Annotated in this window: 111 protein-coding genes, 5 pseudogenes and 1 riboswitch (2 of these 117 only partly in view); of the genes and pseudogenes, 19 read left to right on the top strand and 97 right to left on the bottom strand. The window is 41.0% G+C overall.

Annotated elements, in window-relative coordinates; all coding sequences use genetic code 11:
• The 4 genes and pseudogenes from G7Y42_RS03210 to G7Y42_RS03195 form a co-directional block, all read right to left on the bottom strand.
• On the bottom strand, nt 1-488 hold the beginning of the coding sequence (locus G7Y42_RS03210; RefSeq protein WP_165003378.1) for a peptidoglycan DD-metalloendopeptidase family protein. The gene continues 1,087 nt to the left of window position 1, outside the view; 488 of the gene's 1,575 nt are visible here — the first part of the coding sequence; it begins with the start codon at nt 486-488; the stop codon falls past the left edge of the window.
• A 35-nt stretch (nt 489-523) separates the two neighbouring features.
• Nucleotides 524-901: a hypothetical protein gene (locus G7Y42_RS03205; protein WP_165003381.1), complete on the bottom strand. Its 378-nt coding sequence runs from the start codon at nt 899-901 to the stop codon at nt 524-526.
• Between the two features lie 428 nt (nt 902-1,329).
• Nucleotides 1,330-1,446: pseudogene (locus G7Y42_RS15195) on the bottom strand (single-stranded DNA-binding protein); the annotation flags it as partial.
• 265 nt (nt 1,447-1,711) lie between these two features.
• On the bottom strand, nt 1,712-2,674 hold the full coding sequence (locus G7Y42_RS03195; protein ID WP_165003383.1) for a response regulator transcription factor: 963 nt from the start codon (nt 2,672-2,674) through the stop codon (nt 1,712-1,714).
• 140 nt (nt 2,675-2,814) lie between these two features.
• On the opposite strand from G7Y42_RS03195, the gene G7Y42_RS03190 reads away from it, so the two are divergent.
• Complete coding sequence (locus G7Y42_RS03190) at nt 2,815-3,837, top strand: DMT family transporter (protein ID WP_165003385.1); 1,023 nt, start codon at nt 2,815-2,817, stop codon at nt 3,835-3,837.
• Nucleotides 3,838-3,862: 25 nt separating this feature from the next.
• Nucleotides 3,863-4,675 carry a pyrroline-5-carboxylate reductase gene (gene proC, locus G7Y42_RS03185; RefSeq protein WP_206215426.1) on the top strand — a complete coding sequence of 271 codons (813 nt, stop codon included), beginning with the start codon at nt 3,863-3,865 and terminating at the stop codon, nt 4,673-4,675.
• Between the two features lie 151 nt (nt 4,676-4,826).
• Here proC and G7Y42_RS03180 read toward each other — a convergent pair.
• From G7Y42_RS03180 to rpsP, 6 genes and pseudogenes are all read right to left on the bottom strand, one after another.
• Nucleotides 4,827-5,078: pseudogene (locus G7Y42_RS03180) on the bottom strand (transposase); the annotation flags it as partial.
• A gap of 189 nt (nt 5,079-5,267) precedes the next feature.
• Nucleotides 5,268-5,615, bottom strand: a complete 348-nt coding sequence (gene rplS, locus G7Y42_RS03175; protein WP_002286913.1) for a 50S ribosomal protein L19 — start codon at nt 5,613-5,615, stop codon at nt 5,268-5,270.
• A 149-nt stretch (nt 5,616-5,764) separates the two neighbouring features.
• On the bottom strand, nt 5,765-6,514 hold the full coding sequence (gene trmD / locus G7Y42_RS03170) for a tRNA (guanosine(37)-N1)-methyltransferase TrmD (protein WP_165003910.1): 750 nt from the start codon (nt 6,512-6,514) through the stop codon (nt 5,765-5,767).
• Nucleotides 6,504-7,028 (bottom strand): ribosome maturation factor RimM, encoded by a 525-nt coding sequence (gene rimM, locus G7Y42_RS03165; RefSeq protein WP_165003389.1) that lies wholly within the window; start codon nt 7,026-7,028, stop codon nt 6,504-6,506. The genes trmD and rimM overlap by 11 nt, the downstream gene beginning before the upstream one ends.
• A 246-nt stretch (nt 7,029-7,274) precedes the next feature.
• Nucleotides 7,275-7,526 (bottom strand): KH domain-containing protein, encoded by a 252-nt coding sequence (locus tag G7Y42_RS03160; protein ID WP_165003391.1) that lies wholly within the window; start codon nt 7,524-7,526, stop codon nt 7,275-7,277.
• 11 nt (nt 7,527-7,537) lie between these two features.
• On the bottom strand, nt 7,538-7,813 hold the full coding sequence (gene rpsP / locus G7Y42_RS03155) for a 30S ribosomal protein S16 (RefSeq protein ID WP_002290274.1): 276 nt from the start codon (nt 7,811-7,813) through the stop codon (nt 7,538-7,540).
• A 346-nt stretch (nt 7,814-8,159) separates the two neighbouring features.
• Here rpsP and G7Y42_RS03150 point away from each other — a divergent pair, with 346 nt between their 5' ends.
• A complete protein-coding gene (locus G7Y42_RS03150) occupies nt 8,160-8,714 on the top strand; it encodes an NAD(P)H-dependent oxidoreductase (protein WP_165003393.1) in 555 nt (184 codons plus the stop codon).
• Nucleotides 8,715-8,883: 169 nt separating this feature from the next.
• Here the strand turns inward: G7Y42_RS03150 and G7Y42_RS03145 are convergent, their stop codons facing one another.
• The 5 genes from G7Y42_RS03145 to G7Y42_RS03125 all read right to left on the bottom strand — a co-directional run bounded on the left by G7Y42_RS03145 (nt 8,884) and on the right by G7Y42_RS03125 (nt 12,472).
• Nucleotides 8,884-9,414 (bottom strand): dihydrofolate reductase family protein, encoded by a 531-nt coding sequence (locus G7Y42_RS03145; RefSeq protein WP_165003395.1) that lies wholly within the window; start codon nt 9,412-9,414, stop codon nt 8,884-8,886.
• Nucleotides 9,407-10,006, bottom strand: a complete 600-nt coding sequence (locus tag G7Y42_RS03140) for a DNA-3-methyladenine glycosylase I (protein WP_165003397.1) — start codon at nt 10,004-10,006, stop codon at nt 9,407-9,409. Before G7Y42_RS03140 ends, G7Y42_RS03145 begins: the two co-directional genes overlap by 8 nt.
• A 225-nt stretch (nt 10,007-10,231) precedes the next feature.
• Nucleotides 10,232-11,650 carry a signal recognition particle protein gene (gene ffh / locus G7Y42_RS03135; RefSeq protein ID WP_165003399.1) on the bottom strand — a complete coding sequence of 473 codons (1,419 nt, stop codon included), beginning with the start codon at nt 11,648-11,650 and terminating at the stop codon, nt 10,232-10,234.
• A 20-nt stretch (nt 11,651-11,670) separates the two neighbouring features.
• Nucleotides 11,671-12,009 carry a putative DNA-binding protein gene (locus G7Y42_RS03130; RefSeq protein ID WP_165003401.1) on the bottom strand — a complete coding sequence of 113 codons (339 nt, stop codon included), beginning with the start codon at nt 12,007-12,009 and terminating at the stop codon, nt 11,671-11,673.
• Entirely contained in the window at nt 11,969-12,472 is a 504-nt protein-coding gene (locus G7Y42_RS03125; RefSeq protein WP_165003403.1) for a DUF523 domain-containing protein, read from the bottom strand. Before G7Y42_RS03125 ends, G7Y42_RS03130 begins: the two co-directional genes overlap by 41 nt.
• Nucleotides 12,473-12,598: 126 nt before the next feature.
• On the opposite strand from G7Y42_RS03125, the gene G7Y42_RS03120 reads away from it, so the two are divergent.
• Both G7Y42_RS03120 and G7Y42_RS03115 read left to right on the top strand, forming a co-directional pair.
• Entirely contained in the window at nt 12,599-13,303 is a 705-nt protein-coding gene (locus G7Y42_RS03120; protein ID WP_165003405.1) for a response regulator transcription factor, read from the top strand.
• A gap of 5 nt (nt 13,304-13,308) precedes the next feature.
• Nucleotides 13,309-15,045 (top strand): ATP-binding protein, encoded by a 1,737-nt coding sequence (locus tag G7Y42_RS03115; protein WP_165003407.1) that lies wholly within the window; start codon nt 13,309-13,311, stop codon nt 15,043-15,045.
• A gap of 122 nt (nt 15,046-15,167) precedes the next feature.
• Here G7Y42_RS03115 and G7Y42_RS03110 read toward each other — a convergent pair whose 3' ends face one another.
• From G7Y42_RS03110 to G7Y42_RS03095, 4 genes are all read right to left on the bottom strand, one after another.
• Nucleotides 15,168-16,427: a C39 family peptidase gene (locus tag G7Y42_RS03110; RefSeq protein WP_165003409.1), complete on the bottom strand. Its 1,260-nt coding sequence runs from the start codon at nt 16,425-16,427 to the stop codon at nt 15,168-15,170.
• A gap of 166 nt (nt 16,428-16,593) precedes the next feature.
• The gene (locus G7Y42_RS03105) at nt 16,594-19,056 is read right to left on the bottom strand and encodes a cation-translocating P-type ATPase (RefSeq protein ID WP_165003411.1); all 2,463 of its coding nucleotides are present in this window, start codon (nt 19,054-19,056) and stop codon (nt 16,594-16,596) included.
• Between the two features lie 248 nt (nt 19,057-19,304).
• Entirely contained in the window at nt 19,305-20,195 is an 891-nt protein-coding gene (locus G7Y42_RS03100; RefSeq protein WP_165003413.1) for a phosphate ABC transporter substrate-binding protein PstS family protein, read from the bottom strand.
• A 215-nt stretch (nt 20,196-20,410) separates the two neighbouring features.
• Nucleotides 20,411-20,872 (bottom strand): hypothetical protein, encoded by a 462-nt coding sequence (locus G7Y42_RS03095; protein ID WP_165003415.1) that lies wholly within the window; start codon nt 20,870-20,872, stop codon nt 20,411-20,413.
• Between the two features lie 215 nt (nt 20,873-21,087).
• Between G7Y42_RS03095 and G7Y42_RS03090 the strand changes: the two genes are divergently transcribed.
• Nucleotides 21,088-21,459 (top strand): hypothetical protein, encoded by a 372-nt coding sequence (locus G7Y42_RS03090; RefSeq protein ID WP_165003912.1) that lies wholly within the window; start codon nt 21,088-21,090, stop codon nt 21,457-21,459.
• 185 nt (nt 21,460-21,644) lie between these two features.
• Here G7Y42_RS03090 and G7Y42_RS03085 read toward each other — a convergent pair whose 3' ends face one another.
• Together G7Y42_RS03085 and G7Y42_RS03080 are read right to left on the bottom strand one after the other, a co-directional pair.
• Nucleotides 21,645-22,226: a type II toxin-antitoxin system Phd/YefM family antitoxin gene (locus G7Y42_RS03085; RefSeq protein ID WP_165003417.1), complete on the bottom strand. Its 582-nt coding sequence runs from the start codon at nt 22,224-22,226 to the stop codon at nt 21,645-21,647.
• A gap of 73 nt (nt 22,227-22,299) precedes the next feature.
• Nucleotides 22,300-23,592 carry a hypothetical protein gene (locus tag G7Y42_RS03080; protein ID WP_165003419.1) on the bottom strand — a complete coding sequence of 431 codons (1,293 nt, stop codon included), beginning with the start codon at nt 23,590-23,592 and terminating at the stop codon, nt 22,300-22,302.
• Nucleotides 23,593-23,861: 269 nt separating this feature from the next.
• Between G7Y42_RS03080 and G7Y42_RS03075 the strand changes: the two genes are divergently transcribed.
• The 3 genes from G7Y42_RS03075 to G7Y42_RS03065 are packed head-to-tail and all read left to right on the top strand — an operon-like array spanning nt 23,862 to nt 28,026.
• Nucleotides 23,862-24,806, top strand: a complete 945-nt coding sequence (locus tag G7Y42_RS03075; RefSeq protein ID WP_165003421.1) for a MoxR family ATPase — start codon at nt 23,862-23,864, stop codon at nt 24,804-24,806.
• Between the two features lie 3 nt (nt 24,807-24,809).
• Nucleotides 24,810-25,883 (top strand): DUF58 domain-containing protein, encoded by a 1,074-nt coding sequence (locus G7Y42_RS03070; RefSeq protein ID WP_165003423.1) that lies wholly within the window; start codon nt 24,810-24,812, stop codon nt 25,881-25,883.
• Nucleotides 25,864-28,026 (top strand): transglutaminase-like domain-containing protein, encoded by a 2,163-nt coding sequence (locus G7Y42_RS03065; protein ID WP_241161897.1) that lies wholly within the window; start codon nt 25,864-25,866, stop codon nt 28,024-28,026. Before G7Y42_RS03070 ends, G7Y42_RS03065 begins: the two co-directional genes overlap by 20 nt.
• 84 nt (nt 28,027-28,110) lie before the next feature.
• Here G7Y42_RS03065 and copB read toward each other — a convergent pair whose 3' ends face one another.
• The 20 genes from copB to G7Y42_RS02965 all read right to left on the bottom strand — a co-directional run bounded on the left by copB (nt 28,111) and on the right by G7Y42_RS02965 (nt 49,760).
• On the bottom strand, nt 28,111-30,177 hold the full coding sequence (gene copB / locus G7Y42_RS03060) for a copper/silver-translocating P-type ATPase CopB (protein WP_241161900.1): 2,067 nt from the start codon (nt 30,175-30,177) through the stop codon (nt 28,111-28,113).
• Nucleotides 30,178-30,342: 165 nt separating this feature from the next.
• Nucleotides 30,343-32,529 carry a heavy metal translocating P-type ATPase gene (locus tag G7Y42_RS03055; protein WP_277424415.1) on the bottom strand — a complete coding sequence of 729 codons (2,187 nt, stop codon included), beginning with the start codon at nt 32,527-32,529 and terminating at the stop codon, nt 30,343-30,345.
• Entirely contained in the window at nt 32,526-32,735 is a 210-nt protein-coding gene (gene copZ, locus G7Y42_RS03050) for a copper chaperone CopZ (RefSeq protein ID WP_165003428.1), read from the bottom strand. The genes G7Y42_RS03055 and copZ overlap by 4 nt, the downstream gene beginning before the upstream one ends.
• 24 nt (nt 32,736-32,759) lie before the next feature.
• Nucleotides 32,760-33,200: a CopY/TcrY family copper transport repressor gene (locus tag G7Y42_RS03045; RefSeq protein WP_165003430.1), complete on the bottom strand. Its 441-nt coding sequence runs from the start codon at nt 33,198-33,200 to the stop codon at nt 32,760-32,762.
• 76 nt (nt 33,201-33,276) lie between these two features.
• Nucleotides 33,277-33,813, bottom strand: a complete 537-nt coding sequence (locus G7Y42_RS03040) for a topology modulation protein (RefSeq protein ID WP_165003432.1) — start codon at nt 33,811-33,813, stop codon at nt 33,277-33,279.
• Nucleotides 33,814-33,914: 101 nt separating this feature from the next.
• Nucleotides 33,915-35,381, bottom strand: coding sequence for an amino acid permease (locus G7Y42_RS03035; protein WP_165003434.1), 1,467 nt, complete (start codon nt 35,379-35,381; stop codon nt 33,915-33,917).
• Between the two features lie 312 nt (nt 35,382-35,693).
• A complete protein-coding gene (locus G7Y42_RS03030; RefSeq protein ID WP_165003435.1) occupies nt 35,694-37,772 on the bottom strand; it encodes a heavy metal translocating P-type ATPase in 2,079 nt (692 codons plus the stop codon).
• Nucleotides 37,773-37,921: 149 nt separating this feature from the next.
• A complete protein-coding gene (locus G7Y42_RS03025) occupies nt 37,922-38,701 on the bottom strand; it encodes a cyclase family protein (protein WP_206215427.1) in 780 nt (259 codons plus the stop codon).
• 416 nt (nt 38,702-39,117) lie between these two features.
• On the bottom strand, nt 39,118-39,477 hold the full coding sequence (locus G7Y42_RS03020; protein ID WP_165003440.1) for a YccF domain-containing protein: 360 nt from the start codon (nt 39,475-39,477) through the stop codon (nt 39,118-39,120).
• Nucleotides 39,478-39,520: 43 nt separating this feature from the next.
• Entirely contained in the window at nt 39,521-39,874 is a 354-nt protein-coding gene (locus tag G7Y42_RS03015) for a hypothetical protein (protein WP_165003442.1), read from the bottom strand.
• Between the two features lie 21 nt (nt 39,875-39,895).
• The gene (locus G7Y42_RS03010) at nt 39,896-40,537 is read right to left on the bottom strand and encodes an SGNH/GDSL hydrolase family protein (protein ID WP_165003444.1); all 642 of its coding nucleotides are present in this window, start codon (nt 40,535-40,537) and stop codon (nt 39,896-39,898) included.
• Between the two features lie 205 nt (nt 40,538-40,742).
• On the bottom strand, nt 40,743-41,117 hold the full coding sequence (locus tag G7Y42_RS03005; RefSeq protein ID WP_165003446.1) for an iron-sulfur cluster biosynthesis family protein: 375 nt from the start codon (nt 41,115-41,117) through the stop codon (nt 40,743-40,745).
• A 182-nt stretch (nt 41,118-41,299) separates the two neighbouring features.
• Nucleotides 41,300-42,598, bottom strand: a complete 1,299-nt coding sequence (asnS, locus tag G7Y42_RS03000) for an asparagine--tRNA ligase (protein WP_165003448.1) — start codon at nt 42,596-42,598, stop codon at nt 41,300-41,302.
• A 33-nt stretch (nt 42,599-42,631) separates the two neighbouring features.
• Nucleotides 42,632-43,828 (bottom strand): pyridoxal phosphate-dependent aminotransferase, encoded by a 1,197-nt coding sequence (locus tag G7Y42_RS02995; protein ID WP_165003450.1) that lies wholly within the window; start codon nt 43,826-43,828, stop codon nt 42,632-42,634.
• Between the two features lie 20 nt (nt 43,829-43,848).
• On the bottom strand, nt 43,849-44,376 hold the full coding sequence (locus tag G7Y42_RS02990; protein WP_165003452.1) for a DUF5590 domain-containing protein: 528 nt from the start codon (nt 44,374-44,376) through the stop codon (nt 43,849-43,851).
• Between the two features lie 52 nt (nt 44,377-44,428).
• Nucleotides 44,429-47,212, bottom strand: coding sequence for a helicase C-terminal domain-containing protein (locus G7Y42_RS02985; protein ID WP_165003454.1), 2,784 nt, complete (start codon nt 47,210-47,212; stop codon nt 44,429-44,431).
• 236 nt (nt 47,213-47,448) lie between these two features.
• Nucleotides 47,449-47,649 carry a cold-shock protein gene (locus G7Y42_RS02980; RefSeq protein ID WP_165003457.1) on the bottom strand — a complete coding sequence of 67 codons (201 nt, stop codon included), beginning with the start codon at nt 47,647-47,649 and terminating at the stop codon, nt 47,449-47,451.
• A 192-nt stretch (nt 47,650-47,841) separates the two neighbouring features.
• The gene (locus G7Y42_RS02975; protein WP_165003458.1) at nt 47,842-48,003 is read right to left on the bottom strand and encodes a hypothetical protein; all 162 of its coding nucleotides are present in this window, start codon (nt 48,001-48,003) and stop codon (nt 47,842-47,844) included.
• A gap of 6 nt (nt 48,004-48,009) precedes the next feature.
• A complete protein-coding gene (locus G7Y42_RS02970) occupies nt 48,010-48,321 on the bottom strand; it encodes a hypothetical protein (protein WP_165003460.1) in 312 nt (103 codons plus the stop codon).
• Nucleotides 48,322-48,641: 320 nt separating this feature from the next.
• Nucleotides 48,642-49,760: a hypothetical protein gene (locus G7Y42_RS02965; RefSeq protein WP_165003462.1), complete on the bottom strand. Its 1,119-nt coding sequence runs from the start codon at nt 49,758-49,760 to the stop codon at nt 48,642-48,644.
• A 481-nt stretch (nt 49,761-50,241) separates the two neighbouring features.
• Between G7Y42_RS02965 and G7Y42_RS02960 the strand changes: the two genes are divergently transcribed.
• Both G7Y42_RS02960 and G7Y42_RS02955 read left to right on the top strand, forming a co-directional pair.
• The gene (locus G7Y42_RS02960; protein ID WP_165003464.1) at nt 50,242-51,549 is read left to right on the top strand and encodes a serine hydrolase; all 1,308 of its coding nucleotides are present in this window, start codon (nt 50,242-50,244) and stop codon (nt 51,547-51,549) included.
• A 107-nt stretch (nt 51,550-51,656) separates the two neighbouring features.
• Nucleotides 51,657-52,856, top strand: coding sequence for a YdcF family protein (locus tag G7Y42_RS02955; RefSeq protein ID WP_165003466.1), 1,200 nt, complete (start codon nt 51,657-51,659; stop codon nt 52,854-52,856).
• 87 nt (nt 52,857-52,943) lie between these two features.
• Here G7Y42_RS02955 and G7Y42_RS02950 read toward each other — a convergent pair whose 3' ends face one another.
• The 4 genes from G7Y42_RS02950 to G7Y42_RS02935 form a co-directional block, all read right to left on the bottom strand.
• The gene (locus G7Y42_RS02950) at nt 52,944-54,197 is read right to left on the bottom strand and encodes a voltage-gated chloride channel family protein (RefSeq protein ID WP_165003468.1); all 1,254 of its coding nucleotides are present in this window, start codon (nt 54,195-54,197) and stop codon (nt 52,944-52,946) included.
• Nucleotides 54,198-54,250: 53 nt separating this feature from the next.
• Nucleotides 54,251-54,317, bottom strand: a riboswitch (Fluoride riboswitch).
• 41 nt (nt 54,318-54,358) lie between these two features.
• Nucleotides 54,359-55,006, bottom strand: a complete 648-nt coding sequence (locus G7Y42_RS02945) for a FusB/FusC family EF-G-binding protein (protein WP_165003470.1) — start codon at nt 55,004-55,006, stop codon at nt 54,359-54,361.
• A gap of 277 nt (nt 55,007-55,283) precedes the next feature.
• A complete protein-coding gene (locus G7Y42_RS02940; protein WP_165003472.1) occupies nt 55,284-55,817 on the bottom strand; it encodes an HD domain-containing protein in 534 nt (177 codons plus the stop codon).
• 123 nt (nt 55,818-55,940) lie between these two features.
• Entirely contained in the window at nt 55,941-56,705 is a 765-nt protein-coding gene (locus G7Y42_RS02935; RefSeq protein ID WP_165003474.1) for an RNA methyltransferase, read from the bottom strand.
• Nucleotides 56,706-56,812: 107 nt separating this feature from the next.
• On the opposite strand from G7Y42_RS02935, the gene G7Y42_RS02930 reads away from it, so the two are divergent.
• Nucleotides 56,813-57,088 carry an acylphosphatase gene (locus G7Y42_RS02930; RefSeq protein ID WP_165003916.1) on the top strand — a complete coding sequence of 92 codons (276 nt, stop codon included), beginning with the start codon at nt 56,813-56,815 and terminating at the stop codon, nt 57,086-57,088.
• A 322-nt stretch (nt 57,089-57,410) separates the two neighbouring features.
• Nucleotides 57,411-58,358: a membrane protein insertase YidC gene (gene yidC / locus G7Y42_RS02925; protein ID WP_165003476.1), complete on the top strand. Its 948-nt coding sequence runs from the start codon at nt 57,411-57,413 to the stop codon at nt 58,356-58,358.
• Nucleotides 58,359-58,437: 79 nt separating this feature from the next.
• Here yidC and G7Y42_RS02920 read toward each other — a convergent pair whose 3' ends face one another.
• From G7Y42_RS02920 to pfkB, 22 genes and pseudogenes are all read right to left on the bottom strand, one after another.
• Entirely contained in the window at nt 58,438-58,704 is a 267-nt protein-coding gene (locus G7Y42_RS02920; protein ID WP_165003478.1) for a hypothetical protein, read from the bottom strand.
• On the bottom strand, nt 58,697-59,020 hold the full coding sequence (locus G7Y42_RS02915) for a hypothetical protein (RefSeq protein WP_165003480.1): 324 nt from the start codon (nt 59,018-59,020) through the stop codon (nt 58,697-58,699). The genes G7Y42_RS02920 and G7Y42_RS02915 overlap by 8 nt, the downstream gene beginning before the upstream one ends.
• 12 nt (nt 59,021-59,032) lie before the next feature.
• The gene (locus tag G7Y42_RS02910; RefSeq protein WP_165003482.1) at nt 59,033-60,295 is read right to left on the bottom strand and encodes a lipase; all 1,263 of its coding nucleotides are present in this window, start codon (nt 60,293-60,295) and stop codon (nt 59,033-59,035) included.
• On the bottom strand, nt 60,292-60,687 hold the full coding sequence (locus tag G7Y42_RS02905) for a hypothetical protein (protein WP_165003484.1): 396 nt from the start codon (nt 60,685-60,687) through the stop codon (nt 60,292-60,294). The genes G7Y42_RS02910 and G7Y42_RS02905 overlap by 4 nt, the downstream gene beginning before the upstream one ends.
• 42 nt (nt 60,688-60,729) lie before the next feature.
• Nucleotides 60,730-60,990: pseudogene (locus G7Y42_RS14955) on the bottom strand (hypothetical protein).
• Nucleotides 60,990-61,385: a hypothetical protein gene (locus G7Y42_RS02900; protein WP_165003486.1), complete on the bottom strand. Its 396-nt coding sequence runs from the start codon at nt 61,383-61,385 to the stop codon at nt 60,990-60,992. Before G7Y42_RS02900 ends, G7Y42_RS14955 begins: the two are co-directional and overlap by 1 nt.
• Nucleotides 61,370-61,690 carry a hypothetical protein gene (locus G7Y42_RS02895; protein ID WP_165003488.1) on the bottom strand — a complete coding sequence of 107 codons (321 nt, stop codon included), beginning with the start codon at nt 61,688-61,690 and terminating at the stop codon, nt 61,370-61,372. The genes G7Y42_RS02900 and G7Y42_RS02895 overlap by 16 nt, the downstream gene beginning before the upstream one ends.
• A pseudogene (locus tag G7Y42_RS02890) lies at nt 61,687-62,084 on the bottom strand (hypothetical protein). Before G7Y42_RS02890 ends, G7Y42_RS02895 begins: the two are co-directional and overlap by 4 nt.
• Nucleotides 62,069-62,389: a hypothetical protein gene (locus tag G7Y42_RS02885; RefSeq protein WP_165003490.1), complete on the bottom strand. Its 321-nt coding sequence runs from the start codon at nt 62,387-62,389 to the stop codon at nt 62,069-62,071. Before G7Y42_RS02885 ends, G7Y42_RS02890 begins: the two are co-directional and overlap by 16 nt.
• Complete coding sequence (locus tag G7Y42_RS02880) at nt 62,386-62,781, bottom strand: hypothetical protein (protein ID WP_165003492.1); 396 nt, start codon at nt 62,779-62,781, stop codon at nt 62,386-62,388. The genes G7Y42_RS02885 and G7Y42_RS02880 overlap by 4 nt, the downstream gene beginning before the upstream one ends.
• Nucleotides 62,782-63,127: 346 nt before the next feature.
• A pseudogene (locus tag G7Y42_RS02875) lies at nt 63,128-63,531 on the bottom strand (PTS fructose transporter subunit IIA).
• A 15-nt stretch (nt 63,532-63,546) separates the two neighbouring features.
• On the bottom strand, nt 63,547-64,356 hold the full coding sequence (locus G7Y42_RS02870) for a PTS system mannose/fructose/sorbose family transporter subunit IID (protein WP_165003495.1): 810 nt from the start codon (nt 64,354-64,356) through the stop codon (nt 63,547-63,549).
• Nucleotides 64,343-65,233 (bottom strand): PTS sugar transporter subunit IIC, encoded by an 891-nt coding sequence (locus G7Y42_RS02865; RefSeq protein WP_165003497.1) that lies wholly within the window; start codon nt 65,231-65,233, stop codon nt 64,343-64,345. The genes G7Y42_RS02870 and G7Y42_RS02865 overlap by 14 nt, the downstream gene beginning before the upstream one ends.
• 12 nt (nt 65,234-65,245) lie before the next feature.
• On the bottom strand, nt 65,246-65,725 hold the full coding sequence (locus G7Y42_RS02860; RefSeq protein ID WP_165003499.1) for a PTS sugar transporter subunit IIB: 480 nt from the start codon (nt 65,723-65,725) through the stop codon (nt 65,246-65,248).
• A complete protein-coding gene (locus G7Y42_RS02855) occupies nt 65,707-67,497 on the bottom strand; it encodes a beta-galactosidase family protein (RefSeq protein ID WP_165003501.1) in 1,791 nt (596 codons plus the stop codon). The genes G7Y42_RS02860 and G7Y42_RS02855 overlap by 19 nt, the downstream gene beginning before the upstream one ends.
• A gap of 210 nt (nt 67,498-67,707) precedes the next feature.
• Nucleotides 67,708-68,685: a tagatose-bisphosphate aldolase gene (gene lacD, locus G7Y42_RS02850; RefSeq protein WP_165003503.1), complete on the bottom strand. Its 978-nt coding sequence runs from the start codon at nt 68,683-68,685 to the stop codon at nt 67,708-67,710.
• Nucleotides 68,678-69,874 (bottom strand): SIS domain-containing protein, encoded by a 1,197-nt coding sequence (locus G7Y42_RS02845; RefSeq protein WP_165003505.1) that lies wholly within the window; start codon nt 69,872-69,874, stop codon nt 68,678-68,680. Before G7Y42_RS02845 ends, lacD (G7Y42_RS02850) begins: the two co-directional genes overlap by 8 nt.
• Before the next feature lie 17 nt (nt 69,875-69,891).
• Nucleotides 69,892-70,620 (bottom strand): GntR family transcriptional regulator, encoded by a 729-nt coding sequence (locus G7Y42_RS02840; protein ID WP_165003507.1) that lies wholly within the window; start codon nt 70,618-70,620, stop codon nt 69,892-69,894.
• A gap of 442 nt (nt 70,621-71,062) precedes the next feature.
• Nucleotides 71,063-72,037: a tagatose-bisphosphate aldolase gene (gene lacD, locus G7Y42_RS02835; RefSeq protein WP_165003509.1), complete on the bottom strand. Its 975-nt coding sequence runs from the start codon at nt 72,035-72,037 to the stop codon at nt 71,063-71,065.
• Nucleotides 72,034-72,492, bottom strand: coding sequence for a fructose PTS transporter subunit IIA (locus G7Y42_RS02830; protein WP_165003511.1), 459 nt, complete (start codon nt 72,490-72,492; stop codon nt 72,034-72,036). Before G7Y42_RS02830 ends, lacD (G7Y42_RS02835) begins: the two co-directional genes overlap by 4 nt.
• On the bottom strand, nt 72,489-73,952 hold the full coding sequence (locus G7Y42_RS02825) for a PTS fructose transporter subunit IIBC (RefSeq protein ID WP_165003513.1): 1,464 nt from the start codon (nt 73,950-73,952) through the stop codon (nt 72,489-72,491). The genes G7Y42_RS02830 and G7Y42_RS02825 overlap by 4 nt, the downstream gene beginning before the upstream one ends.
• The gene (gene pfkB / locus G7Y42_RS02820) at nt 73,934-74,884 is read right to left on the bottom strand and encodes a 1-phosphofructokinase (protein WP_165003515.1); all 951 of its coding nucleotides are present in this window, start codon (nt 74,882-74,884) and stop codon (nt 73,934-73,936) included. The genes G7Y42_RS02825 and pfkB overlap by 19 nt, the downstream gene beginning before the upstream one ends.
• A gap of 142 nt (nt 74,885-75,026) precedes the next feature.
• Here pfkB and G7Y42_RS02815 point away from each other — a divergent pair, with 142 nt between their 5' ends.
• Nucleotides 75,027-75,776: a MurR/RpiR family transcriptional regulator gene (locus tag G7Y42_RS02815; protein WP_165003516.1), complete on the top strand. Its 750-nt coding sequence runs from the start codon at nt 75,027-75,029 to the stop codon at nt 75,774-75,776.
• Between the two features lie 289 nt (nt 75,777-76,065).
• Here G7Y42_RS02815 and glyS read toward each other — a convergent pair whose 3' ends face one another.
• The 12 genes from glyS to G7Y42_RS02755 form a co-directional block, all read right to left on the bottom strand.
• Nucleotides 76,066-78,141, bottom strand: a complete 2,076-nt coding sequence (gene glyS, locus G7Y42_RS02810) for a glycine--tRNA ligase subunit beta (RefSeq protein ID WP_165003518.1) — start codon at nt 78,139-78,141, stop codon at nt 76,066-76,068.
• A 1-nt stretch (nt 78,142) separates the two neighbouring features.
• Nucleotides 78,143-79,060, bottom strand: coding sequence for a glycine--tRNA ligase subunit alpha (gene glyQ, locus G7Y42_RS02805; protein WP_165003520.1), 918 nt, complete (start codon nt 79,058-79,060; stop codon nt 78,143-78,145).
• Between the two features lie 27 nt (nt 79,061-79,087).
• Nucleotides 79,088-79,228 (bottom strand): hypothetical protein, encoded by a 141-nt coding sequence (locus tag G7Y42_RS02800; RefSeq protein ID WP_165003522.1) that lies wholly within the window; start codon nt 79,226-79,228, stop codon nt 79,088-79,090.
• 215 nt (nt 79,229-79,443) lie between these two features.
• Nucleotides 79,444-80,256, bottom strand: a complete 813-nt coding sequence (recO, locus tag G7Y42_RS02795; RefSeq protein WP_165003524.1) for a DNA repair protein RecO — start codon at nt 80,254-80,256, stop codon at nt 79,444-79,446.
• A 117-nt stretch (nt 80,257-80,373) separates the two neighbouring features.
• Nucleotides 80,374-81,273, bottom strand: a complete 900-nt coding sequence (era, locus tag G7Y42_RS02790) for a GTPase Era (RefSeq protein WP_165003526.1) — start codon at nt 81,271-81,273, stop codon at nt 80,374-80,376.
• Between the two features lie 18 nt (nt 81,274-81,291).
• Nucleotides 81,292-81,684 (bottom strand): diacylglycerol kinase family protein, encoded by a 393-nt coding sequence (locus G7Y42_RS02785; RefSeq protein WP_206215431.1) that lies wholly within the window; start codon nt 81,682-81,684, stop codon nt 81,292-81,294.
• Nucleotides 81,668-82,144, bottom strand: coding sequence for an rRNA maturation RNase YbeY (gene ybeY / locus G7Y42_RS02780; RefSeq protein ID WP_165003530.1), 477 nt, complete (start codon nt 82,142-82,144; stop codon nt 81,668-81,670). Before ybeY ends, G7Y42_RS02785 begins: the two co-directional genes overlap by 17 nt.
• 25 nt (nt 82,145-82,169) lie before the next feature.
• Nucleotides 82,170-84,362 carry an HDIG domain-containing metalloprotein gene (locus G7Y42_RS02775; protein ID WP_165003532.1) on the bottom strand — a complete coding sequence of 731 codons (2,193 nt, stop codon included), beginning with the start codon at nt 84,360-84,362 and terminating at the stop codon, nt 82,170-82,172.
• Nucleotides 84,363-84,385: 23 nt separating this feature from the next.
• The gene (locus G7Y42_RS02770; protein WP_165003534.1) at nt 84,386-85,357 is read right to left on the bottom strand and encodes a PhoH family protein; all 972 of its coding nucleotides are present in this window, start codon (nt 85,355-85,357) and stop codon (nt 84,386-84,388) included.
• Nucleotides 85,358-85,590: 233 nt separating this feature from the next.
• On the bottom strand, nt 85,591-86,037 hold the full coding sequence (locus G7Y42_RS02765; RefSeq protein ID WP_165003536.1) for a GatB/YqeY domain-containing protein: 447 nt from the start codon (nt 86,035-86,037) through the stop codon (nt 85,591-85,593).
• Between the two features lie 26 nt (nt 86,038-86,063).
• Nucleotides 86,064-86,240, bottom strand: coding sequence for a 30S ribosomal protein S21 (rpsU, locus tag G7Y42_RS02760; protein WP_002287321.1), 177 nt, complete (start codon nt 86,238-86,240; stop codon nt 86,064-86,066).
• A 164-nt stretch (nt 86,241-86,404) separates the two neighbouring features.
• The gene (locus G7Y42_RS02755; protein ID WP_165003538.1) at nt 86,405-86,833 is read right to left on the bottom strand and encodes a Fur family transcriptional regulator; all 429 of its coding nucleotides are present in this window, start codon (nt 86,831-86,833) and stop codon (nt 86,405-86,407) included.
• 90 nt (nt 86,834-86,923) lie between these two features.
• Here G7Y42_RS02755 and G7Y42_RS02750 point away from each other — a divergent pair, with 90 nt between their 5' ends.
• Nucleotides 86,924-87,781, top strand: coding sequence for a pyruvate, water dikinase regulatory protein (locus G7Y42_RS02750; RefSeq protein WP_165003540.1), 858 nt, complete (start codon nt 86,924-86,926; stop codon nt 87,779-87,781).
• Nucleotides 87,782-88,402: 621 nt separating this feature from the next.
• On the opposite strand, the gene G7Y42_RS02745 is transcribed toward G7Y42_RS02750, so the two are convergent.
• The 5 genes from G7Y42_RS02745 to G7Y42_RS02725 all read right to left on the bottom strand — a co-directional run bounded on the left by G7Y42_RS02745 (nt 88,403) and on the right by G7Y42_RS02725 (nt 94,620).
• Nucleotides 88,403-88,696, bottom strand: a complete 294-nt coding sequence (locus G7Y42_RS02745) for a metalloregulator ArsR/SmtB family transcription factor (protein ID WP_165003542.1) — start codon at nt 88,694-88,696, stop codon at nt 88,403-88,405.
• Between the two features lie 69 nt (nt 88,697-88,765).
• A complete protein-coding gene (locus G7Y42_RS02740; protein WP_165003544.1) occupies nt 88,766-90,493 on the bottom strand; it encodes a phospho-sugar mutase in 1,728 nt (575 codons plus the stop codon).
• A gap of 217 nt (nt 90,494-90,710) precedes the next feature.
• Nucleotides 90,711-91,640 carry a thioredoxin-disulfide reductase gene (gene trxB / locus G7Y42_RS02735; protein WP_165003546.1) on the bottom strand — a complete coding sequence of 310 codons (930 nt, stop codon included), beginning with the start codon at nt 91,638-91,640 and terminating at the stop codon, nt 90,711-90,713.
• Nucleotides 91,641-91,783: 143 nt separating this feature from the next.
• Nucleotides 91,784-93,217 carry a 6-phospho-beta-glucosidase gene (locus G7Y42_RS02730; RefSeq protein WP_165003548.1) on the bottom strand — a complete coding sequence of 478 codons (1,434 nt, stop codon included), beginning with the start codon at nt 93,215-93,217 and terminating at the stop codon, nt 91,784-91,786.
• Entirely contained in the window at nt 93,217-94,620 is a 1,404-nt protein-coding gene (locus tag G7Y42_RS02725) for a 6-phospho-beta-glucosidase (RefSeq protein ID WP_165003551.1), read from the bottom strand. Before G7Y42_RS02725 ends, G7Y42_RS02730 begins: the two co-directional genes overlap by 1 nt.
• 231 nt (nt 94,621-94,851) lie before the next feature.
• Here G7Y42_RS02725 and G7Y42_RS02720 point away from each other — a divergent pair, with 231 nt between their 5' ends.
• The gene (locus tag G7Y42_RS02720) at nt 94,852-95,754 is read left to right on the top strand and encodes a MurR/RpiR family transcriptional regulator (RefSeq protein ID WP_165003553.1); all 903 of its coding nucleotides are present in this window, start codon (nt 94,852-94,854) and stop codon (nt 95,752-95,754) included.
• A gap of 43 nt (nt 95,755-95,797) precedes the next feature.
• Here the strand turns inward: G7Y42_RS02720 and G7Y42_RS02715 are convergent, their stop codons facing one another.
• The 5 genes from G7Y42_RS02715 to G7Y42_RS02695 form a co-directional block, all read right to left on the bottom strand.
• A complete protein-coding gene (locus G7Y42_RS02715) occupies nt 95,798-97,678 on the bottom strand; it encodes a beta-glucoside-specific PTS transporter subunit IIABC (protein ID WP_165003555.1) in 1,881 nt (626 codons plus the stop codon).
• Between the two features lie 94 nt (nt 97,679-97,772).
• Entirely contained in the window at nt 97,773-98,621 is an 849-nt protein-coding gene (locus G7Y42_RS02710) for a PRD domain-containing protein (RefSeq protein WP_165003557.1), read from the bottom strand.
• Between the two features lie 268 nt (nt 98,622-98,889).
• Nucleotides 98,890-100,674 carry an ABC transporter ATP-binding protein gene (locus G7Y42_RS02705; protein WP_165003559.1) on the bottom strand — a complete coding sequence of 595 codons (1,785 nt, stop codon included), beginning with the start codon at nt 100,672-100,674 and terminating at the stop codon, nt 98,890-98,892.
• On the bottom strand, nt 100,674-102,425 hold the full coding sequence (locus G7Y42_RS02700; RefSeq protein ID WP_165003561.1) for an ABC transporter transmembrane domain-containing protein: 1,752 nt from the start codon (nt 102,423-102,425) through the stop codon (nt 100,674-100,676). The genes G7Y42_RS02705 and G7Y42_RS02700 overlap by 1 nt, the downstream gene beginning before the upstream one ends.
• Nucleotides 102,426-102,566: 141 nt before the next feature.
• Nucleotides 102,567-102,791, bottom strand: coding sequence for a YneF family protein (locus tag G7Y42_RS02695; protein WP_165003563.1), 225 nt, complete (start codon nt 102,789-102,791; stop codon nt 102,567-102,569).
• 248 nt (nt 102,792-103,039) lie between these two features.
• Between G7Y42_RS02695 and G7Y42_RS02690 the strand changes: the two genes are divergently transcribed.
• Nucleotides 103,040-104,605 (top strand): Nramp family divalent metal transporter, encoded by a 1,566-nt coding sequence (locus G7Y42_RS02690; protein ID WP_165003565.1) that lies wholly within the window; start codon nt 103,040-103,042, stop codon nt 104,603-104,605.
• Between the two features lie 46 nt (nt 104,606-104,651).
• On the opposite strand, the gene G7Y42_RS02685 is transcribed toward G7Y42_RS02690, so the two are convergent.
• Nucleotides 104,652-105,551, bottom strand: coding sequence for a deoxyribonuclease IV (locus tag G7Y42_RS02685; protein WP_165003567.1), 900 nt, complete (start codon nt 105,549-105,551; stop codon nt 104,652-104,654).
• Between the two features lie 338 nt (nt 105,552-105,889).
• Between G7Y42_RS02685 and G7Y42_RS02680 the strand changes: the two genes are divergently transcribed.
• Nucleotides 105,890-108,235 (top strand): transglycosylase domain-containing protein, encoded by a 2,346-nt coding sequence (locus G7Y42_RS02680; RefSeq protein ID WP_165003569.1) that lies wholly within the window; start codon nt 105,890-105,892, stop codon nt 108,233-108,235.
• Nucleotides 108,236-108,497: 262 nt separating this feature from the next.
• Here G7Y42_RS02680 and ccpA read toward each other — a convergent pair whose 3' ends face one another.
• The gene (ccpA, locus tag G7Y42_RS02675; RefSeq protein WP_165003571.1) at nt 108,498-109,499 is read right to left on the bottom strand and encodes a catabolite control protein A; all 1,002 of its coding nucleotides are present in this window, start codon (nt 109,497-109,499) and stop codon (nt 108,498-108,500) included.
• A gap of 209 nt (nt 109,500-109,708) precedes the next feature.
• On the opposite strand from ccpA, the gene G7Y42_RS02670 reads away from it, so the two are divergent.
• Complete coding sequence (locus G7Y42_RS02670; protein ID WP_165003573.1) at nt 109,709-110,812, top strand: Xaa-Pro peptidase family protein; 1,104 nt, start codon at nt 109,709-109,711, stop codon at nt 110,810-110,812.
• 104 nt (nt 110,813-110,916) lie between these two features.
• Here G7Y42_RS02670 and G7Y42_RS02665 read toward each other — a convergent pair whose 3' ends face one another.
• The 6 genes from G7Y42_RS02665 to hprK form a co-directional block, all read right to left on the bottom strand.
• Nucleotides 110,917-111,519 carry a YtxH domain-containing protein gene (locus G7Y42_RS02665; RefSeq protein ID WP_165003575.1) on the bottom strand — a complete coding sequence of 201 codons (603 nt, stop codon included), beginning with the start codon at nt 111,517-111,519 and terminating at the stop codon, nt 110,917-110,919.
• A 2-nt stretch (nt 111,520-111,521) separates the two neighbouring features.
• Entirely contained in the window at nt 111,522-111,962 is a 441-nt protein-coding gene (locus G7Y42_RS02660) for a DUF948 domain-containing protein (protein ID WP_165003577.1), read from the bottom strand.
• 134 nt (nt 111,963-112,096) lie between these two features.
• Nucleotides 112,097-113,032 carry a UTP--glucose-1-phosphate uridylyltransferase GalU gene (galU, locus tag G7Y42_RS02655; protein WP_165003579.1) on the bottom strand — a complete coding sequence of 312 codons (936 nt, stop codon included), beginning with the start codon at nt 113,030-113,032 and terminating at the stop codon, nt 112,097-112,099.
• A 12-nt stretch (nt 113,033-113,044) separates the two neighbouring features.
• Nucleotides 113,045-114,070, bottom strand: a complete 1,026-nt coding sequence (locus G7Y42_RS02650; protein WP_165003581.1) for an NAD(P)H-dependent glycerol-3-phosphate dehydrogenase — start codon at nt 114,068-114,070, stop codon at nt 113,045-113,047.
• Nucleotides 114,071-114,112: 42 nt separating this feature from the next.
• Entirely contained in the window at nt 114,113-114,943 is an 831-nt protein-coding gene (gene lgt / locus G7Y42_RS02645) for a prolipoprotein diacylglyceryl transferase (RefSeq protein WP_165003583.1), read from the bottom strand.
• 14 nt (nt 114,944-114,957) lie between these two features.
• On the bottom strand, nt 114,958-115,343 hold the 3' portion of the coding sequence (gene hprK, locus G7Y42_RS02640) for an HPr(Ser) kinase/phosphatase (protein ID WP_165003585.1). 553 nt of this gene lie beyond the right edge of the window; the window shows 386 of its 939 coding nt (coding positions 554-939); its start codon lies beyond the right edge, outside the window; its stop codon occupies nt 114,958-114,960.

The following is a 115,343-nucleotide window of genomic DNA, read 5'->3' as shown; positions in this document are numbered from 1 at the left end:
GATTCAGAAGTTTCTGTCGTTGTTTCTTCTTGCGTACTTGAAGAATCAGTAGAAATACTTGGTTCTTCACTTGATGGTGTTTCTGAAGGTTTTGATTCTTCTTGATTCGTATTATCTTGTTGACTGGAATCCGTTGGTTTACTTGATTCTGAGTCAGTTTGTGGCTGGTCTGTCGTTGAATCAGTTGTATCGTCTGTTGTTTCAGTAGTCGACTGACTGCTATTGTCAGCCGGAGAATTATCTGCCGAAGTTTCTGTTTGTGTCGTACTCGTTGCACTATCATTGCTTGTTGTATCTTCTGTTTCCGCTATTAAATTATCTGTTGGATTTGGTAGATAATCATTTTTATCTTTTTGTGTTTCTTGGATTCTTTTTTCATCATCCTGAAATAAAAGTTGTTCTTCTGCTAAAGCTTGTGTAGGTGCCGATAAACATATTTGTGATAACAACAATATTGAAGCAACTTTCGATATATTTGTTTTTTTCAATAGTATCTTCCTTTTCTGCTTATTTAATAAAAAATTTATTCAACACAAAAAATAAGGGATTTTTCTTTCTTTTCATTTAACTTTAACCCCATCTTTTCGTGATTAAACGTTTTATAATCACTCTCCACTAAATTTATTAGCTCAGTACCATAAATTTTTAGTTCGTTTTGTAACGAAAGTATTTCTTCAACAATTGATAATCTTGAATCAATTCCCAGAATATAGGGCAAAGAATGCCAGAAGTTTTCAGGACTGATATCCTGTATTATGTGTACAAAGTATTGATGTAACTCTTCTATATATGATAGAGCTTGAAAATCATTTAACCGAGTTAATTCATTTTTTATATACTGGCATCGATTATTAAATTGTTCCTGATAAATAAAAGCATCCTTATTCTTTAATTGTTCCATATAATATATAATGATCCTCTCTATTTTATCTTACTTATCGTAAAATTATTACGATCCTTAAAGTATACGATCTTTTGTAATTATAAATGTGTTTTTTCATAAATTAACCTCACTTTTTTATATTAATAAGTATCAATAATGATAATTTATAATTTTAACTTAATTCAGGAAGAAGTAGCTGCACACTACATGTTCAAATGGCTTGATTGTCAAGAAAGACATTCAGCCTACTCTAGGATTCTATAATATAGAAACCTAAAAAACCCCCATCAGCCTGCACGCTGACGGGGGTTACTGATATAATGAAATACTTCTTTGTCATCTGTAATTATAGCATAAACCTTAGCGAAGCTGTTAAACCCATTGTTAGTCGTCGTTTTTTCATATTGTTCAAGGATAGTAGTACTCTTGGACTGGCGAACGATTGATCAACATGAGCACGGCTTTCTGTGGCTTTTTTTACTTTCTAATAATTGGAACTTATCAACCACAACTTCTGTCATCACATCCACCCACTGTCCTTGTTGGTTTTCATAACTCCGTGTTTAAAACCGCTCATCACACCAATCAAGTTCCCATTTGATTCTTAAATTTGCGGTTAATAGCTAGTGTATTATTGGCTTCTGATGTATCACTCGCTTTATAACCTAAAATAGGATTTTTTATTAATCAATCCTAATAATGTTATACGACGTTATGTTTAAATTCTAAACGGATATCCACGGCGATTTTTTATTTCAATCGTGCTTATTCTAATAGTTTCTTAGTTTGTCACGTTAATTACCCTTAACTTAATAAGAAATTTAGTAACTATTTATATTTATAATTGAAATTTTTTCTATAGTTTCCTGGTGTCATTTTGCAATATGCTTTAAATCGTTTAAAGAAAAAGGTTTTGTCCGAATAGCCTACTTCTCTGATAATTGTTTGAATTGAAAGGTTTGTCTGTTCTAAATATCTTTTTGCTTGCTCTAAACGATAATAAGTTAACCAATCAGAATAACTTTTCCCAGTTTGTTTTTTGATCATTGCAGATAAATAATTCGGGTGGAAATGAAATTGATGTGCAACATTTGTCAAAGTTGCTATACGCACATTGTTTGAAATATATCCTAAAATCTCTTTAATCAGCACACCAGCTGATATATTTGAATCTTGTAACAATAAACATTTTTCAGACATTTGGCTAATTTCGACAATCAACAAAATAAAAGCAGATTTTGTCACTTTATTATTAAAATATCGCATTTTTACTACTTGTTTGAGTAAAAGTAATACATAAAAATGAACATCATCCCATTCATTAAATTGATAAACACAGTAATGACTAAAGATCTCCGTGTCTTCTGTGATACTTTCAACAAAAAATCGATAAAGCATCGGCTCTTCAATCATCTGGTTTAACAAGCTATCTGAAAAATACTCAGGTTTAAAATAAAAACTGACGACCATTGTATCTTTAGTATTTTCTTTATAATCAATTTCAGTCCATTTGTTAGCTAAAATCAAGCATCCTTTCTCATAGGTCATTTTTTTACCATCTAAATAAATATTAATGCTACCACTCAATACATAGAGTATACGTATATAGGGTGCGGGATATGTTAGAACTTCTGAAATATTTTGACATACGAGCGCCGCAATATGTCGATTGGGATTCTGTTGAAATGCTGCGATTTCTTCAATCATTCCTTCTTCGCTTTTAATATAGCAATCCAATGTTTCTAGATAATTAAAAAAATGTGAAAATTGATTTTCTGTAAACTGATACATTATTTTTCCACCTATATCTTAAAATAAACTACTTTTATCATTATATGTCTCCTATATCTTTTTTGCAAAGAGTCTTTATAATATCACTTAGGAACTGATTGTGAAAAAATGAACTAATTATAAAATGGAGGAAATGGTTTATGACAAACACAATAAAAAAAGCTATGCCAAGTACTAAAGCAATTACTCTTGCAGCCATTGTAGCAAATATCATATGGGGAACCCCGTTTAAACTGATTAAAGTTATGAATGATGAAATGGGTATATCAAAAGAAGCTTTTGGAAATGACTATTCAGGGCAAGTTCTTACCACTATAAGTATTCGATTTTTTATTGCCGGTATAATGACACTACTTTTCGCTACGTTTATTCGTCAAAATATATTTAAAGTGAATAAAGTACAGTGGCAAGAAGTAGTTGTAATGGGATTACTTTCAACTACAGCTGCTTATTTCTTTTTCAACATTGGTAACGTCAATATAAGTTCAACAATCAATTCGACGATTTTAGCGCAATCAACGATTTTTTTTGCCGCTATTTTTGCTCACTTTGCTTATAAAAATGATAAACTTTCTTTTGCTAAAGTGCTTGGATTGATTATTGGCTTTGCTGGATTAATTATCTCTCAACTAACAGGTGGAACTAATCTTAATGATATGTTTACTTTTTCTATGACAGGAGAAGGTTTCATGCTGATCTATGGATTACTTGCCGCACTTGCAACTATGTTAGCAAAAAAAATAGGATCAACTTTGAATTCATTTGTTATGACTGGCTGGAATTTGATTATTGGTTCGATTTTCCTTTATCTCATTGGTTTTTGCATGGGCGGACGTTTAATGACGATCAACTGGACTGCAACTGGTATTATCCTACTTATCATCTTAGCAGCTGCTTCTGCTATCCCTTTTAGTTTATGGTATTGGGCAGCTCAATATGGCAATCTTAGTGAAATTACTGTATATAAGTTTATTATGCCAATTTCTGGAAGTATTCTCGCTGTTTTTTTAGGTGAAAAATTTACGATTTCATTGGCTACTGGCTTAGTATTAGTCTGTCTTTCAATCGTTTTGATCAATCGTCCACCAAAATATTTACAAGCAAGATCAACTAAAGAATATAAAGCTGTAGATCAAGTGGAAACGGATCTTCAGCAACCTTAAATTCTAATTAATGGAGGAAATAACTATGAAAATTGGATTTATTGGAACAGGGAATATGGCATCAGCCATAATTAAAGGAATTATTAAAAAACAATTTATAAACGCAAGTGATATATACTTATTTGATGTCATGACTGAAAAAGTGACACAATTCGCAAAGGAAATTGGAGCAAATGTTTGTAGCTCTAACAAAGAATTAGTTACAACTGTGGATGCACTCGTTCTAGCCGTCAAACCGATCATTATAGAAAAAGTATTAACTGAAACAAAAGATGATATTTTAAGAAACAAACCATTGATTATTTCAATTGCTGCGGGTACTCCTATTGAAAAACTACAAGAGTTTTTAAAAACTGAAGAAAAAATTCCCATTGTCCGAGTAATGCCTAATGTAAATGCAATGATTGGTGAAGGTGCGGCTGCTGTTTGCGGTAATTCATGCACCTCAGAAGAGCAACTTGCTTACGTAGTAAGAATGTTTGAAGCTATCGGTCGAGCATGGCGATTAGAGGAAAAAGATTTTTCAAACTTTACTGCATTAGCCGGAAGTTCACCCGCGTATGCTTATCTTTTTGTTGATAGTATTGCTCGTGCTGGAGTAAAAAATGGATTACCAAAAGAGCTTTCAAATCAAATCGTAGCACAAGCTATTCTAGGTAGCGCAAAGATGATTCTTGAAAGCAATGAAAATCCGTGGACATTAATTGATCGTGTATGTTCCCCTGGAGGTACTACTGTAGCTGGTTTGATTGCCTTAGAAAATGAATCTTTTATATCTACTGTGATCAAAGGGATCGATGCAACAATTGAAAAAGATATCGAACTCAATAAAAAATAGTTATTTGAGTATTTAACTAAATAAAAACAATATAAAGTATGTAACCCAGTCAAATTAGTTTACATGCTTTTTCAATATTTTAGTACTTTTTTGATCAATGCCTAATTACAATGAATTTGTTGCAAAACAAAGATCATTTTAATTACCCTTGAGCAACTTCACAATAGGACATATCACTTGTTTGATATAACTCTATCGCATCTAGCTTAAATTGAACAGAATATTTTTGATTTTGACGCTTTCTTACTAGACCCTCTTCACCAAATACTTGATAGGCATTAATCCGCTTCAATTGTGACGGAGCCTTAATGGAATACTTCTTTGACAGATAATCACTTCCGCCTTTGCCATCCAAATAATCTTGAACGATCTTTAATTTAAGTTCAAAAGTATATTTAACCATAAAAAATACCGACCTCCAAAAGTTAGATTTTTTGGTCTAACTTTTGGGGGGCGGTACAAAAAACTGTAAATTGTTGCCCCTTTTTCTTAATCAAAAATACACCAAATAGAAATCATTAATATAAAAAAACAGACAATAAAAAAAGAACCCTTGATTTCCAAGGGTTCTTTCTCTGTCTGATAACGATGATTAACGACGGATTTCTTTGATACGAGCAGCTTTTCCGTGTAATGCACGTAGGTAGTACAATTTTGCACGACGTACTTTACCGTAACGAACTACTTCGATTTTTGCAACACGTGGTGTGTGCAATGGGAATGTACGTTCAACGCCCACTCCGTTAGAAACTTTACGTACTGTGTAAGTTTCGCTGATTCCAGCACCACGGCGTTTGATGACAACACCTTCAAATAACTGGATACGTTCGCGTGTACCTTCGACAACTTTTGCATGGACGCGTACTGTGTCACCAGGACGGAATGCAGGGATGTCAGAACGTAATTGTTCTTTTGTTAATTCTTCGATTAATGGATTCATTGTTTTCTTCTCCTTATTCCAAACATTCTTATGAGCTTCCCTCACAGCGGAACATCGTAATAGTTAAGTGCTTTGCACTCACCATAAAATACTAACATACTATCAATTTGCTGTAAAGCAGTTTTTTAAGAAAAAAGAGTTACCTTGTCTCACTTTTCTGGTGCTTCTTGTTCTTCCTTGATTTCTTCAAGAAAATGCAGCATTTGCGGTGTCATTTCGATCGTTTCTAAAAGGTCAGGACGACGCTGATAGGTTCGGCGCAATGATTCTTTCAATTGCCATTCTTCGATCAGTTTATGGTTCCCATTCGTCAAAACTTCAGGTACTTTCATCCCTTTGTATTCCGCTGGACGCGTGTATTGAGGATGTTCCAGTAATCCGGTAGAATAAGAATCAGTTTGTGCAGAAGTCTGATTCCCTAAAACATCTGGAAGTAGACGTACTGTCGCATCGATCATCACCATCGCTCCAAGCTCACCGCCAGTCAAGACGTAATCGCCTAAAGAAACTTCATCGGTGACCAATGTGCGAATCCGTTCATCGTAACCTTCGTAATGGCCGCAGATGAACACTAGATGTTCTTCTTTAGAGAATTCTTCTGCCATCTTCTGATCGAATCGTTTTCCGGCAGGATCGAGCAGGATCACTCTTTTTTTGCTTTGCGGATGCGCTTTTTCGATTGCTTGGATGTTATCATAGATAGGTTGTACCTTTAATAACATTCCTGCACCTCCGCCATATGGATAGTCATCCACGGTTTGATGTTTATTATCGGAATAATCACGGAAATTAGAGATATTGATGTCCAGCAATCCCTTAGCTACTGCTTTTCCAATGATCGATTCTCCCATGGGCCCTTCGAACATCCGCGGAAACAAAGTCAATACATCAATCTTCATCGTCAATCAGTCCTTCTGGGATCTCTACATGGACGATTCCAGCATCCAAGTCGACTTCTTTCACGACAGAAGCGATATATGGCAGCAAGACGTCTTCTTTCTTCGGACGCTGTACGACCCAGACATCATTGGCTCCTGGTGATAAGATCTCTTTTACTTTACCAAGTTCTGATCCGTCTTCTTCAATGACTTTCAATCCGATGATTTCATGATAATAGAATTCATTTTCTTCTAATTCGACTGATTCGTCTTTCGATACTTTCAGTATGCCATCGCGATATTTCTCTACATCATTGATCGAAGGATGGCCTTCAAAACTCAGCAGATCGAAGTTCTTATGTTTACGGTGGCTTCTCACTGTCAGTTCGACAGGTGCTTTTCCTTCTTGGAACAAGGTCAGCACAGTTCCTTTTTTATAGCGTTCTTCCGGAAAATCTGTGGTAGAAATCACTCGGACTTCTCCTTTGATCCCTTGTGTGTTTACGATTTTTCCTACATTTAAGTATTCAGTCACCTTTTATCCCCATTTCTTTTTTGTCTATTCTATTTTAGCATGTGTCATAGGTCAATTCTAGCTTTCTTTTCTACTTTCTCTACTACGGGATTTTTCTCTAATTTTTAAGAAAAAAGACACATGACACTCGATTTCCAATATAAAAAACTGCCGACTGAAGCTAAGAGGATCTTTTTATCTGATATTGGTTCCGATTTTTTTTGCGAATAAAAAGAGACCGGGAACTTGCCCCAGTCTCGGATTTATTTATTTTCCCCGATCATCGATGATATTCAAACGTACTTTTTTAGGTGCGTTGATGCGTACACCGTAAACGATGGTGCGGATTGCTTTTGCAACACGCCCCTGTTTTCCGATGATACGACCGATATCTTCGGGTGCCACAGTCAGATTGTATTCATAAAAGTCTTTCGACTCAACGATATCCAGCTGGACTTGATCAGGATGAGTGACGAGCGGACGAACGATTGTTAAGACTAATTCGCTTAAATCTTTCATTCCCGATCACCTTATTTCTTTGAGAATTTAGCTTCGTGGTGTTTTTGCATAACGCCTTCTTTTGAAAGGATGTTACGAACAGTATCAGAAGGTTGCGCACCTTTTGACAACCAGTCAAGAACTAAATCTTCTTTTAAAACTACTTCTGCAGGGTCTTTCAAAGGGTTGTAAGTACCTACAGTTTCGATGAAACGTCCGTCACGAGGAGAACGTGAATCAGCTACGACGATACGGTAAAAAGGACTCTTTTTAGAACCCATACGTTTTAAACGGATTTTAACTGCCATTATTTATTTCCACCTCCATTGTTTTTATTCACAAGATGTAGTGTAACAGTTTTTTTTTACCCTGTAAAGCTTTTTTTCTTTACAGCTTGAATAAATTCGATTTTTCTACTATAAATTCGATTTTAGTTAGTTTGATTATACAGTTAATCAGAGGTTCCTTACTTCCAGATTCTCTATTTTTCTTTTTAGAATGGATGAAGCACAGATGATTAGCTAAAGTATCTCTTGCAAATACGAGCTATTTCGTCAACCAACAAGAAACTAAACATAGATGAGTGTTTTTATTTGCGCTGTTTACTTATTTTTTGTAAGATAAATGTAGATAGTTTGAAGGAGGAAATGCTTTATGACAAAGAAAATCGTTTTTTTTATCGGTAGTTTAAGAAAAGATTCATATAATAAAAAAGTAGCGGAAGCTTTTTCTAGCTTATTACCTGATGGATACGAAAGTGTTTTTGTAAAAATGGATGACCTTCCATTTTATAACGAGGATCTTGAAACACCTGAAAATGTTCCAGCAGAATGGACAAGATTCCGTAATGAAGTGAATGAATTGGATGGCGTGGTTTTCGTTACACCTGAATACAATCGTTCAGTTCCCGCTGTATTGAAAAATGCTTTAGACGTGGGCTCTCGTCCTTATGGCCACAGCGTGTGGGACAACAAACCAGGACTAGTTGTCACTGCTTCACCTGGTGGAATCGGTGGATTTGGTGCAAACCATCATCTACGTCAATCACTTGTTTTCCTGAATATCCCAACTTTGCAACAACCTGAAGCTTATATCGGCAACATAGCTAATTTAGTGGATGAAGAAGGACATATCGTTGAAGGAACAATGAGCTTCTTGCAAACGATCTTGGATGCCTATCTTGATTTTTCAAAAAAATTAAATGACTAATAAAAAGAGGTTGTGACAGAAGTGGGCAGCTTCAAGAAATAAGAAGGAATTTACGAAAATTGCTTCTCAAATTTTTGTGAAATTTCGGCTTATTTTCGAAGAAGCTACTTCTGGAACACCGTTTATTCGGAAAAAGAAGCTGTGACAAAAATCTTGTCACAGCTTCTTTTTAGTTTGCTTGACGTTTCCTGTAATGAAGTTCAATGAATTGGCCGAATCGGACAGTGTTGACCAATTCATAGCGTTCCTCATAGTCTCCTTCTTGGAATAAACGGATGCCTTTACCTAATAGTACAGGTGCTATCTGGATATACCATTCATCGATCAACTGGTTTTCTACTAATGGCTTGATCAGTTGCCCACCGCCTACGATCCAGATCCCTTTGCCTGACGTCTGACGTAGCTGCTTCAAAAATGAAACAGGATCTTCGTGGATCACCTCAGCATCAGGAAGCTGCAGTTCTTTGTTAGTTGAAAAGACATAATTGGTTTTTTCCGGATATAAAGCTTCCGTTTCTAAATATTTCTTAGCTTCTTCATAGGTTTTTCTTCCCATCACTGTTACATCGATCGTTTCATAAAAGGCTTCATAAGTCGTTCGTTCTCCTGTCGGTGTATCAAAGAGCCATTGCAGGCTGTGATCCTGTGCTGCTAGATAGCCATCCAAGCTCACTGCACCATAAAAAATGATTTTACGCATCTTTTTCATCCTCTCTGTCTATTTTTGCGTACGCTGCTACTTCTTTTTTTCGAAAACAGATATCTAAATGATCATTGATAATCCCTACTGCTTCTAAAAAAGCATAGATAGTCGTACTTCCGATGAATTTACATCCTTTTTTCTTCAATTCTTTTGCCACTCGATCAGAAAGAGGGCTGACAGTTGGGATCTCTGCAGGTGAATGATAAGAGATATCCACGACCTTCCCATTTGTAAAGGACCACAAAAAATCAGAGAAACTGCCGTGTTCCTTTTGAATCTGCAAAACTGCTCGTGCATTCTGGATCGCTGCTTCGATTTTTCTGCGGTTTCGGATGATGCCTTTGTTCTGCATCAATTCCTCGATTTTTTTCTGGTCATAAGCAGCGATTTTTTCGATTTCGAATCCATCATATGCTTCATCGAATGCGTCGCTTTTGTTCAAAATCGTCTGCCAGCTCAATCCAGCCTGATTGATATCCAGCATCAGTTTTCGAAAGAGTTTTTGATCGTCATATTCAGGCACGCCCCAGACAGTATCATGATACTCTTGCATGATGGTCGTTTGCCTGCTCCATGGACATCTTTCCATGTGCCTCACCTCTCTTTGGTTCGATTTTATCAGAAAAAATACCGATAAAACGAGGTTGCGACAGAAATTATCAGCTTCAAGAAAATAAGAAAAAATTTACGAAAATTGCTTTTCAAATTTTTATGAAATTTCGGCTTATTTTTCGAAGAAGCTACTTCTGGAACATCGTTTATTCGGAAAAAGGTACTGTGACAAGATTTTTGTCACAGTACCTTTCATCAAGTCTTATTTGCGTTTTTTCTTTTTCTTCTTGTTTTTCTTCATCATTCGGTTCATCGCCATTTTGCCTAGTTTGCCTTTGACTCCTGTTCCAAACATCTGATCCATGCCGGGGATATTCATATCGCCTTTCGACATTTGCTGCATCATTTTACGTGATTCTTTGAATTGTTTGATCATTCGGTTGACTTCGACCACACTATTCCCAGAGCCGGCAGCGATTCGGCGGCGGCGGCTTGGGTTCAACAGATCCGGATTTTCTCGTTCAGCCGGCGTCATCGAATAGACCATCGCTTTTTTTCGTTCGACATCTTTTGGATCAACTTTGACATTTTCGATTCCTGGTACTTGGTTCATTCCAGGGATCATTTTGATCAGATCCTCTAATGGGCCCATACCCATCACTTGGTCGAGCTGTTCGATGAAATCGTTGAAATCAAAGGAGTTCTCGCGCATTTTCTGTGCGAGCTCTTCTGCTTTTTTCTCATCGTAATCCTGCTGGGCTTTTTCGATCAGTGTCAGCATATCTCCCATGCCAAGGATACGGCTTGCCATACGATCCGGATGGAAAACTTCTAGATCTGTCAGTTTTTCTCCTGAACCGATGAATTTGATTGGGGCTCCTGTGACGGAACGAATGGATAGTGCTGCCCCGCCTCGAGTATCTCCGTCTAATTTGGTGATAACAACACCCGTGATGCCTAGTTGTTGATTGAAGCTGTCTGCTACGTTCACTGCATCTTGCCCTGTCATCGCATCGACAACCAGCAAGATCTCATTTGGCTGAGTCAGCTCTTTGATTTGTTTCAATTCATCCATCAATGTTTCATCGATGTGCAAACGACCGGCTGTATCGATCAGGACATAATCGTTTTTCTTTTCTTTCGCGAGTTCCATCCCTTGGCGGACGATTTCTACCGGACTGACTTCTGTCCCCATATCAAAAACAGGGACATCTAACTGCTGACCTAGTACTTTCAATTGGTCGATCGCCGCTGGTCGATACACGTCTCCTGCGATCAGGAGCGGACGTGCATTGGCGTTTTTCTTCAAGTAATTCGCCAGTTTCCCTGTGAAGGTCGTTTTCCCTGCCCCTTGAAGCCCTGCCATCATAATGACTGTCGGGATCTTCGGTGATTTATTCAATTCTGCAGTTTCTGACCCTAAAGTGATCGTCAATTCTTCATTTACGATTTTCACGATCTGCTGTGCGGGAGAAAGGCTGTCTAATACCTCTGCACCTACTGCACGCTCACGTACGCGCTTCGTAAAGTCTTTGACGACTTGCAAGTTGACATCGGCTTCTAGTAAAGCAAGGCGGATTTCCCGCATCATTTCTTTTACGTCAGCTTCTGAAACCTTTCCTTTTTTTCTCAGTTTTCCCATCGCCTGTTGCAGGCGCTCTGTTAAGCTTTCAAATGCCATAGTTTCTTCATTCCTTTTATTTATTCTTCAATTTCTTGAATCTGCTGTACATATTCAAGCAGCTTTTCATCTGTTGGGTAGTTTTCTTTTATATACGCAGTCATTTTTTCCAGCAACTGCTCACGAACGATATAGTCCGAGAATAAATGGAGTTTTTTTTCATAATCTTCCAAAATCCTGCTCGTTCGTTTGATATTGTCATAGACAGCTTGACGACTCACTTCATATTCTTCGGCGATTTCGCCTAGTGAAAAATCGTCTGCATAATACAATTCCATATAATTCATTTGCTTTTCTGTCAATAGCGTGGAATAAAATTCAAAGAGCGCGTTCATTCGATTTGTTTTCTCGATCTCCATCCTGCTCACCTCGTGTCTTCAGCCAGTCTTCATCAGAGAGTACCGTCATTCCATGCTGAAGAAAATAAGCTGTTGCAACACCGGCACCTTCCTTCAGATTCCCTGTAAAGCTTCCGTCATAGATTTCATTTGCACCGCATGAGGGACTTTTCGACTTTAGAATGACTAGCTCGACATCCCTTTCCCGAAGCTTGCGATACGCTTTGATCGCTCCGCTTTTATAGGCTTTTGTCACATCGTCTCCACTTTTGGTGATTACTTTGGCTTGATGGTTCCATACGTCGAATCCGTCCCCACCTACGATCTCTGCTGGGTCTCTGGGAATAGGCAATCCACCGATCACTTCCGGGCAGATCATGATCGCATCTCCTTGGGCAACTAGTTCTTCCAATTCTGGAACTGACTTCTTCTGACCGTCATAACGACATAAAATGCCGCCTAAACAAGCGCTGATACCGATCACTGTCCATTCTCCCCCTTTTGCAGCAAAGTGCCTCTCTATTATACCATTTATTTATTTAGTAAAATAGCCCCTCGTATGGATTCTATGCTAAAATAAAAAGGAATGAAACCTATAAAAGGAGAAATTATGAAAAAAATCTTAGTTGTTGATGACGAACCTTCAATCGTGACGCTACTGACCTTTAATCTGGAAAAAGAAGGCTATCAAGTGACAAGTGCATCTGATGGTCATGAAGGCTTGGAACTTGCCATGGAGCAGTCGTTCGATTTCATTATCCTTGATGTCATGCTTCCTTCGATGGACGGCATGGCGATCACCCAAAAACTGCGACAAGAAAAAATCGATACACCAATCCTGATGCTGACTGCTAAAGACGACCAAGTTGACCGCATCATCGGCTTGGAAATCGGTGCAGACGATTATCTGACCAAACCGTTCAGTCCTCGGGAAGTCCTTGCCCGAATGAAAGCGATCTTCCGCCGAATCGAACCTCGCAAGCAATCAAAAGAGGAAGCAGTACCGGAATATCTGTCGATTGGACAAATCACTGCTGACCTGACAAACTATCAAGTCACTGTCGATGAACGACCAATCGAACTGACGCCAAAAGAATTTGAATTACTGGTTTATTTCATGAAACGAAAAGACCGGGTGATCGATCGTGATACGTTGTTAGACCGCATCTGGAATTTTGATTTTATCGGACAAAGCAGGATCGTCGACGTCCACGTCAGCCACCTCCGGGAAAAAATCGAGAGAGATCCTAAACATCCTAAATACTTAGTGACTGTCAGAGGATTCGGTTACAAGTTCCAGGAGCCAAAAGGGTGAGAAAAATGAAATGGAAAAAAGGCTATGAACGTACTTTCTTCCTGCTCGTACTGCTTGGACTGTTCTTGGGGAGCTGGCAGCTGATCTCTCACTATTTCCAGCAGCAGATCATCGAACAGCAAGAAAGCTATCTGACAAAAAAAGCGCAGCTGCTCATTCGTCAGTTAGATGTCACTCATCTGAAAGCATCCCAAAATGAACAGGCTCTGACTGAATTCGTCCATCAATCCAATGAACGGATCACTTTGATGGATGCGTCAGGAAAAATCATCTTTGATACGAATGATGAAACATTGAATGAACATCGGGATTCACGTCCCGAGATCAAAGCAGTATTAGATGGAGGAAACTTAGGCAGCTCTTTGCGTAAAAGTACGACATTGAAAGAAGAACTGCTCTATGTCGCTCTTCCGATCAAAAAAAATGGTCAATTAGAAGCAATCGTCCGAATCGCTGAACCTACGAGTGGTTTTTTACCTCGTACCGATACATTCCGACGCTGGGTCTTTTTCTTCTTTCTTATTTTCTTTCTCATTTTATCCAGTATGATCTATTATTTCATTTGTCAACGGAACCAGCCTTTGAAAACTGTTTTGCCTGTTTTGAAAAAAATGGTCCGAGATCCCCAGCGAACAGAGATCATTATGCAAACACCCGACCAATGGGAAGAATTATACCAGACCATCAATGCCCTCGGCGAACAGATGAGTAAGATGTATCGTGCTTACACTACGACAGAAGAGCAGCTTTACACTTTGTTGAACGAGCTGATGATCGGCGTGTTCCTGATCAATCTCTCTGATTCACGGCTGCTTCTGCTCAATCCAAAGATGCAGATGCACTTGGGCGTAGTCGATTATCAGCCTGGGCATCACTATACGGAAGTCATCCAAGAACCTAAGCTGATCCAGCTGATCCATCAAGTGTCTCCTGAACAGCCGCTGATCCATCAAGAAATAACGATCACTCAAGGGCGCCAGACCTTAGACTTGAGCTTGCGTTATTTCAATAGTCCAGAAGGAACCGGTCAAATCTTGGGCGTTGCTTATGATTTGACAAAAGTGAGACGCTTGGAAAAATTACAAAAAGATTTTGTCGGAAATGTCTCTCACGAATTGAAGACGCCGGTTACTTCATTGATTGGTTTTACAGAGACGTTATTAGATGGGGCAAAAGATGATCCAGCGACATTGACTTCTTTTCTTGAAATCATGCAAAAAGATGCGATCCGATTAGATAAACTGATTCGAGAGATCATCCAGCTGTCAAAAGATGGCGAGAACTCTTACGAAACACAGACCATCAAGATCGAATCCTATTTTCAGCAAATCATCCAAAGCTATCAGCCAACTATCTCAAAAAAGGATTTGAAGATCCAGTTGATTGGCGAAGATGCCCCATTTACTACTCAGACGGATATTCTTTATCCGATCATCAAGAATCTGATCGAAAATGCGATTCAGTATTCTAAAAACACAGGAACGATCCTCATTCGTTATGAAGTAACTGATTCATTGACATTTTCTGTCCAGGATTTCGGGATCGGGATCGAAAAAGAAGACCAAGAACGGATATTCGAAAGATTCTATCGTGTAGATAAAGCACGAAGCCGTCATTCTGGCGGAACCGGCCTTGGACTTGCGATCGTCAAAGACTACGTCAAACTGCTACACGGGACGATCCAAGTAGAAAGCCATCCAGGTACTGGTTCGACTTTTACCGTAAACCTCCCGAAAATCTGATATCAATAAAACAAACGAAAACACCAGCGACTGGAAATCTTGAAAAAGATCGTCAGTCACTGGTGTTTATTCAGCAATACTCTTTTTGTTCCTTACTAGCAGAAATGACGAGTCGTCTATAATTAACGAATGACTACTGCGTATTTACGTGCATTGTAGATACTTTCAAAGGTGGAACGGTTCAGCCAGTAAGAGCCGCTTATCGGATCAGATACATGGACTTGATTGCTTCCCTTGTTATAGCCGTCCAATGTCACTGCATGATTGTTGTTCACCGCTGCGCCAAAGCTCCAATTCCCCCAACGTACAGGCTGGAAGTTGATTGTGACCCACGCGACGACTGGATTGCCGTTTTTCACCTCATTCAGTAATGTATCCATGGAACTTCCAGAGATGTTTTGGACATTTCCGTATTTTTGGCCCCACGTTGTCAGCGGTGCAGGGTAGATGGCTGAATAAGTCCAAGAATTTTCAACAAAAGGACTACCAACGAAGCCGTTGTTTGGATTGCCATTCGATGATTTAGGGATCGTATTCAAAAATTGGGTTAAGCTCCAATTCGTGATTTTTCCTTTGTACTGCAACGCTTGTAGAAGTGAAGCTCCTTCACAGCCACTAGGCGCCCCTAAAGCATACTGATCATAATTCTTCACTCCTAATAATTTATAATCATCTGTGCTTTGCTGGCCATTCCCAACCGCATACCAGCCGACACCTTCGTAATTCCATCCTTGTTTAGAGATGATGTTCTTCTCATTTTGATCCAATGTATAATGATGCCAGTTGACCCGTTTATTATATAAACGGCTGACAGCGATCCCGTTTGATCCAGTGTAAGAATACCAGCCGATCCCTTCATATTTCCAGCCGTATTTCGTGATATTGTCACGCTCGGCGGCGTTCAGCGTATAGAAATGCTCTCCATTGTAACGATTATACAGTCGGTACACAGGGCTCCCGCTTGTTGGTGCCTGCCAGCCGATCCCCTCATAGTTCCAGCCGAGCCTTCTTAGATTATCGCGTTCGCCAGTATCTTGGGTGTAAAAATGTTCACCGCTATGCGGATTATACAGTCGGTACATGGCAATCGTTCGTACAGCACTCCGAGCATATCTGCTTACCTGTCCTTGCTGCAGTTCTTCTTTTGGTGCTTGTGTAGCATCTGCTTCACCTTTTCCTGCTTTGTTTGGTGCCTCAAGGGTGATTTCTTCTCCATTGATCACGGCTTTTTGCGCTTGACTAGATGATGTGGTGTCAGTTCCTTGTTCGGATGAAATCATCTCCTGACTGACAGTCGTGCTGACTTCTTCTGACGCAACAGGAACAGCCCCCATCAATCCTACTATTATGGAACCACATACCAACAAACTCCCTTTTTTCATCGTGCCCTCCTCACTGTTCCCAAATATCTCTTACTCATGAACTGAAATTTGGAAACAATCAATGATTTCTTTCTATCACTTCTATGATAGCAGAAACCGTTGTTTTTTTTCATCTTTTGTACCAGATTCTCAAAGAAATCCTTTTTTGTCTCTTTTTTAGTTTCTCTTATTTCCCGAAAGGCATTCGATCGAACCATTCATGGAGTTTCTTTTTCATCGTCCCTTTTTTCCATTCCTGCTCAAACAAATGCTCGATCAGCAAAGTCAAATGTCTGAAAATCGACTCCGCGGAGAAGAACAATATGAAAAGTAGCAGTAGCGAAACGGCTGAGATAGCAGAAATCGAAAACAATTTATGCAAAAAGAGCACAGAGAACAAAATCCCGCCAGCACATAACGCCAGTATCTGTGTTCGAAACTTGTTCAATGGTTTGCAGATTTTATATAAAACCAAGAATCCAACTGCCACCAGTAACATCGTAGAAGCCGTTGAGATATCTGTTTTATTCAGCTTCAAGATTGCCCCGCAGACCACAAGAGAACTGACGACGATCATATCCGTCATGCCGCCGGGTATCGCTTTTTCCATCACGTTGAGGATGAATCTTCCTTTGATTCGTTTCTTGTTTTCTTCTAAGGCAAGCAGAAAAGATGGCAAGCCGATCGTAAACAAACTGATCAATGTGATCTGCGAAGGCTCTAGAGGATAGGTCAAAGCAAAGATCACAGAAAACAATGAAAGTAAAAAGGAAAAAATATTTTTCACTAAGAACAAGCTAGCGGAACGTTCGATATTATTTACCACACGCCGGCCTTCTGCTACTACTTCTGGCATTCGCGAAAAATCAGAATCCAGTAAAACGACTTGAGCCGCCTGCATCGCAGCGTCATTTCCTGATGCCATGGCAATACTGCAGTCAGCTTCTTTCATTGCCAGTATGTCATTGATCCCGTCGCCGGTCATTGCTACTGTATGTTGCTGTTTCAGCAAATGGACGAATTCTTTTTTCTGCTCAGGTTTGACACGTCCAAAAACGGTATAGCGTGCTAGTGCTTCCGTGTATTCTTCTTCGGATAAAGACGACACATCGATATACTGATCGGCATTTGCAATACCTGCTTCTTCTGCTACCGTCGCTACGGTAAGCGGATTGTCTCCAGAAATCACTTTGATCGAAACGCCTTGTTTTTCAAAATAAGCGAATGTTTCTTTTGCCTCTTTCCTGATAGGGTTGGCGATCAGAATATAGCCTAAAGGGGTAACAGGTTCAGTTAAGACTGGTTCAGCCAACTCGCCATGGTAGATACCAAAAACAAGCACCCGATACCCTTCTTCAGCAAAATGAGCAAATTCTTCTGCGTAGACATCAAAGTCCTCTCGTAACACCATCTCGGGTGCGCCCATAAGGTAGACCTGTCCAGAAAATGTCACACTGCTGAATTTTTGTACAGAAGAAAAAGGGATCACATGACTGTATTCTTGATGAGTCGATTGGGTAAAGTACGCTTTGACTGCTTCCATCGTGGCGTTATCACTAGCCATCGCTTGTGCGTAATCAGCGATCAGTTCTTCCAGCTTTCCTGATTCTTCGTATTTTTCCTGGTTCTTGGAAGGAATCAGCTTTTGCACGGACATCTCGTTTTCAGTGATCGTACCGGTTTTGTCAACACACAAGACATTCACTCGTGCCAGTGTTTCGATGCTTTTCATGTTATGGAGCAGGACTTTTTGCTTGGCCAATCTAGTCGCACTCAACGCTAACGCGATAGTAGTCAATAAATACAACCCTTCAGGAATCATCCCGATCAATGCTGCTTCCATTGCAACGATACTTTCTTTGATCGTATTTCCGTTATAAAAATAACTTTGGCTAAATAGTAATACACCAATCGGAAGAATGATGATCCCGATCCACTTGATCAATCGATTCAATGAAGCGATCATTTCAGATTGTTCAGCATTTCCCATCGTTTTCGCTTTGACGGTTAATTGGGAAATATAAGAATTATAGCCCACTTTATCTAATCGGACGTACGCTTTTCCTGAAACGACAAAACTGCCAGACATCAATGGATCTCCTGGCTCTTTTTCGATCTCGTCTGCTTCACCCGTCAATAACGCTTCGTTGACATGAAGCTGTCCTTTGATCACTATAGCATCAGCCGGTATCTGGTTTCCTGTTTCTAGAATAACGATATCATCCAATACCAGTTCATCTATCGGTATCGCAATTTCTTTGCCCGCACGTTGAACAGTCACTTGTGCTGCGTTCAAGACATTCAGTTCATCCAAGATTTTTTTGGAACGGATCTCTTGAAAAATCGCGATCCCGGTATTTGCTAAGATAACAGGAAGGAAGGTCAAGTTTTTGTAAGATTCTACCACACAAAGCAAGATAGCTAAGATCAGAAAGATCAGATTAAAGTACGTGAACGTATTCTCTATAATGATCTCTCGATTCGTTTTAAACGAGGGATTGACGACTTCATTCACGGCGCCTGATTCGATCCTTTCTTGGACTTGTTCTAGGGAAAGTCCTTCCTCAGGTGCAGGTGTATACCGCATGAGTTTGCTTGTAGGATCACTCTTTTTTTCTCTGTACGTTTGATTCGTTTTTTTCATCCGCATTTGGTTACCTCGATCTGTTCAGACATATTTCTTACTCTCCTTAGTATAGAATAAAAGGTCGAAGTCTTCCTTTGAAACAGCTTGCGCTTTTCTTTCATTACTGTCATCTTAATTGGAACAAAAAAAACCACGAAAATTCAAAGAGCAATTTCCGTGGGTTTTTCTGCTTATTTATCGATAGTGGGCACTTCTATTTCGATTTTGTCTTTCGATTTTCACATATAGTATGATCAGCGAAAAGAATGTTTTTATTTTATGTTCCCTTGCGCATCACGTTCGACTTTCATCATCGTGATCGGCAGATAACCTAATTCCTTGACTGGACCTTCTTGTACGTCATCTGTCATCATATAATCTAAGAATTTTTGTACATCTTCATCTGGTTCCCCGTTTGTATACATATGCTCATAAGACCAGATTTTCCAGCTGTTGTCAGCTACATTCTCTTCTTTCGGTTCGACTCCATCGATACTCAAAGCTTGTGTCGAATCATCCAAGTAAGAAAAAGCAAGATAGCTGATCGATCCTGGTGTCTGGCTGACAAGCTGGCGAACAGTCCCGGAAGAATCCTGTTCTTGTGACTGAACAGGTGTTGCACCATCCAATCCCCATTTTTCAAAGGTTGCTCTGGTCCCGCTGCCGTTTGCCCGGTTCACCACATTTATTTTCTGGTCTTTTCCGCCTAATTCTTTCCAATTCGTGATCTTCCCTGTAAATATGTCGATCAGTTCCTGTTTTGTGATATCTTTCACACCGGTCTCTTTATTGACTACTGGTGCCATTCCTACAACTGCGACTTTATGATCGACTAGTTTGTCTGCATCGATCCCGTCTTTTTCTTCAGCAAATACATCAGAGTTTCCGATTGTGACTGCTCCGGCTTCTACTTGGCTAAGCCCCGTTCCGCTGCCACCGCCTTGAACAGAGATCTGATAGTTAGGGTTTTCTTGGACAAAGCTTTCTTGTGCAGCATCTACCAGAGGCTGCAGAGCAGTAGAACCGACTGCAACGATTTTTACTTGGTCACTTGATCCTGAGGAACTGTTTTGAGCCGCAGAACCATCTGTACTTCCTGCTCCTGATCCGCATCCTGCGAAAAGAACGCTCATGATACCTAAAGAAAACAATACTTTTTTCATTTGAATACTCCTTTCTTATTTACAAGTAAAGTGTATCAAGCTACTGTAAATCCCTCGTATGGTTGCTGTAAATATCTAGTTAACTTATGTAAAATTCATGTAAACGTTTCGATTTGTCATTACATGAAATACACAATCGTTTATCTTCTAAAAAAGAAATAAAAAAAAGCCGTGCTTCAGCAACAGCTTTTTTGTGAGACAAAGGATTGGATTGTTCAGACTGGTTCTTCTTTTACCCAGATCTGAAAGAAAAAATAAAACAGCACAGCAAGTATAAATGAAGCAATCACCAAATAAAAGCTTGGTTTGATCGTCAAGAAATACATTGAGGTATACGCCGTGTCCTTCAGTCCGCTTTCGCTTAACCCGTTCGGACCGATGATGAGACGGGGAAGCATGGCAAATAAAGAAGTGAACATCAGCATACAGGAAAAAGAGAGCAGACGCCAATTGTAATGATCGATCAATGATTTCGGCAGTAGCAATGCGACACTGATCAGCAAATAAGACATGGTGAGAATAGGAAAATTTCTGGAAACGACTATCCCGCTCCCTTGGATTAGTCCTAAAATCTCCGCTCCTTGCACTACGGCATTTACCCAAGTGAAAGGTAATAGAAGGATCGGAAAAAACCAAAAAAACAGATAGATACGTTCGATTATTCTTTTTTTTCTCATCAACGTTCCCCCAAACTGCACTTTCATTCACCTTACTATACAATTTTCTCTCTGAAAAAATTAGGGGGATAGTCTTTTTTTTTAGAGATAAGGAAATGAGAGTTTATTCATTTATTCTACAAATCATAAAATTTGAATTGATTATCGTTTTTTTATTTTTAATAATGAAGTTATAGAACTATCTGATAGCAATTCTTAGGAGGTAATCAATCGTGTTGAATAATTATTTAAGAAAAGCTGCTTTCCTTATTTTTATCATACCATTCGTATATTTTGCGTTACTGCTCGACTTTCGTTACCATTCTGTTTTTGGGTTTATCTTTTTGATATTCCTAGCTCTTTTAGCTGGATTCATTTTTCAGTATACAAAACAGTTGTTATTTTTATTCATTGGAAATATCGTTTCAACGGTCACTTCTTATCTATCGTGTCTCAAATTCTCTGACTGGCATTTCTTCTATCAGCCCTTCAAACCGACCCAACTGATTTTGATTCTAGCTGTCATCTACTTGATTCCTCAAGCACTGGGAATTTTTTGGGCGGCAGTCTTCCTGCATCGAAAGCCAGACTCTGAACATATCGTTTGAGAGAATCTAGTGCGACATCTGATGTGCGAAAAAATAAGGTGGATATTCATCCGATTATTTTCAGAAAATCCCGTATTCCCTTTCGAGAAGCGTCGTTTTTATTTCATGTTTATCGAGTTTAAAAAAGGCTGGGATTTTTGTCCCAGCCTGCTGCTTGATATTTCTCTTTCTCATGAATACGTGGCTCATAGTTCGTGCAAAAAGATTTTTTTGATGATGATTTTGTCGAACAGTTGCGATTGACTGTCTTGTTCACCGATGATTTCGGCGATGATCGTGCGGTTTTGCGGTTTTCTTCGTAATTGATAATTGATCTTACCTGTTTTAGTCAATTCACTTAGCATATCGACAACGCCGCCAAATCCTGTTTTCTTCGTGATGAAGCCAAGAGCGACCATCCGTTCATCTAAATTCTTGGCAGAAATCGTTATACCAGTAATCAGCGAATGCTGGAGCGTCTGTGCCAGTTCGTCCATACCTTCTGCTGTTGCTGTGGATACGATAGACGCTGTTTTTTCAGAAAAGGCTTCAACAGGCTTGGGGCCTTCTTCCTTTTCTTTTTTCTCGGCTGCCAGCTGACGAAGGGTTTCTAACTCATGCAGTAATGTTTCATACTGTTCCTGCGTCAGCATCACTCCAGCTACTTTTTCTCGATTGAATATATACACACCTGTCCCTGCTTCTCTTGCTTGGGCAAATACATCCATCGGCGATCTTTTTACTTCGGTGATCGAAGATGTGGGAACCTCTAATTTCTTTAATTCCAATGGACTTCCTCCTTTACTAGTCGGTTTTATTATAGCATAGACTCGCCATTTTTCAGTTCTTTTCCTGAGAGTTTTATGCTTTTGTCGCTACCCAATGATCGATATCCGCTAATAATCGATCGACCCCGAAAGAAGCATGATATAAATAAGTTTTCTGGTTCTTATCATGATCCAGCGGGAAGAAATGATCAGTGATAATCAGTTGGGCATATTGCGGTGGCTTGTTTCTAGTACAGACATGGATCGAGGTGCGTTTCCTGTGACGAAGTGTCTTATCTAAAACAGAGGCCAATCTCCTTGCTTCTTCGTGATCGTAACGAAAGAAAAAGACGATTTTGATTTCTGGCGGATGCACTTCCAAATATCCTCGTTCCTGTAACGTTTTCAGTAACAATACGCCCCATTCTGCCGAAGGATGTGCTAAAGCCTGCTGGATCGCCAGCCGAAATTGATAGAGTTTATCTTTGAAGTTTGGTGAAGATTCTAGTTTTTTTTGATAACAATATACCTCTTCTTCTATCAAACGTTCATGGAGACCGATCGAATAACGCAGCCATTCTTGATAAAGCGCTCTGGTGATCTTTTTTTTATTGCTACTTTCAAATTCACTGTTCAGCCAGAACAACGAATCCAGTTTCTCGGTTACGATGGTCAGTTTTCGGTAGTCTTTCGTTTGCTCGATACGCTCCCAGCGCTTCTCGGTGATCAGGTTGCAGCACAGACGGACAATGCACAGATAATTCTTTTCTTTCAAAGAAAGTGCCTGTTCATCGCTGAAAAGCAACTCAGGAAACATGTCAGAAAAAGATGTACGGTTCCCGCCCACCATCTCGATCGGCGAAACATGTGTCCGCTGTTTCAAGAGCTGGATGAACCATTCAGAAAAAGACTGTTCGCTTTCATCTGCAAAAAAATGAGGAAAATCTTTTAGAAAGCAAAATAACAAGTACCTGATCTTTCTTTCCGAACCAAAAATCCGAGCCTTTTTATACGAAAAAGACAAATGATAGTCTCCAAGCCATTTCCTCAATCGTTCTTGTGTCGACCGGTCATATTCCTGATGGTAAGATTCATTTAAAATGAGATCTTTCAGTAATCCAAATGCCGGTGACTGTATTAAAAAATCGAAAAGAAGATATGGTTCACTATATCCTTGATGGTAGACGAGACGTACGTCTTTCTTATGTTGGATCACCTGTATCGGAAACTCTCCTTGTACTAGTCGTTTCAAGTGACGATCCACTGTCTTCGTGTCTATCTTCAGTTTTTCGGCTAGCTCAGCTTTTTTCCATGTCAGATCTTTCATCTGATTGATGAGCATAAACAAATTCTGCATGTTTTTCGATAATAATTTCTGCCATTTCATTTTTCCATCTCGCTCACTTTCTTGTTCTTTTTATACCGGTATCCTTCATTCCCGTGTCCTTTTACTCACACTTTTTGTTACATAAGTCTTCCTATATAGTAAATACGCAAAAAATATCATTTTATTTTAGCTAATAATTTATTTCACCATATTTTCATTTTCCTATTTTAAAATAAAAATAAAATGAGAAAGTGACTTTGCTTGTGAGAAACAACCCCATCATTTAAAATAAAGGAAACAACTTTTTTTATGAGAAGGTGATGTGAAAAATGGAAAATAAAATAGATTCGGCCAAACAGAAAATCGATCGATTAGTCCTAGAAATCGAAAAAGCGATCGTCGGCAAACGTGATACGATCCGTTTCATGCTCGTCGCGCTATTAGCAGATGGCCATGTACTGTTCGAAGACATCCCAGGTGTAGGAAAAACACTACTTGTAAAAGCATTAGCCAAAGCCATCCAAGGGGATTTCAGCCGTATCCAATGCACGCCTGATCTGCTTCCCGGAGACATTCTCGGTTTTTCTGTCTATAATTCTCAAAAAAAAGAATTCGAATTCCAGCCCGGACCTATTTTCACGACGATTCTCCTAGCTGACGAGATCAATCGGACAACGCCCCGTACCCAATCCGCTTTATTGGAAGCAATGGCAGAAAACCATGCGACGATCGATAACCATACATATCCATTAGACAAACATTTCTTTGTTTTAGCCACGCAGAATCCGATCGAATACGAAGGGACGTATCCATTGCCTGAAGCACAGCTAGACCGATTTTTATTTCGTTTAAAGATCGGTTACCCTTCCTATGAAGATGAACTGTCATTATTGCTCGATGAATACGAAGAAGTCTTGAGTACTCTAGAAATGATTTTGGATAGTAAAGACCTCGATGACATCAAATCGACTGTTTCGATGATCTATTTGGAGCCTAGCGTCGCAGAGTATGCCCTGCATTTGGTTGCAGCTACGAGAGCGCATGATGCGATCAAATTAGGAATCAGCCCTCGTGGCAGCCGTGCGTTTGTCCAAGCAGCAAAAGCATACGCCTTGAGCCAAGGAAGAGGGTTTGTCTCACCAAGAGATTTCCAAGAGATCTTGCCATTTGTTTTTTTACATCGTCTGATTTTCCATGATCCTTCGTTGAGTGAAGACGAAAGAAACAAGATCCTTCAGGCGATTGTTGCACAAATCCCTATTCCAGTGAGGTAGCCAATGACTAAAATAAAAGATTATTTCATTAATGCGGTATTGATTTTTGTTTATTTTATCGTTGTTTTCTTTGCTCTTGTCTTTAATAATGCGTTAGGCTGGTTCCTACTGACATTTTTCACACTTTATATCATTTGGAGTTTTGCTTCATTGACTTCACTTTTGAAAAATATTATCTTTGCTAGTTCGATTGTGCCCTTGGTACACCGACAGAAGAAAACCAAAGCAACTTTGCAGATAGCTAAACACGGATCATTCACATTGCCACTTCCCAGGCTACAAGTGGATTTCCCTGAAAATTTTGTTGAACCAAAAAAGGATCTTCTGATTTTGACTCGAAAAAAACAGGAGCTAGCCTTATATTGGAAGCCATTACAAAGAGGCTGTGAAACAAAGCTGACTTTACATCTGACTGCTTATGACTGTTTAGGCCTTTTCCGTAAAAGCTTCAGGAAAGAGATCGATTTTACGACGACGACGTTGCCGGGACTTCGGATGCAGCAAGCAGAAAAACTGCAAAGGATCTTACAAAAGAAACAGCAACTTGCTCACTGTCAGCGAGGAATGGATTTTCGGGAACATCGCCCTTATCGGCAGGGAGATGCGTTCAGTCGGATCAATTGGAAGCTTTCTGCCCGCCACCAAGAATGGCTGTACCGAGAATATGAATTTCAAAAAGAAGAAGCAGCTCCGCTGATTTGCTTTTGGGGAGCAGAAGGCCCGAAGTTCGAGCAGACGTTCGATGTGTATTTTTCCTTCTGGCGATTAATAAGTAAAGAAAACCCGGATCTCCTGCTTTTAGGAGATAGACCTTTTTATGGCAAGGATCCTTCTTTTACTGAATTTGCTACTTTTTCTCCGGGAAATGAGCTATTTTTCCCTGAATATCTTGAGAAACATCAAGCAAAGCATTTAGTGATTTTTGCTCCATCTGCTTCAGCTATGTTGTTACAGAATATCTCAGTTTTACAAAAACGAGCTTCTGTCTGTCTTGTTTATTTCGAAAAAGATGAGCTAGTGATCCGAGAAAAAGAGAAGATTGTGCCGATCTCTGGGGGTGAGCGGTTTGACGCTTGAGAAAAATAACTGGTTTCGCGGTCTTTTTTGCTTCTTGCTGCTGAGTATCGGAGCACCGGCATTCTTGTCTGCCAATCACTTTGCAGACAGTCTGCCGCTTATTTTGGTCACTGCAGCGATCTGTATGATCACCTGTCTTTTTCGTTCGATCATCGTACGCATTCTGTTCTATCTGTTTTTCTCGATCATCTGCCTCTACCATTATTTTCCTGGAAACACACTTTCGATCTCGTGGCTTTTCCGGTTTTTTTCGGCTTTTACAGCAGAGATCAGTCAATTGATCCAAGGCGAGCTTCATTATTTCCCTGAAAGAGCCTCATTTCTGCTGGTTTTGCTTTTTGTCCATCTTCTAGTGATCTTGACAGTGGATTATGATCTATGGCCGATTCCTTTTCTTGTCCTGATGATTTATTTCATGATGCTGACTGTCTTCAGAGGATATAATCTGTTAGGCGAAATGGTCTGGGCGGTTGCTGTTATATGTACGTATCTCTTTATTCGTCAGCTTTTTACACTTTCAGCCGCGCCCAAAAGCCCGCAATTTCTGACGATCACGAATCTGATCTTGGCTTTGATCTTAGGAATCAGCGCGTCAGTCCCTTTGTTTCTTCCCAAAGTCAATCAATCATTAGAAAGGACAAGTGAACCTATTCGAAACTATTTGAATGAAGAAGGACTCTATGACACGATCAATGATTATCAATTGTCAGGAAGCGCAAGAACTGGTTTCAGTGAGAACGACGAACAGCTTGGCGGACCGTTATATGACAATAATGAAATAGCTTTCACTGCGATTCAACAGGGAAGTAGTTACTGGAAAATCGAGAATAAACTGGTCTACACCGGAAGCGGATGGATAGAGAAGCCAGATGCACCGATTCAGCCCGTCCAGGAACTGCCTTTCCAATTAAACGATTATGCGGGAAACATCTTGTCCGAAAAAGAAACGATCCAGCTGAAACTGCACGACCAGGCTTACATCCCTTATCCTTATGGCAAGCTTCAAGTATCAAAAGCACCTGTTTCTAAAGAAGACTCGCTTTTCTTTTTACCAGATGACCAGCGCTTCGTGTCAGCCTCGAACAAAGAAAACTTCTCTGCCACACTCGAAGTGGAGCGGCTTTCTTATACGAATGATGCCCTTATGAGCAGCCGTCTGTCTGAAGAGGATCAGCGAACATTACAAGAAAACCTACAGTTACCGGACAGCTTGCCAGCTCGCGTGTCCGAATTAGCCCAGGAATTGACTAAAACCGCGGATTCACTGTTTGAAAAAACAGAAGCGATCCAAGGTTATTTAAAAAGCCAAGGGAATTTCCGCTATTCAAAAACAGATGCGGAACATACGCCAAAGGACCGTGATTATGTCGACTATTTTCTATTTGATTCGAAAGTCGGCTACTGTGACAACTTTTCCTCTTCGATGGTGGTACTTCTTCGTACATTAGGTATACCTGCGCGCTGGGCAAAAGGTTTCACAGCAGGATACCGTACAAGTACTGAAGATTCAGGCGCTTACCGTTATGAGATTCTAAACAGTCATGCACATTCTTGGCCTGAAGTCTTTTTTCCAGGATTTGGCTGGCTCCCATTCGAACCTACGCCTGCCTTTATCAATCCAGCTCTTTCTGCAGTCGAAGAGACACGGTCAGAAGAATCTGCTCCTGTACCATCTGAAAAAAACGAAGAACAAACGAGTCAGTCGACAGTTTCTTCCACTGAATCTGTCGAACCGTCAAAAATAGAAAGTTCTTTTTCTTTCTCACAGATGGCAAAACTGTTGGGGATTTTCCTATTACTTTTTTTCTGTCTCTTCTTGCTTTCTCCCTTAAGAAAGACGGTACGCTGGCTCCTTTATTCTTTCTATCTGACTTTGTTTATTACTAAAAACACCACCGCTTATCAAAAACTATTGAAACAATTTGAAAAACTGATCGCTAGGAATCCCGCAGAAAATCTAGGTTCTTATAGCAGACGAGTAGAAGAACAGTTTGGATTAAGTGGGCAGTTCATTTCCCTTACCAGACAGTATGAAGAAGAATTATACGGAAAAAAAGAAGTTTTACTCGATAAAAAACCTTATCTGGCTCTTGCACAAACAATGAGAAAAATAAGGATGACCAGCAAACAGCAAAAAAAATAAGAGAGACAGGGAAAGCCTGCTTCTCTTATTTTTGTGGTCTGAGTGTTCTTACTGCTTGATGCAGGTCAGTTTTTTCACGACCTCTTATTTTATTTTCAATGTCAATGCATTCAACGCGACTACTACTGTACTCAATGACATCAGGACTGCTCCGACTGCCGGGCTTAGCAAAATGCCGATTGGTGCAAGAACGCCGGCTGCCAAAGGAATGGCCACGATGTTATAGCCAGCTCCCCACCATAAGTTTTGGATCATTTTTTTACGTGTTTGTTTTGCTAGATCCAAGAAATGGAGAATATCTTTGGGATCACTGTTTGTCAAAACTACATCGGCAGAATCAATCGCGATATCTGTCCCTGCACCGATCGCCATACCGATCGAAGCGCGTGCTAAACTTGGTGCATCGTTGATTCCGTCACCCACCATAATGACTTTTTTCCCTTGATCCAGATATTTTTGGACAATCGCTTCTTTGTCATCAGGCAACAGACCACCATAGTATTCTTTGATCCCCAGATAATCTGCTACAGCCTGTGCCGCACTATTGTTGTCACCTGTCAGCATGACTGGTGTGATATTTCGTTCCTTCAAGGTTTGGATGAATTGTTTTGCTTCTGGTTTCACCACATCGCCTAACGCGATGACTGCAGTGATTTGGTCATCTACGATCAAAAAGCTGATGGTGTTTCCCTGTTCTTGATAAGGCACTAACAAGTTTTGATCGACCGTCAAACCGCGTCGTTTCACTTCTTTTTCATTGACGATTTTGACATCTTTTCCTTTTACTGTTGCTTCCAAACCGACACCAGAGAGATTCTTCATGTTTTCAGCTTGATAAGGAGTGATTTTTTCTTCTTTTAGATAGTTCATAATACCGATAGCAAGCGGATGGTTGGCATTTGATTCCAGTGCGCCGACATATTGAAGAATCTCATTCTTAGAAAAACGGTCATCTAATACTTCTACACCTGTTACAGTGAATCTTCCTTCTGTCAGTGTACCCGTCTTGTCTAACATGATCACATCCAAGTCATTTGCTTGTTCTAGTGCGTTTCGATTTTTCAACAGCAGCCCATTTTTAGCTGCGATCGATGTCGAACGTGCGACAACCAAAGGAATAGCAAGACCCAACGCATGAGGACAAGCGATAATGAAGACCGTGACCATTCGTTCGAGTGCTTCAGGAAGATCTGTCAAGAAAAGCCAAGCGACAAACGCTAGGATACCAGCAACTAGAGCTACATAAAACAGCCATTTTGCAACTTTGTCAGACAAGGACTCTAACTTCGATTTTTCTCCTTGTGCTTTTCTTACCATTTCCATCACTTTTGCTAGGTAACCATTTTCTCCGGTACCTGTAACCGTGATTTCGATCGTTCCGTCTCCGTTGATCGAACCTCCGATCACTTTATCTGCTACACGTTTCTTGATCCCTTTCGATTCCCCTGTCACAGCCGATTCATCAACGATCGTCTCCCCTTTGACGATCACGCCGTCTGTCGGCATCTTATCTCCGGAGCGGACCACGAGATGATCGCCTTCTTTTACTTCTTTGAGGGAGACCGTTTCTTCTGTCCCGTCTTTTTTCAGGCGCTTGACTGATTCGGGCAATAGCTCAGCTAACTTCTGCAAAGCATTGCTTGCATTGGATACTGCATTCATCTCGATCCAATGTCCTAAGAGCATGATCACGATCAGTGTCGCTAATTCCCAAAAGAAATCCATGACATGTGTATGAGGATTCAATAGATTGGCAATGAAAGAATAAACACTGTACACATATGCGACAGTGATCCCCATGGCAATCAGTGTCATCATTGCAGGACTTTTCTGCTGTAATTCCATTTTTGCGCCACTCAAGAAAGGCTGTCCGCCATAAATAAATAGGACGGTGGCTAAGATCAGCACCACCCAGTCAGAACCTGGAAAGGTTACTTGAAAAGGGAATTCCATTCCCATCATCGGTGAAAACAGGATGATGGGGATTGCTAGGATAAGCGAAAGCCAGAATTTTTGTTTGAAATTTCCCATGTGCATCGAATGGTCCATCCCACCACTCATATGGTCATGATCCATATGCATCGAGTGATCCATTCCACTCATCTCATGATTCATCTTCGAGTGGTCCATCCCGCCCATTTCATGGTCCATATGCTCCATGTGGTGATGTCCCATGTGTGCTTCTTGATCATCCATCTTTTCCATTTCATGAGAAGGATGTTTGGCTGTATGATCCATTTCATGTTCGTGCATGTGTTTTTCTTGTTCATTCTTTGGATTCTTGTCTTTCATCTTCACTCATCCTTTCCCTCGTTTCTATTTCTTCATTTGCCGATTCAAACTTAGCGAATTGAGTAAAACACTGACTGAGCTGAATGCCATTGCTCCTCCTGCGATGATTGGGTTCAAAAATCCGAACGCGGCAAAAGGAATACCGATCGTATTGTAGACAAACGCCCAGAAAAGATTCTGTTTGATTTTTCTCAATGTCATTCTCGACAATTCGATCGTCTGGTCAATGGAAGAAAGATTGCTGTTCATCAATGTCACATCAGCTGTCTCCATCGCTATATCTGTCCCGCTGCCCATGGCCAGCCCGACATCTGCAAGTGCAAGCGCTGGAGCATCATTTATCCCATCGCCAGCCATCCCGACTTTTTTTCCTTTTTTCTGCAGTTGTTCGACATATGCTGCTTTGTCTTCAGGTAGCACTTCTGCAAAAATATGGGCTGAATCGATCCCTACTTGTCTACCGATTGCTTCAGCTGCCTGCCGATTATCTCCGGTCACCATAAACACTTCGAGTCCTTTGTCTTGCAGTTGTGAAATCGCTTGTTTAGCGTTTTTCTTGATTTTATCTGCTACAGCGATTAGACCGAGAACTTGGCGATCATTCGCTAAGAACATCACTGTTTTCCCTTGTTGTTCTAATTCTACCGCTTTTTCCTGATACGTATCAAATGATAGGTTCATTTGGGCCAAACGTTTTCGCGTACCTGCAAAATATTCTATTCCATTGATGATCCCGCTGATCCCTGCACCAGGATGTGCTTTAAAATCCGATAATTCATAAGAGTCGATTTCTTGCTGATTGCCGTAATCGACGATCGCTTTTCCTAAAGGATGCTCTGATGCTTTTTCTAAGGTATAAAAAACAGGTAGTACTTCATCAGAACCGATGATATCTGTCACTTCCGGCTTTCCTTCCGTGATCGTTCCGGTTTTATCTAAAATGATACTGTTCAAATGAGCTGCTGCTTCCAGGGCTTCGCCGCCTTTGATCAAAATACCATTTCGAGCGCCAACTCCTGTACCAACCATGATCGCTGTTGGTGTCGCCAATCCAAGTGCACATGGACAAGCAATGACAAGAACGGAGACGCTATGGATCAGTGCCAATTGCCAATCTCCGGAAACAAAACCTGTAATGATCAAAGTTGCTAACGCAAGCACTAAAACGATCGGAACAAAGATACCTGAGATCTTATCAGCTATCTTTTGGATTGGTGCTTTACTGCCTTGTGCATCTTCCACCATCTGGATGATCTGGGCAAGCACTGTATTTTTGCCGACTTTTGACACTTCCATCTGAAGGAGTCCGTTAGTGTTGATCGTTCCTCCAAACAGGGCATCACCGGCGTTTTTTTCTACAGGTAGACTTTCCCCCGTTAACATGCTTTCATTGACAGCACTGCTTCCTGAAACAATCTGACCATCAGTTGGCACTTGTTCACCTGGACGAATGATCAAGTGATCTCCTACTGCTACTTCATCGATTTCGATCGTCTCTTCTTTTCCGTCTCGCAGCACGTTCGCTGTTTTTGTCTGAAGAGACATCAGTTGCTTGATCGCATCCCCTGTCTTTGTCTTCGCAGAGTGTTCCAGGTACTTGCCAAGCAAGATCAATGTGATGATCATGCTACTGCTTTCAAAATAAAGATCGTGTGAGTGACTTGGGAAAAAGCCATTGTAAACACTCAACGCGAAAGCGGCAGATGTCCCGATCGCAACGAGAACATCCATATTCGGCGCATTCGTTTTGATGGCATGATAAGCGCCTTTATAAAAACGCGCGCCAACATAAAACTGTACTGGTACAGCTAGAATCAACTGGACGACTGGTAGATGGAAAAAGTGGACGATCGCAGCATCACTTCCCAGCAGCATGGCGATCATCGAAAGCATGAGCGGCAAAGTCAAGATAGCACTCAAAATAAGGTCTCTTTTCATTTTTTTCAGATAGGCTTGTTTTTCTTCTGCGATTTTCTGTTTATGCGCTTCATCATATAAAATAGCGCCATAGCCGATGTTTTCCACGCTTTTGATCAGTTTTTCCACTGAGGTATTTTTATACTGGACGCTTGCTTTTTCTGTTGCTAGATTGACGGTTGCAGCGAGTACACCGGGTTGTTCGTTCAGTTCCTTCTCGATCCGAGCAGAACAGTTCGCACAAGTCATTCCCGTAATAACGAATGTTTCATTCTTTGCCTCTGCTGCCATCAAATCACCTCTGCTTTATAACCCAGATCATTGATTGCCTGACAAATCGTTTCCGGTTGCACTTGGCTTTCATCGAATTTCACGACACCGTTCGATTTCTTCAAATTTACCTTTACTTTTTGGATACCTGGGAGTGCATTGACTGCTTCCTCTACTCTTGCTACGCAATGATTACAGCTCATACCTTCGATTGAAAATTGTTGTTTCATTTTTTGTTCCTCCTAATTTATGTGTTATTCATGTTGTTTGCATTCACATTGACCTGGGATACAATTGCATTCGATTGTCTCGACAGGTTGTTTTTGTCTCAGCTGTGCCATGATGCTGTCGATATCTGCTTGTGTCAATGTGGCTTCTTCTACCAGATCCGCAATGGTCTCTCCGATTCTTTTCGCACAAATATGAGAAAAGAGATTCTCTGTTGCACTGCGTACTGTTTCCATCTCAGAGACAGCCGGATGATAGATAAACTTCTTTCCCTCTTGTTCAGTCCAAACGACTTCTTTTTTGACAAGACGTCCGAGAAGGGTCTTGATCGTTGCGGGCTTCCACCCCATCGAATCCGCTAATACCTGAGTGATCTCCTGAGCTGTCGTCTGCCCCAATGTCCAGACTACACGCATGACTTCCCATTCGGAGTCACTGATTTTCACAGGTGATGGTACATTTTCCATATGTCTACCCCCCTTCGTTTACAAATGTAATCAAAGATTCTATCTATAGATTACACTTGTAAACACAAACTGTCAATCATTTTTGCTCATTCGTCGTCAATTCCATTAAAAATGCTTGTTTTTCCTGTTTTTTTGTTAGGATGATCAATTTGCTTTGTGCGTTTGCTTCTTGGATCAGCTGCTGTATTTCTGGTTCATGGGTTTCTTCAAAATGCCAGATAAAAGACAAAAACCCCAAGTATTCCTTATCGAATCTTTCTGAAAATGCTTCAGGCATATCTGGTCGAGACTCCTTGTTTATCTTTCTTTTGAGAGAACGGATGATCACCCGATAGATCGCACGGTAACGCGGGATTTGGAGCCAAATGACCTTATCTGATTCTTTGATTCTTCTCTCTAATGTAGAAGCATAGTTTCCTTCAATGATCCACGACTGATTCCTCTCCATAAATGATTGTTGTTCCTGTATAAACCACTGTTTTGCTTGAGTACTGTAATCTGTGGTGTGCCATAAGAGGTCTAGCGGCAGTAGAGGATAACCTGTGATTTCCCTGATTTGTCGTGCGAGTGTCGATTTTCCTGATCCGCTTTGTCCGATCACGATTATTTTCATTTTCCTCCCTCATTTCTCTTTATCATTTGGTTTAATCATACCACGCGACAAAAAACAAGAGCTGGCATGATTGCCAACTCTTGCGTCAAATATATTTTGTTTTAAGGTTGAACGACCGTTTCCGGCTCTGGGACTTCTTTGTTTTTGTCTCGGCGTGCAATCGCAGGCAGGATCATCCCCAGCAAAATCAAGATGATCGGTGTCACGACATTCGTGAATAATTGGAACCACCAAGCTTTTGGATCTGCTGCATATTCTACTTTTGGCACCATGCCTAGGATACATGCAAAGGCAGTGAAGGCAAAACACCAAGCACCGAAGATAAATCCGATTTTCGGATTTTTCACGAATTTATATTCAGAATTGAATTTTTTGTATGCTTTATTCAGCATCATGTAAGCTAGGAACACCCATAGATAACGCATAGGCATCACGACTGAATTCAAGTTTGTCAGCCATTTGACAAGCTCATTCATATCTTTGATTCCAAAGATCGGAAGCAAGATGATGATCCCAACTAGGATACCTGTCAGTAGGTAGCCATTGACTAGCGTTCCCTTGCGGTTGCGTTTACGTAGCCAGTTCGGAACGAATTCCGGATCCGCATCTGCTAACAAGATTTTTAGTGGTGCATCGATTGAGAAAGCTAAAGCAGAGATCTGTCCGACCATATTCGTCAATGCGTAGATGATCATCAGTGTATTGCCGATACCATAGTAATTGCCTAGGATTTGGAAAGCACTGTATGCGCCATTAGCCATCAGGTCTTTTGGAATGTTGTCACTTGCAAAAAGCATCCCCATTGCGACAGACCCTAATACGGCACAAACACCAACCATAGCTGCAAGGAAGATCATCCCTTTTGGAAATTCTTTCGCAGGATTACGTGTTGAATTGACGTAAGGTGAAATTTTTTCTGCTCCACCAACAGCAAAAACAAGCATCGATACTGTCGTAAAGTACCCAAAATCAAATGTTGGGATATAGGTCTTCACTTGATTCATGTGTGGTGTAGCAAATTCCATCGACGGATTGATAAATGGTGCTGTGACTGCTAACAGGATAAATAATATCGACATCACAAACATCGCAGTACCAGCCAATCCCCCGATCACTTTCAATGTAGAAAGTCCTTTTGTCGACAAGTACAAGAAAGCCAAGAAAATGATCAGCGAGATAACCGCTACCATTTGAACAGACATTGTATTGACGATATTCCCGTTTCCTTGGACTGCCCATCCGCCAGCGATCAGAATCGCTTGAGGTTTTTGTGCTAGATACGGGATGTGGACTACCCAATAAGTCCATGCTGCATAGTAAGCCAGTCGCTTGTTCGAGGTCGTATTCTCTACCCAAGAACTCACTCCGCCTTTACTGTCTTTAAAAGCTGATCCTAACTGCCCCACGATCAGCGCGTATGGGATGAAGTAAATCGCTAAAATCAGCAGCCATGAAGTAACAACTGAGATTCCTTGCTGGGCGTAGTTGTTGACAACATTTCCCATTCCCCATACCATATTGAATGCAATCAGCGCCACTGTAAACCAGCGCAATTGTTTATCGTTCATCCGATCTCTCCTTTGATTCATTTTTCGTTGTATACACAGGTTATCATATTCAATTTTCATCTTTCTTACAAGTAGTTGTTATTTTATTTAAGTATTATTTTATCCAAAATACATCATTTTTAAATCTTTTTTTCATTTTTTATTCGCATAACGATTGTTATCCAGCTATTTGCTCTTTTATTTTCTAGTTATTTTAAATTTTCTGAATAATCAATTTCTTGTTTTCCAATAAAAATAAGCCTACTTTGCTACTACCAAAAGTACACCAAAGTAAGCTTATTTCAAAGATATTTTCTTTACGCATAACAGCTCTTAGAGATTTTTGACTCTCAAACATCTCATCGCATTCAATACAGCAAGAACAGTCACACCGACATCAGCGAAAACAGCATCTCCCATCGTCGCTATCCCAAATGCACCTAGCAACAATACCAATACTTTTATCCCTATGGCAAAGACGATATTTTGTTTCACGATCTTTAGCGTTTTTCTTGCTAGCCTGATAGCTACTGGGATTTTTGATGGCTGATCATTCATGATGACCACATCTGCTGCTTCAATCGCTGCATCACTTCCTAGACCGCCCATTGCGATCCCGACATCTGCTCTTGCTAATACAGGTGCATCATTGATCCCGTCACCGACAAAAGCTGTCTTTTTACTAGTTCCCTCCAACACCTGTTCCAATTGTCGGACTTTGTCTTCTGGCAAGAGCTCGCTATAAACAAGATCTACGCCGACTTTATCTCCGATGTGCTCAGCAATTCGCTTCGAATCGCCAGTCAGCATGACCGTTTGTTTGACTCCGACCTTCTTTAGTTCTTCCAAAGCAGCAGCTGCATCTTCTTTTAATGTATCTGCAATAACGATGCAACCAGCATACTGGTGATTGATTGCCACGTAGAGAATCGTACCGACTGCTTCATTTAGTGTAAAAGAGATCCCGTTTCTTTCCATCAGTTTGTGGTTGCCAACAGCAATCTGGCGCCCATCGATTTGCGCCACGATTCCTTCACCGGGAATTTCCTCGATTTTTTCAGGAACGGACAAAGAACCATGATAGGCCGCTAACACAGATTGTGCGATTGGATGGGTAGAAAACTGTTCCGCACTAGCCACATCGTGCATAAACTGCGTATCGTCCATTTGTGTGATGATCTTTTGTACCGAAAAGTCGCCTTTGGTCAAGGTGCCTGTCTTGTCAAAAACAACTGTTTCTGTCTGGGCAAGCATCTCTAGATAATTGCTTCCTTTGACGAGTACACCAATTTTACTAGCTCCGCCGATTCCCCCAAAAAAGCTGAGAGGAACAGAGATCACCAGGGCACATGGACAAGAGATCACAAGGAAAGTCAATGCACGATAGATCCATTCAGAAAATCCTGCACCTGTGATCAAAGGTGGCAGCACAGCAAGTAACAATGCAAGCACGACGACTACTGGTGTGTAGTAACGTGCAAACTTCGTGATGAAGTTTTCTGCCGGCGCTTTTTTGCTGCTGGCATTTTCTACTAATTCCAATAATTTGCTGATCGTTGAATTTTCATATGTTTTTTCTACTTTTACTACGAGTGGCTGGTTTTTGTTGATAAAGCCGCTTAATACTGTTTCCCCGACAGCGACTTCTTTCGGTACAGACTCGCCAGTCAGTGCAGAGGTGTCCACAAGCGATTCCCCTTGAAGGACGACCCCATCCAATGGCACGCGCTCACCTGGTTTGACAAGTACTTTCTGATTTAATCGAACTTCTTCTGGCTCTACAGTTATAAAGCCTTCTGGCGTTTCCACATGTGCCGTTTCTGGACGGATCGCCATCAATTCTTTGATCGAGTTCCTGGATTGGTTGACTGCAAAGCTCTGGAAATACTCACCGATTTGATAGAACAGCATCACAGCTACTGCTTCTGGATATTCGCCAATCAGCATAGCCCCAATAGTCGCCACTGCCATCAAAAAATTTTCATCGAATAATTGCCCTTTCACGATGTTCATGACTGCTTGCTTGATTACATCAAATCCGATCAAAAGATAGATCACTAAAAATCCGATCAATCGCAAAGGTTCAGCAGGCGCCAGCCACAACAAAGCGACTACACCTAGAGCGGACAAACCGATTCGAACCAACGCATCTCTTCCTTCATGGCTTGGCTGATCCGCTTTTTTTGTTTCTTTGTTTATTTCAGTTACAGTAACCTCTGGCTCTAACTTGTGTACGATCTCTTTTGCTTCTTGTTCGATTGCGGCGAGCTGTGCGGGTTCAGCTTCAATATTCATCTTTCCAGTTGCAAAATTGACCGTTGCCTGCTTGACTCCTTCGATCTGCTGTACGTTTTTTTCGATTTTCATCGCACAGTTTGCACAATCCAATCCTTCTAAACGATAACTTTTCATTTTGATTCCCTCCTTACACACAACATATGAATGATCCTTCATAAGTAATTATAAATGAATGGGCATTCATATGTCAACTGTTCTGAAAGAAAACATAAAAAAAGAGGGTCAACAAAAACTATTGTCACACCCTCGCTTGTACATACTATTTAGCTGTCTTCATCTTCGATCATGGCTACTGCTCTTATCCAGCCAGCACTTGCCCGTTTTATTTTGATTGGATAGCAACTCAACTTGAAGCCTGTAGCAGGAAGCTGGTCGAGGTTCGTCAATTTTTCGATATGACAATATCCTTTTTCGATCCCAGCAAAGTGCCCTTCCCAAATGATCGAGGCATCACCTGTCATATCAAATTCTTTTGCGATATAAGGCAGCGGTCGGTCCCACGACCATGCATCCGTTCCTACCACACGTATGCCTTGGTCAAGCAGCCACAGCGTTGCTTCTTTGCTGACGCCGCATCCGCTGACCAAGTAATTCGGTGTCCCCCAATGTTTATCCGCACCCGTACGGATCAGTACGATGTCTTTTTCTTTCAAAACATAGTCGATCTTTGCTAAAGCTACTTCGAAATCTTCGATAGATAATTTATAGCCATCGGGTTTATCTGAGAAATCTAAGACGATTCCGTCACCATAACACCAGTCAAGCGGAATCTCATCGATCGTCCAAGCTGGTTTTCCTTTGTCCATTGTCGGATGATAATGATAAGGAGCGTCCAGATGAGTACCTGTGTGTGTAGTCAACTGGATTTTTTCAATCGCCCAGGCTAATCCCTCTGGCAGATCTTCTTTTTGAGCTGTCCCAAAAAAGCGAAGCATATCAGGCACACTTCGTTCATGATCCAGATACGTGATCTCGGGAATCATTTCTGGTGGGTCACTCGGTAGATCATTTTCGATCGTGACACTTAAATCAATCAATTTCACTTGCAGCATCTCCTTGTTTTTGATTATTATTTATAAATACTTGTTGAAATATCTATAACACGATAATAACTGACGAGTGGACATTCTTTTTTTATTTTTTTGCACATTTATCTGGTATCAAATGAAATACTCAATGAATGGAATACGTTATATAAACTATTATGCCTTATATTCCCAAGTGCTCCCAGAACCTTTTTTTCAAAAATAGAAAAAAAGAGTTCTATGTGACTGTGACAAAAATCTTGTTGCAGCTTCTTTTTTCGAATAAACGGTGTTCTAGAAGTAGCTTCTTCGAAAAATAAGCCGAAAATTCACAAAAATTTGAGAAACAATTTTCATGAATTTCTTCTTATTTCTTGAAGCTGCCCACTTCTGTCACGACCTCTCCACTAAACGGTGTTCCAGCCTCTCTTCCCTCACACGATTTCTGCACCAAATGGCATTAACGCCAAACGAGCTAGCTTAAAGGATTGCTTGGCAAAAGGGATCCCGATGATTGTGATACATAAGACGATCCCGCTTAATACATGACCGATCGCAATCGGCAGACCGGAAAAGATCAGCCAAAGGATATTGACGATCAAGGATACACCATCTTGGTGGTAGACGATATCTTTTCCGAAAGGTGCAAAAGATAAAGAAGCGATTTTAAAACACTGCATGCCGATCGGAATCCCGATGATCGTGATACACCAAAGTACTCCAGCTAAAAACCAACTGATCCCTCCGACAAGACCGCCAAAAATAAACCATATGATATTACCTAAACAACTCATTGTATTGCTCCATTCTTTTCAATTTTCTTCTGTTTTTTACCCATCAATCCAACAGTTGGACAAAGAAGTACTCGATTCGCCGTTTTTTCGCTTCTAAAAGAAAAAAATCAGCAAATCTTTTTTGGATTTCTCCTCTTTCGTTCTTTGCCAAAAACGTATGCTGGATCAAGTTCCCAGCTGGCTTGGTTCTTTGTTCCTCTGCTTCTTTCAGATCTGCTTGACCAAAGCCGATAATCTTTTTTTGTCCCGTTTCTTCCGTTGTTTCCGCAACGACCAATATCTTTTTGGGATCAGATAGATCCTCTTTTGTTTTTTCTCGCAAATACAAACTTTTTTCTTCTCTGATCATTTGATTGATCTCAGGTAAGTCCTTAGTAGAAGCTTCACGGATATCCATAGCTATCCTCCTTCAGTTTTTTCAATCCAGCAGATGATTGCTGATCACTGCCTCCAGCCATCGATTGGCGATCACTTCATGACCTGTAATCGTTGGATGTACGCCGTCTTCCCCTGTATACTTGGAAAAACCATCCCTTATCCCCAACTCATTGAGAAAGCCATCTAACGAAACGAACACTGTCTGGTACTCTTGCGCTAATTTTCGAACGACCTGGATTTTCTGATCCAGATCGACACGCCAAGAAAACCGGTCTTTCGGTTCTGGCAAAACAAATGGTTCCAGTAAGACGATCTTTCGAATCCCTGCTTCATGTAGTTCATCAAGGATCTCCCGATATACTTTCTCAAAATCTGCTGCTGCTTTTGCGGAGCCAAACATTTTCTGGGCATCCACATGATGCCATGTATCATTGATCCCGATCAAAATAGATACGATATCAGGTTGCAAGGACAAGCAATCCTCGAACCACCGATGTTTCAGGTCCAAGATTTTATTTCCGCTGATTCCTCGATTGATGCATTCGAATGTACTAGCAGGATATGCAACACTCAATTTTCCTGCAAGCAGTAAAGGATATCCTTTCCCTAGATCAGCTGGATCTTCCCGAATTCTTCCTGTATCTGTAATGCTATCACCGATAAACAAGATTCGCTGTTTCATTTTTCTTCTCCTTTTGGTTCGCTGCGGGCCTTTCTTGACAGCAGTTTTCTTTTTATTATCCCATAAGGAGGAAAAAGCTGAAAGATAAACTAGAAAACTTTAAAAAATAAAATAACCATAGAAACATTTCAAAAAACAAAATATCTCTATAGTTATCTTACTTATTTCATCCATCTAAAATTAGTTTTTCCCATTCGTCATGCAGCTAACTTTCTTTTGGCCCTTTGTTCGCTTCAGCAAAATCAATAAATCCAAGATTATTGTCGATTAATCCGCTGTCACCGGATAAGCTGAGAGTGTTGTGGCTGGTATTCAAACGAATGTTCATATGTTCGTCAAGGTCTTCTAGTGAATAACCTTTCACTAATATATCACCGATATTACTCGTGATCTTCTGATCGTATCCTTGTGTCGTCATCTCCGGTCCAATGATATTGATCGAAAACTGGACTTGCATGTGGATCATCGCATGTTGAGAATACGGACCGACACCATCTTCAAATGTCAATAATAATTTGTTTCCGGATACTAGATGCTGCCTGATTTTTGCAGCAGAAGCTTCATCAAATTGAATGTGCATCCCTCTCGCCTTCTTTGTATTATTTGATTGCGATTTCATTATAGGCTGCTAGTTATTAATAAGCAATTTTTTATCCTCGGTGACTGGCGCTTGAAATCAAAAAAGAGGGACAAGACTTTTGTCCTATCCCTCCAATTATTCGTTATTCTATACTTTCATTGAGCACCGTACGCTCGTTCGTCCTATGGATAAATACGGTTCAATAAACGTGGGAACGGAATAGCTTCACGGACATGATCGATCCCTGCGATCCAAGTCACTGTTCGTTCTAAGCCCAATCCGAATCCTGAATGCGGAACGGAACCATATTTACGCAAGTCAAGATACCATGAATATTCTTTTTCGTCTAAGCCGTGATTGCGGATTTGTTCAAGCAGAAAATCGTAGTCCGTTGCCCGTTCGCTACCACCGATGATTTCGCCGTAGCCTTCCGGTGCAATCATATCTGCACAGATAACGACATCTTCACGAGTTGGATGTGGTTTCATGTAGAATGGTTTGATCGCTTTCGGATAATTCAAGATGAATACTGGCTGTTCAAATGAATTGGCAATAAAGGTTTCATGTGGTGAGCCAAAATCTTCTCCCCATTCGATATCGTCGAAGCCGTTTTTCTTCAGCAGTTCAATAGCATCATCATAAGTGATACGTGGAAATGGCCGCTTAGTATAAGTTTTCAGTACTTCTTTATCGCGCTCCAATACATCTAGTGCGTAATCACAATGATCCAGCACATTTTGTACTAAAAATGCGACATATTGTTCCTGTACTTCCAAACTTTCTTCTTGATGAGTAAACGCCATCTCTGGTTCGATCATCCAGAATTCGATCAAATGACGACGTGTTTTGGATTTTTCTGCCCGGAATGTCGGACCGAATGAGAATACTTTCCCGAATGCCATTGCGGCAGCTTCCATGTATAATTGTCCGCTTTGGGAAAGGTACGCTTTTTGATCGAAATAATTTGTTTCGAACAAATCTGTTGTTCCTTCTGGTGCTGATCCAGTCAAAATCGGAGGATCGATTTTGACGAAATGGTTGTTGTTGAAGAATTCGTAAGTTGCACGAATGATTTCATTTCGAATTTGCATGATCGCATGCTGTCTTGAAGAACGCAGCCATAAATGACGGTGATCCATCAAGAAATCTGTACCGTGTTCTTTTGGTGTGATCGGATAATCGTGGCTTTCGCTCACTACTTCAATATTTGTAATACCGATTTCGTAGCCGAATTTTGACCGGCTGTCTTCGCGGATCTCCCCAGTCACGATGATAGAAGTTTCCTGATGCAGATTTTTAGCAGTTTGGAAAACTTCTTCCGGTACTTCGCTTTTTACAACGACGCCTTGGAAAAAGGCTGTTCCGTCTCTCAATTGTAAAAATGCGATTTTCCCGCTTGAGCGTTTGTTTGAGACCCAAGCGCCGATTGTGACTGTTTCTCCCACATGGTTTTTCGAATCGATGATTTGAATTTGTTCCACGTATGACTCTCCTTTTATATTCCTTGAATGATTTCAAGAATGATTTTGACTTTTACTCTCAATAAACTTCCTGATTCTGCGAACAGCTTCTTCCAATGTGACTAAATCTGCTGCATAGCTTAACCGCACATTTTCAGGTGCCCCGAAGCCTTCGCCTGTAATCAAAGCAACACCTGTTTCTTCCAGGAGATCTTCTACCCATTTCGTTACATTGCTATACCCGCAAATAGATAAAGTTTCCTTGACATTAGGAAACAGATAAAAAGCTCCTTGCGGTTTCTCAAGAGACACACCAAGCAGTTCTGAGACAAGCGGATATAAGATGTTCAACCGTTCTTCAAACGCACACCGCATCTCTTCCACAGTGTCTTGCTCGCCGTTCAAGGCTTCTACAGCAGCATACTGACTGACTGCAGTCGGATTGCTCGTTGACTGAGAAGCAATCGAGATCATCCCGCTGATAATCTCAGGATTCCCTACGGCATACCCGATGCGCCAGCCAGTCATTGCATAGGTTTTTGATACACCATTGATGATGATGGTCTGTTCGCGAATCGCTTCTGAAATCGTTGCGATTGGAGTAAACTCATTGCCATTATAAACTAAACGGCCATAAATATCATCAGCAACTATCAAAATATCATTTTTTACTGCCCATTCACCGATTGATTGGAGCTCTTCTCTCGTATAGATCATCCCTGTTGGATTTGAAGGTGAATTGATGATCACGGCCTTTGTCTTATCTGAACGGGCTTGTTCCAGCTGGTCCGCCGTTACCTTAAATCCATTTGCTTCTTCTCCCTTTACAAAAACCGGGACACCTTCTGCTAATTTGACTTGCTCTCCATAACTTACCCAATAAGGGACTGGGATGATCACTTCATCTTTCGGATCGATGATCGTCTGAAAAAGTGTATATAGAGCAAATTTTGCTCCGTCTGTCACGATCGTTTGAGACGGTTCATAAGTTAATCCATAATTTTTTTTGAGCGAATCCACGATTGCCTGACGCAACTCGGGAATCCCAGCTGTCGGTGTATAATAACTGGCCTTTCCGTTTTTGATTGCTTTGATTGCTGCTTCCTGAATATTGACAGGCGTTGCGAAATCAGGCTCTCCCACGGTCAGACTCAATACATCTCGGCCCTGGGCTTTCAATTCTTTGGCTTTTGCCGAAGCCGCCAGTGTCACTGAAGGCTCCAGCCGTTCCGTTCTTTTCGATAAATCCATCGCTACCATTCCTTTATCCGTTAAATTCCCTTGATTGTCTTCACTTCATCTCCTGAATCGAAGGCAATCAGATAGTAATTCAGTTTGCCGTCATTTTCTTTTCCTGTGATTTCCCAGACAGCTTTTTCGTCATACATCCCAAGAGACGCTTTTTCGATTTGGATGCCAGGATGTGTTTCAGCGATTTTTTCTTTCGCTTCTTTTTCCGTCAGCCCTTTTGCCTGATCCAAAACTTTGATTTTTTCTCCAGATTTAGGAATGATCACAGCAATTTCTTTTCCTTTGTCATTTGTACCAGTCAGTGAAAAATACGTTTTTTTGCGCGTAAACCAATAAAAGTGATCCACTTCGTCCATATTTGCATATTTTTCAGCAATTTCTATTGCTTCTTTTTTCGCTTGCATAGCCGGACGACTGGAACGCAGATAAAAGATCGAGCTTAAGACGATCACAGCTAATAAAAAGATGATCAATCCGAGCAATACGCGATTAATTGTTTTTTCTTTGGTTGTTTCTTTCTTCAAGGATCGTCGCTCCTTTATATTCATTCCTATTTATTATAACAGATTTTAGCTTTTTAAAAAGTCGGCCACTACAAGTTTATTCTTCGTTTTTCTTTAAGAATTCATGGATATCCTGATAGATCTCTTCTATCGTCTGCTCCCTGATTGCTACTTTTTTAGGTAATGCATGGATGATTCTCGCGCCATATTTGGCAGTGAATAACCGTCGATCCAAAATAAGCAAGACGCCTCTATCTTCTTCTGTACGTATCAGTCTTCCCAAAGCTTGTCTCAATTTCAATGCAGCTTTCGGTACAGATTCCTGATAAAAAGGACTGATCCCTTCTGATTCCAGATAGGCATTCCTTGCTTTGACCATTGGCCGTAGCGGATTGTCAAATGGCAGTCGAGTGACGACGACGATCTGTAGCGCATCCCCAGGGAGGTCTACTCCTTCCCAGAAGCTGTCAGCGCCGAACAAGACACTTTTATCTGACAGTATGAATCGCTTCAGCAATTTTTCACGGCTTCCGCCGAATCCTTGGGCTAATATCTCTCTTCCTTGTTCCAGCATCGACATATGCATGTTCTGATACACTTTCTGCAAGATATCATGAGAGGTAAATAATACCAGAATGGGGCGTTCTTCCTGTTTGATCAGTCCAGTCAAAGTATCTGTCAAATAATCGACATACTCTTGATTGCTTACCTGGTTGACTGCCGGGGCTTCTTTTGGTACATAGATCCGTGCCTGTTTTTCATAATCATAGGGTGATGCGATCACTTTCAGCGGAGCTCCCTCGATGCCTAGACGTTTTGATAGATAATGGCGATTCGGACCGATCTTCAGCGTACCACCGATATATAAGATACGTGTATATCGAGGATACCAGACTGTGGAAGGAAGTAAGGCCGCTTTGAAATCATGCAGATGGAAAACCGCCTGCTGCGGATTCCCCCCTGGGATAAACCAGTGGATCAAGTTCTCTCGCCAATCGAATAGCCATTGCTCCATGAAGACAGCTTGCTGATCCAATTGATCAAACAAGCCATATAAGCTGGCCAAATCGATCCTCATCTGACCTGTCCAACTCTCCTGGATCATCTCGAGTCTGGCACGTAATTGTGTATGCAGCTGCTGGATCTCTTGATAGAACAGCTGTAAATGATCGATCGCCGTCCCAGTTTCAAGAGGGAGTCCATCAAGCTGCTCCTTCGTGATCATCATTTCTTCTGGATATTGGCCTGCTGGAACCTCTTGCTGCTTCAAGTCATTTAGTCCTTCTGACAGGCGGATCAGCGATTCACAAAGAGCGGTCAATTCCTCTTGATAGATTTTCAGCCAGCGTGACGCTTCATGATCAGTTGTTAGATAGCTTTCTATCCGATCAAACAACTGATTGGCTTCGCCAAGCTGCTGGATATGTTTATAAAAATAAGAAATACTTAGTCGCCGGTCATTCACTTTTTCAGCAATTTCCGGCAAATGATGGGCTTCATCAATCAGCAAATAAGGACTTGCTGGCAGCAACGGCTCTTTTCTTTGAGTTTCCTGCACTAAAAATGCATGGTTCACGATCAAAAAGTTGCTCTGTTCCACTTTCTTTTTCAAATAGCGAACAAAATCCTGTTCGTAAAACGGTTGATCCTTAGCTAAAAATGCTGTTCCCCGATGAGCGATATCAGAAAAAAACGGATGCTTCAAATTGGTCAAGTGCAATTCGTCCAGATCTCCTGTTTTCGTTTGCGTCAGCCAGACCAAGACAGCCATTTGATACAAGGCATACTGCTTTTGCTCGGGCGGCTGTACTAGTGTCGCTTTGAATCGCTGCAGATCGATATAATGTCTATAGCTTTTGATGATCGTAGCTTGAATAGGCTGGTCCAGCAGCTGATTCAGCAAAGGGATATCTTTCTCGATGATCTGCTGCTGCAAAACAAGAGAAACCGTGCTGATGATTGCGGGTTTTTCCGGTGTCGCCAAATAACTCAGAGGAAGAAGATAGCCGATTGTTTTTCCCATCCCAGTCGCGGCTTCGATCATCAGGTCTTTTGCTTCATCCTTTGTGAAATGATCGTAGACAGCATTCATCAATCGGTTTTGTTCTTTTCGATACATCAAAGTTTTTCCGAATACTTTTTCTTTTGCCTGTTTCTTTCTTGGGTAGTTCTTCTCTCCATAATGAACAGCCGTAAATAATTCCACTTGTTTTTTCTGTAAAGCGATCCCGTCAATAATTTCTAGATCTGCATCGAGCGCTTCAGGTTGCTGCCGCATTTCGTCAATCACTCTTTGGATAAAAGTACTTGTATCCATCCCTGTCGGCGTACTCAAACGGGCAATCTGTTCCAGCGTCACGAACGGCAGCTTCCGCATCCGTTCTTCGATCAATAAAAGCAGCTGACCTGTCACCTCAGCGTCACTGTCTGCCTGGTGAGGGTTCTCATGGATAAAACCAAGACTCTCTGACAAATCTGCCAATCGAAAACTTGGTTCTTCAGGCAAGAAAATCTGTGCCAGTTCTACCGTATCGATACCGGGGATTTTCAAAGGAGATACCCCGCAGCGAACCAGCTCATGGTTGAGAAAATTATAATCAAAATAAATATTGTGTGCGACAAAGACCGTATCTGCCAGAAGATGATAGATCGTTTGTGCCACATCTTCAAAGTAAGGTGCTTTTTGGACGCGTTGATTCGTGATACCTGTCAAATGCTGGATTTGTTTTGAAATCTTCCGCCCTGGATTAATATCGATCGAATAACGCGCAGTCATTCGACCTGCTTCAATCATGACGCAGCCAAATTGGATGATCCGATCTTCTTTTGGGTTCGTCCCAGTCGTTTCGATATCTACGACTGCATAAGTTCTTGGTTTCAAAATATCTTCCTCTTCTCTTGCCTCTACTGTTCTTTTGAAATTATACTACAAAGTAAGAAAAAATACTCTCCCTTGAAATGAAGAGGATGAAAGCAGCGTCTTGATCTCTAAGCTCAGAAGAACAAAATCAACCAGCCTTTCAACGCTTCCTCATTTCTTTTTAAATTTCTTCACACAAAAAAGCCCAGCACACTGTCAGTAACAGATAGCTGGACTTTTATTCTCGTATTGGTTAATTAAGCTTTAGTAACGTTTGTAGCTTGAGGTCCACGTTGGCCTTCTTCAACTTCAAAGTTAACTGTTTGGCCTTCTTCTAAAGTTTTGAATCCGTCGCCTTGGATAGCTGAGAAATGAACGAATACATCGTTTCCGTTTTCTGCAGTGATGAATCCAAATCCTTTTTCTGAGTTAAACCATTTTACTGTACCTGTTTCCATAATAAAAATCCTCCTTGTGTTTCAACACATATTTTGCAATTACTTGAATGGTGTATATCTGGAAGATGTTTATTTGAAACAAGCTACCACAGATTACCGAACAAAAACTACATTTTTAATATATCATACCGTTTACAAAATTACCAGTATTTTCCACTTTTTTTCTGTTTTTCCCGCAAAACAAGCAGTGGATCAACCATCGAGCAGGTGCCTTTTTGCACGCATCACAACAGTTGTCCGGTTTCTCTTTAACGTCGAATTTTGCTGCTGATATTTGGTACAACCTACTACTGTCACGATCAGAGAAATAAAAATAAACACCAGAGCAGCGATCACTTTTGATTTTTTTGTCATGGCCGATCACCCCTCATAAACCATACATTGATGATTTTCATGGGTACGCATATGAGAACGTGCAAAAGCCGTAGCTGAAGAAGAAAAAATATGCCAGCAGCTTTCGTAATCACATGTCGAACAGTGCCAAAAATAGCCGAACCTCGGTTGAAGCGAGCACTCATAAGTTTCAGGCAGAACTCGCGTCAAGACAGAAACGTTAGAACACTGCTGTTTTTCCTGTTGGTTTCCCTCATGTAATTCTCCTGCCTCCGCCCCGCCAGAACATGACAAGCTGATGATCAATGAAAGAGTACATCCTATCAATATTCTTTTCATATATAACCTCCAGTTAGCATTTATTTCTCTTTCTAACCAGATTTTATAATAAACACATGCGTTATTTTTATTTTTCTCATAAAAGTTTGTTTTCACATCAAAATCGTCACTACACAGCAAAACAGAGACTGCAACTTAAAACTGTTGCGGTCCCTGTTTTGTTTTTAAATATAAAATATTGAAAATTTTCATCAGTGATTCGATGATGCAACATTCGCTCCTCAAAGTTAAGTGGCGTGTTCACGACCTCTCAATAAGCGGTGTTCAATCAGCTGAACTTCGGCATTGGTTCAGATCAAAGCGCTGATTACACAATCCCATCAATACCGAAGGATCGCCACAAGACTCTTTTCATCTGGTGCGTCATGTTGGTCCAAGATAAATACTTGTCCACCATTCGTGATCACGTCATCTGCCAGAGCATTCAAGACTTGACGTCGATCATACTCGGTTTCTGGGTCTTCGCCGAATCCGTCTGCTAGATTCGATGTAGCAATAAATAAGTGAGAGATTTTCCCTTCTTTTGCTGCTGGGACGATATCCACTAGTTGATCGATAAATTTCTTGTCCATCAATTTGTTATAACTAGCGGACTCTTGTGCTGCTAATTCACTCGATAATTTTTTCGCCCCTTCTTCGACATCTCGCAATGTCGATTGCGCTGGAGAAGCAGAGATAGCCGCATCTGAACAATAATAAGGATTTTTAGCGATTTTTTTGAACATCGTCTGGTTTTCTGGCAAAGCAAATAAATAAATTGGCCATTCTTCCGGATTATCAAAGGAATCTTTTAGATACGCGTCAACTGCTTGATAATAATTCACCCAGTCGATCTCTACTTCTTCGTCTTTCGGATTCACTCCATGGAAAGTAACGCCATCTCTTGCACTACCTCCGCCGTTTGAAGAAAAGTTCAATTCGCCACCGGTTAATTCAGAACCTAAAGCAGTCACAACATCGACCGGTGATCCTTCTGGCAAGGCCACTTCTTTGACTTGCTTGTTGCTGACTTCATATAGCTTCATCGAATCGCGATTCAAGCCGAGTAGATAGTAAGAGTAATTGAACTGGCCATTTTTGATGATCGCAAGCAGATAAGGCAGATCGCTCACATAATACTGATCATCTACCGGTATGCTTAAACGATGGATATACGTTTGATCTGCTGTCAGAATGACCGCAACACTTGTTGTCCCGCTTCGCCAAAAGGAAGGATCACCTAACAGACTGTCGATTTTTTCTTGGAATGGAGACCAGTCGTGTTCTGCGTATTTCTTATCAAAACGTTTTTTTGCTTCTTTTGCAAAATTTTTGAATTTGATCTGATCTTTTTCTACATCCTGGTGTGCGACATGCGTATTCAGCATGATCGTGACAAATGGTCCCTTAGCGTCTTCTGAAGTTAATTTCGTCAATACCTCTTTATCCATTTTTGCCATAAACGTACCCCTCCTAAAAAATCATTCCTTATGTCTCTATATAAAGTCTACCACAACCCTTTTTTTACATACAATAAAACGTATCCGGATAATAAAGCGGATTCATCCCTCCTTTCTTTTTTAAAAAATATTTTATCTTTTATTCATCGTTTGCACATATCTTTTCCTGTTTTTCAAAAAAACTTCAATTAATTTTGTTATAATAAAGAAAAGATAGAAAAGAGGTGTATCTCATGCAATTGATCATGATTTTCAGTTTGATGAGCATTATCAGTTTACTGGTCTTCAGTGCATCCCGATTATTGGAAAATGACACACAGCCGATTCCCGTAAAAGTACATAAAGAGGATCAGTGACTTTCCTCTGACAGACAGATACGGAGATTCTCCTAAAGTTTTTTTCAGAAACATTGAAACTCCTCCTGCACTCTGATAGAATTTTAGTTTGTAGTGAAAGAAATGAAAATACAAGGAGATCGGATATGTCCATAAAAAAAACACGATTCGTCCTGCTGCTGGCTAGCCTTATTTTGTGCGTGGCTCCGTTTTTACCGACAGTCACTGTCCAGGCAGACGATGCGTTCAAAGTGAATGCGAAAGCAGCGTTTGCTGTAGATGCCCAGAGCGGGAAGATTTTATATGATCAAGACGGCGAGAAAGCGATGGGGATCGCCTCCGTTACAAAAATCATCGGGTTGTACATCGTACTCGATCAGGTGAAACAAGGAAAGCTATCTTGGGAGGATCAAGTGCCGATTTCGGATTATGCCGAAGCGTTAAGTGTGACACCTGATCTATCCAATGTTCCTTTACACAAAGAGAACACCTATACGGTAAAAGAATTATTCGATTCTGCCTTTATCCAGTCAGCCAATGCTTCGATGGTCGCTCTAGCTGAAAAAATTTCCGGTAGCGAAGCAAAATTCATCGAGAAAATGCAAGCGCAATTGAAAGATTGGGGAATCAAGGATGCTGTGATCGTGAATGCGTCCGGCTTGAATAATTCCTATCTGGGTCAAAACCGCCCAGAAGGAACGGGTGAAACTGACGAAAATCAAATGTCTGCAAAAGACGTAGCGATCGTTGCGCGTCATTTGATTTTAGATTTCCCAGAAAGCTTGAAAGTCACAAGCACCACGACACAAATGTTTGGTGAAAATACACAATCTCCAGTAGAAATGGTGAACTGGAACTGGATGCTCCCTGGATTCGTCAATTACAAAGAAGGCGTTGACGGATTGAAAACAGGAACGACTGAATTTGCTGGTGCTTGCTTTGTCGGCACGATCAATAAAGACAACCACCGTATCATCACTGTTGTACTCAATGCAGATGGACATGCGGAAAACCCAAGTGCTCGTTTCAATGAAACTTCTCGTTTGATGGACTATTGTTATGACAACTGGTCTGAAAAAGAAATCGGGAAAGCAAATGCAAGTATCCCAAGTCTGAAAACAATCGATGTCAAAGACGGAAAAGAAACCACTGTCCCTGTCGTATTGAAAAACCCTGTAAAAGTTTGGGTCCATAATGGGATGGATACAGGAAAATTAACGATCACACCTTCACTTGATAAGAAGAAAGTGACTGACAACCAAGTAGATGCACCCATCGATAAAGGAACAGCGATCGGCAACGCGTCGATTACCTTGTCAGATGATTCGTTAGGTTACTTGGAAGATAGTAAAGTCCCTTCTACTGAGATCATCACGACAAAATCAGTAGAAAAGGCAAATATTTTTGTGATCGGCTGGCGTCACGTAGCTGATTTTTTCAATAATTTATTCTAAACCATCAAAAAAGTATCTTTCTACGGAAAGATGCTTTTTTTAGTTTTTTTTCAAAGCTTTTTTTCTCATTTTTCGTTATACTGGAAACAGAAAAAGGAGTTGAATCTATGAATTTTGTCAGAGACATGATCTTTTTAGGTCTCTATCTTATAGGTATGTCAGGAATCATTTATTGGAGAAAGCGTCAGAAAGATCCTTCTCTGTTCTTTTACAGCAGTACGTGGACATTCACGCTTCTTCTGATGTATTTTGTTGTGCTGGAGATTTTTTATTCCACGTATTATTTCCTGATCCCATTGCTGTTTTTCAGTATTTTTGCTTTTTCGTATTTTACCGAAAAACGAAGATTAATCAATGGACTTTTATTTAACGTATTTTTGATCAGCTTTGGTATTTATCTGATCACGCTATTATTTGAAACCCAGAATGTGTTCCTCGGCGGATTATTCGCTTTGATCGCTATTCCCCTCCTGCTGGTCTTTTTGTTCGGGATCTATGCTTTGATCGTCTTTCTGTTTTGGAATGGCATCACCGTTTTAAAGAGAGAATCGCATTCATTGGCGAATCTCTTGACTTTATTGCTGGGATTGTTTTTGACGTTATTTTTGATCGTCGATTTTTTCCTGCTGAAATATCTTCCTGAATGGATCAATGTTTTCTTGTCTGCGATCCCATTTATCTTGTTTTATCTGTTTATCGTCTTCTATAATTTTTTGACGGTTTCATTTTTGTATCAATTCAATCGCCCAAGATATAATCAAGACTACATCGTCGTGTTAGGTGCAGGGCTGATCGATGGAGAAAAAGTATCCCCGCTACTCGCAAAACGGATCAACAAAGCCATTGCCTTTTATCGTGCCCAAAGCCGAGCGACTTTGAACCCGCCGATTCTACTGATGTCTGGCGGTCAGGGACCAGATGAGAAGATACCTGAAGCGATCGCTATGAAACAGTATGCATTGGAACAAGGAATCCCGGAAAGAGATATCCTTGTCGAAACGAATTCTACGACTACGCTGGAAAACATGCGATTTTCAAAAGAAATCATGGATCAGCGTCAAAAGGGACCTTACCGTGCAATCTTCAGTTCGAACAACTATCATATTTTCCGCGCAGGATTATATGCCCGTCAAGCAAAGCTGAAAGCAAATGGTATCGGCGCAAAAACGGCTTTTTATTACTTACCTAACGCATTTTTGAGAGAATACATCGCCGTCTTGGTGATGAACAAGAAAAGACATATGATCATTTGCGGTTTGATTGTCGCCGCAGCTGCATGCTTATCCCTCATTACTTTGATCTTTTAAAAAGTGATGGTGGAAGAAGTATTCAGCGTCAAGAAATAAGATTCGAAAAAGGAGGTGTGACAAGACATTTGTCACACCTCCTCTTTCTCATTTTCTTTTGCCAAATGTCGGCAAAAACAAAATACCTTTTTTCACGGCTACTTGTTGCGCGGAATAAATCCCGCTGTTTCCTGAACACATAAAGCTGATCAGACAGATCATAAAGAAATACACGGCGGCTTGATCCCCGAACAATTCAATCCCCATGACAAAACAAGCAATCGGTGTATTTGTCGCTCCTGAGAAAACGCCGATAAAACCAAGCCCTGCTAAAAAGGGAACTGACAACTGCAATAGCGGAGCTAGAGCAGCACCTAATGTCGCACCGATCTCAAACAATGGTGTGACTTCGCCACCTTGATAACCTGCCCCTAATGATATGACAGTGAAGAACAGCTTGCCAATAAAATCATAAACATGCGCCTCATTATTGAAAGCTTCTTGAAGTAAAGGAAGACTCAATCCAAGATAACGTTGCGTCTGTAACATCAAAGCTGCAGCCACTACTACTGCACCTCCAATGAAATTCCTCCAAACTGGATTCGGTATCCATTGCGCATAGCGAGCCTTCAAAAACACGATGGATCGGCTGAAAACCCAGCCAATAATCCCAAATGCGATCCCTGCTACGATCAGCTTGAAGAAAAGACCGATACTCCACGCGGGGATCTTCCCCATTTGATAGTGGAGATGCTGCACGCCAAAACTTTTTGTGACAAGATCAGCAAAAACAGCGGCAAAAAAACTTGGGAAAATCGCTTCTGTTCGGATTTTGCCGATCGCTAGAACTTCTAATCCGAACAATGTTCCTGCTAAAGGTGTACCAAATACAGAACTGAACCCTGCGCTGATCCCACTGATGATCAAAATATCACGTTCGATCTTGTTCAACTTCAGTCCTCTCGCAACGTTGTCTGCTAAAGCGCCCCCCATTTGCACAGCTGTCCCTTCACGACCGACCGAACCGCCAAATAAATGCGTCGTGATCGTCCCGAACAAGGTAAGTGGTATGAGCCGCAAAGGAATTTTTTCCTCTCCGCCATTTCCCTGATCGATCACCAAATTATTCCCTCGACTGGAAAGCCCACCATGATACGTATAAAGATAAGCAAATAAAGCACCACTGATCGGCAAAAGAAACAATAGCCAAGTATGTGCCAATCGAATATCAGTCACGAACGTTAGACTTTCCAAAAAGAAAGCAGAGAGACTCCCCATAAAAGCACCTAAAACGGCAGTGATCAGTAACCATTTTGCCATATACAGCAAAATCCTTGCTGGACTGGGTAATTGTTTTTCCATTTTAATTCCTCCTCAATAAAAAAACGCCTACTAAAGAAAGGGGTTGTCCCCGGACTTTAGTAGGCGTCATTAGCTATCTTTCGTTAGCATTTAAAGGCGAACACCATCACCTATTCACTTCTAAATAAAGATAGCATATTTTTCTGAAAAAAACAATAAAATTATCGTTCTCTTTTTACACGTTCGGCAAATTCATAAAAAGGAGCTAATTTCACTAATTGATGGTTACACTGCTGACTATCGTGGCAGATATAATTTCCTTTTTTCGTATACGTGCCTTCTGATCCGGATTTGGTTGTAGATAAAAACAAGGAGACATTCGATGTTTTTTGGCAGATAGCACAGATTCCTTTAGTGATTGTGGGTGAAAGTGTCCCGCTGATCCCTTTCAGCTGCTCATCTTCATAATAAACGAGGAATTTCTTCTGGCTACCCGGATCATTCCAGCCAATATACGTGTGCTCACGCAGATCAAACTCTTTCCAATCAGGTTGTTTTAGCTTTTTCACTTTTCGGAATAATTTCTCGATCTGGATTTTGGACGGCTGCTCAAATGGAAGGACGATCTCTTTCAGTTCCTCTAAAAGACGTTCTGCTTTTTCTTTTTTTAATTTGACATCCAAAACAGCTGTCAAGAACGCTTCTATTTCTGGGATTTCGGTTTCTAGCATCGCATGGATTTTTTCGGCAGCTAAGGCTTGGACCGTCTGCACGGTTTTCGGATCGTTCACAGATGAGTACGCATTTAGCAGCTGATCTACTTCTCGTTTGATAAAATAATATTGGTACGGTTGGATGGTTTGTTTCATGATTATTCGTCCTTTCTTCTTTCAAAAGTCTCATACTTTGAAGAAAAAAGTGAGCTTCGACAAAGTATGCGTTAATTTGCAGTACTCGTCTCTTTTAAATAAGATACCTTATGCACCTTATCATCACCCCCTTAAATCCATTTCACTTCTTTATGTACGATGTTCCATCAATAAAAGTAAACCTTATTTCACCTCATTAGTCAAACAGCTATTGTCAGACGATAAAAAATCCTGAGACTTCTCTAACATCAAGAGAAGTCTCAGGAAAAACATTTGCCTATTTTTTGTGTTCGATCAAATCGATCGATTTTTCACTGAATTCTTTTCCGAAGTATCGCTGCCATCTCTTGCGCATGCTTGCTGACATCGGTTGAGCTGCTTCTTTGACTGCGCAATATTTGTCCACGAATGTGACGATGTAGCCTTCTTTATATTTAGGAGGAGCAATCGTTGCACCCCACATGTGCTTCAAGATAATATCTCGTTCCAAGTCGGATAACTCGGTGATTTTCTCGGCATTCTTCACAGCAATCCTAGGATGCACATAAGCATGTGTTCCTTCATCGAATTTCGTTGTCCGCCAATCATAGTAGAACAAATCATGCAAAAGCCCGGCACGAGCAGTCGCTTTGGCATTTCCGCCCCATTTTTTTGCAAGCAGATAGCTATAATAAGAAACACTAATGGAATGTTCCAGTCGTGTCGAATGGACATGTTGTGTATAATTCGCTAGTTTTTTCACTGCATCTGTTTCTAAAAGATCTTCTACATAAGACATATATTCTTCGTCTTCACGCCATTTTTCTGTCATAATTATCGATCTGCCACCTTTTTTGAATTTCATTTGCTTCTGAAATTGGTTCTAGTATACCACCAGCGTTCGGATTATTCTAGAGAGGTTGATAGAAATAAAGAAAGCTTAATAGTTCCTTAATCATAAAGAAAAGTGGTACAGCATGATCCCGGCAGCCACGCCTACGTTCAGCGATTCTGCATTTCCTTTGATCGGGATATAGATATTCTTATCTGTCAAAGCCAAGATTTCTTTGCTGACTCCTTGTCCTTCGTTCCCCATGATGACTGCATAGTTTTGAGCTGGCTCCACCTCGTTCAACTGATAGGCTTCTTCATTCAATTCTGTCCCGTAAACGGCAAAACCATTCTTTTTCATCTTAGGAATGGCTTGCACTAGGTCCTCTTGCAGAACTGGGAGATGATAATTGCTTCCCTGCATGCTTCGTAATACTTTCGTACTATAAATATCAGCGGTTCCTTTACCTAAAAGCACACCAGATAGACCAAAAGCATCTGCGGTCCGTATCATCGTACCGACATTCCCAGGATCTTGTACGTTGTCCAGCACTAACCAGCCTCCGGAAAATTCTTGGAGATCAGCGCGCTCCATCTCCATCACAGCCATGATCCCTTGAGGTGTCGGCAAGTCAGAAACCGTGTCCATCACTTCATCTGAGACCAGACAAACCGGTAGCTCGTCATGTGCAGTCAGCCAGCTTCCCCATTCCTTGTTTCCGCGTTCCGTCACAAAGATCTCATTTACTTTTGCTTGAGCATCTACCGCTTCTTCCAGCAGATGGAAACCTTCGAGCAGATATTCCTTCATTTCTTCCCGATATTTTTTCTTATGTAATTTTTTTATTTCTTTGATTCGTGCATTTTTTGCTGAGCGTATCTCTTTCATTTTCTTCACCTCACCTGATTATAACATGGAATAGAGGTTCGAGCTTGTTTGATTCTAAAAAAATCGGTATCATTAATTTACAGAGACAGGAAAGAAAGGTGACGAACATGCAAAAAATCAAAATGAATGTGCAAGGTCGCGTACAAGGAGTCGGTTTCCGCTATATGACCAAGATGGTCGCTGATCAGCTGCAGATAACCGGCACAGTAAAAAATGAAGAAGACGGTTCCGTAACGATCGAAGCAGCTGGTAGCAATGAAAACATCCAAAAGTTTATCGATGAAGTGAAAAAATCGCCAAGTCCAAGTGGTCGCGTGCAATATGTTGATCTGCAGGAAAATCCGATGATGGAAGAGCGGAAGAAATTTGATATCGTGGGATAAGGTTGTGAGAAAGCTGTTCTGCATCAATCATCAAGGTTAGACAGTGAAAATAGCTTCTCCTATTTTGAAACTTTTTTTAAATAGTTACTTCTCAAGGAAAAATGGCTTGCGATCGACTACAAGTATTTTTCCTTGATTTTTTCTCCCTACAGAAAAATAACTGGCATTTTTTAATCATTGTTGTTTCTTCAACTATTTGCTAAAAAAACATCAGGATCAAAGAGCAAATATTTCTATGAATTTTCTATGAAGTCAATTGAATTATCTTGGTTTTTTTAGTATAGTTAAGCTTGTGTAAAAATTATAGAAGAGGAAGTATTCGATGAATAAATGGAAAAATTGGTTATTGGGTTCCGGACTCGTAACGATCATGCTTTTTTTATCTGGCTGTGTGCGAATGGACTCAAATGGAAACCCTGACACATCTGGGATCGTCTACCGTGTATTGGTCCACCCAATGGGACAAGCGATTACATATCTGGTAGAGAATTTCGATTGGTCGTATGGATGGGCTGTCATTTTCATGACAGTGATCGTTCGTATCATCATCCTGCCTCTAGGTATCAGTCAATCAAAAAAAACAATGATCCAATCCGAAAAAATGCAAGCATTGAAACCGCAAGTAGAAGCTGCTCAGCAAAAATTAAAAGCTGCGACCACTCGGGAAGAGCAAATGGCTGCTCAAGCCGAAATGCAACAAGTTTATCGTGAAAATGGCTTAAGTATGACTGGCGGAATCGGCTGTCTGCCGCTTTTGATCCAAATGCCGATTTTTTCTGCACTATACTTTACTGCCCGTTACACAGAAGGAATCAGAGAGTCATCTTTTTACGGCATCGATCTTGGCTCACCAAGCCTAGTACTTGTAGCTATTGCCGGTATCGCTTATCTGCTCCAAGGCTATATCTCAACGATCGGGATTCCTGAAGAACAGAAAAAAACGATGCGTACAATGCTGATCGTCTCTCCTGCTATGATCGTCTTCATGTCGATCAGCGCGCCAGCTGGTGTCACACTTTACTGGGTAGTCGGCGGTGTATTCAGCTGTCTGCAGACCTTCATTACAAATGTTATTATGAAACCTCGTCTAAAAGCGCAGGTTGCGGAAGAATTAAAACAAAATCCGCCAAAACAAGTCGTCACTCCAAGAAAAGATGTAACAGAATCAGCGAAGTCAGCTGACAATAAACAAGCAACAAAACAAATCAAACAGCCAAAAAACACGCCAAGCGGTAAAGGGCGTAATGCCGGAAAACAGCAACGGAAATAATCAACTGTTCAACAAACAAAAACGTATCTTGAGAATATCGAGATACGTTTTTTGATTGTTTCAGATAAAAATCTTCACTTTATAAAAAATTAGTCAAAGCTTTCTCTTGTTTCCCTAATTCTTCGGTCAATTTATCAGCGAAGCGTCCTTTGATGGCTTCTTTCATCTGGGGGATTTTACTAGAAAAATCGTTTGCTGATTCTTCCATGCTTGGTCGATGGACTTTGTTCGTCCGCTGTTTTTCACTCCATGTTCGCTGACCCATGGCTGTCCCTATCATTTGGGCATTTGACTGATTCAGTTTTTTCTCTAATTCATTTATTAAATTCATGATCCATTCATTCATAGCCATTTTTCTCCGTTGTGATTTTTCTGATTCCCTGACGATATGCATGTTCCAGTTCATCTTGTTCCCGATGAAGTTTTCGCTGCTCTGCTTGTAAGGCTTGTTGATAATGTTCCTGAAGTCCTGAATAACTACGTCTTGCTCGCTTTAAAGGTTCCTGGTCCAAAGCAAATCGATCGAGACCATGCCTCAAACGTTGTTCTGCCTGTTCGATCAATTCGAATCCTTGTTTCTTCCATCGATGCAATTCATCTTCTTGTTCCTCTAGCCTTTGCCTTTCTCTTTGATAATTTTTCTGCAATTCTTCGATCTTCATTTTTTCAACTCCTTATCTTAATTGCCGGGCTAATTCCCGATCACGGTCTACGATCTCATGGATTTTTGCTTTGATTTCCTGGATCAGTCCATCAAAGGATTCACCCATCTTTTTTGCTTTATCGATCCGCAGCTGATACATTTCTTTCGGGGAATCGACTAGATTTTCTCTGGTCGCCCCAACACTTGCCAACGCTTCCATTAGTTCCTGCTCATTCAACGCAGGCGCGACATAGCGAGCACGCTTCAGCCCTTCCCGCCAGTTTTCTTCCAAGGCTTCGATCCCGTCTTGATTGATCCGGATCACTCGTTCCATGGCGCGTTTCATCGTCTGAGATAAATTTTCCGCGACCAGCAACGCTTGCGTATCCTCTAGATAGATCTTTTCATTGCTGGACAATTGCCCGCCGCTAGCAGTGAAGGTTCTCCGTAAGATTTCCAGCTCTGAGATTCCTGCCGTAAATAAGGACATCGCTTGTGCTTCTTGCTGCTTCTGGCGAGCAAGTGTATTCGCTTCATGGTCGGGAATGATCAGTTGTCCTTCCTGATCGAATGTCCAGCTGCTCAGCGAATGATAAGCGAGCGGATTTTGAAAGCCCATGTTCATGTCGACTTTGATTTCAGCGTCAGTCCCATTGCCTCCGAAGTTGCCGATAAAATCGGCACGATTCCGGTAATTGGTGAGCATTCCGGGATTTTCCTCCACCCATTCCTTTGCTTCTGGCGATAAGAGTTCGTATGGGTCCGGCCCATTGAAGCCGACATTCTTCCATTGGTTTTCGCTCGCTACGTAAAGTGCTAGAAATTCGCCTAACGAATGACCGGTAGTGGAGATCGTTGCCTGACTGTATTTCTTTTGGACTTCCTCAGCAAAGTCTGCAGCGGCATCCACTTGTCCAGCTGTTTTCAATCCAGTGACATGAAGCAGCGTATTTGCCATCCTTTTTTCAAGATCGCTAGAAAAAGGCCGATTGCCGTAAAGATTCATGACACTTCGGACGTCTGTCTCCAAATCTTTGAGATCTGCTTGGTTGGTGCCGGCAAAAGCGATGACGACTTGGGAAATATCCACTTTGCCATGAATGATTGGGGCAACGGCCATCGCCTGCATACCGTTCGAAGAAGAATTTTCTTTGGTTTTTAGGATTTGGAATTTTGTATTGCCAAAATTATAAATTCCATTTTCTTTTAAATAAGGAGCATAATTTTTATGCTTCGGATCCAATAAATAAACTATATTGCTAAGTTTATTGTAATTTTTTTCTGTTATATTCAAATTACTTCCTCCTCTTCATTCGAATATATCGCTTTAATTTTATCTTTAGTGACACCCTTCTTTTGAATTTTTTCATTCACAACCGCAAAACCACTTAATTCGGTATCATTTTTGATGAAACCATAATCAAAAGTTACAGATTTTCCTTCAATATTAGTCAATATCACAACAGTATGATAAAAACCTGTTATATTATTATATTCTGTACGTTCGACCTTCACTTCTTTGATATCCGCAAAGGTGTTTTTCAGAACTTTGACTGACTGCTTCTCTACTGCGAGTAAATCCTGCTGTTTTTGCGCTTCTCTTTTGTCCATGTAGACTTTCCCTCCGATTCCTAATATGGCGATTAACAAAATGGTTAAGCTGAGTTTCCTTATTTTCCGGGGCAAGGACATGCCTCCTTTCTTTTTATGTACATATGGATGTCTTCATTATTTAAGTACGCAAAAGTTTGTAAGAATTTTTTTATTTTTGAAATTCTTATTCTCCACCTTACCATGGACGATCGGGGCAACAGCCATCGCCTGCATGCCGTTCGAAGAAGAATTTTCTTTGATTTTTAGGATTTTATACATAGTACTGTTAATTTGAAAACTTAAATTTTCTTGCATTTCAGGTGCATCATCTCTATGTTTAGGATCTAGTCAATAAACAGCATCACTTAATTCACTATATTGTTTGTCAGTAATCATTAAATACTTTCCTCATTTCCATTAGAGTAAGTTACTTTAACTTTATTGAGCGTATTTCCTTCTTTTTGTTTTTTTTCATCAACTATTCCGTAACTTCCTATCTCATTTTTTTCTTTCCAAAAACTATAAGAAAAATAAATCGATTGTTCTTGTTTATTAGTCATTAGAATAACTATTCGATATGATCCCGTTATTTCATTTCGAGCAGATTTTTCAATCTTCACTTCCTTGATATCCGCAAAGGTATTTTTCAGAACTTTGACTGACTGCTTCTCTACTGCGAGTAAATCTTGTTGTTTTTGCTCTTCTCTTTTGTCCATATAGACTTTCCCTCCGATTCCTAATATGGCGATTAACGAAATGGTTAAGCTGAGTTTTCTTATTTTTTGGGGCAAGGACACGCCTCCTTTCTTTTTATGTACATATGGATGTCTTCATTATTTAAGTACGCAAAAGTTTGCAGGAATTTTTTTGTTTTGAAATTCTTATTATCCACTTTGCCATGAACGATCGGGGCAACAGCCATCGCCTGCATGCCGTTCGAAGAAGAATTTTCTTTGATTTTTAGGATTTGGAAGTCTATTCCTCCAAAGTTTTTAATAGCGCCTTCTTTATAGCTTTTATTGTATTGCGGGTGTTTGGGATCCAGCCAATAGACTTTTTCACTAATATCATTATATTGTTTATCAGTAATTGTCATATTATGTCCTCCCTACCATTCGAATAAGTGACTTTCACTTTAATAGTCGTATTTCCTCTTTCTTTTGTACTTCTCTGTTCTCTACGCTGTAACCACCAAGCTCATTTCTTTCCTTCCAAAAACTATAATCAAAATAAACAGAGTTTCCTTTTGTATTAGTCATTGTCACAAGTGCACCATAACTTCCGGTTATGTCATTTTTTTCAAATTGTTCGACCTTCACTTCCTTGATATCCGCAAAGGTATTTTTCAGAACTTTGACTGACTGCTTCTCTACTGCGAGTAAATCTTGTTGTTTTTGCGCTTCTCTTTTGTCCATATAGACTTTCCCTCCGATCCCTAAAGTGATTATCATCAAAATAGCTAAGCTGAGTTTCCTTATTTTCCGGGGCAAGGACATGCCTCCTTTCTTTTTATGTACATATGGATGTCTTCATTATTTAAGTACGCAAAAGTTTGCAAGAATTTTTTATTTTTGAAATTCTTATTCTCCACCTTGCCATGGATAATCGGGGCAACAGCCATCGCCTGCATACCGTTCGAAGAAGAATTTTCTTTGATTTTTAGGATTTGGAAGTCTATTCCTCCAAAGTTTTTAATAGCGCCTTCTTTATAGCTTTTATTGTATTGCGGGTGCTTTGGATCTACCCAGTATACTTTATTACTTATTCCTTTATACTGCTTATCAGTAATAGTCATAATTCTTCCTCACTTCCATTTGTATAGATAACTATAATCTCATCAACCGTAATCCCTTCTTTTTGGACTTCTTCATTTTCTACGCCATAGCCATCTATCTCATTGCTTTCTCTTGTAAAGCTATAATCAAAATAAACGGATTCTCCTTCTGCGTTGGTCATCGTTATTAATGCTTCATAGATTCCGGTCATGTTGTTTTTTTCAAATTGTTCGACCTTCACTTCCTTGATATCCGCAAGGGTATTTTTCAGAACTTTGACTGACTGCTTTTCTACTGCGAGTAAATCCTGCTGTTTTTGTGTTTCTCTTTTGTCCATATAGACTTTCCCTCCGATCCCTAAAGTGATTATCATCAAAATAGCTAAGCTGAGTTTCCTTATTTTCTGGGGCAAGGACATGCCTCCTTTCTTTTTATATACGGACACTTTCATTATTTAAGTACGCGAAAATTCGCAGGAATTTTTTTGTTTTTGAAATTTTTTCAAACCTTACACATCAAATGTTTCTTTCGTTCTTCTCATAAAAAAACAGAATATTACGCGTACATCATAAACTATTTTTTGTCTCTGTGATCAAAATGTAGCATTTACGAACATGCTGTGTCGTATACGACACGTTATTTTTCTTTATCGCATCTGATCATCTTGAGATGAAGAACAGCATAAAAATACCGACTAGATTTCTCCAGTCGGTATTCAATCTGATTATTGGTTCGAGCTAAAGTTTCACTCTTTTTGATTATTCTTCTTCATCTTCTGCTACTTCATTGATCAACTCGTTGACAGAAACAATGCTTTCACGCCCTGCACGAATAAAATCCGGCTCTGAATGGATCATTTGTGAATTAATAAATTCAATGACCATTGGGAGGTTCATGCCCGCGTAAAGCTCGATCATTTTCCCTTCCATTATAAGCTTAGAGATGATATTTGCAGGCGTACCGCCTAAAAGATCGCATAATACCACAAAATCGTTCAGCGGATTTGTGACAGAAAGAAAAATTTGTTTATATGTTTCAGCTCCAACTTCTGGCAATAAAGGGATCGTATAGATATTTTCTTGTGGTCCCATGATCATTTCGGTACTTTTTTCAATTCTTCACAAAACTTCCCATGACTGATCAAAACCAATTGTCTATGCATCTCTTATGTTCTCCTTTATTTCGAAATTACACCTAATGCAGAGAAAGTGACACAAACAATGAGTACGATAAAAATAGCTCGAGTAGGTGTCATATTCTTTTTGCCTAGCATCCAATAAACGCCACCCACGATTCCAGCTGGCAAAAGCTTAGGTAAAATCATATCGATATAGTTTTGCATGTTCAATGTCACATCACCAATCGTAGGCGCCCATGAGAATTTGACGTTGATCATTGTTGCGACCAGTGCGCCTACCATGAAAACTCCTAACAAAGTAGCTGCATCTGTCAATGCGGTCAAACGTGATTGCATCGTGGTCACTAAAGAGATCCCTTCTTTGTAAGCGAATTGGAGTTGTTTCCAACGAAAGACCATAACAACGATCTGAGCAATGATCCAGATAAATACACCTACTGGATTTCCATCAGTTGCCATATTCGCCGCTAAAGCGCCAAAAATCGTTGGAATTAAAGCAGCGAATACAGAGTCCCCGATTGCGGCAAAAGATCCCATCAATCCCGCTTTTATCCCTGATACTGTTTCTTTAGAATCAATCCCTTCTTTTTCTTCAATCGCAAGGTCGATTCCAGTAATGATCGTATTAAAGAAATTTGAAGTATTAAAAAATTGTGTATGCGTTTTCATCATTTCTTTTAATTCTGGAGTATCATCCCCATAGATTTTTCTCAATTGCGGTAAAATGGTATATAAGTAGCCGGATCCTTGCATTCTTTCATAGTTCCAACCTAATTGAAACGTGAACAAGCTCCTTCGATTGATTTGCTTAAAATCTTCTTTTGTTAGTTGATAATTAGATTTCGTCATCTTCAATTTCCCCCTCAACAGAGTGTGATTGCTGACTGGCTATGGAATGATGATCATTATTTTGATCATTCTTGTAACTGATTGTCGCTAGTGCTAGGCCGATTGCTGCTACAGCAAGCATCGGTAGTGAGTTAAATGTGGCAGGAAAATCTTTAACGACACTTGCGACACTTGTTCCTAACAGTTGAACATTTGAGAACAGCGTTGCTAATAATGCCGTAAGCGTAAATCCTAAAATGAGGTATGAAAGATGTTTTTTTACTGGCAGATATCGGAGAAGAATCGCAAAACCAACAGCTGGTAAAACAGCCCCTGCTACCGACAAGCCATCCCCTAACCATTTCAAGTCCCCATTTAAAACAGAGACGACATTTTCGACTATTCCCCCACCAAATGCTAAGGCTAAAAATACTGGGATCATACGAGAGAGTGACCAAGGTAATGCGCCCATCAAAAAGTTTCGTTCAATTGCTCGATAATTCATCGCTTCTACATGACGATCAATACGATGCGCAAAGTAGGTGTTAGCAAATCGAGCTAAAATATCTAATTGGATCATCAAACTTGCTACAGGAACTGCAATTGCTGCAATCGCTTGTTCTGGGTTCATCCCAAGAGAAATTGAGAAAGCCGTCGCTAATATCGTCCCAGAGTTTGCATCTATTTTTGAAGCACCTCCAAATGTCCCTACTCCTAAAACAGTCAATTGCATACTGCCACCAATGATCAAGCCTGCTTTTAAATCCCCCATCACTAAACCTGCATATAGTCCCGCAAACACCGGTGCGCTCATCGAAGAATAGATCTGTAATTCATCTAAAATCTGGTAACCTGCATATAATGTTAATAATAAGATCTGCCACCATTGAATATCCATGGATTATTCCTCCTATTTGATTAAAAGATTCATAAAGTCTTCCGCCTTATCGTTTGGTACCATTTGAGCAGTCAAATGAATACCGAGTTGATTTAATTTTTTGAATACTTCGACATCTGCATCTATTACATTGATCGATTTAGTGATGGAACGAGTTTCATTCGTTTGCGACATGTTTCCTACATTTACTTCCTTGATAGGAACTCCTTTTTCTACTAAAGCTAGAATCCGATCTGGTTTTTTCACTACGATCAATACACGCTGCGAGTCATATTTACCAGCTAAAATATTCGTTGCTGCTTTTTCAATTGGCAGGATGCTTAGTTTTACCCCCGATGGAGTGGCTAACTTCAACCCGCTTTTTTCAATACTATTCAAAGCTACTTCATCATCGACGACCATGATTCGGCTAATATTCAACTTTGTTGTCCAAAGATTCGCTACCTGTCCATGTATCAAACGTCCATCGATTCTTACTCCAATAATTGCCATCCCTCATTCTCCTTTACTATTGGTTGTTTGACAAAGTCTATAACTTCATCAACTATTCCTTCCGTCTCAAAGATAACGATTTCATTTTTGCCATTCCTTAGTAGCCCTTCAGGAATGAATAGGGATAGAACTGGTCCTACGTTCCAAAAACGACCGATATTCCTCCCATTGACCAAGACGATCCCTTTACCGAAATGACTCAGATCTAGATAGGTGTCCCCCGTTTCAGCCAACTCCACTTCAAAACGATAAAAAGCTGGCTGATCCGGTTCCCATTTTTTTGAGAAATCAATCTTTAGTTCATTATCGAATGCCAAACAATAATGGGTCCATTGTGTGAGAAAATGCAGATCACCCATTACACCCGTACGTATACCTTTTCTTTGTGTATCAGCTAAAAGTTTATGACCATAGTTGACTCTTCCCATATTCTCAAACAGCAGATCAAGTTGCTGCTCATCTTGATCAAGAGTAAGACGGATCTCTTCTCCGATTTCTGTTTGATATTGGACTGCTTCTTTCGCACCATCTAAGTAAACATGTACTCGATCCCTACCGTCGATGATTCGTAATTTTTCATTTTCTGCATCTCTTTTGATCTTCGTTCGATAAAGCAAATAACCTGTATTTTGACCAAGTTCCTCCATTGTTTGCGGGTAAGTCGTATGGATTGGTTCACTGATGGTGTCTAATGTTGCAAAAAGACTGACTTTTTCTTTCAGCTTGACTTCCTTTTTCTCAATAGTTTCTTTTATCCAAGGCTCCATTTGCTTTATTTTTGGAAAATTCTCTGCGATCATTTTTTGAAGTGCAAAATATTTTTTCGTTGGATTTCCTTGTTCATTGAGTGGCGCATCATAATCATAAGAAGTGATTTGCGGAAAATCAATGACTCCTCTAGCTGAACAGCCATTCATAAAACCAAAATTCGTTCCTCCGTGAAACATGTACAAATTGATGCTTCCGATCATCAAAACTTCTCTGACCGCTTCTGCTAATTCCTCAGGATCTCTTTTGATAATCGGCTCTTTCCACCTATTAAACCAGCCATCCCAAAACTCCATGCACATCAATGGCCATTTTTTTTCGTGTTCTTTAAAAAAACTCGTCATATCAGCAAAATTTTCTTTTGCATTTGAACCAAAATTGCCAGTAGTGAAAACATCATCCTCTATCAAACTTCCTGCTCTCAGCGCTGCTTGCCAAGGACCATCAGAAGTGAATAACGGAACATCGATCCCTCCTTCTTCTAAATATTTTTTTACTTGTCGCAAGTACTCTTTCTCTTCGCCGTAAGAGCCATACTCATTTTCTACTTGAACCATTAAGACGTTTCCGTTATTTGTAACTAAATGAGGAATGATTTTAGGTAATAGCGCTTGGTAATATCTTTTGACATACATCATGAAGCGAGGATCAGCGGAACGAATACGACAGTTTTTTGCTAATAACCAAGCTGGTAAACCACCAAATTCCCATTCCGCACAAATGTAAGGAGAAGGCCGTACAATTGCGTATAACCCAAGAGACTGAGCTAATTCTAAAAAACGGGATAAATCTAACCAATCCGCAAAGTCAAAGTGTTCTTCTACTTTTTCGTGTAGATTCCAAGGGACATAGGTTTCTACAGTATTGAATCCAAGTGCTTTCAAATTATATAAGGAGCGTTCCCAATTTGTTGGGTGTATTCGAAAATAATGGATTGAACCAGATAAAATTTTAAACGGCTGTCCATCCAATAAAAACTCTTCTTTTATTTCAAAGTTGGTCAAGCAACCTTCCTCCTCACCACGGAAAACGTTTTCTTTTTCATTCAAACTATTTCTTTGATTTAAACAGGTTCATCCCTCAAGTGATTTCCGTAGGATCCACCTAACTAGTCTGTATTTATCGCACATTCGTCATGCTATAAGCTGTCGCAAAGATAACTGTAACAGTACTGTCGATGGAAGTTTCCAAATCGTTTGTTTTATCTTCACTGCTTATTTTTTCACCTTATCGAACCATGGGGAGGCAGTTTTGTTTATTACTTTATTCAAAGATTCAATGTTTTGTCTTCCTTGTGTCCTCAACCAGTGGATAGCTCCCACTTTTCCATTTTCGATATATGCTTTGACACCATCTTTCCATGTCGCCCGTCCACACAATACACCATTGAATGTCGAACCTGATTCATGAGCGAAAAGCAGGGTTTGCTGAAATAATTCTGTTGAAACGCCTGCACTCAAGAAAATGAACGGTAACGGTGTCACGTCACTTTGCTCCTTAAAAAAGGCGGCAGCCTCTTCTTTGCTGTGAATAAATCCGCCTGTGGAATAGCCTTCCACATAGTTCATATTGACAGGTACTTCCACTTTCAATACATCGATTTTATATTTAGGATGAGCGAATTCCTTCATCATCTCAATGACTTTATGAGGTTTGACTTTGGCATATTCTGGAGAAGAACTATCGCTTATCTGTGCGTCATAAGAAACTAATTCCAAATAGAAGGGGCGATTCTCTCCTTCACACTCACTACCTAAACGTTCGATGAACACATGTTTCAAATGATTGATTTCGGGCGATTCATCAACATCGTAGTAAAGCAAAAATTTTACTGCATCCGCTTGCTGCTCTTTTAATCTGAGAGAAGACCAATCCGCTAATAGATCAGGTAGTCGACCAAGCGCAGTTGCGTCATAGCCGGTTTTCTCATAAGCGAACAATAACCCCGTCTCTTTTGCTCTGACTTTTGCTGCTGGTAAACCATACTCCGGATCCAATAAAATAGCAGAAGCGTAAGGTGTCAGCTCAGCTGATACTAGTTCTTTGAATTCACTGATTTGTTCTTTTGTTGGTTCTTGACCTAATGCCTTGATCATTTTTTTCAAAGCACCGCGTTGATCAATTGCTAATGCGCTGATCACACCCTCTTTCGTCGATAACCTTCTCATAGCTGTGATTTTTTCTTCATTCATCTGTCATTTCTCCTTCATTGTCATATCCATGGATGATGACACCTTTGACTACTCGATTGACCGTTCCTGTTGGAGATGGATCATCTGGTGTATTTGCTACTTTGATTGAAGTATAAAGTGCAATAATTTGGGCAGTCATGACCATCGGTAACGCAAGATATGCATCAGGTAATTTGCTGATCGAATCATCTAATAGGACAGTAGTTCCTGAAAAATCGATATTCCCTAGTTGTGCAATCGCAATCACATTTGCAGCAACTCCATCTTCCTTTATCTCTTCTAAAATATCTAAGTCATATTTTCTTGTATATGGCCGGTTGTTCACAAAACCAATCACAAGCGTCCCGCTATTTAAAAAAGATTTTGGCCCATGACGAAATCCCATCGAAGAATCAAAAATCGTGGCAACTTTTCCAGCAGTCAATTCCAAAACTTTCAATTGTGCTTCTCTAGTTGCACCAGCCAAACTTCCTGAACCAAGATAAGCGATTCGCTCAAAAGAGTCGGGTAATAATTGTTGAATTTCTAAATCTCTCGAAAGAAGGTCTTGACCGTTTTTCACCAATTGTTCGAGATATTTTGCTTTTTCCTCCAACGCTGTTTGGTCAAAGATCCATAAAGCACTCAATAACATACACGTAAAACTTCCTGTCATAGCAAAACCTGCATCATTTGCTCTTTCTGGCATCAATAACAGATAGTTCTGTTTATCGTCCTGTGCATTTTTTGCCAACATACCATCTTCAGCACAAGTAATCGTTAAATGAAATATCGTTTTAACCTGTTCATTTGCTATCTGCACAGCTGCTACACTTTCTGGACTATTGCCACTGCGAGCAAATGAAACTAATAAAGTCGGTTCGTTTGGAAACAAAAATTCTTTTGGTGAGGCTACGATATCTGTCGTGCCGAAGCTGTGGAAGATAAAAAACTCATTGTCTCCATGTTCATTTAGATATGGTACGAGCGTATCCCCAATATATTGGGACGTCCCTGCTCCTGTAAAAATGACACGGATTCTTTTTCCGTTTGCTTCTTTTTTTATTTGATCAAAAAAGAAAAACAGATCCTCTTGCTCTTGAGTCAATCGATCAATTGTTTCTTTCCATAGATCTGGTTGTTGTTTTATTTCCTGTGTCGTGATTGCTGCACCTATTTTTTGTAATTTGTTCTTCGATAGCTCAAACATGTTGTTCTCCCTCACAGTCATTTTCGGATATGTCGAATTTTATAATGAAACTGGTCAGCTCTTGCTACACTGTCCGTATATTCGATAATCTCATTTTTCACATTATAGGTTAATCTCGTCAGATGTAAGACGGGAGCACCATCAGCGATCCGTAGTACAACAGCATCTTTTTTTTGCACGATACTTGCATAAAACTCTTCATCAGCTAATTGAACTTGCTGTTCATAATCCTGTGAAAACACATCATACAATGGTTTACTTTCAAGTAACGGCAAATCAAGTCCCATAAATAGCTTCGCCGGTAGATAAGAACGCTCAACCATCAATGGCTCTTCATCTGCTAATCGCAGCCTTTTAAGTTTAAATACAGTTTCGCCTAAATGGATGTTCAAATTCTTAGCAATTCTCTTATTAGCTTCCATTTGTCTAAATTCTAATATGGACGTCTTGGGAACGCGTCCTATTTCGCGCATTTCATCCGTAAAGCTATATGCTCCAGCTAAGTTCGACGACTTATCAGATAAATCAGAGACATAGGTACCTTTTCCATGTCTTCGATAAATATAACCTTGATTTTCCAATTCCTGTAAAGCCAGACGTACGGTTGTACGACTCACTCCATAGTGTTGACAAAGTTCTCTTTCAGATAACAGCTTATCATGAGGAGTCATCTGTGTTTCGATATGATCCTTCAATAAATCAACTAGTTGATAATATAATGATTTTCCTTTATTTGAGCTCTCCATAGAAATTACCTCTTCTTTACTGGTTATAACCACAATACAAGAATAGTGAATTATCAAGCATTTGTCAAAGGTTTTTTAGACAAAAAAAGCTATTATAACAACGATTCAAGGCTATATAGTTTTAATAGACAAAGATACCTTAAAAATACCAGTTACCAATAAAAGAACATAAAAAAAGACGAACCACATAAGCGATCCGTCAAAATGTATTAACTTATTGAACAGCGTCATTTACATTGATCCCTGTGATATTCCTACAGTTATCGTTTTATTTCTTCCAATTTTCATTTACAACAACCAAAAACAGCTTATTACCGACATATGTTATCAATAATTTTAGATAACTTTTATGGTTTGATACTCTTTTTCTATAAAATTTAACAAACATTTTTTTAAATAACTATTTATTTTTTTGGATCATTATCTCAGACAAGCCTTTTTCTTACTTCTTAGCATAAATAGATGTCGCTGTTTCGTCTAATAGTGTACTTAATTCTTTTATATTTCGTTTTCCCTGTTCTAACATCCAAATACTCGCTTCTTTTTCGCCTTCGGTAACAAATGGTACTACTCCCTTAGCCCACGTTGCTCGTCCGCATAAGACACCATTGAACGTCGAACCTGACTGTTTTGCAAAACGCAACGTATCTTGAAATAGTGTAGCGCTGACTCCTGCACTTAAAAAAATAAATGGTAGTTCAGTCACTTTCGATTGTTCATAGAAATATGCGGATGCTTCTGCTTGACTATAACAAGTCTCTTGCCCATACCCTTCCACGAATTTCATGTTCACTGGCACTTCTACTTTCAATACGTCCACTTGATAACGTTCTTTTGAAAATTCTCGCATAGCTTCAATGACTTTATGCGGTTTTACTTTTGCATAGTCAAGAGAAGATGGATCGTCAATAGTTGCATCATAAGAAAGGATCTCTAAAAAGAAAGGTATGCCTTCTGCTTCGCATTCTGAACCGATCCGTTCTATAAATATTTGTTTTTGCTCATTGATCGCTACTGGCTCATCAACGTCATAGTACAATAAAAATTTACAAGCATCCGCACCAGCTTCTTTCAACCTTTTCACAGACCAAATGTTCAGTAAATCTGGTAGTCGGCCCGGCATCAACGCATCATAACCGGTTTTTTCATAAGCTAGTAGCAAGCCACATTCTTCATCTCGAAGCTCTGCTGCAGGCAGGCCATATTCTGGATCGAGTAAAATAGCGGAAGCATATGGGGACAGGTACTGAGAAACCATCCGTTTAAATTGGATGATATCTTCTGATGTCGCTTCTTTATATTGGTCGATCATTTTCTTCAACGCACCACGCTGGTCAATTGCTAACGCGCTGATAATTCCAGCTCCGTCCGTCAATCGGTTCAAACGTTCCTTTTTTTCTATGCTCATTTTCTTCATATATCTTCACCTATTTCTTTAGTTAATATCGTGGCTATTTCTGTTTTTGACTTTGTTGCTCTCAACTGCTCTGTAACCTCTTTTCGCATCAACGATCGTGCAACGAGAGACAATAATTTCAAATGAGTCTTTCCTGCTTCTGAATCTGGTATAAATAACGCAAAAATAAAATCAATCGGCTCTCTATCTAAACTGTCCCATTCGATCCCTTTGCTCAGTGTGATGATGATCAAACTAGGTTCGTTGATTGCTTGAGACTTCGCATGAGGAATAGCAAAACCTGACATCATTCCTGTAGTACCTTCTTTTTCTCTTTCTAGAAGTTTTCGAAATACTTCTTTTTCGTCATGAGCAATTCCTAAACAAAATGTTTGCTTTGCTAAAAACTTAAATACTTCTTCTTGATTATCCAATGACTGTTGTAAAAAAATGTTCTCTTCATGGATGATTGTCATGATAAGCCTCCTACATTTCCTTCTTCGATGACTGTACGATTTACTGCTTCGTTATCCATCTTCTTTTCTTTATCATTCACTCTTTTCTTTTGGATCAAACCTAATATCACTCCACCAACGATCGACCCAATAAGAATCGCTGTGATCCATTGGATTTTTCCCGTCACTACAGGTAATACTAAAAAACCGCCATGTGGGGCTGGTACTTGGACGCCAAACAAATAAGTCAAGACAGCAGCGATTGATGAGCCTAACATCATCGTTGGTAATACCCGGATCGGATCTTTCGCAGCAAACGGAATAGCTCCTTCAGTAATATGCGTTGATCCTAGGATAAAATTAACCAAACCTGCATTACGCTCATTGGTATCAAAATATTGACCAAACAATAAGGTGGCAAAACCAGTAATCAACGGTGGTGCAATGCACGCTGCTGACACACCAGCCATGAAAGTCGTGTTCCCTTGTGCCAAAAGAGCTGTTCCTGTTACATATGCCGCCTTATTAATCGGTCCTCCCATATCAAACGCACACATACAGCCAACAATCACGCCGATAACAAGTGGATTCGAATGTTCAAATCCGGCTAAGAAGCTCATCATTCCTTCATTTATAGCCTTCATTGGACCTGCTAACAAAGACATCACGATGCCAATAAACGCTACACCGATAACTGGGTATAAGAAGATTGCCTTCAAGCCATCTAGTTGCTTTGGTAGAATTGCCAGTAGCTTTTGTAAAAATAAGACAAAGTAACCAGCTAAGAACCCAGCTAAAATGCCTCCTAAAAATCCAGTACCGCCATTCATGGCTACGAATCCACCAACAAATCCAACTACTAATCCTGGACGTTTCGCGATCCCTTCTGCAATATATGCTGCTAGAACTGGAACCATCATCCCCATTGCTGTATCGCCAATCGCTTTTAACATCGCCGCTGTAGCATTGTATTGTGCATGGTCTGGATCAAAAGAATAGATTCCCCAAACCGCAAATGAAATAGCAATCAATACTCCGCCAGCTACCACGAAAGGCAACATATGAGAGACACCATTCATCAAATTTTTATAGATGCTACGACCAAATTTAGCTCCACTCATCACTTCTGGTTCTAAAGTATCAACAGCTTCATTATCAGCTAAGATAGCACCTTTTCCTGCCAATGCTTCGTCAATCAGCCGTTGTGCATCCTTGATCCCTGTACTGACAGAAACATCAATGACTCGTTTTCCCGCAAATCTCTCTGGATGGACATCTTTGTCTGCGGCAATAATGACGGCATCTGCCTGTTTGATTTCTTCAGCCGTTAATTCATTCTCGATCCCAACTTGTCCATGGGTCTCCACCTTGATCGTGATGCCTTTTTTCTTGGCTGCTTGCTCTAATGCCTCTTGTGCCATGTAGGTGTGCGCGATTCCTGTCGGACAACCTGTTGCTGCAATTAGTTGATATTTTCCCATCTTTCGAACCTCTCTTCCTTGATTTTGATTTGTCTACTTAATTCCTCAACATCCAAAAAATCAGTCAGTCCTTTACGAAAAGCAGTTGAGCTTCCTGCTGCTATGCTTTTACGTAACGTTTCATCAAGCGGCCGTCGATTCATGTATCCTGCTAAAAAAGTGCCTAACATTGTATCACCTGCACATGCTGTATTGATGACTTTTCCTTTTGGCGAGTTTCCCCGAATCACCCTGTCTTTCGTAAAAAGAATTGCTCCTTTCTCACCTAGGGATAATAAAACATTTTCTGCACCTGACTCTACCAATCGTTGTCCATAAGTAAAATAATCTTCATCTGTAACCATTTCTCGTCCGAACCAAGAAGAAAGTTCTTCCTCATTCGGTTTCAGCAAAAACGGTCGATAGGGTAAACAATCCATGACTTCTTGATCACTACTATCAATAACCAAATGGATCTTGCATTCCTGACAGATCCGACTGATTTCCACTAAAATATTCGGTGTCATCCCTCTTGGTAAACTCCCAGAAACACAAAGATAATCTTCTGCTTCTAATGCTCTTATTTGATTTAAAAAGTTATGGATTGCTGCTGCTGGTATCTCAAGTCCTTGATTCACTAATTTGTATTCTTCTCCTGTTTGATTGACTTGCGTAAATACATTGATACGCGTCATACCAGGCACTTCAATAAAATCTGTTTTGATTTGTTTCTGCTGTAAATAGTCTTCTATATATTTCCCTGTGAAACCAGCAGAAAAACCTAATGCCGTATTTGGGATATCTAGCATCTTTAATACGAGTGACACATTCACCCCTTTTCCATTTGCCTGAATGTCGTCATCCTTTGTGCGGTTTACCATAAAAGGATGCATCTCGTCTGTTTCAATAAATAGATCAATTGCCAAATTCATCGTGCATGTGTAGATAGACATAACCAATGACCTCCTTGACTCTATTATGAAATACGCAAAAGAGAAAATGTTTTCTTAATCGCCCCACTACAAAGAAAACCTTTACATTCATGAACTCGTCGTGCTATTTTTTAACTAACTTTTGGTGAAAGAAGGCAAGAATATGGATCACAAATTAAGTGAAACGGAACAGTACCTCTGGAACTTTATCGAACACCACATCCTAGAGATCCCTAACTACTCCATCGTGAAACTAAGTGAACAAGCAAATGTCTCGACAGCCACCATCGTGCGGACAATGAAAAAGAAAGGATACGAAGGATTTACTTCGTTTAAGCACCATCTAAAAGAAGGAGAAAACAAGAACATCAATTTTTCTTTCTTAGATAAAGTAGACAAAGGTATCCGCCGAGCCATTCTAAAAAATGAACAAGAAGTGATACGTACGATCAATATGCTGGAAATCGGGAACATCGAGGATGCAATACAAAGAATCAAATTCGCTGATCGGGTTTTTGTCTTTGCACGAGGGTTTTCAGAAATGATCGGGCAAGAAATGTTGGTAAAACTTCAATTAACAGGGAAAAATTGTCAAATGCATACTGATCCAGAAATCATCAAAAACATCAGTCGGAAACTAACTAAAAAAGACAGCGTCATTTTCGTTTCTTTGAATGGCGAGACAAAAGAACTGGTCACCGCCGCAAAGAATTGCTATGATGCAGAGATCGGTTCGATTCTAGTTACAGCCACTCATTCCTCTACACTCAAAGATTATTGCGAGATAAATCTCGTAGGTTTCAAATCAGAAGGTTCTTATTTTCCTGATTATGAAGTACGTTCACGTTTGCCTCTCCAGATCATCGCGAGAATCCTGCTCGATGCCTATGTATTGCGTATGGGGGAGAATTGAAAGTAGATTTGATAAAAAAATATGCCACAATGATAAATACTATTGATAGTTAAAATTTCTATTTCCTCTATTCCTAAAATCAGAAGACTAGTTAAATTTAACTACAATTAAGAAACAGAAGAATTTTTGATTCTTTCATTGGATATAAAAAAAAACACCAAAGCTAGTAAATCTCACTAGCTTTAATGTTTATAACGAAATTGTCCGATCTTTTTTGATATAGAATCAAAATATCATATTTTGTGTACGCTCTCTGGTTCATTTATTTTTTTACGGATAATAATAGAAACTACTTCGTAATAATCTGATCCAAGCTGGCTAATGACAGGGCCATTACTGCAATTTGGCTTAATTGCGCTAAACGGTTTTTACGGATTGCTGGATCTTCGACCATGACCATTGTCTGGTCGAAATAGTTTTCGATCAAAGGACGAAGAGCGACTAGCTGATCATAGTTTTCGTGGATCGTTTGATCAGCGAAGGTTGCTTTCATCCTTTCGACTGCCTGATGCAGTTCTTTTTCAGCATCGTTCTCGAATAGTGAAGGATCAACCGCTGCTTGTTTTTCAAGTTCTGCTTTTTTCGCTAAGTTCACGACACGAGTCAAAGCTTCCATCGATGGTTTGAAGTCTTCATCTGCAAGATGTTGCTTGAATAATTGAGCGGCTGCAAAGACTTTCGTCAAATCTTTCTGCTCTGCGTTCAAAACGGCATCGATGACATCATGACGGATGTTTTTTGTCGATAATAATTGACGCAAACGTCCTTTGATGAAAGTGCTGACTTCTTGCTGACCTTCTGACAATTCAATACCGAAACGCTCGATATCTTCACTGATTGCTGTGCTGACTGCTTCTTGTAAAGCTGTTAGCGGGAATGTCCATTGTTTTGATTCGATGATCCGAACGATACCATATGCTTGACGACGCAATGCGTATGGGTCGTTTGAACCGCTTGGGATCATTCCGACAGCAAAGAAAGAAAAGATACTGTCTAATTTATCTGCGATAGCTAAAACAGAACCGATCGATGATTCTGGTAATTCGCCTTCACTGGATACAGGCATGTAGTGTTCGCGGATTGCTGCTGCTACGGCTGGTTTTTCGCCTTTCAGCAGAGCATATTTTTCGCCCATGATGCCTTGCAGTTCAGGGAATTCCCCGACCATATTGGTCACCAGATCAAATTTGTAGATTTCTGCTGCTCGCTGCAGGTCTGTCAGCTCTTCTTCTGTTAGACCGACTTCTTCTCCTATGATATGTGCAATGACTTGGACACGTTGCATTTTTTCGTAGATGCTACCGATCTTTTCATGGAATGTCACAGATTTTAGTTTCTCGACATACTGTTCGATCGTTGCTTTCTTATCTTCATTATAGAAGAATTCAGCATCTTCCAGTCGGGCTGTCAATACTTTCTGATTACCACGGATCACATTATCCAATTTCACACGATTCCCGTTTCGAGCAGAAATAAAGTATGGCAGTAACATACCTCGATCATTTCGTACTTCGAAATAACGCTGATGTTCTTTCATCGAAGTCACTAGTACTTCTTCTGGTACTGACAGATATTTGTCTTCGAATTCACCAGCAAATACAGTCGGATATTCAACTAGATTATTGACTTCTTCGAGCAAGTCTGGGTCCAAGTCAATGATCCAGTGATTTTTTTCTGCAAGTTCTTTTGCCTGTTCCACGATCATTTCTTGACGTTTTTTTGGAGAAGCGATGACGAATTGTTCATTCAATTTTTCTTCATATTCTTTTGCATGGGTAAATGTCACGTCTTCACCTAAGAAACGGTGACCTCGTGAGGCTCTGCCTGTTTTGACATCCAAGATCTCAAACGGGATCACTTCATCATCTAGCAAAGCCACGATCCAGTGAATCGGACGGATATACTCAAAATCAAACTCTGCCCAGTGCATTGTTACCGGGAAAGTCAAACTTTTGATGACGTCTGCTAGTCCTGTGAGAACTTCTTTTGCTTCTTTGCCGTGGGTATATTTCGTTACATAGACATATTCTACACCTTTTAATTCTCTAAAAGTGATCGCATCTGTCGTCAATCCTTGTCCGCGAACGAATCCTTCTGCTGCTTTTGTCCAGTTACCATCTGCGTCCAAAGCGATTTTTTTAGCTGGCCCTTTGATTTCTTCTTCACTGTCTGCCTGACGTTCTGGAATATTCGTCACTTTGATTGCTAATCGGCGTGGTGTGGAAAAAGTTTCGATCGTATCGTACGTCAACTGATGTTCATCTAAGAATTTTGCTGTTTTTTCTTCCAGTTGTTTCATACTTGGCGTTACGACATGTGCCGGCATTTCTTCCAAACCGATTTCCAGTAATAAATCTTTTGCCATCTTATTCAGCCTCCTTGACAGTTTCAGCATCCGCTGTGGTTTTGTTCAATAATGGGAATCCTAGTTTTTCTCGTTCTGCTACAAAGATTTTTGCTACAGCACGTGCCATGTTCCGGATACGTGAAAGATAGCCTGCACGTTCAGTGACAGAAACAGCTCCCCGAGCATCCAGTAAATTGAAGGTATGGCTGCATTTCAAGATATAATCATATGCTGGATGAACGAGGTTCTCATCGATACAGCGTTTCGCTTCTTTTTCGAAACGATCAAAATTGCTTAACAATAGTTCCTGATCGCTTACTTCAAATGAATATTTTGAATGTTCATATTCAGGCTGTTTGAAAATTTCGCCGTATTTCACGCCAGCAGACCATTCCAGATCATATACGCTTTCTACTTCTTGGATATAAGAAGCAAGACGTTCTAATCCATAGGTGATCTCAGAAGTCACTGGTTTACAAGGCAGTCCACCTACTTGTTGGAAGTAGGTGAATTGAGTGATCTCCATACCATCTAGCCAGACTTCCCAACCGACACCGGCACAGCCCATAGAAGGATTTTCCCAGTTATCTTCTACGAAACGGATATCATGTTCTAAAGGATCGATCCCTAAAAGACGTAAGCTTTCAAGATACAATTCTTGGATATTCTCAGGTGATGGTTTCATCACGACTTGGAATTGATGATGCTGATATAATCGGTTCGGATTTTCTCCGTAACGTCCGTCTGCGGGTCTGCGGGAAGGTTCTACATAGGCTGCATTCCATGGTTCTGGTCCGATAGCACGTAGAAATGTGTACGGACTCATCGTGCCTGCCCCTTTTTCTGTATCGTATGCTTGCATCAGCATACAGCCGTTTGACGACCAAAATTTTTGCAAAGTCAAAATCATTTCTTGAACGGTTAATTTTTTACTCATCTTTTCTGCCCCTTTCATTTATAAACCTCACGGATAAAACAACAAAAAATCCCTATGTCTGATGACAGACATAGGGACGAATAATTCGCGGTTCCACCCTACTTCCGGATTCGATCCGGCAGCTTCGTTTGCTGTACTCGCAAGTGCCACTTCAAAAATCGCCAGCATTCGGCTCACACTCTCCCGAATTCGCTAAAGCTACGTGTTTTTTACTGATCTTGGTCAACGTACCTATTGATCACTTATTGATTCTATCACCAAAACAGCTTATCCACAAGTTGTTGGTACACTAAGTGAGGTTTTGATTTTCTACGGTCAATGATAGCTGAAAACCTGCTTGATTGTCAAATCATTTTTCATTTTTTCTTTTGGCTTTCAGACCGTCATTCTTTTTTATCGTTTCCTTCTTCATTCTTTTCGGTCTTTTCTGGTGTTTTTAGGACATGCTCCCATGATTTCATCTGATCGATAAATTTTTTGCTTTTCAGATGGATTCCCACATACTCGTCATACAACTGATCGATCAACTGCCTGATCCCTTGTTTCGTTTCTTCTTTCAAGTTGATCCCGCTGATTTTGTCATAGGAAATCGCCGAGAACATCCGAACAAAATATACGGAGCGAGGATCAGCGTGATAACGATGATGATCCATCTCCCAATGTCTCTCACAAAGAACACCGCCATATTTGGAGGAATAGTCAAATTTCCCTCCGGTTTCTCCGCAGACCACGCAATGTGTCCAAATCGGTGCGATCCCAAAACGCTGCAAGATCTGCACTTCAAAGATATTCGTGATGATTTCGGCATCGTCGCCTTGGTCCATACGTTGCAGAGCATGTTCGGTGAACTGGAAAAGATGGGGATCATACTGCCGGTCTTCGATAGCTGCATCGACCAGATTTAGCAAATAAGTACCATAGCCGCTTAAAAAAATATCTTCTTGTATTTTCCGAAATGCGTGCACATCTTTTACGCTGGTCAGAAAAGACAAGCCTTCGTTTTGAAATCGACCAATATAAACAGCTTCCGTAAAAGGGAGAAGAGCGGGAGCCAAGGGCTGGTTCTGCCGATTGATCCCTTTTATATAAAACATCATTTTTCCAGAAGACTCCGTGAATATTTTTACTAATTTATCTTTTTCTTTATAATTACGGCTTGATAAAATCAAACCTTTCGATTCTGCAAGCTGGCTCACTTTTCTCCCTCCTAAAAAACAAATCTGGAAAAGCAGGTTCCCTGCAGATCCAGATTACGTATTTGCAAACATTCAGCTACTTGAGTTCATTTCGTTCATACATTCAGTCCAAATTCCTTAATACTCGTCTTTTCGATAACCGAAGTCTTGCAGATAAACTTTCTTATCACGCCAATCTTTCTGGACTTTCACCCAAAGCTCAAGATACACCTTGTCGCCTAATAGATTTTCGATGTCTTTTCGTGCTTTGGTTCCGATTTGCTTCAGCATCTTGCCGCCTTTGCCGATGATGATTCCTTTTTGACTATCCCGTTCAACGATGATCGTGGCTTGCACTTGGATTTTGTCATTCTCGTTTCGTTTCATCGAGTCAACGACGACAGCAACAGAATGCGGAACTTCATCTCTTGTCAAGACTAATACCTTTTCGCGGATCAGCTCAGAGACGATAAAATATTCGGGATGATCTGTTACCTGATCATCTGGAAAATACTGCGGGCCTTCTGGCATTTCACTAACTAGAATATCCATCAATCGTTCGACATTGTTTCCTTCTGTCGCAGAAATCGGCACGACTTGTGCGAACGGCATTTGCGCAGAATAGTCTTCGATGATCGCTAAAAGCTCATCTGGATGGATCTTATCGATTTTATTGATGACGAGATAGACAGGCGAGTGAACATTTTTCAAGCGTTCGATGATGAAATCATCGCCCCGTCCTCGCTTTTGATCGGCGCTGATCATGAACAGTACAGCATCCACTTCTTTCAATGCACTGTAGGCTGCTTCCACCATAAAATCGCCCAGCCGATGTTTCGGTTTATGGATCCCAGGAGTGTCGATGAAAATCAGCTGTGCTTCTGGCGTTGTGTAGACACCTTGGATTTTGTTTCTCGTAGTTTGGGCTTTGTCACTCATGATCGCGATTTTTTGACCCACGATTCTGTTGAGCAAAGTTGATTTCCCTACATTAGGACGACCAACGATCGCTACAAAACCTGATTTATGTTCTGGCATATTTTTTCTCCTTCTTGATTAAAAAAACAATTGATATATTTTAGGGACAAATAAAATCAGTCCCACGATCACTGCAAAGCAAGCTGTCAACAGGACAGCTCCTGCAGCCATGTCTTTGATTTTCTTGCCGATTGGATGGAAATGGCAATCGGTGAACATATCCACGACATTCTCAAACACTGTATTCATGATCTCGACGATCCAGACTAAAAAAACAGCTAAGAAGAGCCAGAGCCACTCCATCCGGTCCAATCGGAATACGAGACCCATGAGTAAAGCAAGGACACCGAACACGACATGTTTTTTCATGTTCCGTTCTTCATCGAACACTGTTTTGACACCTTGGATCGCAAATTCGACGGACATCATAAAATGTTTGTTTTTTTCGACATTCTTATCTTTTAAGTCCATAAGCATCCAAGATCTCTTTCTGAAGTCCAAACATCTCTTTTTCATCCTCAGGTGTCATGTGGTCATATCCATTGATGTGCAAGAAACCATGCACTGCTAAAAAGCCCAGTTCCCGATCATAGGAATGACCATACGCTTCTGCTTGCTCTGCCGCACGTTCGATCGAGATCATGATATCCCCAAGCACACGCGGCATCGGATTCGTTCCATCTTCAAAAATAACAGGTATTTCGTCTTCTCCTTCTTCTTCCAGGGCAAAGCTGATTACATCTGTCGGTGCATCTTTTCCACGATAATCACGATTGATCACTCGGATGGCTTCATTGTCCATGAAAGTCACTGACATCTCTGTTTCTTCCGGTAATCCCAGATGATCTGCTGCAAATTGCAGCAAATCATCGATTTCTTGCATTTTTTCTTCTGATACTTTATTCGTTTCGTCCATAAATGTGATATCCATTAGTCATCGCTTCTTTCTTTTCTTGCTATTGTGCTTGTTCTTCTTTTAATTTCTCAGCTTCTGTCTTCATCTTAGGATATTTGATCCTTGAATGGAAGGTACTGCTCAAGCCGCTGATCAATGATTTTTCTACTTTACGGATTTCTTTCAACGTCAGCCCGCTGTCATCCAATTGGCCATCAGAGATCCGTTCTTCGATTAAATTGTGAACGAAACTTTCGATTTTTTCTCCAGTCGGATGATCCATTGCCCGTACGGCCGCTTCACAGCTGTCCGCGATATTGACGATTCCTGCTTCGCGTGTCTGCGGTTTTGGCCCAGGATAACGGAATTGCGATTCTGTTACTTCAGGATTTCTTTCTTTTGCTTTGATATAGAAGTAGCGCATCAAGGTCGTACCGTGATGCTGTCGACAAATATCGATCACCATTTGCGGCATGTTATATTCTTCTAAGATTTTTGCGCCATCCGTCACATGCCCAAAGATAATCTGTTTACTGTCTTCCGGCAAAAGAAAATTATGAGGATTCTCCGCTCCGGAAGGCAAGTTCTCAACAAAGAAGCTAGCATGTTTGATTTTGCCGATATCGTGATAATAGCAGGCAACTCGCGTGAGCAACGAGCGTCCTCCGATCTCTGCGACAGCATTCGCACTAAGATTTGCCACCATCATACTGTGATGGTAAGTCCCAGGAGCTTCTTCTAAAAGCTGTTTCAATAATGGATGGTTGGGATTACTCAATTCATTCAATACGATCACACTGTCATCATTGACCATCAATTCGATATACGGATGCAGCCCCATCGTTAGCAAGAACGACAGCAAAGCTCCGGTAAATCCGCAAACGAGTGTCAGCCAAGTGGTGCCATCACTGAAGCTCATCCCTTGATAAACGATCAAAATAACGTCCATCAGCAGCGGGAAAACGACGACCCACATCACAGCGGACAATCCTTGTTCTGAGACCCGTTGACGCTTCAAGATCGTTGCTAGCAGTCCGGAGAACAAGTAAGACATCAAGATCACTGTCAAGAAGTTGGTTCCGATCGAATCATAAAAAATGAACAAGGCAGATACGCCTTGGAATAAGGCCGCCATGATGCCTGCACGTCGATTCAAGAAAAAGTTCAACACAAGCGGGGCAAAAGCTGCCGGATAAAACAGCGGGATGTATGCCGCTTGTTCCGTTTGGAATAATTGGAAAAACTTCATGAGAATAATACTGATTGACATGGCTGTGACGTAGAACAAGACATATTCTGTTCGTTTTCCCGCGCCTTGAAACTGTAGTGAATTATAGACCAGCACGACAATTTGAAGCAATACGGCCATGATCATCGCTACTAGTGGAAAAATCGAAGTAGTCTGATTGGTCAAACCGAGCAGTTCCAGTTTTTTCATCGCTGCTGCATCGATCTGATTTCCTTCCCGTACGATGATCTCTCCTTGGAAGATCATGACAGGCTGAACTGCTTCTCTGGCAGACTGTCTCAGTTCTTCCGTTTTCTTTTCGTTCAGTACGTCATTGACAACGATCCCCTGATCCACCAGATAATGGATCACCTGCTGTTGCTGTGCGGACACATCCAAATACTGGATCTGGTCCTCTGCTTCTTGCTTGAAAGCTTCCAGCTCGCTTTCTCGTACTTGTTTATTCATCTGCTCATCGATCAACTTCAGACTTTCATCACGAACGGTCGCGATCTCATCAGCGGTCAATTCGAAGATCGTGGAATAAAAATTATTAGGAAGCTTCTGATAAAATGCAACATTTTCTGCATTGATATTTTCAAAGTTCTTCTTCAATGCCGCAATCCGCTCATCGGTTGTCGGCTTTGGGATATTCTCGTCTTCTTTTGCTTTGTCGACTTTATCTTTATACGCCTTATCGATCGATTCATTCGTTTTGCTGATCAGATCGAAAAGCTGCTTGATCCGATTGTTTTGTTCATCGACCAAGTCTTTCTGGTACGTATATTCAGGTGTGACTGCTTCTGCTGCCAGTTTTCTTTTTTGCTCTGTTTCTTCCGTATTCTCAATCGTTTTATTGGCACGGATACTTTCTTCTGCTACTTGTCCTTCTCTGAAATCACTGGCTTTTTGTTTGACACTACTAAATGTAACGCCGCAGACCACAATAAAAAACAAGAAGAGCAAGAAAGGCAGCGCTGCCTTCCCCAGTTTCTTCTGTAAATGCTGCAGTGTTTTGTTCAACATGTGCTTATCCTCCTAAGCAAAGCTTATTCTTGATGAAGATCTGCTTTTTCATAAGCTTTGATAATCTCAGCTACGACTGGATGCCGAACGACGTCACTTGCTTCAAAGTTGACAAAATCGATTTTTTTGATTTGCTTCAAGGTTCGTTCTGCATGAACCAGTCCGCTTATCGTTCCTCTTGGCAAGTCGATCTGGCTAGTATCACCATTTACGATCATTTTTGACTGATAGCCGAGACGTGTTAGAAACATTTTCATTTGTGCGACAGTGGTATTTTGCGCTTCGTCTAATATAACGAACGCATCATCCAGCGTACGTCCGCGCATATAAGCAAGAGGGGCGATTTCGATGACTCCTCTTTCCATCAGACGGTTCGTATGGTCCAATCCGAAGATCTGATACAATGCATCGTAAACCGGGCGCAGATACGGATCGACTTTTTCTTTCAGATCCCCTGGCAGAAATCCGAGATTCTCACCTGCTTCCACGGCTGGACGGGTCAAAATGATCTTTTGCACTTCACCTTTTTTCAATGCGGCGATCGCTAGCACAACAGCAAGGAACGTTTTCCCTGTACCTGCAGGACCTACTCCGAATACGATATCGTGTTTAGCAACAGATTCGACGTATTTTTTCTGTCCACTGTTTTTCACACGGATCGGTTTGCCATTTCTGTCTTTGACGATCTCTTCTTCGTACATTTCTACAAAATAATCCAATGTGCCTTTTTGTCCCATTTTCAATGCTGTCACAACATCAGGCGTACTGACATGGATTCCTCGCTTGATCAATTCCTGCAAGGTACGGATTACGGAGGCTGCCAGAGAAAGTTCCGGTTCAGAACCGATGATCTGGATGAACTCGCCTCTCGCGTGAATCGTTGTTTCAGTCATTTCCTCAATCAGCTTTATATGTTTATCATGTGCACCTAAAAGCATACTGACATCATCAGCAGCAGTCAATCGAATTTCTAAAGAATTAGAATCTTCTGTCAAAAATGGACATCTCCCCTCAATTCATTCTTATCTATTTTACCATATTCCGGAAAAACTATATAGCAAATAAGAAAAGAGACGATGAAAATAAAAAGCGCCACAACGATTAGCATCAAAATTCTGAGATCTCTTCGACAATAAAATATATTTTGTTTATTCGCTGACCGCTTTTTGAAGCTAGCAAGCACAAAAAAACTGCGGACAGCTTCTGTCCGCAGTTTCAAACTACAAGATTAAGATTGCAATAGTTCTTTGACAATCGCATTGACTTGGTTTCCGTCTGCTTTTCCTTTGACCTTAGGCATGATCGCACCCATGACTTTGCCAAATTCTTTCACAGAAGATGCACCAGTTTGCGTGATTGCTTCTTGAACGAGTTGTCGGATTTCTTCGTCAGATAATTGCTCTGGCAGATACTTTTCGACTATCGCAATTTCGCTTTTTACTTTTTCAGCCAAATCGTCACGTCCAGCTTCCTCAAACTCATGCAAAGAATCACGGCGTTGTTTCATTTCGCGAGACAACACAGTCAGTTCTTCGTCTTCCGTCAAGTCGTGACCTTCTTTGATCTGCTCGTTTTGTATAGATGACTTGATCATACGAATGACTTGTAAAGATTCCTTATCTTTGGCTTTCATCGCTGTTTTCATGTCATCGTTCAATCTACTTAGTAGTGACACACTACCAACTCCAATTCATCGAAGAACTAGAATTTTTTGCGTTTTCTAGCTGCTTCTGATTTTTTCTTGCGTCTTACACTTGGTTTTTCGTAGAATTCACGTTTACGAGATTCTTGTAAAGTACCCGCTTTTGACACGGAACGTTTGAAGCGACGAAGAGCATCGTCAAGTGATTCGTTTTTGCGAACGACTGTTTTTGACATGTTAATTCCCTCCCTCCGAGCTTAAAAAGTAACCGTAATTGTTATTGAAATAATATCTCAAAAAACAAGACTGTCCTGTAAATATTATATCTAATGCTGTTTTGACCGTCAAGGGAATCTTTCGTTTTTTTAAAATTATCAAATGTTATTTTATTTAAATCCCATTATTGACAGTTTTCACAACGTCCGAATATCTCAAAACGATGCCCCTCGATCGTACAGCCACCCAACTGTTCTTCAAAATAATTCATTGGGCACATGTGGATTTCTTTCGTTGTTCCGCAAACAGTACAGATAAAATGATGATGATGGCCAATCTCGCCCTGACAGCAATGAAAACGGAATTTCATCTCTCCATGCAGGTCCGTTTCTTCCAATAGATCGATTTGGGCAAAATCATGGAGATTCCGATAAATCGTATCATAACTTACCCCTTTGAATTCCTGGTTCATATAATCAAACACTTCTTTTGCGGAGACATACCGATTCCGTTTGGCTAGATAGGTCAGTAACGCTTCTCTTTTCTTCGTATACTTAAATCCGTTATTTTTCAATGTTTCTAATGATTGTTCGATCAATGTCTGCTTTTTCACTACGATCCCTCCAAATCAGAATGATTACGAAGTATGCATTCCAGAGTATGGTATAATAAACATAAAAAAAAAGCAAGTGAGGTTTTATCTATGACTTCTGATTCTACAGAAATCGTCACTTTTTTCGTCATTTCTGATTCTGCTGGAGAAACAGCGACAAAGTTAGCACAAGCAACGATGGCCCAATACCCTACCGTTGAATTCAATTTGTTTCGTCGAACCTTCGTCACTGATGAAGAAACATTGATGCAAGCATTGAAAGACGCTTTAGAAGAAAAGGCACTCGTTCTTCATACTCTGATCAATAGCGAGCTGATCGATTTGACTCGAGATTTCTGCGAAGCAAACAATCTGTTCAGTTTTGACGTGATGACGCCCCCTATCACAGAGATCGAGCGACTGACTGGCGTGAAACCAATCCGTCAGCCCGGTGCGCTTCATTTACTGAATGAAAATTATTTCAAACGGATCAAAGCGATGGAATTTGCAGTAAAGTATGATGATGGGAAAGACCCAAGAGGCTTTTTAGAAGCAGATGTCGTCCTCTTAGGCGTTTCACGGACGTCAAAAACACCCTTGAGTCTATTCCTTGCAAACAAAAACTTGAAAGTCGCTAATCTGCCATTGATCCCCCAAGCACATATCCCGAAACAATTGTGGGAAATCGATCCAAAAAAAATCGTGGGGCTGACGAATAATCCAGATATTCTAAATAGCATTCGGAAGGAACGCATGCGCTCCTATGGTCTAAATCCAGACACCGCCTATTCTGATATCGAAAAAATCCGCGCTGAGCTGGATTTTGCCAATGATTTATATGAAAAACTTGGTTGTGTCGTGATCAATGTCGCTTCGTTATCCATCGAAGAGACAGCGTCCCTGATCCTAAACGCTTTGGGTCTTGAAGACCATAGCTATTATGGGACAGAAACATCAGAAAAAGAATAACTGTCCTCGATCCAAAAAACAAGTCGGGACTGTGACAAAAGTCTTGTCACAGTCCCTTTTTTCCGAATAAACGGTATTCTCCTGCTAACTCCTCGGGCACAAGTTACGATATTCATCAAGCATGAGAAACTGTTTTTTGAAATTGTTCCTTGTGCCTCAGAGTTAAACGGTAGGTTCACAACCTCTCTATAAACGGTGTTCCACCTGCTGCTTCTCGGCAATAAGTTCACTGAACAAGAAAATATGAGGAGCTATTTTCTGTTCAGTGTCCTTATTCCTTAAAGCAAAACGCAGTTGTCACAACCTCTCCACTAAACGGTGTTCAAAAGCTTGCATCTGCGGTAATAAGCCCAACCAAACGAAAAATATGAACAGCTATTTTTGTTTGTCTGTTCTTATTACTTGATGCAGGGCAGCTTTTTTACAACCTCTGATTCACGGTGTTCAAAAGCTTGCATCTGCGGTAATAAGCCCAACCAGACGAAAAATATGAACAGCTATTTTTGTTTGTCTGTTCTTATTACTTGATGCAGGGAAGCTATTTTTCAAAATCGCTTCTTATTGCTCAAGGCTGAACGTCTCTTTCACAACCTCGTTTTTTCAGCTATATGATCTGCATGTTCATTGGTGCTCCACGTGTTTCAGCGTCTGGACAAGAATATCAAGTACATGGTAATCGTCCAAACTATATAAGATTGCTTTTCCTTCACGATGGGATTTGACTACACGATTTTCTCTAAGCAATCGCAACTGATGTGAGACTGCGGATTGTTCCATCTCCACTGCTTGACTGATCGCTGTGACATTTTGTTCGCCGTCTTTTAAATACAGTAAAATTTTCAGACGTGTCGGGTCGCTCAACATTTTGAATAACTGGCTGACTTTCTCTACTTCGGTTCTTTGAGTATCCGGCAATCGATTCACCTCCAACTAAAAAAGACTGACTTCTAAAGTTTACCACTTTTTCCGTCAGTCTCAAGCTTTTTATTCTTCTGTCATCGCTTTGATCGCTGCTTCATAGGCTTCGACTTTTGCTGCAGCGTCTTCAGAGGAATGCCCTTTTACTCCGATATAGAACTTGATTTTCGGCTCAGTTCCTGAAGGTCGGATCGCGATCCAGCCGTCTTCTTCCAAGACGTATTTCAAGACATCAGATGGCGGTGTCGTTAATTTCTCGACATTTCCTTCAAGATCGATTTTCGTCAATTCTTTGAAGTCTTCGGTTTGGAGGACTTTTGCGCCAGCAAATTCAGCCGGTGCGTCTTTTCGGAATTTCTCCATCAAAGCAGCGATTTTCGCTGATCCTTCCTGGCCACTCATCGTAACAGAGATCGTCTTTTCAGCATAATAACCATATTTTTCAAAGATCGACTGCAAACCGTCATAAAGGGTTTTCCCTTGCTTTTTGTAAAAAGCGGCTACTTCTGCTAAAAGAAGCAACGCTTGGATCGCATCTTTGTCCCGAACGAATGGTTTGACTAAATAACCATAGCTTTCTTCAAAGCCGAACATAAATGTATGCGAATGGTCTTCTTCAAATTGCTGGATTTTTTCAGCGATGAATTTAAATCCTGTCAGCACATTCATCATCGTTGCCCCATAGCTTTCTGCAATCGCTGCAGGCAGTTCACTGGATACGATTGATTTTAAGACTGCTGCATTTTCTGGCAGTGTGCCTCTTGACTGATGTGCTTCTAGGATGTATTGGACGAACAATGCACCGATCTGATTTCCAGTCAATACCTCGTACGAACCATCTGGTAAACGAACCGCTGCGCCTAACCGGTCTGCATCGGGATCTGTTGCGATCAGCAGATCTGCTCCTTCTTGTTCGCCTAAACGCATCGCGTATTCAAATGCAGAATGTTCTTCAGGATTTGGTGATTTGACTGTGGTGAAATCCGGATCTGGGATTGCCTGTTCAGGTACCAAAACGAATTGTTCAAAGCCGGCTTGCTTCAACGCTCTTTCACCCAGCATTTTTCCAGTTCCATGAAGTGGTGTATAAACCAATTTCAAGTCTTTGCCCATCGTTTGGACCAATTCCCGATCGATGGTTACTGCCTTGATTTCTTCTAGATAAGCAGCATCCACTTCTTCACCGATGATCGTGATCAGGCCGCTATGTTCAACTTCTTCATCAGATAATACTTCGACTTTCAGCGGATTGCTGACTTCACGTACGTATCTTGTCAATGCATCTGCATCTGCTGGCGGCATTTGCCCGCCATCTTCACCATAGACTTTATAGCCGTTATACGCTGCCGGATTATGAGAAGCAGTGACCATGATTCCCGCAAACGTATTCAAATGACGGACAGCAAAAGAAAGCTCTGGCGTTGGTCGCAGACTTTCAAACACAAATGATGGGATATCATGATGTGCTAAGGTTTTTGCTGCTTCCATCGCAAATTCTGGTGACTGGTGGCGTGAGTCATAAGCGATCGCTACTCCGCGTCGTTTTGTTTCTTCTCCTTGTGTGTCCATAAAGCGAGCAAGTCCTTCTGTCGCTTGTCTTACAGTATAGATGTTCATGCGATTGATACCAGGTCCTAAAATACCTCGCATCCCGGCAGTACCGAATTCCAAAGGTGCATAAAAAGCATCTTCTAATTTTTCAGGATCTTGACCAAGATCGGTTAATTGTTTTTTTAATTTTTCTTCTAGGTTCTCTTCATTTGCCCATTGTTCATAAACTTGTTCCCAAGACATGAAAATAACACCTCTTTCTAAATTATGGTTCTTCCTAAGTATAGCATTCACCTATTAGATATGAAAGTATGAGGACCAAAAATCCGGGAAAATCAAGAAAAACCGGACGTTAAAAATGATTGTAAAAGAAAAAAACTCACAAGCAGCTTACTTTCAGCACAGAAAAAAAGAGTAAAAGAACAAGTCATCCTGCCCTTTTACTCTTCTTATTTATTTATTACGATTTCGTTGTTTCTTCCAGTGATTCCAAGTATTTGTATACTTGTTGTCCAGCGATCCCGCCATCTCCGACTGCTGTGGTGATTTGACGTAAATCTTTTTCACGAACATCCCCGATCGCAAATACACCAAGCATGTTTGTTTTCATCTCATGATCTGTTGGAATCCAGCCAGCTTCATTCGTCAAGCCTGCTTCTCTAAATGGTGCAGTCAATGGGTCAAGACCAACATAGATGAAGACACCGTCTGCTGCTAGATCGAATTCATTCCCTGTTTTCACGTTACGTGCTTTAACACCGGTTACGACCATGTCGTTTCCTATGATTTCATCTACCACAGTATCCCAGACGAAAGAAATCTTTTCGTTGGCAAATGCACGGTCCTGGATGATTTTTTGTGCGCGTAATTCGTCTCTGCGATGAACGATCACGACTTCTGAAGCAAATTGCGTCAAATAGATCGCTTCTTCTACTGCTGAGTCGCCGCCGCCGATCACGACTAAGCGTTTGTTTCGGAAAAAGGCACCATCACAGACGGCACAATAAGAAACGCCACGACCGGCAAATTCTTCTTCGCCCGGAACACCTAGTTTACGGTGGATACAGCCTGTTGCGATGATGACGGTCTTTCCTTCATAGCTTTTATCCTCACAGATGACTTCTTTGTGACTGCCATGATCCTTGATGTCTTGTACGATTCCGTACGCATTTTCTGTCCCGAATCTTGTTACGCCTTCATACATTTTGTAAGCCAGATCTGGTCCCATGATCGAATCGAACCCTGGGTAGTTTTCGATTTCTGCTGTATTGTTCATTTGTCCGCCAGGCGCTCCTTGTTCGATCATCAATACAGATAAGTTTGAACGTGAAGCATATAACGCAGCAGTCATCCCTGCAGGACCGGCGCCAATCACGATTACATCATACATATGTACATTCCTCCGTTTAAAATCAAGTAAGCTTACTTTACAGCCAATAAGAAAAAAAGTCTATTGTTCTGCTCGCAGCTTTCGAATAGATTTATTATACTCGAATAAACTGCGTAAAAACAATAGACTTTTTTAAGAAACCTTTATTCGTTCACTAAATCTTCACCATTTGAAGCAATCACTTTTTTATACCAGTCGAAGGATTTTTTCTTCATACGTGCTAATGTACCGTTTCCTTCATTGTCCCGATCGACATAGATGAATCCGTAACGCTTCTTCATTTCGCCTGTGCCGGCTGATACTAGATCGATACAGCCCCAAGTAGTGTATCCAATCAGATCGACACCGTCCAACTCTACTGCCTCTTTCATTGCTTGGATATGTGCAGCGAGATAGTCGATTCGATAATCATCTTCGACATAGCCGTTTTCATCAGGTATGTCGACGGCTCCCAATCCGTTCTCCACAATGAATAACGGTTTTTGATACCGGTCATAAATATCATTCATCGTGATACGCAACCCCAGAGGATCGATTTGCCAGCCCCATTCGCTCGCTTCTAGATAAGGGTTTTTGACAGAAGCGAAAATATTGCCAGAAGTCTGCTCCAACAAATCGGTATCTGTCGTTGAAACGCGAGAAGAATAATAAGAAAAAGAAATAAAATCAACCGTATGTTCTTTCAGCAATTCCGTATCGCCTGGCTCCATAGCGATCTTGATGCCTTTTCGTTCCATTTCTTTCAATGCATACGCAGGGTATTCACCACGTGACTGGACATCGATGAAGAAATAGTTTTCCCGATCTGATTTTCTAGAAGCCCAGACATCTTCGGGATTACAAGTGTATGGATAATACGCTCCTGCTGCTAGCATACAACCGACCTTATTCTCTGGATCGACTTCATGAGCGATTTTCGTTGCGATCGCACTTGCGATCAATTCATGATGTGCTGCTTGATATTTGATCTGCTCTTCATCATCGCCTTCTTCAAAATAAAGACCTGCGCCCATAAAAGGTGCATGCAAGATCATGTTGATCTCATTGAATGTCAGCCAGTATCTGACTAATCCTTTATAACGATTGAAGATAACTCGGCAAAGGTTCTCGTAAAATCCGACTAGGTCGCGTGAACGCCACGCGCCATATTCTTTGATCAGATGCATTGGGCAATCGAAATGAGTGATGGTAACTAGCGGCTCGATGCCGTATTTTTGACATTCCTTGAACACGTCTTCGTAGAAAGCCAATCCTTCTTCATTCGGTTCGGTTTCATCCCCTTTTGGAAAAATACGACTCCAAGCAATCGACATGCGATACGTTTTGAAGCCCATTTCTGCAAACAGTGCAATATCTTCTTTATAACGATGATACATATCGATCGCGATTTTTGCCGGATAGAAATGCTCGTCATCAAATTCAAACATCTTCTTTTTCCCGGTAATGACAGGATAACGATCCTCGCCGATCGGTACGACGTCCACGTTTGCCAGACCTCTTCCTCCTAAGTCATAGCCGCCTTCACATTGATTGGCAGCTGTTGCGCCACCCCATAAAAAATCTTTTCTGAATCCCATCAAACTTCCTCCATTACCTGTTTATTCTTTGATAATTCTCTTGCCAGTTCATCTTGGATCTCGATTCCTTCTTCTGTCAGTCGTTCGATCGTTTCTTTGAATTGAGGCAAGTATTCCTGATGCGCAAGGAATAGTTCGTCCATCATTCGTTTTGCTGTTTTTCCTGAACGAATAAGTGGATTGATCGTAAATGCCTGTAATGCAGTCCCATAATCCCCAGTCACTGCTGCTTCGATCGTCAGCAGTTCCATATTTTTCATCACTTGCAGCCAGCCTCTTTCTGCGGTAGGCAGGGAACCGAAAGCGACATTCCTTGCTCCTTGAGCGCCTACATAAGCAGTCACTTCTACGACACAATCTGCTGGAAGGTCGGGTAGTGCTCCATCATTTTTCGTAGAAACGACGATCTGTGTTTCTTTGTTTCCGTAAATCGAAGCGATCGTTTCGCACGCTGCATCCGAATAGTAAGCACCTCCGCGTTTTTGAAGCTGTTCCGGTTTATGATCCAGATTCGGGTCCTTATACAGCTCGAACAGTTCAGCTTCCGTCTGCTTGACTTGCTGTGCTCTTGTGCCGATCGTCCGATATTCCTCCAAGGCGTGTGTCAGCATCTCTTCTTCTCGGTAGTAATAACGGTGATAGCCGCAAGGGATCATTTGCATCTGTTTCAGTTGTTCCTTGAAAAATGGAATGTCAAAAATATTTTTCGGCAAGCCATTGTCTTCATCGTACAATCGATCGATCAATTCGTTCGTACGGTCATTTCCTTTATCATCTGCTACTTTATGCCAATGAAAATGATTCAAGCCGGCAAATTTATAAATCAATTCTTCTTTTTTCTTTTCTAACATCCCCGGTTCGGTCATCATGGCCATGACAGGTACATTACATAAACCAATGACTCGCTCCCATTTCCCGTAGCGAATCACAGCTTCGGTGACCATTCCACTTGGATTGGCGAAATTGATCAGCCAAGCATCTGGACACAACCGTTTCATATCTTCTACGATAGACAAGATCACCGGGATCGTTCGGAAAGCTTTGAAAATACCGCCCGCACCATTTGTTTCTTGTCCGATCATTCCATAATAAGCCGGGATCCTTTCATCCTTGACTCTGGCATCCAATTGCCCGACACGAAATTGTGTCGTCACAAAATCCGCCTCTTTCAACGCTTCTTCCCGATCCAATGTCGCATGAATCTTCACATCGTAAGGTGACGCATCCCACATCCGCTGTGACATTTTACTGACGATCTCGAGTTTTTCTTTTCCTTCTTCTACATCTACCAGCCATATTTCCCTAATAGGCAGTTCGTTATATCTTTTGATGAATCCTTCCATCAATTCAGGCGTGTAGCTGCTCCCGCCACCGATCGTTGCGATTTTGATTCCTTTTGCCATAAGCTCACTCCTTTTCTTTTTTACATATCCATTATCATTTTTGTAAACAAAACAGACAATAGGAAACCGTTTCTTTCCAGTAGCGTTTACAAAAAGAAGCATTTTGAGCTGTATTTTTGTAAATACTTTGTCAAAAAAATGTTTTTTTTAAGTTATAGCAGATAAATGCGTTTACAAATCGTTTTCAAAAAAGTTATAATTTACGTAAAAAAAACAGAAGAAGGTATCCATATGTTATTACGCGAAAAAATCAAAGAAATCTCCTTTTCCCCTTCAGAAAATGAAGTGGTCCAGTTTTTATTGACCGATTCTCCTGCGCTTAGCGAAATGACCATCCAAGAGATCGCCGACAAATGCTATGTCCACCCATCGACACTCATCCGTATAGCAAAAAAAGTGGGCTTTGACGGCTGGGTCAGTTTCCGCAATGCTTTTTTAGCTGAGATGGCTTATCTCGAAGGGAATTTTCAAGACGTAGATGCGAATCTTCCTTTTTCCACCACAGACGGCATCATGACGATCGCAAACAAAATGGCTTCTTTGGAACAAATGACTATCCAAGATACGCTTTCACTCATCCATCATGACCAATTGCAAAAAGCCAAGTACTTACTGCTTCAGGCAAAAAAAATCGTGATCTTCGCTAGTAATTCGAATACCTTGATCTCTCAAGATTTCATGCTGAAAATGAAGCGCATCAAAATGGACGTCACGATCGTCACCACTTTTGGCGAATCGTTCTATGAAGCTTACAATTGCACGAGCGATATGTGTGCGATCCTGATTTCTTATACGGGTGAAAACAAAGTGATCCTTCGTACCGCAGAAATATTGCAACAAAACGATGTCCCGATTTTAGCTTTGACTAGCATCGGGGATTCCACGCTATCTTCAATGAGTACAGCCGCTTTGCATCTTACGACACGTGAGCGACTGTATTCAAAAATCGGAAACTTCACGATCAATACTTCGATCTGTTATCTGTTAGATGTGTTATACAGTTGCGTCTTCGCTGAGAATTATCAGCAGAACCTTGCACATCTGATTTCTGTAGGTCAAAAATTCGATAAACGCCCCATCAGTTCGGCCATCATGAAAGAACCTTTCGATTTCGATAATAAAGAAGTGGATTAAACGACTGGTTACGCCATTCAATTCTCCTGATGCGATCAACGGCTCAGGTCAGTGCAGTAATGAGTTCATCATCTGGCCCGACCGTCTTCCCCTGATTTTCCAGAATATCTAAGTAATCCGCATCATTGGTAACAATCACAGGTGTTTCTAAACTGTACCCTTCCTTTTCGATCTTCTTTTTGTCGAATCGGATCAGCAGATCACCTTGTTTCACTTCGTCTCCTTGCTGTACCAGACTTTCAAAATATTTCCCTTCCAGCTGCACAGTGTCTAACCCGACATGGATCAGCAATTCCAAACCTGTTTCAGAAACGAGCCCGATAGCGTGTTTCGTTGGGAAAAGGGTCATGACTGTGCCATCAAAAGGGGCGCGTACTTCCCCTTTTTCCGGGTAGATCAAGATTCCTCGCCCTAATGTTCCTTGGGCGAAAGCTGCATCTTTTGCAGTATTTAGCGGAGCAATCTGTCCTTGTATCGGTGTTTTTACAATTTCTTTTCCTGCTCGTTCCGATACATCATCTGTTTCATCTGCTTCATCCTTCCAAAAGAAAAAGGTCAGTGAAAACCCGATCACTGAAGCAATCGCGATGCCGATAAATGCTTGGAACATTCCGCTAGCATCTGAGTCCGTGATGTAATTGACTACGCCAAAAATCCCTAATCCACCCATCGTATAGCTGGTTGTGCCAGACGCCATCAAATAGATTCCTGAAATGGCACCGCCAATCATTGAGTAAATAAATGGCGTCTTCTTCGGTAAGGTGATCCCATAAATGGCCGGTTCTGTTACACCAAAGATGCCTGAGATCACAGCTGGCATGCAAAGTGCCTTCATTTTTTTATCCTTGAATTTGAAGTACATCGCCAATACTACTGCTGTCTGTGCAAAACTTGCGCCATAAACACCTACTAGCATCTGACTCCATCCGTTTTGCGCTAACTGCATGATCGAAAGAGGGATAATGCTCCAATGAAGTCCGAAAATCACCAGTACTTGCCAAAGGAACCCTAAAACTGCCCCATACATCGCAGGAGAAAAATCCATCAGCGCTTGGAAACCTGTACTTAGTAAATCTGTCAGTATACTAACGATCGGACCGATGATCAAAAAGCCAGCAGGAAGTGCAATCAATAATACAGAAAAAGGAACCAGAAAGGTCTGGACGACCGCAGGGATCCATTTCTTGGCCATTTTTTGGACTTGTCCGGCAAACGCGATAATGAAGATAACAGGCACGACGCTACTGGTGTAACTGCCGCCTACCCATGGGATACCCAAAAACGTTTCATAAGCGGGAAGACCTAGCAAGCTGTAAGGGGCAGGACTGCCATCAGGCAAACCGCTTTGCAGCGCCGTCTTCTGTACAGCGGGATAACAAAGTGCTGCACCGATCACGATCCCCACCATCGGATTCAGATGAAATTTTTTCGCTGCTGTGTATCCCAAGATCACTGGCATGAAATAAAAGATCGCATCTCCTATCCCATTCAGCATGATATACGTGCCTGATCCTTCCGTGTAAAATTTAAGAAACAAGAACAAAGCATTCAGCCCTTTGACCATTCCCGCCGCAGCTAGAGCACCTAAAAAAGGCTGGAAACAACCACTCAAGATATCGATCAGCCGATTGAACAGATTGCTGCTTGAAGGCTCCTCTTCTTCTGCTTCGTCAGAAATCCCTGCTGCTGTCAGTACTTCTGCATAGACATCCGGCACATGATTTCCGATGACTACTTGATATTGCCCGCCGCTTTTCATAATCGTGACGACTCCATCCATCTTTTTCAGAAGGTCATCTTCTGCTTTGTTTTCCTCTTTCAATTTGAAACGAAGACGCGTCACACAGTGTGTCAAACTACGAATATTTTCTTTTCCTCCGATATTCTTTACGATTGTTTCTGCTAATTCCTGATATTTCCCCATTTCTATTCCCTCCAATTGATTAGTGGAAGGTTTAGCCAACTGAATGTCACTACCCTCTTCGTACTTTCTTGCTAATTTTCTCCTCCTTTTTTATTTATTTACAACGATTCTCATGCACTAAACGCGCAGTATGGATCGTTAAATACATTTTTTCGTCCTTTGACATCTGATAATCGAATGCTCCGGCTAAAAAGTCTGCTATTTTCTCCACGCAGCCAAAAGTATCCCCATATTTTTTCTGGATGATCTGGAACAATTCCTCAGAAACTTCTTCTTCTGGTTTCGTTCCGTCTAGCACACGTGTCAAGAAGAAACGCAGATGTGTGACGAATCGAAAAAAATGGATCGAGTCTTCATCGAATGTGATCCTGTAGTAATAGCGGACGATATTTAGAATATCCTGTATCGTTGTGGTAAACAGGTAGGTGTTATCTTGCTGGCTTTGGATGCTTTGTGCATTGACAAGATGCAATGCGATGAATCCGGCTTCATCTTCTGATAACATAATGTTGTATGTATCTGAAATTTTATCTACTGTCTTTTTTCCGATAGCATATTCTTTAGGAAACAACTGTTTGATGTCATAGAGCAATACATTTGGTACAAAGACCCCCATTTTATGGCGTTCGATCGCCGTATATAAGTGGTCTGTCAATGAAATATACACGGACTCATTCAAATGGACTTGCAGAGCCTCTTTTGTATGTTCAATGATTTCACAAGATATTTCTAAGTACTCAAGGGGGATCGCTTGTGCCAGTTCCTGAAACTGACGTGAAAGTCCGTCATCTGCCAACTGGAATTTTTTGTCGATGCATGAATCGAGAATCGGATCACCCACTTTCTTTTTGAATGCCAGTCCTTTCCCCATCACGATCATTTCACGATCTCTCTCATCCCTAGTTATTACGACGTTATTATTCAGTACTTTCTCAATCAGCATATTTTTCTCCTTTCCGTGATACATAGAACTGTATCCAAAACAAAAAGAAAAACCCAAAAAGCCATCCATGTCATACATGGGAGACTCATCAGGTTTAGCTTGCATCAGGCAATCACTATCCAAGTTGTATCTTTTTCTTTATACTATCGAAAGCAATCAGTTTTGTCAACGCTTTCTTAGAGGGAACGTTAGACGATTCTGTTAGGTTGCATATACTGATAAGGGCAGGAAACAGGAAAAAATGAAAAGCTGTTTTTACAATCTCTTCTCACACACTACTGCTTTGCAATTTATACATATCTGCATAGAGCCCTTCTTGCGCTAAAAGCGTCTCATGGGTTCCTCGTTCGACGATATGCCCTTTATCTAAAACTAAAATAAGATTGGCATCACGGATCGTAGACAAACGATGCGCAATAGCGATCGTTGTGCGTCCCTGCCGCATTTTTTCCAGTCCTTCCTGGATCAGACCTTCTGTTTCCGTATCGATGTTCGCAGTTGCTTCATCTAACACTAGGATTTTAGGATCTGTCACAATCGTTCGTGCAAATGTAATCAACTGACGCTGACCACTGGAATAGCTTGACCCTCGTTCGATCACCTTGGAATGATATCCTTTTGGAAGTTCATCGATAAACGTATTGGCTTGGACGAATTCTGCAGCCTGCCGGATTTGTTCATCTGTGATTTCTGGATTCATCATTCGGATATTTCCAGCGATATCTCCATAGAACAAAAAGGCATCTTGTAAAACAAGCCCCATTTTTTTGCGCAGCTCTTCCATCGGATATTCACGGATATCATGATCATCGATGAGGATCTGTCCTTCATAAAATTCATAAAAGCGCATCAGTACATTGATGATCGAACTTTTTCCGCTTCCTGTATGTCCGACTAAGGCAACCGTTTCACCTGGATTTGCAACAAACGAGATGTTGTTCAACACATTGTTTTTCCCGTCATAAGAAAAACTGACATTCCGGAATTCGATTTTCCCTAAACCGATCTCACAGTGAGCATCCGGATTTTGCTGTGGTGCATATTCTTCGGTATCCATGATTTTCAGGATACGGCTTCCTGCGACCATACCGTCAGTGAACGTACTCAAAAAATCCATCATTTGCGACATCGGATTGAAAAAACCTTGGACATAGGTCGTAAATGCGTAGATCAATCCTACTTCCACTGGGGAATGTAAGGCATCCAGTCCGAATAACGTCAATGTCATCGCGATTGCTAATGCATACAAAAAGTTGATGACCGGGCTGAGCAAGATCGAATTGGTTTTGATCATGGCATAGCGTGTGGCTAGATATTCCTCATTGACTGATTCAAATTCTTTTGCCAGACGCGCTTCTTGGCGAAATTGCTGGATGATCCGCATGCCTGAGATCGATTCATTCAGTTTCGTATTCAGCTGGCTCAATTTTTCCCGCATATTTCGGTAGATACGCGAACTGAATTTTTGATAATACCAGATCACTACACCTAAGACAGGCAGAAAGATCAGACTCCACAAAGCGATTTTCCCATTGATCTGGAACATGGCGATGAAAGAAGAGACCACCGCAAAGATCCCAGTCAGAACCATCAGGAATACATACCAGAATTCAAACAGTGTTTCCGTGTCATTCGTCACTCTAGAAACAGTCGATCCTGCTGGCGTCTGATCAAAATACCGCATGCCTAATGTATGCAGCTTTTCGAATAGTTTCACGCGGATATGCTGATAGGTTTTCAGTGAAGCCATCGAATACAAGTACCATTGGAAAAACCAGATGATACTTTTGACGATCACGCCGAATAAATACATACCTGCAAAAAATAAAATCACTTGTGTTGATGCAGATTGTCTGGCTAAATGATTATCCATAAAAGTCTGGATGATCCGCGGCAACAGGATATTGACGACAGATAATGCCAATGCAAACAAAATGGCAATGACAAAGGTCCGTTTAAATGGCGCAGCAAAGCCCATCAAACGTTTGATGATCTGTTTTTGTTCTTTTAGAGGGATGGACTTCGACCATTCCGACTGATACTTTTCTTCCATCACGCTTCCCCTCCTTCGATTTTTGCTTCTAGCTGTTGTTTTTCCCACATTCGCTCATACCAGCCGCCTAATGCTAGAAGTTCTTCATGTGTACCTCGTTCGATGATTTTCCCCTGATCGATCACGATGATCTCATCCGCATGCATCACACTACTCAAACGATGGGCGGCGATGATCGTGGTTTTTTCTTTGCGTATCTCTTTCAGATTATGCAAGATAGCTTCCTCTGTTTTTGCATCGACAGCAGACAAAGCATCATCCAAGATCAGCAGTTCCGGCGTCTGGATCAATGCCCGAGCAATCGAGATCCGCTGTTTTTGCCCACCAGATAAGGAAACACCTCGTTCACCGACCATTGTATCGTACTTTTCCGGTAACGCTTTGATCTCGTCGTTGATCGAAGCTAATGCAGCTGCTTGTTCTACTTGTTCCGATGACAGAAGAGGATCTGAAAATCGTATATTGTCCCGAATCGTCATAGAAAACAAAAAGTGATCTTGCGGGACATACCCAATCGATTTCAGTAAAGCGTCTAGAGAATATTCTTTGATCGAACGTCCGTCGATTTGGATCTTTCCCTCATAATCATCGTATTCCCGCATCAGTAATTTGAGGATCGTGGTTTTTCCAGCACCAGTTTTCCCCACGATGCCCAGTGTATCTCCTTTTTGGATCGTAAATTTGATTTGTTCTAGAGCGGGGGTTTCTTCTTTAGGATACTTGAACTTCACGATATCGAGGTTCACTTCGCCTTTTGCAAGGGTCTGGATCGCTCCTAAACGTTCCACGATATGCGTTTTTTCGTGTAAAAGCTCATTGACACGGTCATAAGAAGCATTTCCTCGTTCTAGCACGTTGAACAAACGGCCGATGGCAAACATCGGCCAGACAAGCATCCCGATATAACTGATGAAGGACACCATCTGTCCTATCGTGATCGTTCCTTCCAGTACGTATTTCCCGCCTAAAACGATCGTGGCAACATAAGACAGTCCGATAATCAATGTGATGAACGGATCGAATAACGCATCTAAGAAATTCACCCGTTTGTTTTTCAAAATCGCCTCGTCAATTTTTGCTTCAAAATCAGCTAAATCTTCTTTTTCCTGTCCAAAGGTTTTGATCACTTTGATCCCAGTGATACTTTCTTGTGTCTTGTCGTTGATACTTGAGAAAGCTTCCTGCGACTCCCGAAAAGCATCATGGAGCTTGGAACCTAACACTCGTGAAGTCACTGCCAGCAGTGGCAATGGGATCAGCGCAATCAACGTCAATCGCCAATCGATAAAAATAATCATGGCGATGATGGTGGTTCCGCCTGTGATCAAAGAATCTGCAAAGGTCAAAATCCCTGCACCTGCGACATTCTGGATGGCGTTCAAATCATTTGTCGCATGAGCCATCAAATCTCCCGTGCGATATTTTTGATAAAAAAGTGTGTCCATTTCCGTGAAATGCTTGAATAAGCGTTGGCGCAGTTCCTTTTCAAGCCGTGCGGCACTGCCCCAGATATTGGTTCGCCAGATATAGCGAAACAGATATTGTAAACATGCAGCCAGCACTAGCACAGCGATCCAGAATCCGATGATCCGCAACGAGATATTCTTGTCCGCGATCTCATCGATGATGATGCCAATCACTTTTGGCGGGATCAGCTGTACGAGTGCTACGGCCAGCAAGGAATACACACCGATCAAATAATGTTTCTTCTCCTGTTTGAAAAACCAGCCTAGTTTTCGAAAAATCGACATGTTCTGCCTCCTTTGTTTTTGTTAAGAGCGTTCATTCATAGGTGGATGTCTATTTGCTGAATAATCTGAATAATCAAAACAATGCGACAATAAAAAAACGAGCTGAAAAAATCAGCCCGTTCAATATCTTTGGGTCAGAACCTATTTTTTCCCTTGGTTCTTCATTTGTTGCATCATCTGACGAATTTTCTTCTCAGATGGTTTTTGTCCCATTGACATCATCATTGATCGCAACATTTCCTCATTAACGGGAGGATTTTTTTCTAAATAGTCTTTCATATATTTACGCGCAAAGAAAAAGCCAGCTACTGCGCCGATTAATAAAGCAATAACAGCGATAAGTACGACAATACCTGTTGATACCATATAAATCTCTCCTTTCTATTTCCGAATTGCTCTCAATGATTTATTCTACTAAAGTTTCTAAAAAAAAGAAAGGCGTTTTCCTTAGTTTAGAGAAAAAATCCTTGTTTTTTCGACTTTCGTTTTTCCTCAGCCCTCGCTAAGAAGCCACACCGCAAAAAAAGTTTAGGCTAACCGAACTTTTTCCTTTTCATTTTTTTATGACGGGTGTAGAATGTACACGTGGATAAAAGAGGAAAGGTGGTATTTTTTTGGAGAATCAATCACATAAACCTAAATTAATCGAACATACAAACGGTTTGTCCTTAGCCGAAGTCAACGGCACGGTCAAAGTCCCGAAAGGCAAAAGTTTTTTCAAGACCCTTCTTGCCTACTCAGGACCTGGCGCATTAGTCGCTGTTGGTTATATGGATCCAGGGAACTGGTCCACTTCGATTACAGGAGGACAAAACTTTCAATATTTGCTGATGTCTGTTATCTTGATGTCTAGTTTGATTGCTATGCTTTTGCAGTATATGGCAGCTAAACTGGGGATCGTCAGTCAGATGGACTTGGCACAAGCGATCCGAGCACGGACGAGCAAGACGCTAGGCGTCATTTTATGGATCCTGACAGAATTGGCGATCATGGCAACGGATATCGCAGAAGTCATTGGTGCGGCGATCGCATTGTATCTGTTATTTGGTATCCCACTGGTTATCGCAGTATTCATCACCGTACTGGATGTCTTCATTTTACTGTTACTTACAAAAGTCGGCTTTCGTAAAATCGAAGCGATCGTCGTTTGCCTGATTTTTGTCATCTTGTTTGTGTTCGTTTATCAGGTTGCTTTGTCGAATCCAGACTGGCGCAGTTTGTTCGCAGGCTTCATCCCTAATAGCCATACATTTGCAGAATCCCCAGTGATTGGCGGAGAAACACCGCTGACTGGCGCTTTAGGGATCATCGGTGCTACAGTGATGCCACATAATCTGTATCTGCATTCAGCGGTTTCTCAAACACGTGAGATCGACCGCAAAGACCCAGAAGATGTTGCTCGTGCTGTTCGTTTTACTACTTGGGATTCCAATATCCAACTGACGATGGCTTTTCTGGTCAATGCACTGCTCTTGATCATGGGAGTTGCTGTCTTCAAAACTGGTGCCGTAAAAGACCCATCATTCTTCGGATTATATGAAGCACTATCTGATCCTTCTGCTATGAGCAATGGTATCTTGATCGCCGTAGCAAAATCCGGGATCTTGTCGACATTGTTTGCTGTCGCTTTGCTTGCTTCCGGTCAAAACTCAACGATCACCGGGACATTGACAGGCCAAGTGATCATGGAAGGCTTCATCCATATGCGTATGCCAATCTGGCTGCGTCGGCTGGTGACACGTCTGCTTTCAGTGATCCCTGTACTGATTTGTGTGTTGCTTACTAGCACGAAAGGGACGATCGAAGAACATACAGCTTTGAATAATCTGATGAACGAATCGCAGGTGTTCCTCGCTTTTGCTTTGCCATTTTCAATGATCCCATTATTGATGATGACAAATAGCCGAGCAGAAATGGGTGCACGCTTCAAGAATTCTTTCATTGTTAAGCTACTCGGCTGGTTCTCCGTGATCAGTCTGACGTACTTGAATTTACGCGGGTTGCCTGGACAGATCGAGAGCTTCTTCGGCGATCAAGCGACAGCTTCCCAGATTGCTCTTGCTGATCATATCGCTTATGTGATCATCATCTTGGTCCTTCTTTTACTTGCCTGGACTGTTGCAGATTTATATAAAGGAAACAAAAAATATGAACAGTTACTGCAGGACACGGCGGAATAGCCGAAAAAACAGTTGCCATAGCAGGCAACTGTTTTTTATTATCCGATCAAATCGTTACTTCTTCGATCAATTCAGGAAATACATTCGGATCGAAAGCTTGTGCCTTGAACATCGCGATTTCTTTTCCATAAGGAGCGTACGCGGTCTTCTTATCTTTTCCGACATAAGGTGTCTCCAAGATTTTTGACACGCCTTCGAACATCGGATCATGGACGATACTATTCAATGTGTCAAATCCGATTGTCCCGAACCCGATATTGGCATGCCGGTCTTTATGTGAGCCTTGCGGATTTTTCGAATCATTGATATGCAATACTTTCAAACGATCCAGTCCGATCACTCGATCAAACTCTTCCAGTACGCCTGAAAAGTCATGACGTATGTCGTAGCCCGCATCATTTGTGTGACAAGTATCGAAGGTAACAGATAATTTTTCGTTCAATTTGACACCTTCAATGATTTGTGCCAGTTCTTCAAAAGTACGCCCGATCTCTGTTCCTTTCCCAGCCATTGTCTCCAATGCGATTTGTGCGGTCTGTTCTTTCGTCAGCACTTCATTGAGTCCTTCAATGATCCTTGCGATCCCAGCTTCTGCGCCTGCTCCTACGTGCGCGCCTGGATGCAACGTGATCTGTGTTGCGCCAAGAGCTTCAGCCCGAACGATCTCTTCTCTCAAAAACTGGACGGCAAAAGGAAACATCTCCGGTTTGACCGTATTTCCCAAATTGATGATATAAGGAGCATGGACGACTAGGTTTGACAAACCGTTTGCCTCCATGAATTCTTTTCCTGCTTCGATGTTCATCTCTTCTATTGCTTTACGTCTCGTGTTTTGCGGTGCGCCTGTATAGATCATAAACGTCGATGCGCCGTAACTCGCTGCTTCTTCTGCTGCGCCTAGAAGCATTTTTTTCCCGCTCATGCTAACATGTGAGCCTAATAACATTCTTCGTGTTCCTCCTCTGTATGAAACAGGATAGTGGTATTTCCGATATGCTCTGCCATAATTGCTGACAGATATCTGATTTTGCCACAGTCCCAATCTATACTTTCTATTGCCTTATTGCGCTTCTAACATTCAATGGTGCGTTACGCAATCTTCTTCTCATCTTAACCGAAATGAAGAACAAAGAAAAGCTTAAGGTTTTCTTTACAAAAAGAAGTGTTTTTTCTCTTGGAGGGAGGAGAAACAAAGAATTTCCTCGTAAAAACCGCCTTGGCTATTTTTTTGCTTTATTATTTGCTATAATTAGCGAAATAAAACCATTAGTTGAGGTGACCCTTTTGCCACGCAAAAATACTCGAAGAAAACCAACACGAAGGAAAAAACAAAAATGGTTCATACCTAAAATCGTTTTTAGAGTTTTTCAATCGTTAACGATGTTTGTCCTCGTCCTTCTTTTGCTGATGGGCGCGCTTGGTGCTGGTATCGGTGCCGGCTATTTCGCTTATCTTGTCGAAGATACCGAAATGCCTTCAAAAAAAGAACTGGACACAGAACTTGGCAACATCACAGAAACATCTAAACTTGTTTATTCAGATAATACCGAGATTTCGAAGATCCAAACAGACTTGATGCGTACAACGATTTCCTCTGATCAGATTTCGCCATTATTGAAAACGGCCATCATCAGTACAGAAGACGAGTACTTCGACAAACATCAGGGATATGTCCCTAAAGCTGTGTTACGTGCACTTGTATCAGAAGCGACCGGTATCGGCTCTTCGGGTGGTTCCACATTGACACAGCAGCTCGTCAAGCAGCAGATCCTGACAGATGAAACGACATTCAAGCGAAAAGCGAATGAAATCGTACTTGCTGCACAAGTCGAAAAACATTTCTCAAAAGACGAGATCATTTCTACGTACTTGAATGTTTCTCCATTTGGACGAAACAACAAAGGTCAAAATATTGCCGGCGTCCAAGAAGCAGCAAGAGGTATATTCGGTGTGGAAGCAAAGGATGTCACGCTGCCTCAAGCAGCCTTTATTGCCGGACTGCCGCAAAGTCCGATCACGTACAGCCCTTATACGAATACAGGCGCATTGAAAGAGGATCTTTCGGCTGGACTGCAACGGAAAGACTTCGTTCTCTTCAGCATGTATCGAGAAAAGAAAATCACGAAAGAACAATACGAAGAAGCAAAAGCGTATGATCTGACGAAAGACTTCTTGCCTCAGCAAATCGCAGAGCAAAGCGATCGTGAATTCCTGTACTACACGGTGATGGGCGAAGCGACTGAGATCGTAGCAAAACAGCTAGCAGAAAAAGACGATGCAGATCTTACAGATACAAAAACATATGAAGCTTACTATCAAAGAGCACAGCAAACGATCCAAAACAAAGGCTATACGATCCATTCTACGATCGATAAAGACATTTACAACGCTATGCAAGCAGGTGTTCAAAACTACGGCTACATGCTTGATGACGGCTCTGGTACGCAGGTCGAAACCGGTAATGTGCTGATGGACAACAAGACCGGACGGATCTATGGCTTTGTCGGCGGACGAAATTACGGACAAAACCAGAACAATCATGCATTTGATACCGAAAGACAAGCCGGTTCCTCGATCAAGCCAGTCCTTGTTTACGGACCAGCTATCGATATGGGACTGATCGGTTCAGAATCACGTGTTTCCGACTACGCGACGACTTGGCAAGAAGGCAGCAACGCAGGCGAGAAAATCGTGAATGCAACAAATGAAGGTTCCAATACCTTCCAGACCGTTCGTGAATCACTGGAATGGTCGAATAATATCCCGGCTTATCACTTATATCAGGATGTTTTGAATTCAGGCGGTTCGAAACAATATGCCTATGAAAATTACTTATCCAAAATGAATTATCCAGCCAACGACAACTGGGGCGTTGAATCTGCACCTCTGGGAACTGTCGATGTCACAACATTGCAACAGACAAACGGCTTCCAAGCTTTAGCAAACAAAGGTGTGTACGAAGAAGGCTATCTCATCGACTCCATTACTGACAATGCAGGGAATGTCATTTATCAGCATGAAAACAAACCTGTCCGGATCTATTCCGAAGCAACAGCCACTATCATGAATGATCTGATGCGCAGTGTGATCGACAAAAAAATCACGACGCCATTCAAAGACGTGATCTCAGGCTTGAACAGCAGTTTAGGAAAAGCAGACTGGGTCGGTAAGACTGGATCGACCAACGAATATCGTGACTCGTGGCTGATCGTATCCACTCCATCTGTCACCATCAGCAGCTGGTCTGGCCATGATGACAATACAGGAATGGATACACAAGCTAGGATCCGATCAGCGAACTACCTGGCGAACCTGATCAATCAGGTCTATCAAGTAAATCCAGATATTTTTGACACGAATGCGAAATTCGAACTTTCTTCTGACGTGATGAAGAAAAAAGTCGCTGCCTTTACTGGACAGACAGCCGGAAAAGTCACAGTCGATAAAAAGACAGTCGAAACACCGGAAAAATCAGTTGAATCATTGTGGGCGAAAAATGGCCCGCAAAAAAGCACCTTTAAGTTCGGAGTCGGCGGAACAGACGAAAACTACAAAGACTACTGGAACACCGCCTCTTCTTATGCAAGAGCAAATCCTGAAACTAAAAAAGAAGACGACAAAGACGATTAAAAAGCAACCATCCGCGAGTGTTCGCGGGTGGTTTTTTTATAGTTGGAGAATTAGAGGCATAACACTGATATTCGAAGCCCTGCTATGTGCTTCTAAAAAGAGAAATCCCTCCTCTAAATTTTTTTGTTAAAATACGTTTTTGTATTTACATAATTTTCGCTAAGCACCTTCCGATACCTTTTCCAGCACAAAAAAGCAGAGCGGTAAAAAACCACTCTGCTTTCTTCTATTTTTTACATGATAAGTCAGCTATTGGCCAGACTTATTTAGTTGAACCTTTTTCTTCGATCCCGTAAGGTAAGATGATCGTTTTTTCTTCTACTTCTTCTTTGTTCATCATTTTAGTCAATAGACGCATAGATACAGCACCTAAGTCATACAAAGGCTGTGTGATACTTGTCAAACGAGGACGAGCGACTTCTGTCAATAATGAGTTGTTGCTTGTGATGATCTCGAAATCTTCTGGGACTTTCACGCCGCGATCCAGTAATCCGTCTAAAATACCGATAGCTAATTCATCGTCTGAGACATATACAGCTGTTGCTCCACTGTTATGGATACGATCAACAAGTGATAATCCATCTTTGAAGTTGTATTCTGCTTCAAAGATCAGGCCTTCACTGTATGGCAAATTGTTCTCGTTCAATGCTTCTTTGTAGCCTTTCAAACGATTTTGGCCATTGATTGGATCGATCAGTGCGCCGCTGACAAAAGCGATTTTTTTGTTGCCGCTTTTCGCTAATTTATTCACTGCATCTTTTGTTGCAGAGGTATAATCGATGTTTACACTACCGACTTGCTCGTCCGGATCGATTGAACCTGCTAAGACAACTGGAGTTTTTGAACGTGAGAATTCTCCACGGATTTCGTCAGTGATATGGTGTCCCATAAAAATGACTCCGTCCACTTGTTTTGCCAACAGATTGTTCAACACGTTGACTTCTTTTTGGTCGTTGCCGTCTGAGTTCGCTAAAATGATATTGTATTTGTACATTGTAGCGACATCATCGATTCCTCGTGCTAATGAAGCAAAGAACATGTTGCTGACGTCTGGGATGATGACGCCGACTGTTGTCGTTTTTTTACTTGCCAGACCACGAGCAACCGCATTCGGACGGTAATCCAAGCGATCGATGACTTCTAGCACTTTCTTTCTTGTGGCTGGTTTGACATTCGGGTTGCCATTGACGACACGTGAAACAGTAGCCATCGAAACATTTGCCTCTCTCGCTACATCATAGATAGTGATTGTTTGCTTTTCCATTTGTATACTCCTATTCATATTTTATATGTTTTCTGAAAATACGACTTACATTTCTAAATTAGGATATCAAATAATCTCAACAAATGCAACCGTTTTATCTCCGTTTTCATGAAAATTTTTATTTTTTTCAGTTTTTAGAACGTTGGTAATTTAATAAATAAGTGGTACAATTATCGAATACAAGAATATTTTAGAAAGAAGGATGCCAAATGAATAACGTAAAAATCAACGAATTACGTGAATGGATGGCTCAGCATCAAGTGGATCTTGCTTATATCAGTGATCCTGGACATATTGCTTATTTTTCAGGATACGAAAGTGACCCGCATGAACGCGTTCTGGCTCTCTTTATTCCCCTTGATCAAGATCCTTTCTTGTTTACACCAGCTTTAGAAGTCGAAGATGCTCAAAACAGCAGCTGGGCATACGACGTCCGTGGCTATCTCGATAGTGAAAACCCATGGGAAATGATCGGAAAAGAAATCCGTGCACGCTATGGACAGCCTGGGAATATAGGAATCGAAAAAAATGCGTTGACTGTTGACCGTTTCGACTACATATCAGATGTCTTGACGGGTACAGATTCTTTCACTGATTTGACTTCTGTTATCCAGCGTCTGCAATTAATCAAAACAACGGAAGAAAAAGACAAACTGATTGCTGCAGGTAAATGGGCAGATGTCGCTTTTGAGATTGGTTTCCAAGCCGTCAAAGAAGGAATAACTGAACAAGCGATCATTGCAGAAATCGAATATCAATTGAAAAAACAAGGGGTATCGCAAATGTCCTTTGATACCTTAGTCCTTGCAGGGACAAATGCAGCAAGTCCTCATGGTACACCTGGGAGTACGAAAGTGACACCGAATGAATTGGTTCTGTTCGATCTTGGCGTTGTATGGGATGGATACTGCAGCGATGCTACTCGAACGGTTGCTTACAAAAAACCAACAGAATTCCAGGAAAAAATCTACAATATCACGCTTGAAGCACAACTAGCAGCACAAGAAGCAGTTCGTCCCGGCGTGACTGCTGCGGAACTGGACCAAATTGCTCGCAATGTGATCGATAGTTATGGTTACGGCGAATATTTCAATCACCGTTTAGGCCATGGCATCGGTACGACAGTGCATGAATTCCCATCTCTTGTCGAAGGAAATGACTTGGTGATCGAAGAAGGTATGTGCTTCTCACTTGAACCTGGTATCTATATCCCAGAACAAGTAGGTGTTCGTATCGAGGATTGTGTCTATGTCACAAGTGACGGCTGCGTCCCATTCACGACGACATCTAAAGAATTATTGATCTTAGAATAGATCTGATCTATCCGCTCCCGCAAAAAAAGGTAAGAAGAGAGTCATTCGACTCTTTCCTTACCTTTTTGTCTTGTATTCTCCTCACATTGACGCTGAAAGTGTGATTAGTTATCTTCTGTTGGTGTTGTCAACGTATCTTTCACGTCTTCTTTTGCCGCTTTCACATCTTCTTTTGCCATGTCAGCCATTGCTTTGGCATCATCTGCTAAAGGTTTGGCTTCGTCGATTCCTTCTTTTACAGTGATGCCCGCTTCATCTGCTGATTTCTTGATATCGATCATGATGTCTTCTGTCGTGTCTTTGGCTGTATCTCCTAGATCAGCTGCAGGTTTTTTCAATTCATCTGCTGATTTTTTAAAACGGTCGGACAAGTCAGCCGATTGTTCTTTTAGGTTCAGCAAGATATCTTCAGAATCATCTTTTGCTTCTTCAGCAGATTCATTGACTTTTTGCTTCATGTTTCCTGCTAAATCACCTGCTTGCTGAGAAAGATCTTGTGCTTTTTCTTTCGCGATATCTGTTAAAGCTGCTGATTTTTCTTTTGCCATATCTGTATAGTCAGAAGCCATGTCCATCCAGTCATCAGCTTGAGCTGCAAGCTCATCTCGCAACTCTTTTCCTGATTTTGGTGCAAGCAGCAATGCTGCAATTGCTGCTGCGGTACCGCCTACTACTGCGCCTAATAAAAATCCACCTTTTTTAGCCATAATCATTTTCCTCCTGTCGTTTCAGTATGTTTTTTGTTTTTGAAGAATTTCATTGCTGTTCCGCCAACTTTTCCGGCAACAGTTGCTTTTGCCGTTGTTTTGCCAATACCGCCGACTTTCGTCACGATATTTTTGCTAGAGTTATTCAATTCCGAAACACTTTCACTCAAATCTGCTACTGCTGTAAATAATGGATCGATCGTTGCTACTTTGCCATTGATATCAAGCAACAGATCATTGCTTTTCACTAAAAGCCCTTCTACCTGCCTTGATAAAAGATCCACATCCTTTGTCACGACCTCAATCGTTGTGTTCGCTTCTGCAACAGTCTGATCTACTTTCTCTAATGTTTTAGATACTTGTAGCAATACTCGGACAATAAAAACAACGAGTACCGCAAACGCCACTGCTGCGATCAATCCTGCAATTTCTCCGCCTGTCATGATCAGTCTCCCTTCTCGTCATTCTTTCTTTAAGAATAGCATTTTCGTATTTTTTAAACAAATAAAAAATAGCAAAAGCTTCAACTACTTTCGATTTGGATTAGCAGCTGAAGCTTTTTTGTACGGAAAAAGGATTATTTTTTCTTTTCTTCTTTCAATAGGGATTCATTTCTATTTTTTTCTGCTTTGTTGCTGTCTGCTTCTAATGTTTTTCCTAAAGACATGATATATTCTCTTAATGGTGCACCGACTTCCGGATGAGTCAAGCCATATTCGATACTTGTTTTCATAAAGCCGAATTTGTCGCCGACGTCATAACGTTTCCCAGTGAATTTACGAGCGAAGACGCGTTGCGTTTTGTTCAATGTGTCGATGGCATCTGTCAACTGGATTTCGTTTCCTGCACCAGGTTTTTGTTCTGCTAGCACATCAAAAATCTCAGGGGTCAATAAATAACGACCAATAATAGCTAAATCACTTGGTGCTTTGCTTGGGTCTGGTTTTTCAACGAAATCTTTTACGTTGTACAAGCCTTCTTCTAATTCTTCTCCAGGATTGATGATCCCGTATTTCGATGTTTCTTCATGCGGCACTTGCATCACAGCGATAGTCGAAGCATGCGTACGTTCATGGTCATTGATCAGCTGTTGGGTCAATGGGACTTCGTCTTCCATGATATCATCCCCCAGCATCACGACGAATGGTTCATTCCCGATGAATGCTCTTGCCTGTAATACAGCGTGTCCTAACCCTTTAGGATGGGACTGACGGATGAAGTGAAGATTGACATCTGTCGTTTCTTCTACTAGTTTCAATAATTCCGTTTTCCCTTTTTCGCTAAGGTTTGTTTCTAGCTCGATGTTTGAATCAAAATGGTCTTCGATCGGACGTTTTGCTTTTCCGGTTACGATCAAAATGTCTTCGATCCCAGAATTCAAAGCTTCTTCAACGATGAATTGGATCGTTGGTTTATCAACGATCGGCAACATTTCCTTTGCCATCGCTTTTGTTGCTGGTAAGAATCTTGTTCCTAGTCCTGCTGCTGGAATTACTGCTTTTTTTACTTTCATATGTGCCACTCCTTAAAAAATAGTTAATGAAAATTCGTTTTCTTTTTTTCCATCACGTAACATGATTTCTTTTGCTGCTGTGCTGATTTCTTTATGCTCATAAAGCACTTCATAAATAGTTTGTGTGATGGGCATCTCAATGTCCATCGTTCGAGCCAGTTCCATAGCTGCTTGGGTCGTATTCACGCCTTCCACCACCATGCCCATTTCGGCCAAGACTTTCTCTAATGATTGTCCCTGCCCTAACAGATTGCCAGCTCGCCAGTTACGAGAATGGATACTCGTACAGGTGACGATCAGATCGCCTACTCCGCTTAGTCCAATGAATGTCAATGGATTAGCGCCCATCGCTACGCCTAAACGGCTGATTTCAGCTAGTCCGCGAGTCATGATCGCCGCTTTTGCATTGTCACCAAACCCTAAACCGTGGATGGCTCCTGCACCGATCGCTATGATATTCTTCAACGCGGCACCCAGTTCTACGCCTATGACGTCTGGATTCGTATAAATACGGAAATAACTGTTCATGAACAGCATCTGAACGAATTTGGCCGCTTTCTGGTCCGTGCTGGCAGCTGTGATCGTCGTGATATCATGCTTGGCTACTTCTTCTGCATGACTCGGACCTGATAGAACAGCTACTGCTTGTCTTTTCTCAGTAGGAATCTCTTCTAGAAGGATCTCTGAGATCCGTTTATGCGTTCCCTGTTCCAGTCCCTTGCTAGCGTGAATGATCACTGGTCTGGTATTCAATGCTCCAACCAGTTCTTTTGCGACTGAACGGATCGCTTTCGTCGGGATCACAAATAATACTGCATCTGTGTCTTTCACTGCTTGTTCCATCTCTGTGAAGGCTTGGATCGATTCAGGAAGCGGGTGATCCGGCAAGTAGCGCTGATTGGTGTGTTGGGTATTGATCTCTTCTACTTGAGAAGCTCGGTGTCCCCAAAGACGCACGTCATGCCCATTTTCAGCAAGTACTTGCGCCAAGGCAGTTCCCCAAGAGCCTGCGCCTAAAACTGCAACTCTATACTTCATTTTACCACTCCTGCTGTTTTTTTCATTTTTTACGCTCTAAAATCAGATAATTAATTGATTACTGCCTAGTGAACGATCATAATCCGGTATTTTTTTATTCTTTCTACGCCAGATAAACAAGATCAGCGTACCGATAAACAAGATTGCAGAAAGCAACTGGGAGATCCGGATGACTCCTAAGAACCACAGGCTATCTGTCCGCAGTCCCTCAATAAAGAAACGCCCAAAGCTGTACCACAGCAGATAGCTTAAAAGGACTTCGCCTTTTTTCAGAAGATGTGGTTTTTTCCTCAACAATATCAGCAAAATAAATCCGATAAAACTCCAGACAGATTCATAAAGGAATGTTGGCTGCCGATAGATCCCATCGATATACATATTATCGATAATGAACTGCGGAAGGTGCAGATTTTCCAGGAAAGCTCTTGTCGTGTCTGGACCATAAGCTTCATGGTTCATGAAATTCCCCCACCGGCCGATTGCTTGAGCTAAAAGCACGCTGGGTGCAGCGATGTCCAAAAAAGTCCACAAGGAGATAAAATGATACTTTGTAAAGAAATACAACGTGATGGCTCCTGCGATCAACCCGCCGTAAATCGCCAAACCGCCAGAACGGATATTGAATACTTGGATTGGATCTGCTAAATACTGAGGCAGATCAAAAAGAATATAATATAATCGGGCGCCGATAATCGCAATCGGTAAGCCCCACAACATGAAATCTGTCACATCGTCTGCTTTCATGCCGACTCGAACGGCTTCTCTACTGCTGAGCCACATGGCGATAATGATTCCTGAAACGATGATCAGGGCATACCAGTAAATCGGTATCCCTAAAAGATCGAATGCCACTCGATTGACTTGTGCTAGCATATTGTCACTCCTTGCTATTGATTTCCTGAGTTTTCTTCGATCAGACGGCTCAGTCTTTCTTCAAATGTTTTTGTCGCATCAAATCCCATCGTGCGAGCACGGAAGTTCATAGCGGCAACTTCGATGATGATAGCTACGTTTCGTCCGGTTTTCACTGGGATTTTGATTTGCGGGATTCCGACTTCTGCGATTTCGACAGAAGTATCTTCCGAACCTAGGCGATCATATTTTTTGTCCTTTGCCCATGCTTCCAGATAAACTGCTAACTGGACTTGCATTGAGCCACGAACCGCACTTGCTCCGAACAGATTCATGACATCGATAATCCCGATTCCTCGGATTTCAATCAAATGTTCCAGAATTTTTGGTGGCTCGCCGATCACTGTCAATTCATCTTGCT

It is taken from the genome of Enterococcus sp. ZJ1622 (assembly GCF_011038845.1).
GTDB lineage: Bacteria > Bacillota > Bacilli > Lactobacillales > Enterococcaceae > Enterococcus_B.
The sequence above is the reverse complement of the archived record's forward strand: the minus strand, read 5'-3'. Positions and strand labels throughout refer to the sequence as shown.

Excerpts from the sequence above, each read along its gene's own strand:
- G7Y42_RS02670 (WP_165003573.1), top strand. The coding sequence starts at position 109,709 with ATGAATAACGTAAAAATCAACGAATTACGTGAATGGATGGCTCAGCAT.
- lacD (WP_165003509.1), bottom strand. The coding sequence starts at position 72,037 with ATGAAGAAAATGAGCATAGAAAAAAAGGAACGTTTGAACCGATTGACG.
- yidC (WP_165003476.1), top strand. The coding sequence starts at position 57,411 with ATGAATAAATGGAAAAATTGGTTATTGGGTTCCGGACTCGTAACGATC.
- G7Y42_RS03080 (WP_165003419.1), bottom strand. The coding sequence starts at position 23,592 with ATGAAATGGCAGAAATTATTATCGAAAAACATGCAGAATTTGTTTATG.
- G7Y42_RS02775 (WP_165003532.1), bottom strand. The coding sequence starts at position 84,362 with ATGTTGAACAAAACACTGCAGCATTTACAGAAGAAACTGGGGAAGGCA.
- galU (WP_165003579.1), bottom strand. The coding sequence starts at position 113,032 with ATGAAAGTAAAAAAAGCAGTAATTCCAGCAGCAGGACTAGGAACAAGA.
- G7Y42_RS02995 (WP_165003450.1), bottom strand. The coding sequence starts at position 43,828 with ATGGATTTATCGAAAAGAACGGAACGGCTGGAGCCTTCAGTGACACTG.
- rpsP (WP_002290274.1), bottom strand. The coding sequence starts at position 7,813 with ATGGCAGTTAAAATCCGTTTAAAACGTATGGGTTCTAAAAAGAGTCCT.
- G7Y42_RS02840 (WP_165003507.1), bottom strand. The coding sequence starts at position 70,620 with ATGGAGAGCTCAAATAAAGGAAAATCATTATATTATCAACTAGTTGAT.
- G7Y42_RS02945 (WP_165003470.1), bottom strand. The coding sequence starts at position 55,006 with ATGAAACAAACCATCCAACCGTACCAATATTATTTTATCAAACGAGAA.
- era (WP_165003526.1), bottom strand. The coding sequence starts at position 81,273 with ATGCCAGAACATAAATCAGGTTTTGTAGCGATCGTTGGTCGTCCTAAT.
- G7Y42_RS02970 (WP_165003460.1), bottom strand. The coding sequence starts at position 48,321 with ATGAAAAGAATATTGATAGGATGTACTCTTTCATTGATCATCAGCTTG.
- G7Y42_RS03145 (WP_165003395.1), bottom strand. The coding sequence starts at position 9,414 with ATGCGTAAAATCATTTTTTATGGTGCAGTGAGCTTGGATGGCTATCTA.
- G7Y42_RS02935 (WP_165003474.1), bottom strand. The coding sequence starts at position 56,705 with ATGAAAGAGATACGCTCAGCAAAAAATGCACGAATCAAAGAAATAAAA.
- rpsU (WP_002287321.1), bottom strand. The coding sequence starts at position 86,240 with ATGTCAAAAACAGTCGTTCGCAAAAACGAATCACTTGACGATGCTCTT.
- G7Y42_RS03150 (WP_165003393.1), top strand. The coding sequence starts at position 8,160 with ATGACAAAGAAAATCGTTTTTTTTATCGGTAGTTTAAGAAAAGATTCA.
- G7Y42_RS02730 (WP_165003548.1), bottom strand. The coding sequence starts at position 93,217 with ATGGGATTCAGAAAAGATTTTTTATGGGGTGGCGCAACAGCTGCCAAT.
- trxB (WP_165003546.1), bottom strand. The coding sequence starts at position 91,640 with ATGTATGATGTAATCGTGATTGGCGCCGGTCCTGCAGGGATGACTGCT.
- G7Y42_RS02740 (WP_165003544.1), bottom strand. The coding sequence starts at position 90,493 with ATGTCTTGGGAACAAGTTTATGAACAATGGGCAAATGAAGAGAACCTA.
- G7Y42_RS03095 (WP_165003415.1), bottom strand. The coding sequence starts at position 20,872 with ATGAGAAAAAAAAGAATAATCGAACGTATCTATCTGTTTTTTTGGTTT.
- ffh (WP_165003399.1), bottom strand. The coding sequence starts at position 11,650 with ATGGCATTTGAAAGCTTAACAGAGCGCCTGCAACAGGCGATGGGAAAA.
- lgt (WP_165003583.1), bottom strand. The coding sequence starts at position 114,943 with ATGCTAGCACAAGTCAATCGAGTGGCATTCGATCTTTTAGGGATACCG.
- proC (WP_206215426.1), top strand. The coding sequence starts at position 3,863 with ATGAAAATTGGATTTATTGGAACAGGGAATATGGCATCAGCCATAATT.
- G7Y42_RS03005 (WP_165003446.1), bottom strand. The coding sequence starts at position 41,117 with ATGCACATTCAATTTGATGAAGCTTCTGCTGCAAAAATCAGGCAGCAT.
- G7Y42_RS02695 (WP_165003563.1), bottom strand. The coding sequence starts at position 102,791 with ATGGTATCAACAGGTATTGTCGTACTTATCGCTGTTATTGCTTTATTA.
- G7Y42_RS02800 (WP_165003522.1), bottom strand. The coding sequence starts at position 79,228 with ATGCTGGCGATTTTTGAAGTGGCACTTGCGAGTACAGCAAACGAAGCT.
- G7Y42_RS02960 (WP_165003464.1), top strand. The coding sequence starts at position 50,242 with ATGTCCATAAAAAAAACACGATTCGTCCTGCTGCTGGCTAGCCTTATT.
- G7Y42_RS02845 (WP_165003505.1), bottom strand. The coding sequence starts at position 69,874 with ATGTTTGAGCTATCGAAGAACAAATTACAAAAAATAGGTGCAGCAATC.
- G7Y42_RS02750 (WP_165003540.1), top strand. The coding sequence starts at position 86,924 with ATGACTTCTGATTCTACAGAAATCGTCACTTTTTTCGTCATTTCTGAT.
- G7Y42_RS03205 (WP_165003381.1), bottom strand. The coding sequence starts at position 901 with ATGGAACAATTAAAGAATAAGGATGCTTTTATTTATCAGGAACAATTT.
- G7Y42_RS02665 (WP_165003575.1), bottom strand. The coding sequence starts at position 111,519 with ATGGCTAAAAAAGGTGGATTTTTATTAGGCGCAGTAGTAGGCGGTACC.
- G7Y42_RS02940 (WP_165003472.1), bottom strand. The coding sequence starts at position 55,817 with ATGACAGAAAAATGGCGTGAAGACGAAGAATATATGTCTTATGTAGAA.
- glyQ (WP_165003520.1), bottom strand. The coding sequence starts at position 79,060 with ATGAGTAAAAAATTAACCGTTCAAGAAATGATTTTGACTTTGCAAAAA.
- G7Y42_RS03045 (WP_165003430.1), bottom strand. The coding sequence starts at position 33,200 with ATGGAAAATGTACCATCACCTGTGAAAATCAGTGACTCCGAATGGGAA.
- G7Y42_RS03110 (WP_165003409.1), bottom strand. The coding sequence starts at position 16,427 with ATGAAAAAAGGGAGTTTGTTGGTATGTGGTTCCATAATAGTAGGATTG.
- G7Y42_RS02650 (WP_165003581.1), bottom strand. The coding sequence starts at position 114,070 with ATGAAGTATAGAGTTGCAGTTTTAGGCGCAGGCTCTTGGGGAACTGCC.
- rplS (WP_002286913.1), bottom strand. The coding sequence starts at position 5,615 with ATGAATCCATTAATCGAAGAATTAACAAAAGAACAATTACGTTCTGAC.
- G7Y42_RS02725 (WP_165003551.1), bottom strand. The coding sequence starts at position 94,620 with ATGGCAAAAGGAATCAAAATCGCAACGATCGGTGGCGGGAGCAGCTAC.
- G7Y42_RS03100 (WP_165003413.1), bottom strand. The coding sequence starts at position 20,195 with ATGAAAAAAGTATTGTTTTCTTTAGGTATCATGAGCGTTCTTTTCGCA.
- glyS (WP_165003518.1), bottom strand. The coding sequence starts at position 78,141 with ATGGCAAAAGATTTATTACTGGAAATCGGTTTGGAAGAAATGCCGGCA.
- G7Y42_RS03130 (WP_165003401.1), bottom strand. The coding sequence starts at position 12,009 with ATGGAGATCGAGAAAACAAATCGAATGAACGCGCTCTTTGAATTTTAT.
- G7Y42_RS03035 (WP_165003434.1), bottom strand. The coding sequence starts at position 35,381 with ATGAACGATAAACAATTGCGCTGGTTTACAGTGGCGCTGATTGCATTC.
- G7Y42_RS02715 (WP_165003555.1), bottom strand. The coding sequence starts at position 97,678 with ATGGGGAAATATCAGGAATTAGCAGAAACAATCGTAAAGAATATCGGA.
- ybeY (WP_165003530.1), bottom strand. The coding sequence starts at position 82,144 with ATGGATATCACATTTATGGACGAAACGAATAAAGTATCAGAAGAAAAA.
- G7Y42_RS03040 (WP_165003432.1), bottom strand. The coding sequence starts at position 33,813 with ATGAAAATAATCGTGATCGGACAAAGCGGATCAGGAAAATCGACACTC.
- G7Y42_RS02865 (WP_165003497.1), bottom strand. The coding sequence starts at position 65,233 with ATGGATATTCAATGGTGGCAGATCTTATTATTAACATTATATGCAGGT.
- G7Y42_RS03075 (WP_165003421.1), top strand. The coding sequence starts at position 23,862 with ATGGAAAATAAAATAGATTCGGCCAAACAGAAAATCGATCGATTAGTC.
- G7Y42_RS03120 (WP_165003405.1), top strand. The coding sequence starts at position 12,599 with ATGAAAAAAATCTTAGTTGTTGATGACGAACCTTCAATCGTGACGCTA.
- G7Y42_RS02860 (WP_165003499.1), bottom strand. The coding sequence starts at position 65,725 with ATGGCAATTATTGGAGTAAGAATCGATGGACGTTTGATACATGGACAG.
- G7Y42_RS03115 (WP_165003407.1), top strand. The coding sequence starts at position 13,309 with ATGAAATGGAAAAAAGGCTATGAACGTACTTTCTTCCTGCTCGTACTG.
- G7Y42_RS03010 (WP_165003444.1), bottom strand. The coding sequence starts at position 40,537 with ATGAAACAGCGAATCTTGTTTATCGGTGATAGCATTACAGATACAGGA.
- G7Y42_RS03105 (WP_165003411.1), bottom strand. The coding sequence starts at position 19,056 with ATGCGGATGAAAAAAACGAATCAAACGTACAGAGAAAAAAAGAGTGAT.
- G7Y42_RS03015 (WP_165003442.1), bottom strand. The coding sequence starts at position 39,874 with ATGGATATCCGTGAAGCTTCTACTAAGGACTTACCTGAGATCAATCAA.
- ccpA (WP_165003571.1), bottom strand. The coding sequence starts at position 109,499 with ATGGAAAAGCAAACAATCACTATCTATGATGTAGCGAGAGAGGCAAAT.
- G7Y42_RS03140 (WP_165003397.1), bottom strand. The coding sequence starts at position 10,006 with ATGGAAAGATGTCCATGGAGCAGGCAAACGACCATCATGCAAGAGTAT.
- G7Y42_RS03160 (WP_165003391.1), bottom strand. The coding sequence starts at position 7,526 with ATGAAAGATTTAAGCGAATTAGTCTTAACAATCGTTCGTCCGCTCGTC.
- trmD (WP_165003910.1), bottom strand. The coding sequence starts at position 6,514 with ATGAAGATTGATGTATTGACTTTGTTTCCGCGGATGTTCGAAGGGCCC.
- G7Y42_RS02885 (WP_165003490.1), bottom strand. The coding sequence starts at position 62,389 with ATGACTATTACTGATAAGCAGTATAAAGGAATAAGTAATAAAGTATAC.
- G7Y42_RS02710 (WP_165003557.1), bottom strand. The coding sequence starts at position 98,621 with ATGCTGATTGAGAAAGTACTGAATAATAACGTCGTAATAACTAGGGAT.
- G7Y42_RS02705 (WP_165003559.1), bottom strand. The coding sequence starts at position 100,674 with ATGGAAGAAAAGTATCAGTCGGAATGGTCGAAGTCCATCCCTCTAAAA.
- pfkB (WP_165003515.1), bottom strand. The coding sequence starts at position 74,884 with ATGTCTATCTACACATGCACGATGAATTTGGCAATTGATCTATTTATT.
- G7Y42_RS02915 (WP_165003480.1), bottom strand. The coding sequence starts at position 59,020 with ATGAAGATCGAAGAATTGCAGAAAAATTATCAAAGAGAAAGGCAAAGG.
- G7Y42_RS02870 (WP_165003495.1), bottom strand. The coding sequence starts at position 64,356 with ATGACGAAATCTAATTATCAACTAACAAAAGAAGATTTTAAGCAAATC.
- G7Y42_RS02720 (WP_165003553.1), top strand. The coding sequence starts at position 94,852 with ATGTTATTACGCGAAAAAATCAAAGAAATCTCCTTTTCCCCTTCAGAA.
- G7Y42_RS02920 (WP_165003478.1), bottom strand. The coding sequence starts at position 58,704 with ATGAATGAATGGATCATGAATTTAATAAATGAATTAGAGAAAAAACTG.
- G7Y42_RS02930 (WP_165003916.1), top strand. The coding sequence starts at position 56,813 with ATGCAAAAAATCAAAATGAATGTGCAAGGTCGCGTACAAGGAGTCGGT.
- G7Y42_RS02685 (WP_165003567.1), bottom strand. The coding sequence starts at position 105,551 with ATGTTATTAGGCTCACATGTTAGCATGAGCGGGAAAAAAATGCTTCTA.
- G7Y42_RS02815 (WP_165003516.1), top strand. The coding sequence starts at position 75,027 with ATGGATCACAAATTAAGTGAAACGGAACAGTACCTCTGGAACTTTATC.
- G7Y42_RS02660 (WP_165003577.1), bottom strand. The coding sequence starts at position 111,962 with ATGACAGGCGGAGAAATTGCAGGATTGATCGCAGCAGTGGCGTTTGCG.
- G7Y42_RS03030 (WP_165003435.1), bottom strand. The coding sequence starts at position 37,772 with ATGAAAAGTTATCGTTTAGAAGGATTGGATTGTGCAAACTGTGCGATG.
- G7Y42_RS02980 (WP_165003457.1), bottom strand. The coding sequence starts at position 47,649 with ATGGAAACAGGTACAGTAAAATGGTTTAACTCAGAAAAAGGATTTGGA.
- G7Y42_RS02950 (WP_165003468.1), bottom strand. The coding sequence starts at position 54,197 with ATGGAAAAACAATTACCCAGTCCAGCAAGGATTTTGCTGTATATGGCA.
- G7Y42_RS03190 (WP_165003385.1), top strand. The coding sequence starts at position 2,815 with ATGACAAACACAATAAAAAAAGCTATGCCAAGTACTAAAGCAATTACT.
- copB (WP_241161900.1), bottom strand. The coding sequence starts at position 30,177 with ATGGACCATGAAATGGGCGGGATGGACCACTCGAAGATGAATCATGAG.
- lacD (WP_165003503.1), bottom strand. The coding sequence starts at position 68,685 with ATGAATGAAGAAAAAATCACAGCTATGAGAAGGTTATCGACGAAAGAG.
- G7Y42_RS03020 (WP_165003440.1), bottom strand. The coding sequence starts at position 39,477 with ATGAGTTGTTTAGGTAATATCATATGGTTTATTTTTGGCGGTCTTGTC.
- G7Y42_RS02990 (WP_165003452.1), bottom strand. The coding sequence starts at position 44,376 with ATGAATATAAAGGAGCGACGATCCTTGAAGAAAGAAACAACCAAAGAA.
- G7Y42_RS03070 (WP_165003423.1), top strand. The coding sequence starts at position 24,810 with ATGACTAAAATAAAAGATTATTTCATTAATGCGGTATTGATTTTTGTT.
- G7Y42_RS02895 (WP_165003488.1), bottom strand. The coding sequence starts at position 61,690 with ATGACAATTACTGATAAACAATATAATGATATTAGTGAAAAAGTCTAT.
- G7Y42_RS02965 (WP_165003462.1), bottom strand. The coding sequence starts at position 49,760 with ATGGCAAAAATGGATAAAGAGGTATTGACGAAATTAACTTCAGAAGAC.
- G7Y42_RS02955 (WP_165003466.1), top strand. The coding sequence starts at position 51,657 with ATGAATTTTGTCAGAGACATGATCTTTTTAGGTCTCTATCTTATAGGT.
- G7Y42_RS03195 (WP_165003383.1), bottom strand. The coding sequence starts at position 2,674 with ATGTATCAGTTTACAGAAAATCAATTTTCACATTTTTTTAATTATCTA.
- G7Y42_RS02975 (WP_165003458.1), bottom strand. The coding sequence starts at position 48,003 with ATGACAAAAAAATCAAAAGTGATCGCTGCTCTGGTGTTTATTTTTATT.
- G7Y42_RS02830 (WP_165003511.1), bottom strand. The coding sequence starts at position 72,492 with ATGACAATCATCCATGAAGAGAACATTTTTTTACAACAGTCATTGGAT.
- G7Y42_RS02825 (WP_165003513.1), bottom strand. The coding sequence starts at position 73,952 with ATGGGAAAATATCAACTAATTGCAGCAACAGGTTGTCCGACAGGAATC.
- G7Y42_RS02700 (WP_165003561.1), bottom strand. The coding sequence starts at position 102,425 with ATGTCGATTTTTCGAAAACTAGGCTGGTTTTTCAAACAGGAGAAGAAA.
- copZ (WP_165003428.1), bottom strand. The coding sequence starts at position 32,735 with ATGAAACAACAATTTTCAATCGAAGGTATGAGCTGTAATCATTGCGTA.
- G7Y42_RS02785 (WP_206215431.1), bottom strand. The coding sequence starts at position 81,684 with ATGGACTTAAAAGATAAGAATGTCGAAAAAAACAAACATTTTATGATG.